This is a genomic window from Brevundimonas sp. RM1, assembly GCF_052907225.1.
In genome coordinates, this window is sequence record NZ_JBRERY010000009.1 from 1 (window position 1) to 109,775 (window position 109,775).

The following is a 109,775-nucleotide window of genomic DNA, read 5'->3' on the forward strand; positions in this document are numbered from 1 at the left end:
TCCCGTACGTGAAGCGCTGATGTACATATGAGACGACTTCACGTGGAAGCCGACCCCGCTGGTGTTGTCGAAGTTGTAGGGAGCAGTGGTCATTCGACCGCTGTACCCGTTTGCTGTCGTCATGGCGCCGAGCGCAATGCCGACCGGCCCCCACCATTCGCGCCTTCCCAGGCGCCTGCGAAGTCGCCCGTAAGCAGGTCGCCCAGAACGCTCAGGCTGTCGCCGATCAACTGGAGCCCAGCCGTGACCAGACGAACGAAGAGCGTCAGGGCCCGAATGGCGACTTCTCATATCTCCAGAGGGCATGAGGAACATCGCTGCATACAATCGAGGACCGCAATGACCGCTGACCTGTCCGCCCTCATCGCTAGGCTGGAGGCCGCCGAGGTGGGGAGCCGGGAGCTGGATGCAGAGATCGGCCAGTCTCTAGGCGTCGCGATGTGCGGCGACAAAGACGGTGCATGGGGCGCTTGGGATGCGCATTGGACGTCATCTATGGACGCCGCCCTAGCGATAGTCGAGAGGGTGTTGCCGGGGTGGCGATGGTCAGTGCAGCAGCTAGACCCGAACTATGAGGCAAGCCTGACGATTCCGAATGGGGCGTTTCTGCTGTCCTCGGACACGGAGGTTTATGCCATCAGCAAAACCCCCGCCCTCGCCCTAGTCATCGCCATCCTCCGCGCCAAACAGGGAGAGGGGGAATGACGGCGACATCGTTCGGCTGGGCCGTCCTCTACCCCGAGGATCGCGGTTTCGGTTGCCCCGGCGCTCCGGCAATCGACAGCGTGTCATTCACCCGCGAGTCGGCCATGCACAACTTCGTCGCCGGATGGCGCACCGGCCATCACGACGGCATGAGCGCCTCGAAGGTCTGGCAGCGAGCCTATCGTCGCGGCTGGCGCCTGTCGCGCGTCGCCATCACCCCCGCGTTCGGAGGGCCAGCATGACCCCCATCGTCCCGCCTGTCCGTGTTGTCGCGGCCGCGCACCGCATCCACCTGACGCCTGAACAAACTGGCGATCCGAGAGCAGTGCCGGTCATCATCAGCGCGCCGCCACCTGCTCGCCATCACAACCTGTTCGCGATCCACCCTGACGGCCCATATCCAGACGGTGAAGACAGCGGGTTTCTGCTGTCGGACGGTTCATTTGCGACACGTGAAGAGGCCGCTGTGATTGCTCGCGCATCCGGCCAACTAACGGGCCTCATGCATTGCGAAGGCAAGCTCTTTTCGGAGGACTTGTGGTGATGACCCCCATCGTCCTGATCTGCGCCAGGAGGGCGGAATGACCAAGCCCAAACGCGAACCCCGCATCGTTCGCCTGACTGAAATCGAGCGCATCCTAACCGCCTTGGCGGGCAGGGGGGTGGAGCCTGCGGCTTATGACCTCTTGCCGGGCGGCATCGTTCGCCTCCATGCTAGATCCCCCGTCAACAGCGGCGTGGACGCAGAGGCAGAGGAACGGGAGTGGGACGCAGCGCTGGGAAGATGACAGGCTTCGCCAATGTGACCTGCTTCCGCGACCGTCACGGCAAGGTCCGCTATCGGTTCCGACGCAAGGGATGCGCCACCGTCTACCTGCCGGGGAAGCCGGGTGATCCTGAGTTCGCCGAGGCCTACGCCAGCGCGACGCAGGGACTGAAGAAGATCGAGCCGGGGGCAGGGCGGACCAAGCCGGGGACGATCAACGCCCTGGCGATCGCCTTCTACGCGTCTGCGGACTGGCGTCAGCTCAAGCCGACCACCCAGAAGCACTATCGCGGCACGATCGAACGGCTCCGCGCCATGCGGGGCGAGTTCGGCGTTCGCGGCTTCCAGCCTCGCCACGTCCTCGACCTGCGGGACCGAATGGCTGACCGACCCGCAGCGGCCAACAATCTCGTCAAGGTGCTGCGCGCGCTGATGACCTTCGCCGTCTCGCGCGGCTGGCGGCCTGACGACCCCACGGCGGGCATCAAGGCGCTGAAGACCACGACGGCCGGCCACCACACCTGGAGCGAAGCCGAGATCGACGCCTTTGAGGCGAAGTGGGCTGTCGGGACGCGCGAGCGGCTGGCTTTCGACCTGATGCTCTACACGGTCCAGCGGTCAGGCGACGTGCGCCAGATGGGGCGCCAGCATATCCGGGACGGGCGGTTGGTCTTCACGCAGGAGAAGACGGACGCGCCTTTATCCCTGCCGATCCTCCCGGCCCTGAAGGCATCGCTCGACACGGTGCCGGCCAATCAGATGCTGTTCCTGCAAAGCGCGCGCGGCGTAGCCTTCACGGCCCAAGGCTTTGCAAACTGGTTCGGGGAGGCCTGCAAGGCGGCTGGAGTGCCGGGCACGGCTCACGGCCTTCGCAAGGCAGGCTGCACCCGTCTGGCCAACGCCGGGCACAGCGAAGCGGAAATCATGGCTTGGTCGGGCCACCAGACGGCGAAAGAGGTTCAGCGATATACCCGCGCCCGCGATCAAAAACGCCTTGCAGATCGCGCCTCAAAAGGGTTGAATCAGGAACAGGAAATGGCTACCCACCCCCTACAGGTTAGCCATTCGGATCGCTAAGGCATTGACGCTAAACGATCTTTTTGAGCGGGTATAGTTCAGAGGTAGAACGTCAGCTTCCCAAGCTGAATGTCGCGAGTTCGATTCTCGCTACCCGCTCCAATCATTTCAATGATTTATGGGCAGCCAGCCAAGTCGCCGCAGGCGGCAGGGTGCGGCATGCCCCGCCGTCAGAAGCTGCGCGTCAGCGACAGGGTGAAGCTGCGCGGTCTTTGGGGCGTGGCGACGGTTTCTCGGCCGACGAGGAAAGGGTTGCCGTAGCCGAAGGTGTCGCCCGAGCCGTTGAACAGATTGTCTATGCGGAGGGTGGCGTCCCAGGCGCCCATGGCGACGCTCGCGGCCACTTCGGACGTCACATAGTCTCCCATCTGGGTGGTGGCGACGGGGGACAATTGCTGGCTGAGCTTGATGCGATCACGCGGATTCCAGGTCGCTTCGCCGAACAGGGCGGCTTCCCAGGTTTTGTCCTGCTTGACGGCCCGAAACAGTTGTTGGTCAGGCTTGAGATCGCGCAGTTCGCCGGCCCGGTCATGTTCGTATTGCGAGGCGTAGACGCCGGCGATGCCTTCAAAGGGGCCGCCTGGATGGGTGGCGACGGACATCTCCAGCGCGATCGCCTCGATGCTGTCCGCCTCGTCATAGATCAGCGGCCCGTCGCTTGCGCCCAGTGGTGCGGCGGCCCTGGTCGCATCGTAGCGACGGCCGAGGTTGTGCGCCTGAAAGGCGTTGGTGATCTTCACCCGCCCCCAGCTCAAATCTCCCGTGACAGCCAGCGCCATGCCGCTGAAGTTGTTGTTGCTCGGCTCGCGTTTCGACAGGGCGCGTTCGTAGGTTCCTTGGGATTCGAAGGCGTACTGGCTGTCGTTGATCCTGATGTCCTGCCGCACCCAGCCGAGCCGCGCCTGCCACTGGGGATCAATGCGCCATAGAAACGTCATGCGCGTTCCCGAGCGCACGGTGCGGCCGGTGTCGATCAGGCCCAGATTCGTGTCGTCGATGACGCCGCCGAACCTTTCCTGATAGATGACGGTGCGCATGGCCAGGCGGTCGCGGATCAACGGCGCGTTGAAGATCACATCCGTCGAATTGCCGGAGATGGAGCCTTCGGTGAAGCTGACCCCTGCGGAGGCCTTGCCGCTGTAGGCGTCCAGTTCGGGCGGTCGGCTCACCAGCTTCAGCACCCCTCCCATGGCGCCGGCCCCATAGAGCGAAGCCTGGGGGCCGCGCAGGAGCTCGACGCGTTCCAGGTCGACCAGGCGCAGGTCCGGATCGGGCGCGTCGTAGGTCAGGCGGGTTTCGTCGAGGTACAGCCCCACCATCGCCTGCGTCTGGCCGGTCAGGGGGCTGTCGGCCAGTCCCCGCACGAACAGTTTGTTGCGGCCGGAGCCCAGGTTGGTGACGGTGAGCCCCGCCAGGCGAATGGCGAGGGCGGCGGTGTCTTGTCGCGCCGCGGCGTCAAAGACGTCTCCGTCCAGCGCGGACAGGGCGTAGGGGGCGTCGGCCAGCGCCAGATCGCGTTTCGTGGCGGTGACGATGACGTCATCGACGGCGAAAGGGACGTACTCGACCGGCGGCGCTTCGGGGGCTGTCCTCAGGGAGGGCGCAGGGCGCGGTTGGGGGCGCGGCGTGATGATGTAGGTTCGATCGTCGATGCGCCGGAAGGCGCAGGCGCTCCCCTCCGTCATCAGGCGCAAGGCCGATTGGACGTCATGAGAGCCGCGGACGGCGCGCGAACGGCCGCAGGCGGCGGCGGCTCCGGCGTTGATCGAGACCCGGGCCTGAACGCCGAGTTGCAGGACGGCCGCCGTCATCGGCTGGGCGGGGATGGACAGGCGATGTCGCTCCCCGGCCTGCGCCGTCTGGCCGCCCAGCGAGAACGCAATGCCGAACAGGATGAACCCGCGTCGCCCTCTGCAGATCATCGAGCGGCTTCGCGTGACCTGAGCTGGACGGCTCCATCCGCGCGGGATGCGGAGATGGGAAGAAAGGCCTCGAGACGACGCAAGGTCGAGGCCTGGTCGTCGAGAACCAGGGTGCCTGTGAAGCGGATATCGGCGGCGTCGCCGACGGCGCGTACGGGCGTCGGATAGGCGCGGCTGAGGTCGGCGGCGACGTCCGACAGGGGGCGGTTGTCGTAAACCAGCCGCCCGGCGCGCCAGCCGGCGGTCTCGGTCGAGCCTTGCGTCACCTCGAGGGCGTGGCTGCCGTCCACCAGGGTGACGGCCTGTCCCATGGTCAGGCGGACGTTGTGGGCGGGGTCCGCCAGTTCGGAGACCCGCACGACGCCTCTGGAGACGTTGACGGTCGTGGAGCGCCCGTCGCGACGAACGTCGAAGGCCGTGCCCAAGACCTCGATCCGGCTCTCGCCGACCGTCACGCGGAAGGGGCGCTGGGCGTCGTGCGCCACGTCGAAGGCGGCTTCGGCCGACTTCATCTCGATCAAGCGCTCCTTGCCGGACAGGCGGACCGAAAGTTCCGAGCCGCCGTTCATGGCGATGGACGAGCCGTCGCGGAGGGTGATCGTCTTCTGTTCGCCGGGCGCGGTGACATAGGTGGAGGGCCGACCGCTCAACAAAGGCAGGAGCAGAAGGCCTGCGGCCAGGGCGGCCGCCAGGCCTCCGCCGGCCCACCGCCAGCGTCGATTGGGCGAGCGTTTGCGGGGCGCGAGGGCGGATATCGTCGGCGCTGTCGCGGCGGCGGCCTGCGTCAAGGCGGCGTCCAGCGCGCCGCGATCATCGTCCAGGGCCGCCCATAGCTGCTCGGTTTCAGTCAGGGCGTGAGGATGATCGGGCGAGGCCGCCAGCCAGGCTTCAAGGTCCAGGTAGTCCGCCTCGGACATGTCGCCGCCGCCCAGCCGGACGGCCCAGGCCGAGGCCTGGTCGATAACGCTCTGGGAAAAGGGCGAGGTGTGGCGTGTCATGCGGCTTCAGCCCGTAGGACGAGGGGGCGTCCAGAGAAAGAGACGCCGCGGAGCGCGACGACCCACAATGAATAGCGGTGAAATCTTGATTTCATGGCCATCCGACCCGTTTCAACAGGTGGGCCAGGGCCGTGCTCAGGTACTTTTCGACCGAGCTGCGCGAGACGCCCATGCGTGCGGCGACCTCTGCGTGGGTCAGGCCTTCGATCCGGTGCAGACGAAGGGCGATGCGGACATTGGGAGGGAGCTCCTCGACGGCCGCCGCGACCCGATCGAACTTCAACCGCGCCCAGGCCGCATCCTCGGGAGAGGGGGAATCGGCGACCGATACGCCGTCAGAGCTTAGGCTCGACGCATCGGACCAGGCCTGATCCCTGGCCGAGGCGCGCTGTCGTCGCCGAACGCCGTCCAACATCAGATTGCCGCCGATCCGGTATAGGAAGGCGGCGGGATTGGCGATTTCGCGCGCAGAGGTTTCCGACAGGGCCTGAAGTCTAACGTAGATGTCCTGCACGATGTCTTCCGCACGATCAGGGCATCCGATCCTCGTCGCAAAGAAGCGGACGAGCGCGGGGCGACGTTCCAAGTAAACGGCCAGAAGTTCGGCTTTCGCGTTCGACGTCACGTGTGAATAGACCCCTCGATGTCAGACGTCGCCATATCCAGAAGCGGCCTTCTCCAATGCGCTGGCGTTTTCCGCAATGCGTCAAGTTGGAGTCCGGAAGAATATTTTGAATTCGATTGAGGGGGAGGCGGGGCGGCGGCGTCTCAGGTGGAGCGCCGGCATCAGGGCGCTGTGAGCCAAGACGACGACCGGAGACACCTCATGAACAGAGCGCTCATGATCGCCCCCATTCTCGCAACGGCGGGCCTTGCCGCCTGCACCACCAAGCCTGCGCCGAACTCCGGCTTTCTCAGCAGCTACGCCGACATGCAGAAGCGCGGCGGCATAAACGAGGGCGCCTCGATTCAGCAGCGCCGCGACGACGCCGCATCCGACAGCGTTGATAGCGTCTTCTTGGAAAAGGCGGTTTTCGCTCCCCGCGTCGGCGAAGGTCTGACGGAGACGGAGCGTTCGATGGTGCTGCGCGAGGTGGATCGTCAGATCTGTTTCGAAGTCAGCGAGCGTTTTGCGGTGGTGACGACGCCGACGTCGAAGACCGCGACGGTCCGCACGGCCATCGTGCGGTTTGAAGCGACGGGCCGCGTGGGGTCCGTCGTCAGCGCCGCCAGCGGCTTCGTCGTGCCTGTCGTCACTCTGCGCGTACCGGGTTCGACCGGCGGACTGGCTGTGGAATCGGAGCGCGCACCGCCCAGGTGGTGGGCATGGACACGCCTTCGCTCTCGCGCGTCGGCGACGCCTTGCAGATGGCCGAGCCGATGGGAGACGCGGTGAGAGAAGCCTTCGCTACCAAGGCCCGCAAGGAGATCAAGATTCCCTCACCGGACCCCTGCGCCGCCTACGGTCCGCGCCGGGACATCGGCCGCATGGCCGCGAGCATGGCTGTGGATTCCGTGACGGGGCTCTATTTCCCCGAAGCGGCCGGAACCGGGCCGCAGAAGGACTGATTGACCATGCGTTCTCGTTCTTGGGGGGGCATGCAGCGTGTCCTGCGGATCATGCAGACCTGGCTGGCCATGTTCTACATCCCCCTGCTGGGGGTGCATCGCCCAGACGCCGGGCGTCGGCACGCGCTGGCTTTCGCGCGTCGTCGCCGCCTTGCAGGCCGGACCGCAGGGCTGAACCGACCGGCCGGGCCTTTTCTGTCAACTTCCGCCGATTGAGATCGATCATGCTTCCCCGTTCCTGGGTCGCAGGGGCGCGCCGTCCTGGGCCGACATCCCCCGCAGCGCGGCGTTCACGCCTGTACGCGCACCTGTTCCTGTGGGTCATGCAAAGCTGGCTGGCCATGTTCTACATCGGGGCCGGATACGCCAAGCTCACTCAGAAGCATGACTTGCTGGCCCTGATGATGACGTGGCCGGCTCAGGTCGATACGGAACTGCTGCGTGTGATCGGCGGGATCGAGACGGCGCTCGCCCTGTTCATCGTCGCGCCGCTGATGTCCTGGTCGCTGTTCCGTTCGGTCATGCTGGTCGGCGCTACCGGCCTTCTGGCGGTCGCCGGCGGCATGGTCGTCTTTCACACGCTCAACGGCGACATCTTCCTGGCGGCCGTGAACTGCGTGCTCCTGCTGATGTCCTTGATCATTCTTCTCGGTCGGTGGGAGTGGCGCGACCATTCCCAGCTTCGGAACGCGACCTCATGACGACCGCCCCCAGTTCGTCGGCGAATCCGGACGCGTTCACTCTCCACGACTGGGCCGCGAAAAAGGCCGCCCGGTTGATCGCCGGGCGGCCTGTCCTGTTCGGTCGGTCTGATTAGCGGGCCGCGTCGCGCGATGCGGCCGGGCCGTAGAACAGGGCGTTGAACAGCAGGCGGCTGGAGGCGCGGGCCTGGGCGCGGTTGACCACGTCGGGGCCCAGGACGATGACCCGGCCCTGACCGTGCTCCAGATCCAGTACGGCGTCGGCGCCCGCCAGCTTGTCCGAGCCGATGGCCCAGCCGCTGGAGACGGCGACCTGCTGCGGATAGCGCACCAGGGACGCGCCGTCGCCCGCGTGGCGGAAGCCCGCATTGCGGTTGAAGAAGACGTCCATCTGACGCGGCGCGCCGAAGGTCAGGGGGCGGCTGTTGTCGACCTCGGTCTTCATCACCGCGCCGGGGATGAAGAAGTCGGTCGAGGCCAGAGGCTTGCCGTCGGCGCCCGTCAGCACGTCCTGCACCGGCGCGCCCATGGCGGCGGCCAGGCGGTGGGCCGAGCCGATGGTGACGACGCTGCCGCCGGCCCGGGCGAAGGCGTCCAGCTGGGGCACGGTCTTCTCGGCGGTGATGTGGCCCAGCCAGCTGCGGTATTCGGCGGGGATGCTGTCCGGCGCCGGTTGCGGGCGCTGGGCGGCGGCGGACAGGCCGGCCGGGATCATGTCCGAGGCGAACAGCAGGACGTCGAAATCCTTGTTCAGGTCGCCCGCGTCGAGGCGCTGCGGATAGACCACCTCGAACGGATATTCGAACTGTTCGAGCATCCACTTGGTCCAGCCCGAGGCCATGGAGCCGCCGTAACGGTCGACCAGGCCGATGCGGACGGGCTTCAGCGTGATTCGCTCGCCGCCGGGCGCGCGGGCGACGGCGTGGGCGTTCAGGCCCAGGTCGCGCACGGCCGCCTCGACGATGGGGCGGGCCTTGTCGTCGGCCGGAATCCACAGGGCGCCGGGCGCCAGGGTCGCACGGCCTGCGCGGGTCTCGCCTTCCTGCCAATAGACCGGCACGCCCGCCGCCAGCAGGCGGTTGGTCAGCAGATAGCCGTTGATCGGCGCATGATCGATCAGCCAGCCGGCGCGGCCCGTGCCTTCGATCTTGCCGGGCGGCGGGGCCATGACGTCGGCGACGCGCTCGGTCGGCGCCTCGAAGCCGTCGAGGATGCGGTCGAACTGGACCCCCATCTGCAGCGCCAGGGTGTAGCCGGTGGCGTCATAGGGCAGGGCGGGCGGGCCGCCCGGATACTGCAGGTCGTGCGGGTGGTCCTGCGGCTCGAACATGTCCAGCACATGCGGGCGATAGGCCTGGGCCGTCTTCACGACATAGGAGCCCGCCGGATAGGTCTTGCCGCCCACGGTGAAAGCGCGGACAGCGCGCTCGACGTCGACGCCGGTCTTGATCAGGCTGTTCAGGAAGGCGACGGCGGTCGGCAGGTCGGCCTGATCCGCCGGGATGACATAGCCGCGCGGGTCGCGACGGGCCGGGTCGCGCATGATGCGCTCATACAGGGCCGGATCGACGCCGCGTCGGGCGTCGGCCTGCGTTCCGGCCGCAGCGTTCAGCGCATCCACCGCTGAGGGGGTGAGGCGCCAGGTGTCGGTATTGCCCTTGTCGATGGCGTTCTGGCCCATGCGCCAGATGTTGAACAGCGTCCGGTCCTTGTTGCGCGAGGCGTAGTTCAGCACGGCGCGGTTGATCGACTGCGAATAGTCGATCGACTGGGCGAAACGCCAGGTCTGCGGCGCGACCGGCATGGGCAGGTCGTTGCGCGGCAACTGGTTGTCCGGGATCAGGCGGATCTGGCTGGGCGTCGGGTGGCCCGTGATCTCGGTCAGCAGGCCGACGGCGTTGTGGAAATAGGTGACGGAGCGCTCCATCCCGTTGTTCCACGTCGAATAGTTGGCCCCGCTGCGCATGGTCGAGCCGGGCTTGCCCTCTTCGATCAGGCGGCTGTGCATGGCGGCGCCGACCTCGGACAGGGTGCTCATGACCAGGGGGTCGTAGTTGTAGTTGAAGGGGTCGCGGAAGGGCGGCATGAAGACCACGGTCCCCGCCGGCGCCGTCTGGTGGTGGTTGTAGATGATCTGCGGGAACCACTCGCGGAAGAACTGCCGGTTGACGTTGGTCGTCTCGGCCATGGCCGACAGGTAGTAGTCGCGGTTGTTATCGTGGCCGACGTACTTTTGGTACAGCACCGGGATGCTGTCGTACTCGCGCTTCAGCGGGTCTTCATTGCGCATGTACCAGGTGGAGACCAGCTCCCACCCGTCCGGGTTCAGCGGCGCGAACAGGATGACCACATCGTCCAGGATTCGCTTCGCCTCGGCGTCCTCGGCGGTCAGCCATTCATAGAGGGCGGCGATCAGGGCCTGGGGCGGCACCGTCTCAGTCGAATGCAGGCCGCCGTCGATCCACACCACGGCCTTGCCCTCGGCGGCCAGGGCGCGGGCCTCCTCCTCGCTGACGCCCTCGGCCTTGGCCAGGCGGCGCGCGATCTCCTGATAGCGGTCGATATTGGCCAGGTTCTGCGGCGAGGAGACGACCGAGAGGTATTGCGTCCGCCCTTCCGACGACCGGCCGATCTCCAGCAGCTTCATCCGGTCCGACTGCCCGGCTAGGGTGTGCAGATAGCGCTCGAACTGGGTGTAGGTGATCAGGCGATAATCCGCGCCGACCTCATGGCCGAACGCTTCCATCGGCGTGGTCAGGGCGCGGGCGGGCGCAGCGGCCGCCGCGGCAGGGGCGGGAGAGATGGAGGCCGCCGCCTCCAGCGCCAGGGCGCTGGTCGACGAGAGGGCCAGGACAGCCAGTCCGGCGGCCAACCGGCGTGCAGAACCAAGGATGGGGCGGGACATGCGGACTCCTGATGCGTTCACTCGATCAGCCTTCTGCGAGGCTTGAGCGCAGCTTGGCGTCTTCCAGGCGTGAACGCAATTTGCATCGATCCGGTCGTCGCTGTCTCAAGAGAGTAATTTTCCTGCGCTGTCTCGGACAATTCGGGAGAGATCGCCCCTTTCCGGAATATGTTTCAGACATGAACGAATTTTCGGACTTCAGGCCGGAAAATATTCGTTTCTAGGCCGAAATTCGGCGGCCGATCCATGTCTCCCCCGCCTGGGCCTCGAGGAGTTCGTTGGAGCTCAGAGGATTTTCGTTTATTCGCTGCCTCTTCCTTCTGGGCGGGTGGGGATCCTCCATCGGTTTGTAACTGCGGTCCGGCGACGTCGGGCCTGCAAAGCTGGACGACTTTTTGTATGAAACGCTTGTTCGCCTATTTCATCGTCGGAGCCATGATATTGGGGGTTCTCACAGGGTGGGGCCTCAATCATTTCCTGACGGCGGATCAGGCCTCGGCCGCAGCGTCGAACCTGAATCTGATCACCGACGTCTTCCTGCGTCTGATCAAGATGATCATCGCGCCGCTGGTGTTCACGACCCTGGTGGCGGGCATCGCGCACATGGAGGACGCCGCTTCGGTGGGGCGGATCGGCGTCAAGACCATGACCTGGTTCATCGGCGCCTCGATCGTGTCGCTGGTGCTGGGTCTGGTGATGGTTCAACTGCTGCAGCCGGGCGCGAACATGCATCTGCCTGAAGCCGTGGCGGCCAGCGCGCCGGCGGCTTCGACGGACGCCTTCTCGCTGCATGGTTTCATCACCCATCTGGTGCCGACCTCGATCTTCGACGCCATGGCCAAGAACGAGATCCTGCAGATCGTCGTCTTCTCGGTCTTCGTCGGCACGGCGGTCGCCGCCCTGGACGACAAGGCTCCGGCGGTGCTGCACCTGGTCGAACAGGCCGCCTCCATCATGCTGAAGGTGACCGAGTTCGTGATGAAGCTGGCGCCCTTCGCCATCTTCGCCGCCCTGGCCTCGACCATCGCCACCCAGGGTCTCGAGATGCTGGGCACCTACGCCAAGTTCGTGCTGGGCTTTTACGGCTCCATGGGCGTGCTGTGGGGACTGCTGTTCCTGGCCGGCGCCGTGGTGCTGGGCAAGCGGGTGATCCCGCTGTTCCGCGAGATCCGCACCCCGACCCTGCTGGCCTTCTCGACGGCTAGCTCGGAAGCGGCCTATCCGCGCATCCTGGAGGCCCTGCCCAAGGTCGGCGTGCGCCGTCGCATCGTCAGCTTCGTCCTGCCGCTGGGCTATTCGTTCAACCTGGACGGGTCGATGCTCTACTGCACCTTCGGCACCATGTTCATCATGCAGGCTCACGGCGTGCAGCTGAGCGTGTCGCAACAGATCTTCATGCTGCTGCTGCTGATGGTGACGTCCAAGGGCATCGCCGGCATTCCGCGCGCATCGCTGGTGGTGATCATGGCGACCCTGACCTACTTCGGCCTGCCCGAGGCGTGGATCGCCATCGTCCTGGGCGTCGACCACCTGCTCGACATGGGCCGCTCGGCCACCAACGTCGTCGGAAACTCGGTCGCCGCTGCGGTGGTCGCCAAGTGGGAAGGCGAACTGGACGACATGCCTGTGGGCGACGGGCCTGTGGACGGGGCTGACGGGGCGGAGCGCCCGGCGACAGCCTGACGGTCATTCAGACGATCAAGCGAGAGCGGCGGCCCTGCGAAGGGCCGCCGTTTTCAATTTGCGCTTCGGGCGACGCGCTGCGGTCGCCTACAGTGAGCGGTCAGATGGGTCGCGAATCTGTCAATTGCAGCGACGCTTTGCCTTGAAATGTGAAATTCAAGACTCAAAAAGCAATAAGCGTGCGTCTTCTGTGGATATGCGTTAAGGTATCGTTAGTGCTCAGGCGTTGCTTACGTTGAAGATGCCGCCGGTTTCGAGCGAGGCCGTGCGCCAGTCCTGGAGCGTTGGCGTTGGAACAAGCTGTGTGGGAGGCCGGTCGGGCAGGATGCCGGGCCGCAGAGGGGGCGTGGTTCGCCCCGGACAGACGATCAAACCCGGATCGCCGTCGACGGCCATTGACGGCGGCCGCCGACGATGTCGAAGGGCAGTGCAATCGCGCCCTGGCCGCCTGGATCGATCACGAGATGCGCGCGCGCCTGCTGGTCACGCGGATGCTGGAGGTGGTGTGGCTGAATGAGGCCGCGCGCGCGCTCCAGGAAGACGGCGACCTGTTCGGGGTCGAAGGGGGGCGGCTGTCCCTGCGGTCGCGCGCCCTGCCGCGTCTGATGGCGCAGGCGCGATCAGATGAAACGCGGTGTCTGGCGACGCCGGGGTCTGACGGACGGACCTGGGTGATCTGGGCGCGCGAGGTGGCGTCGGCCCCGACCTGCCTGATCGGCCTGACCCTGCAGTGCGTCGGCGGCGAAACGCGCTTCCAGGCCCTGATCGAGACCCACCTCTTGTCGCCGTCCGAAGGGCGGATTGTTGAGATGTTGCTGGCGGGGAACGAGACCGGCCGCATCGCCCAGATCATGGACGTCTCGCTGGAGACGGTCCGGTCCCACCTCAAGCGCGCCTATCAGAAGATGGGCGTGCGCAGCCGCGGCGAACTGTTCGCCCAGGCTCTGGCTTTCGTGGTCCCTTGAGCGAAGGCGTTTAGCGCGCGCTCGGCGTCGTCAGCGGCGCGACCGCCGTCGGCGTGGCTTCGACGGCCTTGTCGATCAGCAGAGGCCCCATGGCGAAGGCGGCCACGGCGGCGCCGGCCGACAGGGCCAGCACGGCCACCACCCCATAGGCGATCAGCGAGCGCGACCGGCGACGGCGAAACCCGCCCGGCCGCACGTTTCGCACCAGCACATAGGGGCGGTTGGTGAAGGCTTCTGAGCCGATGATGTTGTGCTGGGACAAAGAAGACGCTCCCGACTTTTCCTTGAACGGAACGCCTCAGAGAGCGGCTTCTTGGGGCCAAAGGATGGCGAACGCCGGTCAAACGACGACGGCCGCGCAGAGGCGCGGCCGTCGAAAAACTGCTCAGCTAACGGCCTAGTTTACGGCCCAGCTAACGGCTCAGCTGAGGGGCTCAGCCCCCCAGGGTGACGTTGACGGCGCGGCCGCCGCGCGTCTGCACCCGGCGCATCAGCACCATGACGCTGTCGCCGGCCTTGACCGGGGCGATCAGGAACCAGCTTCCGTCCGGCAGGCCGGAGAAGCGGAAGCCGCCGTCGGCGCAGGGCTCGGCCCGTTCATAGGAGCGATAGTCGGCTCCCTGCTCGCCGGCCGATCGGGCGCGCACCACGGCGGCCGGGACGGCGGCGCGATCGGCGGCGCCGTACAGGCGGTCGATGCGGGCGCGGGTGTAGCGGGTGTCGGGGATCAGGCCGACGTTGCCGGCGCACTGAAAGACGCGACCGTCCTGAGCGAAGGCCACGCGGCCCTCGATCGAGGCCTGCCCCGCGCGGGTCGACCAGGCGAAATCATCGGCGTTGAAGACGGCGGGGCCGACGGCGCTGCCCCCCATCGGGGTCGTGGCGCAGGCGGAAAGAGCCAGACCGCCGATCACGAGGGCGGCCAGCCCCTTGAGGCGGGCGGGCGAGCGCGAGAAGGTGGTCATGGTGGCGGCTCCCGGTTTCAGTTCAGGCGTCGGCCCGGCATGACCTTGCAGGGCAGGGCGAGTCAAGGTTGCTCGCCGTCGCGCCCTGTTCCAAAAGGGGGCCGTAGACCGGACGAAAGAGGCCGGCCGTAAACAAAATCAGGGAATTCATGACCGTCACCATCGACGACATCCGCGAGGCGCAAAAACGCATCGCCGGTCAGGTCGACCGCACGCCCGTCCGCTATTCGCGCCGCCTGTCGCAACTGACCGGCGCCGAGATCTGGATCAAGTTCGACAATCTGCACTTCACCGGCAGCTTCAAGGAGCGCGGCGCCCTGAACCGGCTGCTGCAGCTGACGCCGGACGAGAAAAAGCGCGGCGTCGTCGCCGCCTCGGCGGGCAACCACGCCCAGGCCCTGGCCTATCACGGCGGCCGTCTGGGCGTGCCCGTGACCATCGTCATGCCCGAGGGCACCCCCTTCGTGAAGGTGGACGGCACCCGCGCCCACGGCGCCAATGTGGTCATCCACGGCCTCGACTTCTCCGGTTCGACCGAGGAGGCCAAGCGCCTTCAGGCCGAGCACGGCTATGTCTTCGTCTCGGCCTTCGACGACGAGGGCATCGTCGCGGGGCAAGGCGTCTGCGGCCTGGAGTTTCTGGAGGACGCGCCGGACCTGGACGCCCTGATCATCCCCATCGGCGGCGGCGGCCTGATCGCGGGCAGCGCCATCGCCGCCAAGGCGATGAAGCCGGGTATTAAAATCTTCGGCGTCGAGGCCGCCCGCTATCCATCCTTCACCGCGCGGCGTCGCGGCGAACCGGCCAAGTGCAGCGGACAAACGATCGCCGAGGGCATCGCCATCAAGGCCGTGGGGGAAATCCCCTTCGCCCTGGCCGACGGCCTGATCGACGAGGTCTTCGTCTGCGAGGAGGCCGACTTCGAAAAGGGCGTGGCCCTGCTGGCGACCTTGGAGAAGACGGTGGCCGAGGGCGCCGGGGCCGGCGGCCTGGCCGCCATCCTAGCCAATCCGGAACGCTTCAAGGGCATGAAGGTCGGCGTCGAGCTGACTGGCGGCAACATCGACGCCCGCATGCTGGCCGTGGTGCTGAACCGTGAAATGGTCCGCGAGAAGCGGCTGATCGTCTATCGCATCCTGGGCGACGACCGCCCCGGCATGCTGTCGGCCATGGCCGCCGTGATCGGCGGGCGGGGCGGCAACATCATCGACGTGGTGCACAACCGGCTGGCGCTGGACGTGCCCGCCAAAGGGGCCGAGTTCGACATCATGGTCGAGACCCGCGATTCCCGTCATGCCGAGGAAATCGGCGCCGCCTTGAAGGACCAGGGTTATGAACTTCGCATGGGCTAGGCGCCCCCTCGGCGCCGCCATGGCCGCGACGGCTCTTCTGGCCCTCTCCGCTTGCAGCCGACCGTCCGGCGCGCCTGAAGACCTGGCCAAGAACGCGGCTGAATCCGCCGCCTTCATGAAGCAGAACGCCTCGGAAGAGGGCGTGCAGACCCTGCCGTCCGGCCTGCAGTACAAGGTCGTGGCCTCCGGTCCGGCGGGCGGCGTCAGCCCCGATCGCAACGACCTGGTCAGGGTCGACTATGAAGGCACGCTGACGGACGGCACGGTGTTCGACAGCTCGTTCAAGCGCGGCGCCCCGGCGGTCTTCTCGCCCGAGGGCGTGGTGCCCGGCTGGACCGAGGCCCTGCAACTGATGAAGCCCGGCGACGAGTGGATTCTCTTCCTGCCGCCCGAGCTGGGCTACGGCGAGATGGGCGGCCCGCCGATGATCCCCGGCAATGCGGTGCTGGTGTTCCGCCTCAAGCTGCTGGACGTGGCCCCCGTGCCCGGCGGGGGGCGCGGCGTGGGCCAGGCGATGGGCTGATCTTCCTTCTCCCCTTGAGGGAGAAGGTGGCAGGCGGAGCCTGACGGATGAGGGGTTTCTCCACGGGGGAAGCCCCTTTTTGCTAGGTCTGAGGGCGGCGAGACCCCTCATCCGACCCGCTGCGCGGGCCACCTTCTCCCGCAAGGGGAGAAGGACGCCATTCCTGCTTCACAGCTTCATCTGTCTCGCTTGCCCGCCGCGTCTCGCGCAGCTCGGCGAACCGCTCCGGGGATAGCTGCGACAACGCCCACACCGCCGCACCGCGCACCACGGGCGCCTGATCGTCCAGCAGCCGCTCGACCGCCCCGATCAACGTCGCCTCGCCCGAGTTCCCCGCCGCATAGAGCGCATTGCGAATGAAGCGATCGCGGCCGATGCGCTTGACCGGGCTCTTGGTGAACAGGGCGCGGAAGGCGGGGTCGTCCAGCGCCAGCAGGTCCGCCAGCGGCGGCGACTTCAGCGCATCGCGGGCCTGCAGCCGCGCCTCCGACGCTTCCTGCGCGAACTTGTTCCACGGACAGGCGGCCAGGCAGTCGTCGCAGCCGTAGATGCGGTTGCCCGTTGCGATGCGGAACTCGCGCGGCCAGGCACCGGCATATTCGATGGTCAGGTAGGAGAGGCAGCGTCGGGCGTCGATCTGGAACGGCGCCGGAAAGGCCTGGGTCGGGCAGGCGTCCAGACAGGCGGTGCAGCGGCCGCAATGCTCGACCTCGGCCTCGTCCGCCTCGATCTCGGCGGCGGTCAGTATGGTCCCCAGGAATAGCCAGTTGCCGTGGGTGCGGCTGAGCAGATTGGTGTGCTTGCCCTGCCAGCCCAGGCCCGCCCGCTGGGCCAGCGGCTTCTCCATCAGGGGGGCGGTGTCGACGAAGACCTTGACCTCCTGACCCAGTCGCGCGGCGATCTGGCCGGCCAGGATCTTCAGCCGCCCCTTGATGACCTCATGATAGTCGTCGCCGCGCGCATAGACGGAGATATAGCCCGCCGACGCCTCCTCCAGCTCGGGCCGGGGGTCTTCGTCGGGGCCGTAGTTCATGCCCAGGACGATGGCCGTCTTCGCCCCGTCCCACATGGCGGTGGGATGGGCGCGGCGCTCCAGCGTCGTCTCCATCCAGCCCATGTCGCCGTGACGGCCCGCGTCGACGAAATGGGCCAGCTTCTCGCCCGCGCTCCACGGATCGCTGGCCGAGGCGAAGCGGCACACGCCGAAGCCCAGTTCGGCGGCGCGCTGTCGGATGAAGATGCGGGGATCGGCCGCCATGAGGGCGCTTTAGCCCTGAGGGGCCTCAGAAGTCGAGGTCGGCGTACCAGGGCGCCGGGTGCACGCCGGGGAAGCGGTCGCCCAGCAGCGGCCGGAAACAGGGGCGCGACTTCAGCTTGGAGTACCACAGCTTCAGCGACGGCCAGGACGCCCAGGCGATCTCGCCGAAATAGTCCAGCACCGACAGATGGCCCGCCGCGATCAGGTCGGCCTGGCTGAGACGGCGTCCGGCCAGCCACTCGCGTCCCGCCGCCAGCGGCTCCAGCACCGTCAGATGGCTTTTCAGCGCTTCGCGGCCTTCACGCAGCATCCGCGCGTCGGGCGGGCCGAGCCGCAGCAGGGGCTTCTCCATCCGCTCATGCAGCAGGACGGCGTCCACCTCGTCGGAGAAGCGACGGCTGAACCAGGTCGCCAGACGGCGCGCCTCGGCCCGCTCGGCCGGATCGGCGGGCAGCAGGAAGTCGCCCTTGGAGCGGTCTTCCAGCCAGCCCAGGATGGCGTCCAGCTCGCACAGAGTCAGGGACCGGTTCTTTTCCGTCGTCGTCAGCACCGGCGGCATGCCCGAAGGGTTCATCTCGAACAGGGGGCAGTCGTCCTCCCACGGGCGGACGGCTTCCTCGCTATAGTCGACCTTGGCCTCGCCCAGCGCCAGCCGCGCCGTGCGCGAAGCCGGGTGATAGGCGAAATGATAGAGGACGGCGGGCGTGGACATCGTCCGCCTTCATGCGCCCGCGCGCGTTAAGGCTCCGTTTACGCTGTCACTTTAACGCGCGCGCTCAAAGCCTTGCGTGGCGGGCTGGTGTCCGACTTTGCGGGGGTGTTTCCGACTTTTCGGAAGTCGGACGTCCGACTTCCGATCCCGTTCCGTTCTGATCAGGCCGAGAGGGCGAGGCCTTCGCGCTCGGCCCAGGCGGAGAGTTTGGCGGCGTCTTCGGCCGCGCCCGCCTCGCGCAGGCTGACGTAGTGTTCGCGCAGGATGTTCTCGGCCGCGCTGGAGGCATGGCCGGTCCAGGCGGTGATCCGCGTCAGGCTAACGTCGGCGTCGAACAGTCGAGTGATGCAGGTGTCGCGCGTGTCCTGCAGGCGCTTTTCGGCGAAGGCGGGTGGCAAGGCCTTGGCCTTGATCGAGGCGGCGCGGGCTTCGCGGAACCGGCGGCTGATCGTCTCTGAGGTGTGGCGGCGCGCGGTCGTCGGGTTCCACAGGAAGGGGGTTTCGCCCAGACGGCTCAGTCCCTCGGCCTCGACCTCCGCGCGGCGACGTTCGACCCGCCGCTTGATGGGTGGCAACAGGCCGGGGAGAGCTTCCAGCCCCTTGCGCTGGGTCTTGATGGGGACATAGCGCCAGGCGGCGCCAGACAGCCCTTCGATCGAGGCGGCGGCCACGTCGATCTGACGCGCGCCGGTCCACAGGCACACGGTCGCGGCGTCGGCCACGTCGGCGTAGCCGTTGGCGTCGCACCAGGCGACGAAGGCGGTTTCTTCGTCCAGCGTCCAGAAGACGCGGCGACCGGGCGCGGCGGCCAGGCGCAGCCGCGCGACGGGCGAGGCGATCAGCCACGGCGGATCCTGCATGGCCGCCCATTGGAATATGGCACCGGCCGCGCCGACGGCGAGATTGGCGCTGGCGGGGGATAGGCCGTCGCGCTGGGTCATGTCCTCATGCCAGGCGCGGATCTGGCTGGGCGTCACCTCGTCCGCACGGCGCGCGCCGAAGCGGGCGATCAGCCGCTTGGACATGGCGCGATAGACCTTTTGCGTGCCGCGCGCGATGCGGCGCATGGCGGCCGCGTCGGCGAAGTAGCCGTCGACCATTGCCTGAACCGATCGCGGAGCGCGCATCAGGGCGTCCGTCACGCCCGGCTCGCGATCCTCCAGTACGGCGCGGGCGCGTTCGATCAGGTCGGCCACAAGTTCGCGCTGGCGGCGGGCCACGGGTTCGGTCGGCATGGGCGGCAGGCGGTCGAGAGCCGAACGCAGCATGGTGCGCGCCTTGCCGCCCTGATCGTCGTCGCGCATGGCATCGCGGACAAAGCGCGCCCACAGGGTGCGCGCGTCGGCCGCCGTAGTGGCGGCGCCCCGGTCCATCCACGCCCCGGCGTGGTCGCGAAGATCTACCCCGGCGAAGCCGCATGCGCGGTTGGCGGGCGACGGCTCCCAGCGCGGGCGGCCGTCACGCCATTTCAGGCCGTTGCGAAGGCCGGTCGGTGGGGCGGGCTTTCTGGACATGATTGGAGTGTTAACCGGCGTTAGATGGGCGCGCCAGTCGTCCGGGCACCAGCTGGGATGTGTTCGAGGCGGTCGCCCTTTCGGCTGGCGACGGCTCCACCTTCTCGCGCGGGCTCATGGTCTCAGGCATCGGGGCGGTCATGGGCGAAAGTCCTTTGCAGCGTCGATGGCGTCAGCAGCGGCGCGAAGGCAGGCAGCAGCCCCTTCGGACCTGACGTGTTCAAACAGCGCGAGCGGCGGATTGTTGTTGATCCTGACCGCGTAGTCGTGCGGCAGGTGATCGGGCCTGTCATCGGGCGTGATGTTCTGAATCCAAAGTGCCATCACTTCGCCCCCTGTTCGGCTTGCAGGGCGTCTTCCAGGACATAGGTTTTGGCGCTCACGTCGTATCGAACGTGCGCCGGATCAGAGGCGAGGAAGGTCGCAATGTCCGCGCTTGCCAGTTGCTGCGAGATGCCGAACTCCCGCATCAGGTCAGCGCGACGGACTTGTCCGAACTGGCGAAGCGTCGCGGCGATGAACTCCTGCCGACGATCCTTAAACCACGCGCTCATGACGCACCGCCTTTCTGTTCGGCTTGCAGGGCGGCGAGGGCAGAAGCGACGGCGTCATCAGCACCCTGCTCGCCTGCCGGGATCACCCAGACCATTCCGTTTTGACCCTGAACGGGCTTCGTGAACCACGACACAAGATCGGCCAGAGCGGTCCATGCCGCCGCGTCCTCCCGCAGCGCGTCGGTGGCGGGGTGGGTGTCATACAGCGCGCGGATAGGTCCGAAGAACGCTTCTTCAGCCATGAGGCCAGCGAAGAAGTCTTCAATCAGGTCGCGCTCAAACGGGGTCGGTTCATAGTCAGCACCATCAGTGCTTAGGACATAATCCGCGCGGTAGGCATGGAACGCCTGATACATGGCGTGGCCGATACCGCCCTGATCGAACGGTGCTGGTTTCTCCACCGGCTGCGCTTCCTCGCGGGCTTGGGGCTGGGCGCGGAGGGCGGCCATCTCGTTCGTTTCAGGGTCACGCAGCCCGGCGTCGACCAGGATCGTATGGATTTCCGCGCCAACGTCGCCCTCGACGCTCTCCGACCCGTCACCTTGCGTCCACGTCTTGAGGCCCAGCGCTTCGCCCCACTGACGCATCGTCCAGGCGATGCCCGCCTGCACCTTGTCATCGTAGAGGTCGATCTCCCCCGCCTCTGCCAGGGCTTCTACCTTGCCGATCCCGTCGCAGTCGGGGCAGTCAGCCGTCGCGTGGTCGGCTGGCGCACCCTTCGGCGGCGAAAGGTATTCGTCCCAATCCGTGACGATCTCGCCGTTCCCGGCGCACGTCTTGCAATCGGTCGTTTCAGCCGGGGCTTCCTCGCGGGTGGCGAGGGCGGGCTCTGAAGTCGGGGCGGTGATGAACGGTTCGGCACCGTATGACAGGATGGCCTCAACCTCGGACCGATAGTTTCGGTCGATCTCCAAGACCCCTTTCAGACGGCGGATGATCTCGCCCTGAGCGTTTAGAACGTCGGAAGGCCCATCGTCATCGTTGGTCCGGTTCTGTTCGTCGATGGCGATATTACAGGCGACCGTCATGGCGCATCGCCACACCGTTTCCACCGCCCCGCCTTCCTCGCGCACAGGGGCGGCGGTGAGCATGGCGAACACCCGATCCGCCAAGCGGGCCGCGTCTTCGTCGTTTTCCAGATGGCGGTCAGGGTCGATGACCAGGACGGTTTCGCCAGTCGCGTCGACGATGGCGGCATCGCCCTCGCGGCGGAGCGGTAGGGCGTAGGGGGCCAAGGCGTCCGTGGTCACAGGATGCGCTCCTTGCGGCAGAGGAAGAGGAAGGCGCGGTGCGCCAGATGGAGGAGGCGGCCGGCCATCGGGCGGCCGGGCCATCAGCCGCCGGCGGCCGCGACGAGCGCGGCGGCGGGATCGGCCAGGGGGGCGGGAACGGCGTCGTTCGCGACGGGGCGGGCGGCCGAGGGGGCGACGGGCGCCGCCTCATGGGCGGCCCAGCGGCGGCCGTTGATGAAGTCGGTGACGGCGCGCAGGGCCCAGCGCGGGCGCTGGCCCTTCCCCCCACCCAGAAAGGGCGGAGGGAAGCCGTCGAGGGTGCGCCAGTTGGACTGGAGCCAGTGGTAGCCGACGCCCAGACGGTCGGCCACGCCGCGCAGGTCAAGAACGTCGGGAGGGAGCATCAGGCGCCGTCCTCGCCCGCCGCGCCGATCGTGCCGGGGGCGTCGTGGCCCAGCGTCAGCTGGCCCAGGTGGCGGCGCGCCTCATGCGTGGGTTTGATGCCGCCGCAGATCCCGGCGGTGGGCACGTCTTCGGCCAGGCCCGCCTGGATCCAGCCGTCCACCGTCGCCTGATCGACATAGGGGGCGCCGTAGGTGGCGCTGTAACCCTCGGCCGACTTGTAGAGGCGGCGGCTTTCGACCAGCAGGCGCAGCTCGCGCGCGCGGACGGCGATCGGGGCCGTCTCGGTTTCGACCTGAACCAGCGGATCGTTCGACGGGATCTCGGTCGCGACCTCGGCCGCCGTGACGGCGCCCTCGCCCTCAGCCTGGATCACCGGCGTCTGACCGGCGGCGATCTCCTCGGCCGTGAAGGTGTCGGACGGCTCCGGTTCCGCGCTTGCGCGGGCGGCGGCGTTGGCCTCGTCTACTTCGCGCTCGATGGCTTCCAGCTTTTCGGGGCTGTCGCCGGGGGTGGTGCGGGCGTCGGCTAGGTCGTCCAGCGGCAAGCTGGCCGCCTCGTCGACGCTGACGACGTCGACTTGGGCGCCAGCAAAGGGCGCCGTCTGGTTGCCGGTCAGGGAGCCGCCGTCGCGGCCGTCGCCGTCACGATCGAGAGGGCGGGTGCGGTGGGGGTTGCGGGTCAATGGACCTGCTCCTTTTGCTGGGAGGGCTCGTCGCCCGAGACGACCACGACCACGGTCATGCCGTGCGGGCCGAAGGCTTGCGTCAGTTCCTGGGCGAACAGCTGCAGCGTCGGCCTGGTCATGCTGGGCGGGAGGTTGCGGAGCGAAAAGCCGATGAACTCGCCCAGGAAGGCGCAGACGTAGGAGATGGTCTCCATCTTGGCGGCCGTGTCCGGCAGGCGATCGACGCCCGCGAGGGCGCAGCGCCTGATCGCGCCCATGATGGCGGAGGTGGCGGCCTCGCCGGCTGTGCCGGGGTGCGCCAGATCGTCGTGGACGAGCTGAACCAGACGACGCGCGGCGTCCATCTGTTGCTGGATCTTGGCGGGCTGGTTCAATGCAGGGTTCCTTTCGCGGCTTCGAGGGCGCGCGCGAAGGCGTCGGCCTCGTCGGTGCCGTGGCGGACGACGCTGCGCCCCTTGCCCGTCACGGGGTTGTAGTCGGGGCTGGTCAGGACGCAGACCTTGCGTCCGTTGACTTCTGGATGGGCGCGGACGGCGGCCTTCCAGCCGGTCAGGCCCGCGTCGCGCACGGCGGCGGTGTGCTGATCGTCGCTCATGACAGGGCGCTCAGGATCTGGCTGAGGGCGAAGGCCCCGACGAAGACGAGGATGGTCGCGCGCGTCAGCTGCATGGCGCGGCTGGGACGGCGATGGCGCGGCTGCCAGGCCACGACCGGCAGGGCCGGTTCGCCCAGGCGGTGATACTCGACCGGGGGCATGGCCTCCGGGTCGGGCGCATAGGCGCCGACGTAGGGCGGCGGGGTGATGCCGCGAAAGTCGAACGTCGCGCCGCTCGTTGAAAGCGTGTCGGCCATCTGGCCCTCCCGTTGGCTGAGGAGGGTAGATAGGGGCGCTTCGGTTTCCCGTGTCAACCGTTTTATACGAAAATGATACGACTAAAGCCGTATAAGGATGCTCCACTCCGTCGGTCGAAATTGTTGTCGGCGTCGCTAAAGGTGGGGAATGAAATCAATCCTACTGATTAGCGCTCTCGTGCAGGTGGCGTCGCTGAGCCCGCAGGCTGACCAGGACGCCTTCCTCGCATCTGTCCAGGCTGATTTGGTGCGGGCCGCCGGCGCGGCTGGCGGTGTGGGTGATTTTGAAGCCGAACGGAGCATGGATCCTGCTGCCGAGGCGGCGCGGCTGGCTGACTGGTCAGCTCAGGGGCTGGAGGTCTGTTCGGGTATCGCGGCAGGCGCCGCTGAGCTGCGGCTGGCTCATAATCAAGCGTTTGTTGACTTGGGGGCGGCTGCCGCCGTGATCGACGCTTTGCCTCTATTCGAGGGGGCTACCGATCGGGACAAGAGGGGTTTAGCTGAGGTGAGACGTCAGGCGATCGACAGTGCCCAGAGAGATGCTGAAACCGTTTCGGCTATTGGTCGCGTTGCGAAGGCTTTGGATCATCTTGTGGAGGCCCACTGCCGATCGCAGCGCTAATCGCCGCGCAGACCGATCGCGTAGACACCTTCCACTAGGTCCAGGTCGATCTTAAGTTCCCGCTCTTCCGGGTAGAGCTCGGTCACGATCAGCTGGCCGTCAGCCATCCGCTCGAAACGCTTCACCTGATAGCTGCCGTCCTTCATCTGGATTACGGCGCCTTGGCCGCGTCGTGCGGGGCGGCGGGGGTTGTAGGTGACGAAGCCGCCGGGTTCGGCGTAGGGCACCATCGACATGCCGCCCAGCCGCAGGACGCGCGTGCCGGGCGCGAAGAAGTCGGCGAAGTCCACGATTTCGGGTTCTTCGACCAGATCATACATGGCGGGTCTCGCTGCGCCGCCGAACGCATAGCCGCCGACCGGCAGCTGCAGCACGCGGCCGCGTTCCTCCAGACCTGTGGCGAAGGATCGCTCCGGCACTAGGCCGCCGGGCAGGCGCGCCATTTCCAGGGCGTGTTCCTCGATCGTGGAATTCACGGCCGTGACCATGCGCGCGAGCGTCGGAGCGTCCATTAGGCGCTTGCCGTTCTCGTAGTTGCGCCAAGTCTGGGGGTGAACGCCTGCCTCGTTGGCCGCCGCTTCGCCGCTGAGCCCTGCGCGCCTGCGCAGAATCTTCAGGGCCGCGCCAGCGCGCGCCTTGTCGTCGTCCAATAGGTCGTTTGGTCCGGGCATGAGCCGGACTTTCCACGCCTCTGGGGGATGTGCGAGCGACAGCATTGCTACGCTCTAAACAGTCAAGCCGTGTCAATGTCCACATATTTGATACGAAATTGAGTTGACCGAGGAAACCAAATCACCCTCCTTATCCCCGTCGGTTGGTAATCTGCCCAAGGGGACGCGAGAGCGTGACCGACACACATACGTTAACGAATGCGACAGTTCCGGGCGTAAGGCCTCGTCCCGCTCTCGATCGCTGGATGCGCGATCGGGACATGGACGACATGGCGGGCGCCAAGCTGTTCGGCTGCACCAAACAGATGGTCAACGCGATGCGCCGGCCGTTCGATGATCCGCGCCGGAAGCGGCCGGGGCCAGATCTACTGACGCGGATCGTTCGGCGCACTGACGGCGGCGTCCGGCCTGAGGATTTCAGCCCGCCGGTCGCGGACATTCTGCGGGGGCTGGCGGCATGATGCCTCTGTCTGTGAGACTTGGCGACGGCGCGCGCGGTGTGATCGCTCGGCAGTTGGTGGCGGCTGACGCACTCGCGCGGCGGTGCCGCACCAAGATAGATTTGGGCTCGGACTTTGCGGCGTCGGTGGACAGCTCGCTCGGTGAATGGGCGTGTTGGCCGTGGGCCGGGAGTAGAACCCCGCACGGCTATAGCTCTATCCGCGTTTGGCATCAGGGCTTGGGCGTAGCGGCCAACGCCCACCGGGCCGCCTACTACCGGGCAACGGGCTTCTGGCATTGGGGCCAGTCAGGCTATGTGATCCGACACCTGTGCCATAACCCGGCCTGCTGCAACCCCCGTCATCTGCTGGTCGGCACCCGAGGCGAGAACGCCTGGGACGATTACATGCGTCAGATGGGCGTCGATCTGGTCGCCATCCGGCGCGAACTGGAGCGCGGGCCGTTCCAGGCGCGGGCGGGGGTGGCGCAATGACCCCCGTCGATCTGAACCTCCAACGCTGGTTCCGCCTGATCGCCGAGGCGCACATGGCCGTGGAGAGCGGCGACGTGCGGTCGCTGGAGAAGCGGGCGACGGCGATGCGCGAGGCTCCGTCGCCCGCCGTCGGTGCGGGGCGGGCGGCGTGCAACACCTTCCGCTGGGCCTGTCTGTGGTTCGTCCATGCCGATGCGAGCCATCGGGCGGGGCTGGCCCCGACCCTGTTGACCATCGCCGCCCAGGTCGAGCGCGAGCTGACGCCGCCCGAGCCGGATCCCGTCGCCGTCGCGGCGGCGTGCGCGCAGGCGGTCGGCCATGGCGAGCCGGATCTGTTCGACCCGGCGTGGTTGCGGCGCGCGGACATCGGGGGCTGAACCATGGGGGCGTTTGAGCGCGAGGCCGGGATGCAGGCGGCCATCGACGCGGCGGGCGGGGTGCGTCCGCTGGCGCGCAAGCTGGGGGTTCACGCCAGCAGCATTTCGCGGATGCGGCGGGCGCCGCGCGACAGTCTGTTCGCCGTGGCGCGGGCCGCTGGGGTCGAGCCCGAGACGGTGCGGCCGGATCTGGCCGACTGGATCGAGGCGGAGCGGCGGCGCGGCTGGATGGAGCGTGCGCGGGCGCGGTTCGCGATCAGCAGCGGGCTGGACGGGGCGTCGGCCAGGGTCAGCCGGAAGAGCGGCGAGGCGGCGGTGATGGACCTGCTTGACCTCGGCCTGGTGGTCGCGGCCGTGCGGTTCGCGGCGGGCGAGCGCGGGCTCACGCCGGCGGCGGTGATGACCGCGCCGCGCGGCGGGGCGGGCGGCGCCCCGACCCCGGAACAGTCGGCCCGGTCGCTGGCCATGGGGCTGGCCGTCGCGGTCGGCCGGGTGTCGTCGGAGACGGCGGCGCAGATCCTGGGCGTGACGCGCCAAGCCGTGGACAACGCGGCCGAGCGATACCTGCGCGCGCGCGACGGTGACGACGACGCCGAGGACGGCCGGGTGATCGAACGCGGCCGTCTGCGCAAGGCCAAGGCGGCGGACGACAGTCTGTGGGACGCGCAGCGCCGGTTCGCGGCGCAGCTGGCGGGGGAGGGCGCATGATGAAGCTGTCCCTGACCAAGGTGGAACGCCGTCAGGTGCAGATCGTGCGCGAGGAGCTGGCGCCCTGGGGCCTGACGACGGCGGTTGAGATGGGCGGAAAGCATCTGTCGGTGCGGGTCTTCGCCCGTGACGGCGGGGTCTATCGCATCACCCTGAGCTGCACGCCGCGCTGCGGCGACAGCGCCGTGAACATGACGCGGCAGAAGGTCCGTCGACTGCTGCGCCTGATCAACGGGAGGGCGGGGTATTGATGAGCCGTCTGGAAAAGCTGGGTTTCGACGTGGCGGCCGGTCAGTGGCTGGAGCTGCATCGGGGCCACGGGCGGCTGCTGCGGCTGCTGGTCGAGGCCGAGGGCGCCATCGTCACCTATGACGAGCTGTTGCGGGACGATTATCGCCATTCGCGGGTGGAGCCGAGCCGGGAGGGCCTGAAGGTGCGTCTGTGTCGTCTGCGTCAGGCGCTGGAAGACATCGGCGTGTCCGGCGCGGTGCAGTGCGTCTGGGGCCTGGGCTATCAACTGGGCGTCGATCCCGAACCGATCCGCCGGGCGGTGGAGAAGGCGGCATGAATAGCGACTTCCGGCCGAACGTCGGCCGTCCGCCCGAGATCACCGTGCGCGAGATCTCGACCATGCTGGCGGATCGCATCGACAGCGTGTGCCGGGCGTTGGGGCTGACCGGCGCCATCGTCCAGGGCGCGCTGTTGCCGCGCAATCCGACGCGAAACGACCGGAACCCCGGATCGTTCGTGATCCAGCTGTCGGGCCAGCGTCAGGGGCGATGGGATGAGTACGCCACGGGCGACTGGGGCGATGCGCTGGATCTGGTGGCCTATATCCAGTTCGGCCGGGTGGACCGGGCGTCGAAGCGCGAGGCGCTGACGTGGGCCAAGCGGTTCCTGGGCGTCGGCGACGCCAGCCATATGGATCCGGCGCATTCGGCCAAGCTGCGCGCCGCGCGCGAGGAAATGGAGCGCAACACCGAACGGGCGCAGGCGCTGGCCCTGACCAATATGGCCAAGGATCGGCGGCGGGCGCAGGCGATGTTCCTGGAGGCCAAGCCGCTGGAGCCCGGCCTGCCGGGGTGGACCTATCTGACCGAGGCGCGGGGGATCGACCTGACCCGGTTGGAGCGGTTGCCGTGGGCGGTGCGGTCGCACCACGCCATGCGCCATGTCGAGACGGACCGGACCGTGCCGTGCCTGATTTCGGCGCTGCTGTTCCCCGACGGGTCGTTCGGCGGGGTGCATCGGGTCTTTCTGGAGCCGGACGGTTCGTCGAAGCTGAAGGCGGATCCCGGCGTGGCGGTCAAGAAGATCTGGCCGCGCGGGTGGCACGGCGCCTTCATCCCGATCAGCCGCGGGGCGACGAAGCTGTCGCCGCGCGAGGCGGTGAAGAAGGGGCTGACCGACGAATGCGCATATGCCGAGGGGGTGGAAGACGCCTTCACGGTGGCGCTGCTGACGCCGGAATGGCGGGTGTCGGCCGTGGGCGCCAGCGCCAACTTCGCCCATGTGGATCCGGCCGACAGCGCCAGGACGGTGATCGCCATCCGCGACCGGGATCCCGGCCGCAGGGTGCGCGACGGGGTGACGCGCAAGGTGGACGAGCTGAGGGCCAAGGCCGAGGCGCGCGATCTGCCGTTCTTCGAGAGTTGGCCCGCGCGCGGGTTCAAGGACTTCAACGACATGCTGCGGGGGGTGCGGTCATGAGGCCTGCTATTCCCGGCCGGAACTGGGGGAGCGGCGGAAATCCTTTCACCTGGGCGGAATATGATCGGCTTCCAGCGGCCGTGCGGCGGGTGATGATGTTCGCGCCCTGCTGCCTGGGCTCTCGCCGGGCCCGCAACAATCTGCTGCGTGGTCGCACGGTGGCTGAGGTCTGCGCGATCGAGCGCGGCGTGGCCGCCGGCATCACGCGCCGCGAAATTCTGGAGGCCTATGGGCCTGACCACCCCTATCTGAGTAAACAGGCATGACGCCCGATCAAAGGAAGGCGGCGCGTAAGGCCGCCCAGGCCGAGGCTGAGCGGAAGCGGAAGCGCGCGCTGGACCGGCTGGATGGCGTAGAGCCGGAAAAGCCGGAGCCGCTGGACCCCGAACCCGATGCGGAGGTGGATCCCGAGGCGGCCGAAGAGGCGTTCGCGCATGGGTCCATCGCGCCGGTGACGTCAGAAGAGGCGTTCGCCGAAGCGCGCGCGGCCCTGCTGGACGTGTCGGCGCCCAAGGATCGGTCGGAGAAGGCCAAGAGGGCCGAGGCGGCGGCGCGTCTGGTGCAGGGCTTCAGCTGGGCGCCCGACGAGCTGGGCCTGCCGCCGCACATGCCGGTGCGGCCGCTGGGGAAGCGCAAGTCGCATATGTATTTCCTCGACCCGAACGACGAGTTCGTGGAGCTGTCGGCCGGAAAGCTGAACCAGCAGGGCGAGATCGACAATCTGTTCGGCCCGGCGATCGGCTATCTGTGGTCCTTCTATGGGAAGCAGTCGTCGAACGGCGAGCTGCGCATCAAATACGAGGACGTGCGGCGACACCTGACGGGGGCGTGCGGGCGGCTGGTGGCGCGGACGGGGCTGTTCGATCCGATGCGCAAGGTGCGCGGGCGCGGGGCGTGGCGGACGGATCAGGGGGTGCTGGTGCTGCACCTGGGGTCGCGGCTGTGGATCGGCGGGGTCGAGCAGGATCTCGGCGAGGTAGAGGGCCACGTCTATGCGCGAGACATCGACCTGTCGCCGCCGGCGACGGCCGCCATGTCGGACGAGCTGGCCAGTCTGTTCTTTGAGGCGGGGCTGTTGGAAGGCGACGACAGGTCGAAGGCGCCGGGGCGGTGGCTGATGAAGGCGATGCGGACGTGGAACTGGAAGCGGCCTGAGCTGGATCCGCGCCTGGTGCTGGGATACGTCGTCTGCGTCTTCCTGGGAGCGGCGCTGAAGTGGCGGCCCGCCATCTATCCGATCGGGGACAAGGCGTCGGGTAAGTCGTCGCTGCTGGCGCTGGTCAAGGCGGTGCTGGGCGATCGGTTGATGGATCTGGCCGACCCGTCGGGGCCGGGCATCTATCAGTCGCTGGGGCTGGCGGCCATCGGCGTCTGGGCCGACGAGTTCGAGCAGGAGGGCGAGAGCGCCAGCGACGCCCGCGCGGCGGCTGTGATGCGGCTGGCGCGCTATGCCTCGGACGGCAAGAACGTGGTGCGCGGCGGGGCCGAGGGCGTGCCGACCAACTATCAGGCGCGCGGGACGTTCGGGTTCACCGGTATCAACCCGCCGCCCATGAAACCGGCCGAGCTGAGCCGGATCGCCATGCCGATGCTGTCGCAGTTGACGGACGCCAGCGCCTCGGCGCCCGAGCTGTCGGCGGCGCTGGGCGACGAGCTGGGGCGGCACATGCTGAGGCGGATCGTCGATCGCTGGCATGAGTGGCCGGACGTGCTGACGGCGTGGCGCGGCGTTCTGCTGAGCCATGGACATGACAGCCGGGCGGCCGACACCTTCGGCACCCTGCTGGCGGCGTCGCATCTGGTGCTGGACGACGGCGTGCCGCTGGCCGCCCAGATCGACCCGCTGGCCAAGCATCTGCCGCGCGCCACCATGAATGAAACGCAGGATGATCGGGCGAACTGGGAGAAGTGCATCGACCGCCTGTTGCAGGCTCAGCCGGACGCCTGGCGCCAGAACAAATATCGCTCGGTCGGGGAGTTCCTGACCGCCGTTCTAGACGATCGGCCCAAGGACGACGCGTTGGAGACGACGCCGATGGCCGCGCGCGATCGGCTGGCGACGGCCGGGCTGGGGTTGTGCACGCCCACAGGCGGGTCGCTGCAGGGGCGGTTGTGTCTGGCCGTGCCGTCGAACCACGTCGAGGTCGCCAAGCTGTTCGAGCGGTCCCTGTGGGCCATGGGCGTGGGCGCCGTTCAGGGCGGCTGGGCTACGGCGCTAAAGTTCGCGCCTGAGGACGTGGTGGATCATCGGAAACAGCGCGTGGACGGTCGTTCGGTGCAGTGTTCGCTGCTGGCGCTGGACAAGGTGATCGACGCGGCCGGGGACGGCGAGGCCCAGACCCAGGTGGCGAGGGCGGCCTAGTCAGGCTCCAAGCATGAAAAGGAGGGGCTCGCCAGCGATCAGCTGGCGGGCCTCGACCCGTGCGGCCGACCAGGCCGCACACCCTTTGACCTTCCCTAAGCTGCCGAGCGCAGCGCGCCGCAGGCGCGCGGTGCGCGCTCGGCCCCGATACCCCTGACCCTTGCATCAGGCTCGACGGCGGCCGCGTGGAGCGCGGGCAGCGGCCCTATCCACCCCACCCACCCACACCCCGACCCCTTGGGGAGAAGAAGAGTGGAGCGGGAGGCGTCGAGTTAAGAATAACTCGCAAAGCTTAATCCCGAGGCGCGGGCTTGACTTGCCCAGGGGTGCGGGGGGAATGTCGTCGGACTGGCGAGGGTGCTTCGCCTGTTCCGGGTGTTCCGGCTGTTCCGGTCGATGGCGGAACAAGAAAAACGCCATATTCCAACAACTTAGCTTGCTGTTCCGGCTGTTCCGGCTGTTCCGGGGCGGTTTCTATACACGCGCGCATATTCACGTGACGCCTTCGCGTGTGCGCGCGCGCGATGACGATTTTGACGGAACACCCGGAACAGGTGGAACAGACTGCTTTAAGAGGCGCTGTGCTTGGCTTTTGGCGTGTTCCGGCCATGCGCCGAGGCGTCGGAACAGCCGGAACAGGGCGGCGTTGCGCCTCTCGGCCCTGGCTGATGCTGCACCCGAATAAACAACGAGGGTGATATGTCAGGCGGCGTTCGGGCGGCTCTGGATCAGGCGGTGGAGGGCGAGGCGGGCATGGGCGAGGTCGTCCAGGCCGGTCTGTTCGAGGAGCTGGAGCCGTGCGAGACCGGCGCCCTCGACGCGCCGTCGCCTCTGTCGGCCGCCCTGCCGTCGGCTGGGCGTAGGCCGGGACGGCCGAAGGGATCAAAGAACAGGCGGACGGAGGCGGTGACGGCCTGGTTGCTGCAGCAGCACCGGCACCCGCTCGCGGTCATGATGGAAGCCTACTCCATGGCCCCGGCCGACTTCGCCCGTTCGATCGGGATCAAACAGCCCGACGCTGACACCCTGCTGGACATCGTGAAGCTGCAGCTGCGCATGGCGGAGGCCGTCGCGCCCTACGTCGCGCAGAAACTGCCCCAGGCGGTGAAGGTCGAGGGCGGCGCGGCCCTGACGCTGAACTTCGGCGGCGTCCACCTGGGCGCTGGAGGGGTCTCCAGTCCCGCGCGCGCGGGGGCTTCGGAGATTTCCGTGGGCGGCGGGATGGCCGTTCGGCTGGGGCAAGTCGGACGGGATAAGTCGGACGGCGATCTAGGCGACTGATTTCAAACAGGTTTGCCGGTAACGGGACGTTAGCGGAGCGCCCCCTCCAGAGGAGGCCTCCCCCCAAACCCGGCGCGGCAACCCCTTATGTGGGTGCGTTCCCGCACTATTCGGCGTTGCCGATTTGGAGGGCCGTCGAACCTGCAACCTGTCCCAAGGGTCGGGGTGCGGGTTCGGAGAGAGGGCGTGTTCGACGCCAGGACATACATTCCCGGCGGGGCGAAGCTTCAGGCGTTCCATGAGAGCAACGCTTTCATTCGCTTGATGGCAGGGCCGATCGGTTCTGGCAAGACTGTGGGTGCGGGCGTCGCCGAACCTTTCTTCACGGCCATGACGCAGAAACCCGACAGCAACGGCGTCAGGACGGCCGTCGTAGGGGTGCTGCGCGACAACTATCGCAACCTCTACGCCACCACGATGAAGACGTGGCTGGACTGGGTGCCGAAGGATTTCGGCCACTACACCGGCTCGGACGATCGCCCGGCGGTGCATGAGCTGGAGTTCCCCGCGCCGTTCGTGGACGGGACGCCGGGCGGCGGCCTGTGCCGGCTGCGGGTCGAATGGCGGGCGCTGGGGACGCATACGGTCGAGGCGACCTGTCGCGGCTGGGAGCTGCACGGCGCCTATGTCGACGAGGCGGATACGACGCCGTTCGAGGCGATCAGCTTTCTGGCCGGCCGGGTGAAGCGCGGTGGTCGCAAGGAGACCCGCGTCTCGCGTGGCGTCTGGGTGACGTTCAACAAGCCGGACACCGACCATCCGCTGTTCGACCTTTGCGTCGACCAGGCGGCCAGCCATCGCGAGAACGGGACGGAGTTTTTCGACCAGCCCTCGGCTATCCTGCCGGGCGGCCCGCCCTATGTGACGAACCCGCTGGCTGAGAACCTCGCGAACCTGGACGCCGACTACTACGAGGTTTCGGCGCGCGGCCAGCCCGAGTGGTATGTGCGCCGGATGATCCGCAACCAGTGGGGCGCCTCGGTCGCGGGCGAGCCCGTGTTCGGCGAGGTGGATCTGGATCGGCTGTTCTCGCCGGTCGAGCTGGAGCCGGAGCCGGGGTCAGAGTTGTTCCTGGGGATCGACGGCGGGGGGACGCCGGCGGCGGTCATCTGCGGTCGCGACCGGATGGGGCGGCGGATCATCTACGCCGAGGTGGTGCTGACCGATCCGACGGATCCGCGCGGACGCCGCATCCTGCACGGGGTCGGGCCGAAGCGGTTCGCCCTGGCGCTGGGGGACGTCCTGCATCCCCGGTTCAGCAAATGCCGGATCAGCATCGGCTGGGGGGATCCGTCGGCCTTCTATGGCGCCGACCGTGAAATGGGCGGGTTCGCCGACATCGAGATCGCCTGCAACGAGCTGAACATCCCCATCCAGCCTGCGCCGTCCAATGAGCTGGGGCTGCGGCATGAAGCGGTGCGGATCCCCATGTTGCGGATCAATCAATATGATCAGCGGCCGGACCTTATCATCAACCCGTCCTGCCGCTGGCTGCGGCGCGGGTTCGGCGGCGATTATCGCTGGGAGGCCCGCGACCCGAAACAACCCGCCAAGCGGCTGCGGGTGCAAAAATCCAACTCGTCCCACGCCATGGAGGCGGCGCAATACGCCCTGCTGGGCGATCAGGGCCGCGCCGGGATCGTGGCCGGTCAGGCCTATGACCAGCATCGGCCCAAGGCGATGGTGCAGCAGGGCGACGGGTGGAGCCAGTCGCCGGGCGGGGTGTGGACGCCGGGCGGGGCAGGGCGGCCGCAGGGCGGCAATGGCGGGTCCTACAGCTCGGACTGGTCGCCATGGTGATGACGGTGGCCGAGGCCTCGGCGTTCGATATGCTGGAGACGCTGACCGACGCCGGGCGGGTCGGGCGGTTCACGCGTCAGAGGTTCGGCGAGATGGCGCGCCAGGTGTCCGAGGGCGCCGCCTTCACCCTGCGCGACGGCGAGGGCCGATTGATCGCCGTGGCCGGGCTGTGGCCCGAGGCGGACCATGCCGAGGCCTGGCTGGCGGTAGGGCCGGCTTTTCGCGCCAACCTGCGCGGGGCGATGGCGCAGCTGGGCGCGCTGCTGGCGGGGGTGGCCGAGGGATCAGGGACCGAAGAGGTCCGCCTCTATGTCGCGAAGGGGACGGGCGCGAAGCGCGTTGCGGGGGCGCGGCTGGCCACATGGTCGGGCTTCATCCGGTCAGGGGAGGAGGCGACGCCCCTGGGTCCGGTCGAGGTCTATCGCCGCAGCTTCGGAGGCCCGCCCCATGGCCAATAGGGTGAAATCGTTTTTCGGCGGCCGGACGCGCGACCAGAAGTGGGCGCAGATCAACGCCGAGAAGGCCCAGGCCGAGCAGCGCCGGGCGGCCGAGGAAGAGAGCCAGCGCGTGCGCGCCGAACGTGCGGCGTCTGGTCGCCTGATGCGCGGCGCGGGACGGCGGCAGCTGAGCTGGCAGGGCAATGAGGCCGGGCTGGCCCCGACGCTGGGGGGCTGATCGACCGTGGCCGCCTGGAACGCCAAGACGATCAACGAACGCGCCGAGGCCGCCTTCCAGGCGCGCAAGGCGATGCAGCCCTATATCGAGCGGGCGCTGCAATACGCCATGCCGTGGCGTCATCCGCGCGCCAAGAGCGGCGCCATTTTCGAGGGGCTGTTCGACAGCTCGGGCCTGACCGGCGCCCACAAGTTTCCCGGCCGGGTGCAAATGGACGTCACCCCGCCGTCGCAGCGCTGGTATCAGCTGGAGGCCGGGCCTCTGGTGGCGGAAGAGCATCGCGAGCGCGTCAACCGCCAGCTGGACCTGGCGACGACGGTGTCGCACCGGATCCTGGACGCCTCGGGCTTTCACAAGGCGTCCAAGGAAAGCTACGCGGATCTGGGCATCGGCACCGGCGCCCTGCTGGCGTTGGAAGGCGACGATAACGAGATCATGCGCTGGCACGCCGTGCCGCCGTGGCAGCTGGGGATCGAGGAAGGCCCGTCCGGCCGGATCGACAACGTTTACTGGAAGCGGACCTATCCGGCCTGGCAACTGCCGCGCCTGTGGAAGGAGGCCCGCTGGCCCGAGGCCATTGCGCGCAAGGTGCGCGAGGAGAGCCGCGATCCGGTGATGATGCTGCAGGCCAGCTATTACGACGTGGAGATCGCCGCCTGGCGCTACGCCGTGGTGTGCTGCGAAAGCGGCGGCTCGGGTGAGATCGTCGCCGAGTTCATCAACCGCACCAATCCGTGGAACGTCTTCCGCTGGTGGACGACGCCCGACAGCCCCTGGGGCGTCGGGCCGCTGATGCTGACGCTGCCGGACATCATGACCGCGAACAAGGCGGTGGAGATGATCCTGAAGGCGGCGGCCTACGCCCTGGCGCCGCCGCTGATGGTGGCCCACGACGGGGTGATGAACCCCGACACCCTGCGGGTCGCGCCGCACAGCCTGATCCGGGTGGCGCGCACGGGCGGGCCGATGGGGTCGTCGATCATGCCGCTGGAGATGAACGGCCGCGTGGATCTGGCCCAGCTGGCGCTGACGGACGTGCGCCAGTCGATCGCGCAGCACACCCTCAGCCGTCAGCTGCCGCCCGAAAGCGCCAGCGTGCGCAGCCCGACCGAGATCGTGGAGCGGATGCGGGACTTCGCCTTCGACACCGGCTCGGCGTTCGGCAGCCTGAACTATGAGTTCGTGCCCAATGTGGTGGCGCGGGTGCTGGATATCGCCGACCGCAAGAAGATCCCCGGCATGGACTTCGACGCGCTGAAGATCGACCAGCTGGTGCTGCAGGTGAAGATCACCGGCCCGCTGGCCCGGTCGCAGTCGCTGGCCGATGTCGAGAGCGTGGCCCGCTATCTGGAGATCCTGAACGCCTTCCTCGGCCGCGAGGGCATGATGGCCGTCGCCAATGTCGAGGAGCTGCACCGGCTGCAGAGCCTGCTGGGCGCGCCGAACTGGATCAACCGCCCCGCCGCCGATCGCGAGAAGATGCTGCAGGCGCTGGGCGAGGCGGCCGCCTCGGGCGCGCCCATGCCCGATAGCGACCCGGCCGGTCAGCCGTCGCTGCAGCTGGTGGCGTGATGCGCTGGTGGAAACCGAAATGGCTGGTCGACTTCCTGCTGGACCAGGTGACGGAGCCGCCTGTGGGCCCGGCGCCCATCGCTCCGGTGCAGGCGGATCGGCGTCTGCTGGACGAGGTGTGCGACTGGGTGCGCGGCGGATCTCGCGTGGACGCAGAAACGCTGGCGGCGATGACGCTGCACGGCGAGGACGCCCGACTGATCGCCGAGGCCTTCAGCGGGGCGGACGGCGAGAAGCGGCTGATGATCCTGGCGCGGATGACGGTGCTGCGTCCGCCTGTGGACGTGACCCTGCCCGCCGGGGCGCGCGACGCCTACGCCCAGCTGCGCCAGGGGCAGGACAGCATTTTCGCGGGCGTCGTCCGCTACCTCGACATTCACACGGCTCAGAAGAGGACTGAAGAGCATGAGCGATCCCAATCCGACCTCTACGCCCAGCCCGGCGCCGAACCCGGATCCGACGATTGGAGCGCCCCCGGCGCCTACGACCCCGGCGGCCTCGTCGCCGGGCGGTGAGCCGCCGGCCGATCCAAACGCGCCGCCGGCAGAGGGCGCGCCTGAGACGCCGCCGGAGCCCACGCCGGAAGAGGCGGCGGCGGCCGCGCGGGCGGCGGTGCCGGAGGCGGCTGACGGCTATGCGGTCAACCTGTCTGATGACGCGCGCGAGCGGCTGGGCCTGACCGACGGCGACCCGCTGGTAGCCGAGCTGTCGAAGTTCGCCCACGCCCAAGGCAAGCCCCAGGGCTGGCTGGACGACGTGATGGAGGGCGCGGCCGCCCTGGCCGAGGCGGGGCTGTTCGACGGCGGGTTCGACCCGGCCGCCGAGGCGGCGTCGCTGGGCGAGAACGCGGAGGGCCGCCGTCGCGAGGTCGAGCTGTTCGCCGAGAGCCTGAAAAGCCGCGGCGAGATCGACGACGGCATGTTCGGCGAACTGATGAGCCTGTCGCCCACGGCGAACGGCGTGAAACTGATTGAGAAGATGAGGAGCCTCATGGGCCAGAACGGAATGATCCCGACGCCGAGTGGCGCGGAACCCAATGTCGCGGACGCGCTGAAAGCCAAGGCGCAGGAGATGGCGAAGGACCCGAAATACGGTCGCGACCGCCAGTTTACCGCCGAGGCCAACGCCGCCTGGGCGCAGGCCTATCCGGGCGCGCGCTGACCGCGTTGCGCCGTCCGGGGCGGCCCTAGCGTCCGTGATGTTCAAACCCCGGCGGCCCGCCGGCTCTTTCAAAGGAATGACCCGCGATGACCGCGAACATCAAGGACTGGTTCGTCCCGCGCTTCGAGACCGAGGTGCATCACGCCTATCAGCAGATGCAGTCGCGCCTCGGCGACACTGTCTCGGGCGGTGCGACCTTCACCGGCGACAAGGGCTACTTCCCGCGCCTGGGCGCGGTGGAGGCCTATGATAGCCCCGACTTCGCCCGCCTGGTGCTGGCCAACGCCGCGCAGGACTTCATTGAAGTGCAGGCGAACCCGAAGTTCATCGCCTTCGGCCTGTGGGATCCGCACAAGCACAAGTATTCGATCGCCACGGCGGTGGAATACGGCAAGGCGGCCGCCGGGGCGATCCGCCGCGCCGAGGACGATTGCATCATCGGCGCCCTGGCCGGGGCCGCCGCCAACGGCGTGAAGCAGATCGGCTCGTCCGCCATGGAGCCGATCGTCACCCTGGGCGACTACAACTCGGCCGGGACGCTGGACGACGTGGCCGAGGCCATCGCCAAGCTGGGCGAGGAAGAGGCGTTCGAGGGCGAGGACGTGACCATCGTCCAGCCGTTCCGCCAGAAGGTGCAGTTCGCGCTGGACCCCTATATGGCGTCCAATGACGTCAAGGCGAACATGCCCTGGAACGATCTGAACTGGCGCCGTTCGGAGCGCCTGCCCAAGAGCGCGGACGGCGAAGGCGTCGATCTGTTCGTCTATGCCCGGTCGGCCATGGTTTCGGCGTACAACGACGAGCTGACCAAGATCGACGAGCGCGACGGCGCGGCCCTGACTGATATCAATGGCTACTGGCTGCAGGTCGGCGCAGCCGCCCGCGCGGCCAGGGGCATCATTCGGATCAAGGCCAAGAAGAACTTCAGCCTGTATCGCGAGCCGACGCCGACGCGCACCGTCACCTGATCCCCGGTTCCTCCTGAGCCGACTAGGCCCGCGTCCTGACCGGGCGCGGGCCGTTCTTTTTCGAGCGGGGCCGCCATGCCATTCACCGATCTGGACATCTGCAACCTCGCCATCGACCGGGTGTCGGGGGATCGCATCGACGCCCTGGACGAAGACAGCCCGCTGGGCGGCTTCTGCTTCGTCAACTATCCGCACAAGCGCGACTTCATCCTGTCGAAGTATCGCTGGACCTTCGCCAACGCCGTGGCCCTGCTGGCGCGGGTCGATCCGGCGGCCGACCCTAACGAGCCGCGACCGTGCGAGCACAAGTTCGCCAAGCCGGGCGATCTGGTCGGGGCGGTGCATGACTGGCGCGTGTCGGCCGATCCTGCCGCCTCACGCGGGCGGCCCTACGTGATGGAAAGCGGAGGCTTCTTCTGGAGCGACACGACGCCGCTCTATGTCGAATACACCGCCCTGCGCCGGGAAGAGAGCTGGCCCGCGTGGTTCCGCCAGCTGGTGGTGACGGCGTTCGCGGCCGACCTGGCCGACTTCTGCCAGCTGTCGACCAAGGCGCGGGATCTGCGCAGTGAGGCCTGGGGCACGCCGGGCGAGAACGGCGAAGGCGGACTCTACGCCAGCGCCCGGAATGAGGACGCGCGCCTGGCGCCGCAACGCCAGCTGATTTCGGGCGTGGACGCGGGACCTCTGGTTCAGGCGCGATGGGCCGGCGGCTCGCCGTTCGCCGGGCGTAGCTGGGAGGTTCAGGGCTGACCCATGCCCCAGGAGATCCTTAGACAATCCAACTTCAACGGCGGCGAGCTGTCGCCGCAGGCTGTGGGTCGTCGTGACCTGAAGGCTTATGCGTCGTCCTTGGCGATGTGCGTCAACATGCTGCCCATGGCCGAGGGACCCATCCGGCGGCGGCCGGGGCTGAAGCATGTCGATCTCGTCCGCAACAGGCTGGAACAAGCGCCCGTGACGATCGAAATGCTGTCTGCGCCGAACGGAGGAACAGCGTCCGAGGTGCTTGGCGGTGCAGGCATGGAGACGACGGCCGCCTTGGGGGCGATCGACGGCTATGTCGTGCTGGACATTGATTTTGGCGCCCCGGTCGAGGTCGGCATGGTCGATCTAATCGATTTCCTGATCAAGCCGCCCAGCGGGGGCGGAGGCGGAGGCGGAGGCGGAGGTGATCTCGACCCTCTGCCGGATCCGACCCCGCCCCAGTATCCGTGGGATCCGCCGTTCGACGAGCGTGAGGTGATCCGCTGATGAGCCTGCCTGTCACCCTTTCCAAAGAAATGGCCCTGCAATACCAGGACGCGGCCGGGCAGTGGGTTACAGCGGCGCGATGCGACGTGGGCTCGGTGCTTCGGACCCGTCGCCTGGCGCTGCCGCCAGGGCGGCAGGTTGCCGCTCGGCGGTGGCGCGTGGTGCGCCTGCATGCGGATCCGGCCGCGCCCGTCGATCTGGGCGCAGCGGTCGTGCGCCTTACCCGCGTCGAGGTCCGGCGCGAGACGGCGGAGCTGTCGCCGTTCCGGCGATGGGCCTTTGACTTCGACACCGGCGAGCAGCGCTATGGGCTGGTGGCCACCGACGGCAACGTAGAGGTCTATCAGCGCGGCGTCCGCGTCGCCTCGATCGCCTCGCCCTATACGGCTGACCGCGTGCCAGAGGTGAAGCGCGCGCAAATGCTGGACACCCTGCTGGCTTTCCACCCCGATGTGCCGCCCTACCGCTTCGCCCGCCAAGGGGCCCATAGCGAGTGGGACAGCCGCCCCCAGGCGTTCGAGAATATCCCCCGGTTCGACTATGACGGCACGCGCGCCGGAGGGGTCAGCGAGGTGCAGCAACTGTCCTTTGCGGACTTCGTGAACGGCGAAACCTTCAATCTCACGCTGGAGGGGCAGACGACGGGGGCGATCGCCTACAACAGCAGTATGCCGGCCCTGGCGGCGTCGGTCGCTGCGGCGATGAACGCGCTGGACAATGTGGGCGCCAACGGCGTGGCCGTAAGCAGCCCGTCGGACAAGGTGCTGCGGCTCGCCTATCAGGGCAAGAACCGCAATGAGGACGTGGGGGAGATCGTCGCCCAGGTGTTGATCTCCGAAAAGGGCATCGTGCGCACGGCGACGGTGACGCAGGGCAAGGAAGGCGGCGAGCCGGTCATCAGCGCCGCGCGGGGCTGGCCGGCGGCCGGGGTGTTCTTCGACAGCCGCCTGTGGCTGGCCGCGCCGCGATCGCGGCCGCAAACCATAATGGCCAGCCGCAGCGGCTTCTTCTTCGACCTGAATATCAAGGGGGCGGAAGCCGATAAAGGGATCAGCGTCGATCTGGCGACCGATCAATCGACGCGGATCCTGAACCTGTTCGCGGGACGGCATCTGCAGGTGTTCAGCCAATCCGCCGAATTCTTCTGCGCCAGCCAGCCGATCACGCCCCCGCCCGCTTTTCCGCGCACCTCGAGCGTCGGGCTGGCGCCTGGAACGCCGCTGCTGGAAATGGAGGGCGGGACGCTGTTCATCCAGGCAGGCGGGGATACGGTTTCGCATTACGCCTATGCGGAAGGGGCGCAGAGCTATGTCGTCACGCCTCTGTCGAGCTATGCGCCGCATCTGACCAAGGGGATTGTCGCGGGCGGGTTCCGGCGGCACCGATCCACCTCGGAGCCGAACCTGGCGCTGTGGATCCGCGCGGACGGCTCCGCATCGGCCATGTCGGCCATCCTGTCCCAGGACGTGCTGGGCTTCGCGCCGTGGACGACGGACGGGGGTTTCGTGGAAGCGGGCGGAGAACTGGCCGGCGAACTCTATGTCGGGGTTCGGCGCGCGGCGGCGGACGGAGACCGGCACCGGCTGGAGGTGCTGTCTGACGCCCACATGCTGGACGCCTCTGTGCGGATTGAGGGGCCGGCCACCGAAATCAACGGCCTTGAGCATCTGGAGGGCCGCACGGTCGCCCTTTACGTGGACGGCGCGGACGAGGGCGACGCCGTGGTCACGAACGGCCGCGTGTCCTTGCCGAACCGTGCAGAACGTTGGGCTGAGGCAGGTCTGCTGTTCGTGCCGCGTGGTCGGCTTCTGCCGATGGTCCTGCAGCAGGATCCGCGCGGCGGGGCGTCAATGAAGGCACGCGTCGGGGAGGTGGCCCTGCGCCTGGGTCCGACCGCGAACCTGCGGCTGGGCATGACGGGCAAAACCCTCTGGTCGGTCAAGCTGAAGCGGCGCGGCGGCGTCGGCGACCAGGCGGCGTTGCTGGACCACGGGCCGGGCGAGGATGCGTTCGAGGGCTGGACGCGGGTTTATCCGATCCCTGGCTTTCAGGACGACGCCCAGATCGATTGGGAGCAGCCGCGTCCTGGGCCGCTGGAGATCCGCGAGGTGGTTGTCACCGTCCAGTCCTGACGGCGCCCGGTTCATGGGCCTGACGGAGGTTCGGCATGAAGGCGGTGATGGCCTTTTCCAGCAAGGCGGCGGGCTTCGCCAAATCGGCTTTCGCCCAGGGCGGCCAGGCAGGCGGCGGGCAGGGCGGGAGCGCCATCGGCGGGAAGCAACTGGGCGGGATGAGCCGCGGCGTTTCGGCCGTGGCGTCCCTGATGGAGTTCGCCGGGGCGCGCCAGCAGGCGGCGTCCATGGATCAGAGCGCCCGTGACGAGGCCATGGCCGCGCGCGGGGAATACATCCAGGCGGCGGAAAAGGTCAGCGCGATCGACAGCGAATATAACGCGCTGGTCGGCCAGCAACTGGTGGCGGCGTCGTCCATGGGGATCGACGCCGGATCCGGCAGCGTGATCGCGGCGCGGGAAGCGGCGCAGACTGAGGCCGATCGGGAACGCAACATCATCCGCAACTCGGCCGAGACGAACGCCCGCCTGCGCTATGCGCGGTCCGTCAGCCTGCGCGAAGCCGCCAAGAACGCCCGGTTCGGTTCAGCGCTGAAGCTGGGCCTTGACGTAGGCCAGGCCATCTTCGGGGGGCGTTGAGCATGGCGCGCGGACCTTTCCCAACAGGTGATTTCGGGCGGCGGGTCAGCGACGCGCCGATCGGCATGGACATCGGCGCGCCGGCGGCGGGCGCGGCGGCGGGCGTGGCCGAGGCGGCCAAGGGGGTGGCGCGCGAACTGGGCGCCATGGCCGACCGCAGTCTGAAACGCGAGGGCGAACGGGACGCGGGTCGCGCCATCACGGCGGCCGGTCAGTTCGGCCAGGAGGTGCAGCTGCGCCAAGGGTTCGGCGTCGACGATCAGGCGTTCAACGCCATCGCCCGCGAATATCTGTCGACGCGGCGGATCAGCGCCTATGCCGAGGAGATCGACAAGGCGGAGCTGGCCAGCCCCGACAGCGAGGCGGGGTTCACCGAAGCGCGCGGCGCAGTGCGTCAGGCGTTCCGCGACAGGGCGACGGGCGATCCGCTGATCGACGCGGAGTTCGAGCGGCAGGCGACCCTGCTGGATCAGGCCGCGCTGCGGCGCGTGCGCGTCGGGCAGGAAAAGGCCCGCATCAGCATGGCGCGCGGGGCGATGACGGAAGCCGCGTCGGTCGGGGAAACCCTGATCGGGCAGGCGGTCGCCTCGGCCGGTTTCGACGACGCCGGGGCGACGCTGATCGCGGCGAACCTGACGGAATACACGGCCAAAATGGCGCGGTTCGGCCCGCGCGAAGCCTTCAGCATCGGCGGCGTCGAGTTCGCGGCGGACCCGAACCGATCGGCGGCCATGTCCGTGGAAGAACTGGCGCGACATCTGGATCAGGTGCAGGCGCGCACGCGCAGCACCTGGCTGACGACAGCGGTGGATCAGGCCCCGGATGCCGCCAGCGCGCGGGCGATGGCGGGCCAGATCGAGGAACAGTGGGCGGCGGGCAACCCCGCCTTCGTCGGCCTGTCGGCGTCAGACTTCGCCCAGGTGGCGGCGCGCAATGAGGCGACCGTCAACCGCAAGGCCAACGGCGAAGGCGCGGGCCAGAGGGCGGCGGGCCAGCAGTTGCGCGACATGATGACGGCGGCGGAATACGGCGGCGATTACGATGTCGGCCAGATGCGCGCGCTGGCTCAGGCGTCCGGCGATCCGGGCCTTGTCGCCATGGTGGAGTTCGGCGAGCGTCATGGGTTCGGCGTGACGCCGGCGTCGCTGCGCAGCGGCGGCAGGCCGGTCGGCGGCGGGTTCGACGGCTGGGTGGACTTCCTGCTGGACGATCTGGAGGGCGAAGGCTTCGTCGGGAACGATAACGGAGCGGGGCGCGCCCAGTGGGGCATTACGGAGCGCAGCCACCCCGAGGCCTGGGCGGACGGCAGGATCGACCGGAATGAGGCCCGCACCATCTATCGGCAGTATTGGGCGGACGTGGGCGGCGACAACCTGCCGCCCGCGCTGGCGCACGCCGCCGCCTCAGCCGCCGTGGTCGCGGGGGCGGGCAATGCGCGGCGCTGGCTGGCCGCCAGCGGCGGCGACGTCGAGCGCTTCCATGATCTGCAACTGGCGCATTTCGAGAAGCTGGCGGCGGACAATCCGGCCAAATACGGCGGCTCCCTCAACGGCTGGCGGCGACGCGACGGCCTGTCGCGGGCGCAGTCGCGGCGCGTCACGGCCAGCGAGCGGGCGGCCGAGGGTTACGCCTCGGATCCGATCGGGTTCGCGCGGGGCAACAGCAAGCGCGACGCCATGGTCGAGCTGCCCGAGTTCGACATCAATCGCATCTTCGGCGGCGATCCGTCTGCGGGCGGCTTTCTGCGCGACCGCCTGGCCGTGGGACGTCAGCTGAACGCGCGCAGCGGCGTGCCGGTGGCGGTGTTCGACAAGGCCGAGCTGGCCACGATCAAGGATCGGATCGAAGCGGATCCAGCCGCCGTAGTCGGATTGGTGCAGACGGCGGCGCAGACGCCGGGCGTCGGCTCCGATGGGGTGCGTGTCATCCTCGGCCAGCTGGGGATGGCGGGCACGGCTTCGGCGGACCTTCATCTGGGGTGGCTCGCCACCGACGATCACACGCGCAACATCGCGGCCAAGGTGATCCAGGGGCGCGCCCTTCGGGCCTCGGGGGCCAAGGATGCTGATTTCGGACGCGGCGAGGAGACCATCGCCCAGGCGGCGCTGCGGTTCGCGCCCGCCTTCGCCATGCAGCCTGATCTGTTCGCTGTCGCCCAGGCGACCGCCCGCGACATGGCCATCGCCGATCAGGCGCGGGGCCAGCTGCAGAGCGCCGAGGCTTACGTGAACAGCGCCTTGGGTGGAACACGGGCGAACGGCAGGCTTTACGGCGGTCTGGCGCGTGTCAACGGCGCCAACACGATCGCACCGACTTGGCTGGCCTCTGACTATCTGGACGACGCGCTTGAGATCGCGGCCGATCTGTGGGCGGCGCAGGACGTTGGGCCGGTCTATTCCAACGGCCAGCCGATCCCCGCGCGAACGTTGAGGAACTATCGCCTGAAGGCGACGCCGAGCGGAACCTATCGTCTGGTCAACACGGCAGGCGAAGAACTGCCCGCCCGCAGCGGCCGCCCCTTCGAGTTCAACATAGAGGCCGACAGCTTCCGCGACGTGCTGCGCCGCCGCCTGCCCGGCGCCGTGCTGGGGAGCCGCTGATGCCGCCGCAGTCCTGGGCCAATCAGCGCGATTATGAAGCGCCCGCGCCGTTGAAGGCGCCCACCGCGCCCGTGCCCTTCTGGGATGCGGTGAACCGCAACATGGTGGACGCGGGCCAGACGCGGCGGTCTGGTGCGCGCGAGGAGGCCTATTTCGCGCGAATGTGGGCGCGTCACCGCGAGATCGAGGCGGCGACCGGCCGCACCCTGTCATTGTCGGACACGTTGAACGGAGAGCCGACCGACCAGCGCGACAGCCTGAAACGATTCATGGACCGGGTGATCCCGGCCGACCGGATCAACGCCGCCATTCTGGGCCGTCCCGGCTCGCTGACCGACGACGCCTATGAGGCGGAGGTGGAGAAGCTGAGGGCCGAGAACCCGGAGGCCTTCGCCCGGATCCGGTCGCGGGACGAGATCCTGGCCGATCTGGACGCGGATCTGCGCGGGATCCGTCGTCGGGCCGATGAGGCGTCGCAGGGGTTCGGCGGGGCGACGGCCGCCTTCGTCGGCCAGACGGCGGGGATGTTCCTGAGCGATCCCGGCCAGGTCGGGGTGGCCGTGGTGACGGGCGGGGCGGGCGTCGGGCGGCCGTTGCTGACGCGGATGGCCGCCCAGGCGGCGGCGGGCGCGGGGGCCGAGACGCTGGAGATCGGCGGGCGGATTGCCGACACCCGGTATGGCGGGCCGGAATATACGGCGGGGGAGGCGGCGCTGGACCTGACCTTCGCCGGGGCCGGCGGCGCAGCGTTCGAGGCGATCGGCGCGGGCGGCAAGGCGGCCTGGCGCGCCACGGCGTCGCGGCTGGCGCGATCGGAGGATCCGGCCGAGCGCGGCCTGGCGGATCAGATCGAGCGGCTGCTGGCTGATGAGACGGTGCTGGAGCAGGCCGACGACTTCGACGGCGCCCGCGCGGCTCTGGCGAACGGGGAGGCGCGGCCCGTCGTGGAGCCGGAACGCGATCTGGACAGCCTGTTCGCAAATCAGCCGGACGGGCCGGTGTTGCGCAGTGTTGCGGGTTCGCAACCTGAAATCTCCACCGCCGCGCCGGGCGCGCTGAACTCGGCCGATTACATGGGGCGGACGATCTGGAGCGGGCGTTTCGATCCGATGACGGTCGAGGCGGACGCCGCCCGGTTCCAATACAAGGGCGACGGCGACGCCGAGGGGGTGACGGGTCGCCTGCGCGGGGTCGAACGCTGGGACGCCACGGCCAGCGGAAAGGCGATCCTGTTCGAGGACACGGACGGGCGGATTTTCGTCGCAGACGGACACCAGCGGCGCGGGCTGGCGCGGCGGCTGGCCGAACAGGGCTGGGATGACGCCCGGCTGGACGGCTATCTGTTCCGGGCGTCGGACGGCTGGAACGCGCGCGAGGTGCGCGTGGTCGCCGCCCTGAAGAACATCCGCGAAGGATCCGGCGCCATCATGGATGCGGCCAAGCTGTTTCGCGAGGCGCCCGGCGCGCTGCGGGATCGCAGCCTGCCGGTGACGGGCGAGTTCATCCAGCAGGCGCGCCAGCTGGCCAGCCTGTCGGACGCGGCGTTCCGGGCCGTGGCCAACGGCGTCATTCCCGAACGATACGGGGCGGTGCTGGGCGAGGTGGCGGGCGACCGCCCCGAGCTGCACGGGGATCTGGTCGACCTGATCCGGCGCGGTGAGCCCGGCACGGCGGACGGCGCGCGCGCCCTGGTTCACGAGGCCATGCTGGATGACTTCATCGCCAGCGAAGGCGTGCAGATGGATCTGTTCGGCGGCCTGCCGCGCGAAAGCACGGTCATCGCGCGCGGGCGGATCCGCGAAGCGGTCATGCGGTCGCTGCGCAAGGATGAGCGGACGTTCGCCGCCCTGGTGAAGAACGCCGATGCGGTCGAGGCGGGCGGCAATGTGCTGGCCCGATCCGACAATGAGGCGCGGCTGGCGCTGGACCGCGCGGCGCAGGAGCTGGTGTCGCGGCTGTCGCTGAGATCCGGCGAGATCGGCGAGGCTTTCGCCGAGGCGGCGTCCGCCGTCACCAAGGGCGAGGCGACGGCGGCAGGCGCGGCCAAGGGGCTGACGCAGCGGATCCGAAACGCGGTGAAGGCGGGCGATCTGCTGGAGCTGGAGCGTAAGGCGCTGATCGACCCGGACGCGCCGTCGCCCCAGGCGCTGAAGGCGGCCGAGGCGTTCGACCAGCCGGGCGGGCGCGGACAGAAATCACAGATACCTCCCAAGCCAGAAGATGCTAGGATCGAAGCCGATGGCCCGCCAACCGAAGAGCGACTGGATTTCGCCGCCCGCACCGAGGCCGAGGCCAGAGCCCTCGTCGAAGGTGAAAGAGCTGCTGTCGAAGCGGATCGTGCGGCCCTCCAAGGCCTGAAATCGCAAGCTGAGGCTGCTCGGCCTCTTGCTGATACGCGGGGCCAGGGCGTCCAGTATCATGGCGCGCGCGGGGATATCGGTGACCTGAGCGAGGGGTACTACAACCCCGACAACATCTATGGCGGCTGGGAAACGTTTTACACGACCGACGCTACCGACATTGCGTCGGGCTATGGACGCAAGCGTGCCACTGCTAAGGTCTATGAGGTCCGGGAGCGCGAGCCGGTTCGTTTCTTCGATATGGAGGAAGCGCGCACTGAGGCCGAATGGCGTGAGTTTCTGGGTATCACAGATGCTAGCCACGAGTACGATCAGTTCGCGCTGAGCGAGGCCGTTATAGAGCATGGCGGCCGAGCCAACCTGCGCCAAGTGATGGACGAGTACCGGACGGCTGGTCAGGAGTTCGACTTCAGCAAAGACGATGTCCAGGAGCTGTTTTCCGCTATCACCGATCAAATCCAGGCCGCTGGCTATGGTGGGATGCGCCACGTTGGCGGCCTCAAAACAGGTCGCGAACCGCACGAAGTCAAAATCTACCTGCGCCCGCACGAACAAATCGAACTGCGAGAGACTGCCCCGCGCAGGGGCGAGATTTCTCTGGAAACACAGAGCGAGATCGACGCTGCAAGCGCCAAGCTTAACGAGCGCGCGTCGGCGCTAGCAGTGTCCGAGCAGCAGTTGGCCAACCTCCAAGCTGAGTTGCGCCAGATGCAGGCTGAGGCTCGCCCCGCGGGCCTGTTCGACGATCTGCCGACCGACATGCCCGAGGAGCGGGCGCTGAACGTGTTGAGGGCCTGCGCGCCCGGAAGGGGCTGAGATGGCCGATTTTCGATCCTGTATCGTGGATCACGCCGCCAAGGGCGAGATCGACGCCGAGACGGCGCAACTGGCGCAGGACGCCTATGACGACGCCTTCGCCAGCGCCTCCGAGACGCTGGGGCCGGTGGACGCCGATCGGGCGGCGGCCGACGCGGTGATGGCGCGGTTGAAGGCGGAGGCGATCGAGGCGCAGCGGCGGCGTCAGCTGGCGGTGCGGACGCGCCGGGCGGCGCTGGAGACCATCGCCGGGCTGAAAGGGCGGCGGGGCTATCAGGGTGTGAAGGCCCTGGGCGGCGGCGACGGATCGGGCAGGCCGCCAAAGGACGGCTGGGTTCAGGGCGGCACGCCGCCGGAAGAGGGGCCGGGCAGTCGCGGCGCGATGGCGGCCATGGCCCTGAAACGGATCGTGGAGAACCGGCCGGGGCTGGGCGGCGCGCCGGGGCCGTCGGTCGAAGGGCGGTATCGGGCGGTGCGCGGATCCTTCGACGCCAGCATGGCCGACCTGATCGAGCAGTTCGAGACGCGCACGGGGCTGGATCAGCCGGGCAAGGGCGGGGCGAAGCGCGCCACGCTGGACAACATCGTGCGCGAGGCCTTCGGCCAGGACACCGGCGACGCGGCGGCCAAGGCGCTGGCCAGCGCCTGGGGCGAGACGGCGGAACGGGCGCGGCACATGTTCAACGCCGCCGGCGGGTCGATCGGCAAGATGGACGGCTGGGGCCTGCCGCAGGCGCATGATGGCGCGCGCGTGCGCGAGGCCGGGCGCGAGGCTTGGGTGGCGTCGATCCTGCCGCGTCTGGATCGGGCCAAGATGGTGGACAAGGTGACGGGCCAGCCCTTCACCGAGCGCCGTCTGCAAGCCGTGTTGGGCGATGTTTGGGAGACGATCGGCAGCGGCGGCGCCAGCGCGCGCCAGCCCGGCGCGGGCATGGGCAAGGGCGCCCTGGCCAAGCAGCGCAGCGAGGCGCGGTTCCTGGCCTTCAAGTCGGCTGACGACTGGATGGCCTATCAGGCGGAGTGGGGGGAGGGCGACGCCTTCCAGACCATGATGGGCCATCTGGACGACATGGCCCGCGACATCGCCCAGATGCAGATCCTGGGGCCGAACCCGGCGCATCAGTTCGAGTGGCTGAAAAACTTCGCCCAGCGCGAGGCGGCGCTGGAAGAGCTGAGCGGCGTCAAGGGGGCGGTCGATCGCGCCAAGGGGCAGATCGATCTGGCCGACCGGATGATGGGGCATTTCACGGGCGACCTGAACAGTCCGCTGAACACCGGGCTGTCGACGGCGGGCGGGACGGTGCGCGGGGTGCTGACTGGGACGATGCTGGGCAGCGCCATCCTGGGCGAGGTCGGGTCGGGCTTCATCCTGGGGCGGATGGCGCGGGGGTTCGTCGGTCTGTCGCGCAACGGCGACATGGGCGAGCTGGTCAAACTGCTGTCGGATCCGGCCGAGCGGGCGATGGCGCGCCGCACGGGGTTCATCATCGAGAGCGCCACGGACGGCTTCGTGCGCGCCAGCCATGACAACCTGCGCCTGATGACGGTGGGGGCCAAGGCCGAGGGCGGGATGAACGCTTTCGCCCGTCGCCTGCCGGCGGCGGTGATGCGGCTGCAGGGGCTGACGGGCATGGTGGCGGCACGCAAGCGGGCGCTGCGGTTCGAGCTGATGGGGGCTCTGCACGACGTGAAGGGCCGCAGTCTGGCGGATCTGAAAGGCGGCGACGCCCGAGACCAGGCATTGGCGCGGTGGCTGGATGCGCGCGGCTTCGGCGAAAAGGACTGGGCGATCATTCGAGCGGCGCCGACCTATTCGCCCCGCGCCGGGGCGGATTTCTTGCTGCCGCGCGACGTGGCGCATCCCGAACTCAGCTTGCGGCTGGCCGAGGCGATTGAGATGGAGACGCGGTTCGCCACGCCGGAGAGCACGCTGGAGAGCCGGTCGTGGTGGACGACGCAGCGGGCGGGATCCTTCTGGGGCGAGCTGCAGCGCTCGACGGGCATGTTCAAGGGGTTCACCGCCACCCTGTGGTCGCTCTACAGTCACGAGATCGCGCTGCAGGCGCGGGCGGGGGGCGGGAACGCCTGGCTGGCCGGCGGGTCGATGGCGGCGCAGGCGGTGATCTTCCTGACCATCGGCGGGGCGGTGAACATCCAGCTGCGCGAGATGGCCAAGGGCAATGATCCGCGTCCCATGGACGACGCCAAGTTCTGGGGCGCGGCCCTGGCGCAGGGCGGCGGCCTAGGGATTTTCGGCGACTTCCTCTATGCGGCGCAGGCGCGAAACGGAAAGTCGGCGCCGGTCGCGGCCTTCGGCCCCGTGGGGCAGCTGGCCAGCGACGCCTGGAACCTGACTGGCGGCAATCTGCAGGAGATCGGGGAGGCCTTGTCGGAAGGCGAGAGCCTGGGCGAGGCGGTCGAGGGCGCCAATGTCGGGCGTGATCTGACGGGGATCCTGCGCAACTATAACCCGCTGTCGAGCCTGTGGTGGAGCCGGGCGGCCTATAACCGGCTGGTGGCGGACAATGTGCAGCGGGCGCTGGATCCCGAGGCGGAAGAGGCGTTCGAGCGCCGCCGTCGCCGGATGGAGCGGGAAACCCGCCAGGGACAGTGGTGGGAGCAAGGCAAGGCCGCGCCCGGCCGGGGGCCGGATCTGGCCCTGATGGGCGGGCGCGAAGACTGAACGTCCGGCCGCGTTGCGCCGTCGGGGCGCGGCCGATGATGCGGACATGGCAGCTCTACCTGAAAATGACCGGATCGCTGGTCCATTCACCGCCACCGCGGGGCAGACGGACTTCCCGGCAGACTTTCCCCTGTTAAAGGCGGAAGGGCTGCGTGTTCGTCTACAACGGGCGGGTGGGACTGTGACGCTCTCTCCGCCTTCGGTGACGCCTGTTGACGTGGTCCAGTCCGGGTTCAACGCGCGGCTGACCGAAGCGGCGCAAGGCGGAGACCTCGTATGGGTTTATTCCGAGCTGCCGGCAGCGCGTATGCGCGAGCATACTCCAAATGGGGTCGTTCGCTCAGCGACATTAGAGGGCGACGCCGAGGAGGCTCAGGCCCAGCTGCAGGAGGTTCGACGTGATTTGAGGCGCGCCGTTATGGTTGAGGTGGGGGAGGCCCAAGTGTCGCCTCCAGACGTACTGGAAGCGGCGAGAGCCATAGAGAAAAAAGCCGATAAGGTCTTTGCTCTTGATACCGAAACCATTCCGATTCCTCTGGCTCGCCGCTTCGCGCCGTACATAAACACCTGGGGACGCGGCGCTACGGGCAACGGATCGACCGACGACACCGCCGCCTGTCAACGCGCCATCGACCGCGCGTTGGCGACGGGTTATCGCTGGGAACCAGAGCCGGGTGCGATCTTCCGCACGACCGCGCCGTTGGTGATCGACCGGAGCGCCGTTGGCTCTGATTTCGACCGCCACAAGCCCGTCATTCGTGGCGGGGCGGACGGATCGACCGTGTTCATCTCCGACCACGGCGGCGCTTGTTTCGACGTGCGCGGCGGCTCCGACGGCGGCGGGCATACGCCGCTGGCCATGATGGATCTGCGCATTGAGGGCGGGAACGCGCCCAACTCCATCGGCGTGAAGATCGACAAGGCGATCTACCTCTACCTGGCGCGGATGACGATTATCGGCATGGGTTACGGCCTCGACGGCAACGATGTTCTGGCCTCGACCTTCGACGCGTTGAAGATCCGGGGCAACCGACGCGGCTTCCGGTTCCGCCGGCAGGCCTTCAGCTTTCCCAACGCCAACACCTTCCGCGACGTGATCGTGGGGGTGAACAGCGAGTATGGCGGCTTGGTCGAGGGGGCGGCGTCCTTCAACTGGCTGGGCGGCACGATTGAAGGCAACGGTAGCAGCGAGACTTCCTGGGGCCTGAAGATGCAGGACGGCGGCGTCGAAGGCGCCGGCGGCCTGACCATGGTCGGCGTCTATGCCGAACTGAACCAGGGCGTGGCGGACCTGTGGCTGACACACCCGACCCAGGCGTCGTCTCACACGATCATCGGTGGCGGGTTCGCGCGCGGCCTGGCGGACCATTACGTCAACAGCAACGTCAAGTTCGACTGCGCACCCGGCGTGGCGGCGCATCTGTGGATGGGCGGCGTAGGCTTCGGCACCGTGGGCGCGGAGTATGTCGATGATCCGTCGCGGCCCTATGTCGATCTGACCGGAGCGCAGGGCGCGGCATGGGAGGTGATCGACGCCGGCAACCGACCCGACAACACCAGCCTGTGGCGCGGGCGGGACATGGTCGAGCCGGGCGGTCCGCTAGCCCAGGCCCGGTTCACGGCGACCACGGGGGCGCTGAACCTGGCTGGATGTCGCAACGTCGCCAGCGTGACGCGTCACGGCCCAGGCGATTACACGATCACCTACTCACGCCCGCTGAAGAGCAGCCGCAACGCCTATCTGGCGTCGTCCAACGACCTGATCATGCCGGCGGTCGTGTTCACCGAACAGACCGACCTGGTTCGCGTGCGCATCTTCAACACCGCCGGCAGTTTGATCGACCCTGTTGGGGAAATGTCGATTGGCGTGTTCGGAAACAGATTCTGATCCATGCCAGTCCTGAACCTGCCTCGTGATCTCTCCCGCCCGCGCCATGGCGAAGCCGACCAGATGCCCGGCGCCTGCCCGCATGTCGAGCCGATAGTTCGGGCTGGCCTCCTTCAGGCGCTCGGCCTGCATTCGGTCATGGATGTTGCCGGGATCGAAGACGGCGTGAACGCCGCGCGGCGTCGAACCACGAAGGTATTGTGCGACGGTGTCGCAGCCCGATGGGCCAGCCGCGGCCTGCGCCTCGGCCACCTTCGGCTCCAACAGTTGTATCCCATAGCGGTCTCGCCAGCGGGCGTCGATCGTGGTCCAGGGCGCCAGCGCCAGCACGTGATCCGCTCGAACCAGGCCGCCGACCCGCAGAGCGGCGTATCCGGCCATCGAGCTTCCCAACGTCATGATGCGCCGTCCGCCCAGGTCGGCCGCCAGATTGCGGATGCGCCCGGCCGTGTCAGGCAGGTCGCGCGAAAAGCCCTCGACCCCCGAGTGATACCAGTGCTGACGGCGGTCCAGCAGGAACAGCTTGTGGCACGGAACCGGCGCCAGGCACCCACGCCATTCGTGAGCGGTCGGCGGCGCACCGTCCTCGCCATAGCTGGTGAACGCCACGACCAAGGCGGTCGCGCCTTCGACCTGTTCCAGATGCCAGTCCATGCACGGACGGTAACAGCCGCAGAGTCCGGGCGCCAGCAGGGGGGCATCTGATGCAGTGGAAACCCGTCCTGATCGAGCTTTGGGACCACGTGCGCGGCAGTCTGTTCCTGCACGCCCTGATCGGATCCAGCTTCGTCGCCCTTTGGGAAAAGGGGCTGACGTGGCCCCAGCGCCTGTTCCGCGCCCTGCTGGGCACGATGATGGCCGGATACACGGCCTGGGCGCTGGCGGTGCTGATCAACCTGCACGTCGCGGTGGCCAGCGGGATCGCCTTCTGGGGCGGCTTCCTGGCGATCAAGGCCGCGCCCGTGATTGAGAAGTCCGTGCTGCTGATGATCGAGGGCGTGTTCGCCGTCCTGCCCGAAGCCGCGCGGACCTGGCTGAAACGACCCGGAGGGAACGGCTGATGCCCCGGTGCGCGACCTGCCGACACTGGCTTCCTGACTTCGCGGACCTCGGGACGTGCAAACGCTTTCCGCCGACGCTGCATGAAGACGGAAGCCAGACCCTGCCTCAAACCGCCGCACCGGATTGGTGCGGCGAACATCGTGAAGAGGAGCGACGCTGATGCGCCTGTCCGACCATTTCTCATTGGCCGAGCTGACCGTCTCGGCGACTGCCGCCCGCAAGGGGATCAGCAACGTCCCGCCGCCATTGGTGCTGGATACGCTGGTTCTGACAGCCGACCGCATGGAGAAGGTGCGCGCCCTGCTGGGCGATCATCCGATCATCGTCCTGTCGGGCTATCGCAGCCCGGCGGTGAATGCGGCGGTCGGCGGGTCGAAGTCCTCGGCGCACATGACGGGCCACGCGGTGGACTTCATCTGCCCCCGGTTCGGCACGCCCGCCCAGGTGGCGGCGCATCTGGCCAAGCACCTGACCGGCTTCGATCAGCTGATCGAGGAGTTCGGCGAGTGGGTGCATGTGGGCTTCGGCCCCGGCAAGCGCGGCCAGAAGCTGACGGCGCGCAAGGTGAACGGCCGGACGGTCTATTCGCCGGGGATCAAAGCCTGACGTCAGAATGGGCGGCAGGCCCTTTCCTGCCATTCGCATAGGAGCCTGAGATGGACAGCGAAGCCTTGAAAGCCACCGAAGCCTATAGCGCCGCCCGCGCCACGCACCCGCGCGTGTCGCTGGACGACATGAAAGCCAAAATCAGCCGCGCCCATTACTTCACGGCCGATCAGGGAGTTTGTGCGGCCGAAGGAACAGTAAGTTTTGAAGGGGATCCACTTCGCCTTCTGACGATCTGTATCCTCGTCATGCAGAACGGTTTCACTGTCATCGGTAAGTCGGCGCCCGCGAGCCCGGAGAACTTCGACGCCGAGACGGGCCGCCTGTTCGCGTATGAAGACGCCATCAAGCAGTTGTGGCCGCTGGAAGGCTACGCTTTGCGCGAACGCCTGTCGGGGCATGCCTGATGAGCGCCGTCGCCACCCTGCTGCGTCTGGCCTGGGAGGGGCGCAAGTTCGCCATCCTGCTGATCGTCGGCGGGGTGGCGGCGGTCTTCTATGTGTTGTGGACGCAGGCCCAGGCGGATCGCGACGGGCTGATCCGCTGGGGCGACCAGACTTGCGAGGCGGCGGGCGCGGCCTTCCGCCCGCATGAGGCGAAGAAGCGCGCTTGGGGCGCGGCCTGCCTGATCGAGGTTCGCCGCCTGGCCAAGGTCGAAAGAGACCTGACCACGGCCACGGCCGCCGATCTGATCGCGGCGCTGGATGAACGCATGGGCAAGGAAGCTGCGGACGCCGCCCTGGCGGCCGCCATGTCGAAACGAACGGCCGAGACGCTGGCCAGGATGGAGGCGGCCGATGCGGCTGTTCAGGAAGACAATCGCGTGGGCGCTGGCTGGGCTTGCGCTGTCAACGACCTTGGCGGCCTGCGCGCACCGGGATGCTGATGCCCAGCCGCCCGAGCCGCTGGTGGTGGTGCGGACGGTGAAGGATACGCCGCCGGCGGAACTGCTGCGCTGCCCCGTCGCCCCTACGGGCCTGCCTGCGGAAGGGGAGGCCGCCATCCCGCCTGCCTGGCGCGCGGCGATCATCCGTCTGGCCAAGAACCGCGCCGAGGTGGCGGACCTGCTGGCGCGTCTGGTCGAGTGGCATACGGGCCGAGGCTGCGACGGCGTTGCGTGATCGTCCCAGCGCCTAGCCTTTCGCCATGATCGCCGTGGTGGCGGTCCTTCAGACGGAGATCGCCCCCATGGCCCTCAACAAGACCCAGCTGTCGAAGGTCGCGAACCTGAACAGCGTCGCCGGCGCGTCCGGCAGCAAGCAGATGTGGCACTATCACGCCGGTGCGGACGCCGTGACGGCCGTCGTCGCCGCCGGCTATTTCAACGACGTGCGCGGCTATCTGAAGGCGGGCGACCGCATCGACGTGGTGGCCGCCGATGGCGCAGCCTTCCGCGTGCTGACGGTGGGCACCGTGCCGAAAACCGGCGACGTCACGACCTCGGCCGCCGCCTTCAGCTGACCGGTTGCGGCGCGAGGGCGGAGCGCGTCACGCCCTTTCGCCGTGAGAGCGCCCCGGCGGCCGCCGCCGTCGGGGCGTTCTTCTTTTCCGATGGGCGAGGTCGCGTCCCCTGCCCTACGCCCTAAAGCTTCCGACTTAGGCCGATACTTTAACCGAAGTCGGACGCGGCGCGGGCGCTAACCTAATGAAATCAATGACGTGGCGCGGCGGTTCCTATAGGCTCCGTTTACCGCGCGCGATTGTCGCAGGGGATCAGGACCAGGGTCCGGCTTGCGGCGAGGGCGCTTGGGGCGAGGCGGCGTCCGACGTCTCCGGCCGCGTCGTCGCGAAGGCGCCGCCGTGCGGTTCGGCCGCGCCGCGCGGGTCGGCGTGGATCAGGATGTCGGCGTGGGGAAAGACCTTCAGCACCCGCTTCTCGGCATCCAGGATGATGTCGTGCGCAGCCTTCAGGCTGAGGTCGGGGTCCAGGTCGACGTGCATCTGCACCATCAGGGCCTGGCCCGCCATGCGGGTGCGCAACTGGTGGACGTTGGCGACGCGGGCGTCCTCGGTCACGGCGGCGACGATGGCGGCGCGCTCCTCGTCCGAGGCGGCCCGGTCCAGCAGGTGGCCGGCTGCGTCCTTCAGCAGGCTGACGGCGCCCCAGGCCAGCCAGACCGCGACCACCAGGCCCGCCGCCGCGTCCAGTCCCGGCGCCTGGAGGAAGGTGCCCGAGATCACTCCGACCAGCACCACCACATTGGCGGCCAGATCGGCGGCGTAGTGGGCGCGGTCGCCCGCCACGGCCAGGGAGCCGGTCTTCTTCATCGCCTGGGTCTGCATCCACACCAGACCCGCCGTGACGGCGATGGATAGGAGGACCACGCCCACGGCCCAGCCGCCCGAGGTGACAGGGCGGGGATCGAAGATGCGCTGCACCGCCTCCCAGCCGATGAAGACGCCCGAGGCCAGCACCATGCCCGCCTGCACCAGCGAAGCCAGACCTTCGGCCTTGCCGTGACCATAGCGGTGGTCGTCGTCGGGCGGGGCGGCGGCCCAGCGCACGGCGAAGAAGGTCGCCAGCGACGCCACCAGGTCCAACGCCGAATCCGCCAGGCTGGCCAGGATGGAGACCGAACCGGACGCCCCCAGGGCGAATGCCTTCATGACGATCAGCAGGACCGCCGTCGCCACCGACAAGGTGGTGATCCGGCGCGTGGTCTCATGGGCGGCGTCGAGGGGAGAGGCGGTCATTTCCCTGCCCTTGTCGCCCAAAACAGCGCCCGCGCCAATGGCGGCGGCGGGGCTGGGACGCTAAGGAGAGGAGACGGGACGCCGCAGGGCGCAGCGCGCCCGACGTAAAGATCGAGACGGAGCATTCATGGCGGACTGGCTGACGGCGATCCTTCTGGGTCTGGTCGAAGGGTTGACCGAGTTCATTCCGGTGTCGTCCACCGGCCACCTGCTGCTGCTGGGGCATTTCCTCGGCTTTGAAAGCACCGGCAAGACGTTCGAGATCGTCATCCAGCTGGGCGCCCTGCTGGCCATCATCAGCGTCTATTTCAAGCGGCTGTGGACGCTTGCGACGCGCTGGCCCTTCGACCCGGAGGCGCGACGCTTCCTGATCGGCCTGCTGGTCGCCTTCCTGCCGGCGGTGGTGATCGGCTTCCTGGCCTACGGCTTCATCAAGACGGTGCTGTTCGAGACGCCGCTGGTGATCTGCGTCGCCCTGATCATCGGCGGGGTGCTGCTGCTGTGGCTGGACCGGATGCGCAAGGTTCCAGCCTATCTCGATGCGGACCGCTATCCCTTCCGGGTCTATTTCCTGATCGGCCTGTTCCAGTGCCTGGCCATGATCCCCGGCGTGTCGCGTTCGGGCGCGACCATCGCCGGCGGCCTGCTGCTGGGCACGGACAAGCGGTCGGCGGCCGAATTCAGCTTCTTCCTGGCCCTGCCGACCATGGGCGCGGCGGTCTTCTATGACCTGTTCAAGAACCGCGACGTACTGGACTTCAGCGACCTGGGCCTGATCGCCATTGGCTTCATCGCCGCCTTCGTCTCGGCCCTGGCCGTGGTGCGCTTCCTGCTCGACTTCGTGTCCAAGCGCGGCTTCGGCCCCTTCGCCTGGTGGCGCATCGTGGTCGGCGTCGTCGGCATCATCGGCCTAGGCGTGACGGGCGCGCTCTGACGCCCTCATGCCGCGTGATTTAAAAACCCCTCGGGACGCCGGTCCCGAGGGGTTTTTCTTGAGCCGTATCTGAGATCAGGCGGCAGGGCTTTCGGCGTACTGGCCGCCGTCGCGGTAGCGCCACAGATAGCTCGGCGCGAGGGCTTCCAGGCCCGAGGGCTCGACGCCCAGATCGGCCAGGCCCTTGGCGCCCGGCGCCACGACGTTGTCGCTCTCCAGCAGCACGACCTGATCCTTGGTCAGGGCCGGGGCCAGGCCGATCACGGCCGGGATCTGGGCCAGGGAGCCGATCAGACGCGCGACCGGGAAGGGCAGGGGCAGCAGGATGTTCCTGCGGTTGGTCTCGCGCAGGATGAACTTCAGGATGTCTTCGAAGGTCCAGACCGACGGGCCGCCCAGCTCATAGGTCTCGCGTTGGGCCTCGGAGGCGACGGTCGCGCGGGCGATCGCCTCGGCGGCGTCGGCGACATAGACCGGCTGGAACTTCGTCTGGCCGCCGCCGATCAACGGCAGGACCGGCGACCAGGTCGCCATGGCGGCGAAGCGGTTCAGGAACTGGTCGCCTGAGCCGAAGACGATCGACGGGCGCACGATGACCGCGCCGGGGAAGGCGGCGCGCACGGCGGCCTCGGCCTCGCCCTTGGTGCGGGCGTAGTCGGCCTTGCCCTTGGCGTCGGCGCCCAGGGCCGAGATGTGGGTCAGGCGCTTGACGCCCGCCGCCCTGGCCGCCTCGGCGACGTTGGTCGCGCCCTCGACGTGCAGGGTCTGGAACTTGCGGCCGCCGGTCTCGAACAGGATGCCGACCAGGTTGATCACGGCGTCGGCGCCGCGCACGGCCTGCGCCACCGCAGCCTTGTCGGTGATGTCGCAGCGGACGACCTGAACCTGGCCGACGTCGCCGGCCATGTGCAGCACGGGCGCGCTCTTGGCGTTGCGCGCGGCGACGCGCACGCGCCAGCCGCGACGGGCCAGGGCGCGCACCACCTGGGTTCCGATGAAGCCCGAGCCTCCGAACACGGTGACCAGACCGGGGGCGAAATCAGCCATCTCAGACGCTCCAACGCCAAGCCCCGGCCGCAGACGCAGCCGGAGGCGAAAATCTCATGGGCGGGGCTTAACCGAAGCGGCCCCGCCTCGCAACGAGAAGGGGCGGGATTCCGCCCGATCCGCCAGCCCCTTCAGCCGGCCCCCTCAGTCCGCTCGGTGAACGATGCGCCCGCCCACGACCGTCAGCACGGCTCGGCCCTTGGGGATGTCGGCGGCGGGGACGGTCATCAGGTCGATGTCGAAGGCGGTGAAGTCGCCGCGCTTGCCCACCGCGATGGTGCCCAGTTCATTCTCTCGGAAGCTGGCGTAGGCGGGCCACAGGGTGAACATCTTCAACGCCGTCGCCCGATCGACCGCTTCATTCGGGCGCCAGTCCGGCCCTTGGAAACCGTTCAGATCGCGCCGCGCCACGGCGGCGTAGAACTCGATCAGCGGATCGCCCCGTTCGACCGGCGCATCCGAGCCGCCGACCACGATCACCCCGCGATCCACCAGCGTATGCCAGGCGTAGGCCCCGTCCAGCCGGGCGTCGCCCAGGCGGTCGGCGGCGAAATGCAGGTCGCCGATGGCGTGGCTGGGCTGCATGGAGGCGATGATCGGCAGCTCGTCGAAGTAGTGATAGTCGCTGGGCCGGATGATCTGGGCGTGCTCGATGCGCCAGCGCGGGTCGGCCAGCTTCCACTCGGACTTGGGCACGGAACGCAGCGCCTCTTCATACCAGGCGGCGACGTCGTGGTTGCCCTGGTCGCCGATGGCGTGGGTGGCGATCTGGATGCCGGTGCGCAGCGCCTCCTGATACAGGGGCATGACCTCTTCGCGCGAGGCCAGCATCAGGCCGGACGTCTCGGGCCGGTCGGAATAGGGCTCGAACAGCTTGGCCCCGCGCGAGCCGAGGGCGCCGTCGGCGTAGAATTTGATCGCCCGCGTGATGACCAGGCCGTCGCCCGCGTCGCGCGGGCCGCCCGCCATCAGGGCGCGCGCGTCGCCCATGTCGATGTTGTTGTAGACGCGGGCCGTGGCCTCGCCGTCGCGCGCCATCTGCTCCAGCAGGGGCACGTCCTTCCACGGCGCGCTCATGAAGTGGATGCCGGTCCAGCCGTAGCGGGCGTAGACGTCGAAGCCCGCGCGATAGGCCGCGCGCGTGGCCGCCGCATCGGCCTGCGGCGCCAGGCCCGAGATCAGGTCGCCCGAGGCGTCGACCAGCATGCCCGTCGGCCGGCCGTCTGGTCCCTTCAGGATGTCCCCGCCCGAGGGCGAGGGCGTCGAGGCGTCGATCCCCGCCGCCTTCATCGCCGCGCTGGATACGGCCACCGCATGGCCGTCGGCGCGGGTCAGCATCACGATCCGGCCCGGCGCGGCGGCGTCCAGATCGGCGGCGGTCAGGAAGCGCTTCTCGGGCCAATGGGTCTCGATCCAGCCGCGTCCGACGATGACGCCCTTGGGATGGGCCTCGGCCCAGGCGCGGAGCCTCTGCATGGCCTCGACGATGGAGGCGGAGCCTTCCAGGTTCAGCGTCGTCTCGCGCCAGCCGATGCCGTCCAGATGGGCGTGGCCGTCGGTGAAGCCGGGGAACAGCGCCGCCCCCTTCAGGTCCACCACCTCCAGCCCCTCGGCCGACGGGGCGCCGTTCGCCGCGCCGACATAGGCGATGCGCCCGTCGCGCACGACCACCACCTCGGCGGTCGGCCGGGCTTCGTCGCCGGTATGGATCGGCCCGCCCCGGATCAGCAGGTTCTGGGCGTAGGCCGCAGGCGCGGCCGCCAGCATCAGGGCGGCGGCCAGGGACAGGGTCTTCAGGGTTCGGATCATCAGCGCCTCCAGTCGCGGCGCAGGGGAGCCGCAGCCGGGCTTGGCGTCAAGCGATCCTGCGCGCATCATCGCCGCATGAAGCTGTTCACCATCGGCTATGAAGGCGCGACGCAGGCCCAGGTCATCGACCGGCTGAAGGCGGCGGGGGTCGAACTGGTCGCCGACGTGCGGGCGGTCGCCTCGTCGCGCATCGCCGGCTTTTCCAAGACCGTGCTGAGCGAAAGCCTGAAGGCCGAGGGGCTCGACTATCTGCAACTGCGCGCCCTGGGCACGCCCAAGGCCGGGCGCGACGCGGCGCGCAAGGGCGACGCCGCGACCATGCGCGCCGTCTTCAACGCCCATATGCAGGAGCCGGACGCCGAGGCCGCCTTCCAGCAGCTGCGCCACGCGGCGGGCGAACGGCGCGTCGCCCTGCTGTGCTTCGAGGCCGACGCCTGCGGCTGCCACCGCTCCATCCTCGCGGACCGGCTGGCGCGCGAGGACGGGGCGGAGGTGACGAACCTCTAGGCGGTCTTACGGACGCCCCACCACCTGATCGACCGAGTTGCTGGTGACAGGGTGATACAGCGGTCGGGCCTTGGCGTAGATGCGCGTGGCGATCGGGCGGCCCCAGTCGCCTTCGGCCCACAGGGTTTGGAACAGCGGCAGGACGAATTTGCGCCGCCCCTGGCTGGTCAGGAAGCGGTCGGCCGTGGCGACCGCGGGCTCGTAGCGGTTGGCCAGGGCGGCCTGCAGCCAGGCGAAGACCAGTTCGGCGTTGCCTTCGCGGTCCAGCTTCAGCGTGCTTTCCAGATCGGCCAGCTGGGCCGGGCTCAGCCAGTCGGCGCCCGCCGCCAGCCCCTCGGGCCGCCACGACAGGAAGCGCAGGCGCTGCTGGGTGTTCCAGTCCTTCCACGGCACGGCCGAGGCCGGGCCCTTGGCGACGTAGAAGGCGCGGGCGGCCGCATCGACTGGCTCGAAGGCGTGCGACACCGGCGCCTGGACGTTGGACGGCAGACCCGGTTCATAGACCCAGGCGTTCAGCTGCAGCCGTTGCTCCAGGGCCGCGTCGCCCTTGATCAGGTGCGTGCGGATGTCCTGAAGGAAGCGTTCCGACGTCATCGGCCGCCAGGCGTTGCGCTCGAAATAGCCGCGCAGCCAGGCGTCGAACTTCTCGCGCCCGGCGATCTGTTCGATGGTCCGCAGGAAGGCGGCGCCCTTGTCATAGGCGATGGTGTTCATGCCGTCGTCGGGATCGCGCCCGGTCAGCTCCAGGTGCAGACGGGTGTCGGCCGGGGCCAGCTCCTTCAACTCGTCCTGCAGCCCGCCCCAGGCCAGAACCTGCTCCTGCACGGCGGCGTCGCGGCCGTAGACGGCCTCCATGATCCGGTTCTCGAAATAGGAGGTGAAGCCTTCGTTCAGCCAGAAGTCGTCCCAGGTGGCGTTGGTCACCAGGTTGCCCGACCAGGAGTGCGCCAGCTCGTGCGCCACCAGCGAGACCAGCGAGCGGTCCCCGGCGATGATGGTCGGGGTGGCGAAGGTCAGCATGGGGTTCTCCATGCCGCCGAAGGGGAAGCTGGGCGGCAGGACCAGCAGGTCGTAGCGCCCCCAGCGATAGGGGCCGTACAGGGCCTCGGCCGCGTCCACCATCTCGGCGGTCGGCTGAAGCTCGTGCGCCGAGGCCTGAAGCTGGCTCGGCTCGGCCCAGACGCCGGTGCGCTCGTCGAACGGGGCGAAGGCCAGGTCGCCGACGCCGATGGCGATCAGATAGGGCGGGATCGGGTTGTCCAGCTTGAAGCGCCAGGCCTTGGTCCCCGCGCCGGCCGCCTCGCCCTTCGGCGTCAGCTGCTCGGCCGACATGACGACGGTCAGATCAGCCGGGGCGGTGATGCGGGCGGTGTAGGACTGTCGTATGCCGGGGCTGTCCTGGGTCGGGATCCAGGTGCGGGTCAGGATCGCTTGGCCCTGGCTGAACAGATAGGGCTTCTGGCCGCCCGCCGTCTGCTGCGGGCTGAGCCACTGCAGGGCCGAGGCGTCGGGGCGGGTGGAATAGTCGATGACGATCTTCTGCGTCTCGCCGCCCTGGAAGGCGGGGATGCGCACGGTCAGGGGCTGGCCCTTGATCGGATCAGACGCGCCCAGGCTCCATTGCAGGGCGCGGCCCTGGGCGTCGGTCACGCCCTTGATGTCCAGCATCTTGGCGTCCAGCACCACCTCGGTCGCGCCGGGACGGCCGGTCACGTCCAGCGTGGCCTTGCCCGATAACGTCTTGGCGGCGAAGTCGGCGGCCAGGTCCAGGTCGACGTGCGTCACCCGCGCCTCGGCCGGGCGGGCGTAGGAGTGGGCGTCGTTGACGTAGTCGGTCGCGGGGGCCGGGGCCGGCGCGACGGGGACCAGCGGAGTCATGGGGGTGATCTCTCCGGTCGTGGCGCAGGCGCCCAGGGACGTGGCGAGGGCGGCGGCGAGGGCGAGGGCGGAAACCCGCCCGACCAGCTTCAGGGTCATCGAACGCTCCGTATTCAGATGCGCCCGAAAAGGCCCCCTCGCGCCCGAAAGATCAAGCCTTTGCTGCGGGCGGCGGCAGGTGATGCGCCTTGAACAACCGCCCCTTCTCGGCCGTCAGCACCAGCGCCAACGCCGCGACGCCCAGCAGGACGAAGCCCACGGTCATCGGCACGGTCGAACCGTCGAACTGCTGGCCGATGGCGAAGCCCAGCAAGGCGCCGCCGATCGAGGAGATGAAGCCCTGGGCCGAGGAGGCCGTGCCCGCGATATGGCCCATCGGCTCCATGGCCATGGCGCCGAAATTGCCGGCGATGAAGCCGAAGCAGAACATCTTGCAGGCCTGCAGCGCGGCGAACATCCACAGGCTGTCGTGGCCCAGGTACGCGATGACGGCGTGCAGGGCGCTGAAGCCGATGAAGCCGATCAGGGCCGTGTGCGCGATCAGGCGCGAGCCCAGCTTCTCGACCAGGCGGGCGTTCAGGATCGAGGCCACGGCGATGCCCGCCGCCACCAGGGCGAAGACCACGGGGAAGAGGCCCGGCGCCTTGAACACGTCGAAGAAAATCTGCTGCGAGGAGTTGATGAAGCCGAACAGCGCGCCGCTGATGACCGTCATGGCCAGGGTGTAGCCCATCCCCTGACGGTGGGTCAGGGCGAAGCGGAAGGCGCCGGCGATGCGGCCGAGATTGATCGGCATCCGGTCCTCGGGATGCAGGGTCTCGGGCAGGCGAAGCCCGGCCCAGATCAGGAAGGCCCCGCCGGACAGGGCGAAGACGCCGAAGATCCACGGCCAGGGCGCGACCAGCATGATCATCTGCCCCACGGCGGGCGCGATGATCGGCACGCCCAGAAAGACCAGGAAGCTCAGCGACATGACGCGCGCCATGGTCCGTCCGACATAGCGGTCGCGCACGATGGAGACGGCCAGCACCCGCGTCGCCGCTGCGCCCACGCCCATGCCGACGCGCGACAGGATCAGCAGGTCGAAGCTGTGGGCGAAGGCGGCCAGCACGCTGAAGGCGACATAGACGCCGATGCCCGCGAACAGCACGGGGCGTCGTCCGTAACGATCCGACAGCGGGCCATAGAACAGCTGCGCCCCGCCGAAGCCCAGCAGATAGGCGGTGATGATCCACTGACGGCTGTTCTCATTGGTCACGCCCAGGTCTTGGCCGATGTGGGGCAGGGCCGGCAGCATGGCGTCGATCGCCAGGGCGTTCAGCGCCATCATCACGGCGATCAGGCAGACGAATTCGGCGAAGCCCGGCCCCTTGGCGGGAAGCGACGGCTTGGCCTCGATCTCGGCGGGCGGGGTCGGGGCTCGGGTCATGGAGAGCAGATGCCGCCTGCGACAGGCTGACGCAACCCTGCAAAGGTGAAGTTTTTTGCGCTGCAACAATAAGACAGGCGATGAGCAGGGTCCGAGCCGGAGCCTAGTCCTTCACCGTGATCCGCGCCGTCACCGACATGCCGGGCGACAGACGCTCGACGCCTTCCTGCCCCGGATCGACGGCGATGCGGACGGGGATGCGCTGGGCCACCTTGGTGAAGTTGCCGGTGGCGTTGTCGGGACGGATGACGCTGAACTCCGAGCCGGTGGCGGGTGAGATGCGCTCGACCTTGCCGGTCAGGACGCGGCCGCCCAGGGCGTCGACGGTGATCTTGACCGGCTGGCCCACGCGCACGTCACGCATCTGGTTCTCCTTCATATTGGCCGTGACCCAGACCACGTCGGGGACCAGGGCCGTCATCTGCGTGCCGACCGCCACCTGCTGGCCCTGACGCATGGAGATCTCGCCCAGGCGGCCGTCGCGCGGCGCTTCGATGCGGGTGTTGTCCAGGTCGATCTGGGCCAGCCGCACCTGGGCGCGGGCGTTCTCGACGGCGGCCTCCAGCGAGCCCCGGCTGACCACGGCCGAGGTCACGCCGGTCTGGGCCACGTCCTCGGCGGCGCGGGTTTCGGCCAGCTGGGCCTCGGCGGCGCGCAGGGCGTTCTGGGCCACATCGACCTGGGCCTGGGCGACCCAGCCGCCCTCGAACAGGGTGCGTACGCGCGTCGCGTCGGCGCGAGCCTTGGTCACGGCCGACTGGGCGGCGGCGATGGCGGCGCGCGTCTGGGCCACCGATCCGCGCGCCGAGGCCTGGCTCTGGGCCGAGTTGGCCAGGGCCGCTTCAGCCGAGTGCAGCGAGGCCTGCGCCTGCTCCAGCCGCTGGCGATAGATGCGGTCGTCGATGGTGGCCAGCAGCTGGCCCTGCTTCACCGTCTGGAAGTCCTGCACCTCGACCGAGGTGACATAGCCGCTGACCTGGGGGCTGATGATCGTCACCTGGCCGCGCACATAGGCGTTGTCCGTCGTCTGCGGTCCGCCCGAGAACGGCGGCAGGCCCCAGGCGTGCAGGATCAGCCCGGCCCCGATCAGGGCGATCACGCCCAGGACCACGCCCCACATCATCCGCCGCGTCCTGGACACCAGGGGCGGAGGCGCGGCAGGCGCAGGCGCTTGAGCGGGAGGCGGCGGGGCGGAGGGGGAAGCGTCGGTCATGGTCGGGTCCGGTTCACTCGGCGGAGGGCGCTGGCGCTTGGCTCGCCTGGGCGGCGTCGCGACGGCGGGCGCACAGCGCCTCGATGCGGGGGCGGTAATGGTTGACGGCGACCCAGCCGGCGCCGACGGCGGCGACGACGGAGATCATCAGGAAGACGTCGTTGTAGGCCAGCACCTGGGCCTGCTGGCTGACCTGCTGGTGCAGCAGGCGCAGGGCCGCGCTCTGGCGCAGGGCCGGGTCGTCGATGACGTGGGCGTAGGCGCCGCCCAGCTGTTGCAGCCGCTGCACCGTCTCGGGATCGCCTAGGCCGATGCTCTCGGCCAACTGATTGGAATGGAACTTCTCGCGCAGGGTCTGGACGGTGCCGATCAGGGCCGAGCCCATCAGGCCGCCGACGTTCTGGCACAGGGAGAAGAAGATGATGAAGCTGATGAAGCTCTTGCCGCCGCCTTGCAGCACCTTGCCGAAGCCGATGATCATCGTCGGTCCGATGAAGAAGGCGGCGGCGAAGGCCAGCAGGGCCTGGCTGACGTACAGCTCGCTCGGCCGCGTCAACACGGTGGCGTGGCTGTCCAGATAGGCGCCCAGAGCGATGAGGCCCAGCGCGATGGAGATCGGCTTCCACAATTTGTTCGGGTTCAGGGTGAAGGCGCTGACCAGCGACCCCGCCGCCGTGGCCGCCAGCATGACCCAGAACAGGCTGTGCATCTGGTCGTTCCCCAGTCCCATCTGCTGCAGGAAGCCGACCGCGCCGGTCGTCTGTTCCGACAGGACGATCCGCATCAGCAGGATGGCCAGCATCAGGCGCACGATGTCACGCCCGGCCAGCCAGCGCAGGTCGATCAGGGGATTGGCGCGGTTGTACTCATGGATGGCGGCGGCCGACAGCAACAGGACGGCGGCGGCCAGGGCCCAGCCGACCCACGGCGCCTCCAACCACCAGACGATCCGCCCCAAACCCAGCACGGCGCTGAGCAGCGCCATGCCTGGCGCGAACAGGGCGAAGGTTATGAAGTCCTGCGGCTCGAAGCTCTTGATGCGCTGGGCGGGCGGCATCTTCAGGGCGAAGACGGCGGGCAGGGCCACCAGCACCAGCCCCACCTCGAACATGTAGAAGGCCCGCCACAGATCGCGGTCCAGCAGGGTGGTGACGCCCAGTCGCGCGGCTGGGATGGCCAGGCTGGACAGGCCGACGCCCAGGATGATGCCCTTCAGCCGGTGCTGCGCCGGAAAGGCCTGAATGATGTAGAGGATGCCCAGCGTCGTCATGCCCGCCGCCGCGACCCCGGCGACGGCCCGCACCACCAGGGTCGAGACGAAGTCCTGCAGGAACAGGTGGGCCAGGGCGGCGGCCAGGAAGACGATCAAGACGATCTCGGCGAACAGCCGCAGGCCGTACTGGATGCGGAATTTGACCAGCAGCAGGTTCATGCTGGCGTTGGTCATGACGAAGATGACCGGCAGCCAGGCCGCCTCGGCCAGGGTCACGCCCAGCGATCCCGCCAACTGCGGCTGGTTGGCCGTCACCGCCGCATTGCCCAGGCTGCCGGTCATGGTGACCAGGGCGCCCACCAGCCCATAGGCCAGGCGCCAGGGCATCGTATGGTCGGGCGTCGACGGCGAACCGGGCATGACCGGCCGTTCGTGCGGTTTCAGCGTGGCGAAGAATTCTTCCCAGGGCAGATTCCAGTGACGGCGGCTCATGCGCGCGCTCCGCCCTGGGCGCGCACCATCTCGAGCGCCAGCTCCAGCGAGCGGCGGCTGAGAGCGATACGATCCTCGGACGAGACGACGGCCCGTGACGGCGCGCCCAGCATCAGGGCCAGGACGCGAATGTCCTCGACGGTCAGATCGGCCCGCACTCGCCCCGCCGCCTGCGAGACGGCCAGGGCCTCGGCGCCGGCCTCGCGCAGGCTTCGCCGCACCGGCTCCATCGCCTCGACCTTCAGGTCGCGAATGGCGGTGGACAGGCCGGCGCTGCCCATCATCAGGGCTGCCATCTGATCCAGAAACCACAGGAAGACGTCCGGATCATTCAACCGCGCGCGCGTGCGGCGGCCCAGATCCTCGATCTGCTCGACGAAGATCGCCAACACCAGCTCCGACCGATCGGCGAAGTTTCGATACAGCGTCGCCCGCCCCACTCCGGCCTTTTCGGCGATCAGATGCAGAGGCACGTCCAGCCCGTCGCGCGCAAAGGCCTCCTCGGCCGCCTTCAGCAGCCTTTCGCGGCGTTCCGCGGCGTCTTGTCGCAAGGGGCGGGTCATGAGGCGCTAAGTGGACACTTGTGTCCGCTTGTTCAAGGGGGCTGTTTTCTTGAAATGCACAAGTCGCGCGCACGCTGCGCCGCGATCGGCGTCGCGGGCGGGGACTGTGCTACAGGTCGCGTTGAAGGCGAGGGACGAGGAAGGACGATGATGCTCGCACGCACATGGAAAGCCCTGGCGGTCCTCGGCGTCTGCGTGATGCTGTCGGGTTGCTATTCCTGCTCGCTCAACGGCGGCTGGGAGCGGCAGATGAATCCGTTCTGCGCCGAGGACGGGGCTCTAGTCGGCGCCGCGCCCTTGTTCGTTGAGGCGTCCGCGATTTCGCCGACGGGTCGTCTTGCGGGATATGATGCGCCGAGGAGAGCGTCGCTCCAATCCTCAGCGGAGACTTGAAGTCAGCTGGTGCCGGTGGTCGGACTCGAACCGACACTCCTTGCGGAACCGGATTTTGAGTCCGGCGCGTCTACCAATTCCACCACACCGGCACGGCTAGGCTCAAGGCGGCGCAATCTAGCGGCGGCTGTGGTCGCGTCAATCGATGAAGCGCAGCCGCCGCCAGTTTTTACGTCGGACGCCTCAGGCCGCCGCCACCGTCTGTTCGATGGCGCCGAACAGGGTGTGATGCTTGTCGTCCAGCATCTCGATGCGGACGGTGTCGCCGTGCTTGAGGAAGGGGGTCTTGGCCGCGCCGGTCTGGATGGTCTCGACCGTGCGGATCTCGGCGATGCAGCTGTAGCCCAGGCCGCCTTCGGACACCGGCTTGCCGGGGCCGCCGTCGGCGTCCTTGTTCGACACCGTGCCCGAGCCGATGATCGTCCCGGCGCCCAGGGCGCGGGTCTTGGCCAGATGGGCGATCAGCGTGCCGAAGTCGAAGGTCATGTCGACGCCCGCGTCGGCGCGGCCGAAGTCCTGGCCGTTGACCTGGACCAGCAGGGCGCCCGACAGCTTACCGTCCGTCCAGCGGTCGCCCAGAGCGTCCGGCGTGACAAAGACCGGCGACAGGGCGCTGGCCGGCTTGGACTGGACGAAGCCGAAGCCCTTGGACAGTTCGGCCGGGATCAGGTTGCGCAGGCTGACGTCGTTGACCAGGCCGACCAGGCGGATCGCCGCCAGCGCCTCTTCGCGCGTCGCCCCCAGGGGCACGTCGCCGGTCACGACCACGATCTCGGCCTCCAGGTCGCAGCCCCAGGCCTCGTCCTTCAGCGGGATGGCGTCGCGCGGCGAGAGGAAGCCGTCGGAGCCGCCCTGATACATCAGCGGATCGGTCCAGAAGCTCTGCGGCATCTCGGCGCCGCGCGCCTTACGCACCAGCTCGACGTGGTTCACATAGGCCGAGCCGTCCGCCCACTGATAGGCGCGGGGCAGGGGGGCGGCGGCGTCGCGCTCGTGGAAGCGGCCGCGTGGCACGGCTTCGTGCTCCAGGCTCTCGGCCAGGGCGCGCAGCAGCGGCTCGCACCGCTCCCAGTCGTCCAGCGCCGCCTGCAGCGTCGGCGCGATCAGAAAGGCGTCCGTGAACCAGTTCAGGTCGTTGGAGACGACGACGAGGCGGCCGTCACGGCCGTGCTTGAGCGAGGCGAGTTTCATAAGGCGAGGCTAGTCTTGGCTGAGGCGATTGGGAAGCGGGGAGATGAGGGGGGCGGACGCCGTTCGATCAACTGTTCGGGGGCGAGATGACGGCGCGGGCTTCGGCGCCGGTCTGCTGGGCCGGGTCGCGGACCTCGACCTCGACGATGACGGCGCCCGCGGGTTCGTGCGCCCACAGGTAGCGGCGCTCGATCTCAACCGTGCGGCCGGATGGGGCCATGCCCTCATAGGTGTCGCCCCAGGGCGTGACGGCCTTCAGCTCGACCCAGCGCAGACCGCAGGCGGCGTCCAGCTCTTCAATGGCCATTTCCGACAGTTCGTCGGCATGGGGCGCGGGAGGTTCAGGGCTCACAGCCATCGACGGACCTTCTGGCGATAGGCGTCGTATTCGGCGCCGAAACGAGCAGACAGATAGCGTTCCTCGCGGGCGATGACGAAGCGGTCGATCACGATCAGGCAGGGGATCAGCAGGCCCAGGGCGATCGGGCTGTCCATGGCGATCGCCAGCCCCAGATAGGTGACGGCGAACCCCAGATAGATGGGGTTGCGGCTGAAGCGGTAGAGGCCGCCCGTGGCCAGGACCGTCGTCGGCTTCCACGGCTCGGGCGGGGTGCCCAGACGGCGGAAATGGCCCGCCGCCGCTCCATCCAGCAGCAGGCCGCCCAGGATCAAGGTCAGGGCGACGCCGCGCCGGACCTCGGTCGCCAGGCCCAGCGAGGGCTCGGCCAGCCATTGGCCCAGCCCCCACCCGCCCAGCAGGAAGGCGAAATAGATCACCGGCGGCGGCACGACGACGCCGGAATGGTCGCCTTTAGGTCTCAACGCGCGCCTGCTTCGTCGCCGTAGATGGCGACGCGCGCGGGCGAGGTCGATGAGACGGCGCCGCGATACATGCCCGAGGTGTTCATCGAGAAGGCGTGCACGCCGTCCTTGCCCATGACGATGACGCCGCCGTCGCCGCCGATGCTTCCTACCTCGGCGATTTCCGCGTCGGCGGCCTGCTGCACGCCGGCGCCTTCGGCGGTGCGACGGCAGATGTCGCGCGCGACGGTGGCGCGGATGAAATACTCGCCCGTGCCGGTGGCCGAGACGGCGCAGCCGTCGGCGTTGGAGGCGTAGGTGCCGGCGCCGATGATCGGCACGTCGCCGACCCGGCCCCAGCGTTTGGCCGTGGTGCCGCCGGTCGAGGTTCCGGCGGCCAGGCGGCCCTGGCTGTCGACGGCCACGGCGCCGACGGTGCCGAATTTGCGCTCGTCCAGCGGAGCCTCATGTAGATTGAAGGCCAGGGGCGCGGCCGGGCCCAGGCGGGCCGGTTCGGGGGGCGCGCCTTCCGGGCGCGGCGGCAGGGGCTCGCCCCGGTCGCGCAGCGCCTTCAGCAGGGCCTGCCAGCGGCTTTCGGTGAAGAAGAAGGACGGCGCCACCTCCTCCAGCCCGGCCGAGCGGGCGAAGGTCTCGGCGCCTTCGCCGATCAGCATGACGTGGGGCGACTTCTCCATCACCGCGCGGGCGGCGGCGATCGGGTGACGGGTGCGGGTCAGGCCCGCGACGGCCCCGGCGTTCAGGTCCGTTCCGTCCATGACGGCGGCGTCCAGTTCATTCTTCCCGGCCGAGGTGAAGACGGCGCCGCGCCCGGCGTTGAACAGGGGGTTCTCCTCCATCACCTCGATGGCGGCCTGAACGGCGTCCAGCGACGAGCCGCCGCGCGCCAGCACGGCCGATCCGGCGTCCAGCGCGGCTTGCAAGCCTGCGCGATAGGCGGCGTCGCGTTCGGGGCTCAGCTGGGCGCGCTCAATCACGCCCGCGCCGCCGTGGATGGCGAGCGACCATTGCGGCGCATCCTGAGCGACGGCCGGGCAGGCCAGCAAGGCGGCGGCCGCTGCGGCGGCCAAGGCGATGGATTTCATTTCAAGCTCCCCATTCATTCTTTTTCTCCCTTCGCGAGGGAGGCGGATCGGCCGCGATGGCAGACGAGCCGGAGAGGCGGCGTCAATCGCCCAGGCCCCTCCGCCTTAGTCTAGCGTTTATGATGCAGGCGTCGCCACAGGCGGTGGGCCAGGATGGGGGCGAAGCCGCAGACCAGGGCGGCGGCCAGGACCATCCAGAAGCCGCCCCCCAGCCAGTACTCGCCCGCCAGGGCCCCAGCCCCAGCCGCTAGAAGCGGACCGAGCCAGGGCAGCCAGTGCGGAGGCCGAAACCGCATTCAGGCGTCGACCTTGATGACGCCGCGACGGATCTGGTCCAGCTCGATCGAGTCGAACAGGGCCTGGAAGTTGCCGTTGCCGAAGCCCTCATTGCCCTTGCGCTGGATGATCTCGAAGAAGATCGGGCCGAAGGTGTCCTGGGTGAAGATCTGCAGCAGCAGGCCTTCCTCGTCCGAACCGTCGATCAGGATGCGGTTCTTGCGCATCCGCTCCACGTCCTCGCCGTGGCCCGGCAGGCGTTTGTCGATCAGTTCGAAATAGGTCTCGATGGTGTCCTGGAAGTCGACGCCGCGTTCGCGCATGGCCTCGACCGTCTCGAAGATGTTCTCGGTGGTCAGGGCGATGTGCTGGATGCCTTCGCCGTTATAGCGGCGGATGAATTCCTCGATCTGGGAATTCTCGTCCTGGCTCTCGTTCAGCGGGATGCGGATGGCGCGGTCGGGCGCGATCATGGCCTGGGAGAACAGGCCCGTCGCCTTGCCCTTGATGTCGAAATACTTCTGCTCTTCGAAGTTGAACACCGAGCTGTAGAAACCGGACCAGGTGCGCATCTCGCCGCGACGGACGTTGTGCGTCAGGTGGTCCAGGATTTCCAGACCCACGGAGTTCTTGCGCTCGGCCTCTTCCCAGCCCTCGATCTCGTCCCAGGCGTCATACAGCGAGCCGTTCTCGCCGTACTGGTCGATGACGTACAGCAGGCTGCCGCCGATGCCCTGCAGCACATAGGGGTAGTCGCCAGCCAGGGCGCCGCCGCCCGTGCCTTCAGCCTTGCGGGCGCCGCGCGCCAGCGCGCCCTCATAGGCGGCCTTGGCGTCGGCGACGCGGAAGGCCATGCCGTTGGCCGATGGGCCGTGGTCCTTGGCGAAGTCCGCCGCCTGCCCGGCGGGCGTGCGGTGGACCAGCATGGTGATGTCGCCCTGCTTCAGGCGCACCACGCCGTTGGCCGGGTTCACATGGGTGGGGGTGAAGCCCATCAGCTCCAGGCGCGAAATCATCGCTTCGGGCTCGGGGCCGGTGAATTCGACGAACTCGAAGCCGTCGACGCCGAGGGGGTTTTCCTGGTCGAGTTTGGCGGCGTCCTGCATGACGCGTCTCCTCTCTCTTATGGTTTGACGCGGCTCAGGCCGACATGGCGCGGCCGCTGATTGGGGCGGAACCTACTGGCGGGGCGGCATCGGGCGCAAGGCGGCTGTGGCCTGAAACGGCACACGTTCCGGTGTCGCAGGCGATCGTTCGCCTCTCGCGCCGCTCCGCCTGGCCTGCTATCGGGCGGGGGACGAGAGGCGGGGGCCTCGATCGGGACGCCTGAATGCTTCGCAAGCTCTACGACTGGGTCTTCTCTCTGGCCCGCCACCGTCACGCCACGCGCTCGTTGGCCGTCGTTTCCTTCGCCGAAAGCTCCTTCTTCCCGATTCCGCCGGACGTCATGCTGGCGCCCATGGTGCTGGCCAAGCCGGAACGCGCCTATTTCTACGCCACGGTCTGCACCATCGCCTCGGTGCTGGGCGGGATCCTGGGCTACGCCATCGGCTATTGGCTGGAGCCGGTCGGCATGTGGATGCTGGCCCTGCTGGGCAAGGCCGACACCTTTGAGGCGTCCAAGGCCCTGTTCCAGCAGCACGGCGCCTGGGTCATCCTCATCAAGGGGCTGACGCCCATCCCCTTCAAGCTGATCACCATCGCCTCGGGCATCTTCCAGTTCAATCTGGCGCTGTTCATCGCCCTGTGCGTGCTGACGCGCGGCGCCCGCTTCTTCCTGGTGGCCTTCGTGCTCAAGCGCTGGGGGCCGCCCATGCTGGCGATCGTCGAAAAGCGGCTGGCCCTGTTCACCGTCCTGTTCCTGGTCCTGCTGGTCGGCGCCTTCTTTATGGTCAAGCTGATCGGTCACTGATCGACGCCGCTCTCCGCTCAGTTTATGAGAGGCGCCTGGTTCCTGTGAGGCGCAGATGAGCGCGATCTATAAAATGCTGACCCGCTGGTGGACGGCCTTCGCCCTTGGGGCGTCGCTGGCCATGCTGGGCGCGGCCCATGCGTTCGAGCGGTTCGGCGGAATGCCGCCGTGCAGCCTGTGCCTGAAGCAGCGCGAGGTCTATTGGGCCGCCGTCGCCATCGCCGGGGCCGCCACCTTCTGGGCTCTGTTCAGCCGGGCCAGCCGGGGCACGCCGCGCATCGCCTCCTTCCTGCTGGCGGCGATCTTCCTGACCGGGGCGATCACGGCGGGCTATCACGCCGGGGGCGAGCTGAAGTGGTGGGCCCTGCCGGCCACCTGCATGGCCGCGCCGAGCACCACCATCGACCTGTCGGCGCTGACCGCCCTGATCGACGGCACGGGCGGAAGCGCGGGCTTCGTCTCCTGCGGCGACATTCCGTGGAGCTTCGCGGGCCTGTCGATGGCGGGCTGGAACTTTGTGATCTCCCTGGCGCTGGCTGTCTTCAGCCTGCTGGCGGCGAAACGTCCCAAGGACGCCCGCGCGCCGAGGAGCTAGGATAGAGGCGCCATGACCCAATCAGCCGAAGCCGTCTCCGCCGCCCGTCGCATTCCCCTGGCCCGCCCCGGCGTGGGGCAGGACAAGGCGCGTCTGGCCGAGATGCTGCGCGTCGACCACGCGGGCGAGTTCGCCGCCGTCCACATCTACCGCGCCCAGCGCGCCGTGCTGGAGGGCCGCAAGGGCAAGGACGCCATCGCCGCCGACCTGACCGAGATGGAGGGGCACGAGGCCGTCCACCTGGCCCGGTTCGAGGCTTTGCTGAACGAGAACCGGGTGCGCCCCACGGCCATGATCCCGCTGTGGAAGCTGGCGGCGACGGCCCTGGGCGCCGGGACGGCCCTGATCTCGGAAAAGGCCGCCCATGCCTGCACCGAGGCGGTCGAGAGCGTCATCGAGAAACACTACGCCGACCAGATCGAGGAAATCCGCGACCGCGATCCCGAACTGGCCGCCGAACTGACCAAGTTCCGCGAAGAGGAACTGGCCCACCACGACCACGCCATCGAGCACGGCAGCCGCGAGGCCCCCGCCTACCGCCTGCTCAGCAGCGTCATCAAGGTCGGCTGCAAGGCCGCCATCAAGATCAGCGAACGCATCTAAGCCCTTCTCCCCTTGTGTGGGGAGGCGGACTTCCAGCCTGTCATTTTGCGCCTGTCAGGCTGGCATATCCGTCGCTCGCCGCTGCCTAGATCGGCGCCACGGTCAATTCGATAAGGTCAGAGTAGAGGCCGGCCCGGCGGCGCGAGGTTTCGCCCACCTGCAGTTGCAGGTCATAGGCGTCTTCGCCCAGGCCGGTGCCCTTGCGGCTTTCCACCTGACCGCCCGTGCCCAGGTTGATGGGACGGTTGCCCAGGCTCAGGCGATAGGGCACCCACCAGGACGAGTCCTCGGCCAGCACCAAGCGGCCCTTGTTGCGCGACGATACCGCGACGCGATAGCCGCCGGTGCTCTTGACCCACACCTGCAGCGGCAGATTGGTCCCGCCTTCGGCCAGTTCGCCCAGTTCGATCCGACCGCCGCCGTCCGTGCGGGTGAATGCGCCGCGCAGGCCCATGACAGCCGACGGCTGGACGTTGAGCGCAAGCACCAGCAGCTTGTCCGCTGAAATGCGGTTGTCCTTGGCGCGGAAGGCGAATTGCACCGGCTGTTCGAACAGGCCGTCCTGGCTGAGTTGATCGACATCGACTTCGAGACGATAGCGGCGCAGGACGCGCGCGCCCGGCTGAAGCGCCAAGGCCGCGCCGCCTGGGCGGGCTTGGGATCGGCCCGCGACCGGGGTCAGGTTCGCCGCCGAAAACTCGTCCGTCAGGCTGTAGGGCAGGGTGGACCAGCGGCCGCTCGGTCCGGTGGTCGGCCGCAAGCCGAACGGCTGGCCTACGGTGGTGACTTCCACCTCGCCCTCGCAGGCGGCCGCGCCGTCGTTGGACCAGGCGATGTCGAAAGTGGCGAAGGCCGCATCATCGCCATAGGGATCATAGCCGCGGATCTCCCATCGCGCCTGCTGCGGCTCGATCCGCACCTGGCAGCCGGGGGCAGCGGGCCGCGACGCCTGCGCCGTGGCGGCTCCGGCCGCCGCGAGCGACGCGATCAGCGCCATGCCGGCGAAGGCGGACGACGCACGTTTTTGAAGAACGCTCATGCTCAATCTCCTTCAGGCGCAGCGATGTCGACGTGGATGACACGCAGATTGTAGAGGCCGTCGTTGTCGGCCGGGACGGTGAAATCGAAGCCGCCCCTGGGGTCAGTGAAGAGTTCGACGCGATAGCGCCCGCCCGGCTTCAGCCCCTGGACGGCGAAGCGGCCGACGCTGTTGGTGAAGAAGGGCTGGGAAGGGGCGTCGGGTTCGTCCAGGGCGATCACACGCCCGCCGATCAGCGACAACGGCGCCGGGCCCGCAGCTCCGCGCCCGGTGACTGAGCCCACGGCGCTGACGAAGGCGTCCGAACCGATCTCGAAGGCGTAGCCGCTGCGATAGGCCGGCCGCACCCGCCGTACGCCCTCGCCGATGTCATAGCCGGCGGGCACGTCGATGACGTCGTAGTAGACGGAATCGTTCACATACGACCCCAGGTAGGGATAGAGCACCGGACCCAGGGGGCCGCTGGCGGCCGAGTAGCGGCCGTCGCGCAGGACTTCGCCGGCGATGACCGGACGATCTTCCAGGCTCGGGTGGCCGTACAGGATGGCGAAGCTGTCGGCGACGCGCCGGCCGATGGCGGCCTTGCCGCCCGCGAAGGCGATGGCGGTAGAGACGCTGGCGGTCGTAACCTGCTGGTCGCTGATCGAGCCGAAGTCCTGACCGTATCCGGCGTGCGAGATCGAGGCGTTGAAGCGGTTGCCGACATAGTCGACGCCGCCCAGGAGGCTGGCGGGACCGTCGTCATAGGTGGCGATGGCGGAATAGCCGATCGAACCGGCCAGGTTCTCCGGGATCTTGTAGAAGGAGGCGGAGGCGCTGTTCAGGTTGGAATCGTAGCGCGCGTCGGCGCGTACGTCGCTGGACGGCCGCCAGGTCAGGGCGAAGGTGAAGCCCCAGCCGTCGCGGTCGCGGCGGCCGCCGGGCGTGTCTTCGTACTTGAGGTAGTTCACCCCCGCCTGAGCGCTCCACTGACGATTGATGGCGTAGTTGGCCGTCAGGTCCGAGCGGAAGGAATCGCCCAGGCCCGCGCTATCCCGCGACTTGTTGTAGGCCAGGCCCACGCTGCCGTAGAGGCGGTCGGAGAAGACGCGCGAGTATTGGCCGTAGGCCTGCCAGGCGATGGGGTTGGAGGCGTCCGGGTCCGAAAGCGTCGCAAAGCCTTCCGACACATGTTCGAACTGAACCGTGAAGAAGTCCGACGTCGTGGGCCGGTCGATATAGAAATCATAGGCTGCGACAAGGGCGTAGCCGCCGCCGGCCGTGTCGCTGTTGCTGGCGCCGACCTGGAAGTTCAGACGAGACCCGTTGCGCAGGATGAACTGGGTCTGGGCGTTGGCCATCTGGACCCGTTCGCTGGCCTGCAGGCCGACGCCCAGGGCGGGTTTGTCGATGAAGGCCTTGCGCCAGTAGCCCGTGAAGGCGAGGTCGCCGTCCGAATAGTCCGGCTGGCCGAAGCTGGGACGTCCGGCCACCCCGAGATATCCGCCGTATTCGTACTCGCCGGGATCGAGGTCGATCGAGTCGATATAGGCGCTGTAGCGATAGGATTGGGAAGCGCCCGATCCGTCGACCACGACGACTTCCAGGTCGTTGCTCCCGGTCTGCACCGGCAGGTTGGACAGGTCGTACTGGCCGGGGTCCAGGCGCAGTTCGCGCACCAGGGCGCCGTTGCGCAGGATACGCACCGTGGACTCGCTCTGCAGCAGCAGCTGCCGGTCCTGGCGGAACACGTTCGGACGATAGGGATCGAAGCGGCGCCGCTGGCGCGTCACGCCGACGCCGCCCACGTCGGCATAGCCCTGCAGACCGCGGAACTCGGGGTTGAGATCGCCGACGGTCCAGCGGCGGTATTCCTGGGGCTGGTCGTAGACGAAACGAGCGTAGCGCCGCAGCCATTCATAGTCGCCGGACCCCAGGGTCTCGCGGCCCTGAACCTCGGCCTCCAGAACCAGGCCGCGCCAGCGGCCGGCGCCGTTCAGATAGACGTTCGGCGCAGGGGCGTCGCCGGTCGCGTGGCGGTAGCTCCACGATGTCGCCGCGTTCAGGAAGGCGGAGAAGGGCAGGGGCGCCAGGCCTTCCGCCTCGGGGCCGCCGCGCTCGAACAGGACTTCCAGGCGCCGAAGATTAGGGGCGACGCGCACCACCAGCAGCGACAGGGCTGTGGGGTCGTATTCGAGCGACACCCCTTGAGCGGCCAATTCCTCGCCTTCGAAACCCTGCTGGCCGGCCAGTCGCGCCGTGAGCGCCACAGCGGCCTCGTCGGTGAGCAGGGGCGTGATCAGTTCGAGGAAGCCTGCTGAATCGACGATGAAGCGATCATCGCGCGTCAGGGTTACAGGAACTTCGCCCAGAGGCCGCCGGTTGAACGTCAGCGGCGCGGTCAGGGTGATGTCGCGGTTGTAGGGATTGATGTCAGGACGCACGACCGCTGCCGGCGGGGCGGCGGTCTGGGCGGCGGTCTGGGCGGCGCTCTGGGCCGCGCCCGGCGGCGGGTTCTGCAGAGGTTGGGCCTGAACCTGCGCCGGGGTCTGCGCCTGTGGCGGCTCTTCGAACCGAGGCGGCGCCGTGATGATGGGCGCGTCTTCGCTCAGCGACGCCGCGCTGGCGGGCGCTGCGCCGTTCGAGACCAGAACCGAGGCCAGGATCGCCGTAGGGACTAGCCGAGGCTTCATTGGCTGAAGCGCACCTTGATCGGCGCATCAGGCGAGAAGGCGACGCTGGTGGGCAGGTAGAAGGTCCGATCGCCCTTCAGGGGCTCGAGATAGCCGGCGCCGACGGCCTCGTTGACGGTCGAGGCGTCCAGGCGGATTTCGGTGCGCGCGCCGTCGGGACCACGCCCCTCGACCCACCAGGTTGCGCCGCTCATCAGGGCGTAGCGGCGGCCGGCGTTGCGCACGCGGACCTCGACGCCGGGAACCTTGGCGGCGGTGGGCGTCGGGGCGGCCTCGCCCGTGCCGCCGACGCTTTCGTCGATGACGGGGGCGGCCGGGGCGGCGTCGATTTCAATTGCGCGGGCGCTGACGACCGAGACGTCTGCGGCGGCGCCCGGAGGCGCGACGGTGACCAGCGACTTCATATGGTAGACGACCTGCACCTGGGCGGCGAGGTCGCCGCTGGCGCCTTCCTCCAGTTCGACGGGAAGCTGGCGGATGCCGACGTAATAGGCGCGCGACACGTCGATGTCGGGGTCGCCGACCCACTGGACCCGGATCACCTGGCGTCCGCGCACGGGCACGACGCCCTGCGGCGGGAAGACCAGGAAGTCCTCATCGGCCGGGGTTTCCACAAGCTTGCCGTTCTCGTCGAAGGAGATGCGCGTGATGCGCGTTTCATAGGGCAGAGCCTTGGCGGCCAGGTTCTGCACCTCGATCCTGGCGGAAGACCCGGCGCCGCGCGACGAGATTTCCGCGACCATGGGCGAGACGCGCATCGCCTCGACGGCGGTGGCGGTGATCCCCAGGAACAGGGTGGCGGCCAGGACCAGTCCGATGCGGGACTTCTTTTTCTGTCGTTCGACGCGAGGCGCGGCCCGCTGTTTCAGCCCTAGTCCCATATTCACCTTCCCCCTCGGTCTGCAGACCCGTGTACCGACGTCATGCAGAATTCGTGCCGCTGATACGCAAATGACGTCCTGCTGATGCTTGAAGCCCGCCCGACAGGGCCGGGCGGGCTTCTTCGCATCTTGCCGGGCCGTTTTAGATGGCGGCCAGTTCGATCGTCAGGGTGTCCTGATAGGTGCCCGAGACCAGCGACTTGCTCGGGACCGGCACGTTGATGTTGACGTTGAAGTGCGACTTCCAGGCGCCTTGGACCTTCAGGTCGCCGGCTTCGGTGGTGTCGACCGTCAGCGTTTGCGTCGAGGCGGTCGCCGAACCGGCGCCGGCGGGAACGCCGGTCCAGGTCGCATCCACCTTGTACGGCAGGTTGGCCTGGAACTGGGCGCCGTCGAAGGCGCCGGCGTAGTTCGACTTCATGCCGGCGACGCCGTTGGTCTTGGTGATGCGCACTTCGTTGCGGGTGTTGCAGCCCGCGGTGTTGGTCTCGATCGAGGCGTTGGCCGCGCTGACCATGTCGAAGGCGTCGTCAACGCCGCCGTTGTCCAGGGTGTTGATGCCGATCTGGCCGAAGTTCAGAACGGTGTTGATGTTGCCCGAGTAGAAGGAGCAGTCCTGCGAGACTTCGCCGCGCAGGGTGAAGCTGGCTTGGGCGTTGCCGGCGGTGCCGATGTTGTTGGCGACGCTGCCCGAGGCCGAGATCCACGACGCGACTTCCTCGCCGCCGAGGAAGGTCGACAGGGCGTTGGCGCCTTGGCCGGCGAGGGCCGAGCCCTGGCCCGAGCCGCTGATGCTGCCGATGATCGGCAGGTGAGCCGCGCTCTGGCTGAAGCTGCCGGCCGAAGCGGCGGTCGCGGAGAGGGCCAGCGCAGCGACGCCGGCGATCAGTTGATAGGCTTTCATTTCAGTCTTCCTCCAAGAAGTGCGCAGGATTGCGCCAGTCACACCCGCTTTGGCCGCGCCGCACACGCCGAGCTTCCGCACAGTCCGCTCAGCTGCCCCACGGGGGCGCCAGGCATCCGCTCGACGCTCGATGTGCTTCGCGTTCATCGCCGGTCTCTACAGCCTCGGCACGAGGCTGATCTCCACGGTTTCCCAGTAGCGTCCGGCCAGCAGGCCGGCGCCTTCGGGCTCCATCATCTCGATGTTCAGGCGGCCGCCGTCGAAGGCGACGCCGCCTCGGCTCGAGATCACCTGTCCCGCCTGCAGCTGCCGGCTGGTGAAGTCGCCGGTCGCCGCGCCGCCGCGTCCGCCGCGGCCCGGGTTTCCGCTTTCCAGGGGCACGTTGATGGCCAGGCGATAGGCCGCCAGGCCGCTGTACGGGCCTTGCCCGCGCGGCAGGGTTTCATGCGCCAATCCGCCGTTGGCGGAGCGCAGATTGATGTCGAAGGGGACGTTGCAGCTCAGGCCGAAGCGCGTCTCGACGGCCAGTCCGCTGCGCCGCAGGTCGCCGAAGTCGACGCCGCCCAAGGCCCCGATGTCGCACCGCGGCGAGATCCGGCCCACGGCTTCCAGCACCAGGGACTTGCGCCCGGCGTCGGCGGCCTCGGCCGCCGTTCCCGCTGCGACCAGCATTGCGGCTGCAAGCAAACAGGCTGTTCGCATCTGCTCCCCGGCGTATGTCGCCGCCCCCTCGTTCGAGGGCTAAGGAGCACGTTAGGCTTTTGTTAATCGTCCCCCATTTGGGGTACGCGCCAAAAGAAAGAATGGTTAATTTCATGATTATTCGATGAAATTCGCCGCGTGAGCGAATTGGAGCGACCCCGCCTCGTGTCGAGGTCGTTGGGGGAGCCTGATATGAAGATGCTTTTCGCGGCCCTTTACGTCCTGGCGCTGGCCGTCCCTCAGGATCCGCCGGCCGCCGCCGGGCCTGCCGACGCCCCGATCTCGGCCCTTGAGGTTCAGCATCGGCCCGACGCCGTCGGCGATCTGCGCGTGTTCGTCAGCGAGACCGAGCTGACGTCCTACGCCGAAGGCGGCGAGGCGCGTCAGGTCAACCGTCAGAAGTTCGAGCTGGAGACCCTGGCGGCCTCGACGGAACAGATGACCCTCCGGTTTCGGTTGCTGGAAGCCTCCTTGACCGACAGCCGCGATCCCGGTCTGGAGCGGCTTCTTCAGGCTTGGGTCGGCGTGGATGTGGTCGTCGCCGCTGACGCCTCTGGACGACCTGTGGCTTTTGCGGACTGGCCCGCCGTGCGGGAGGCGTACCGCACGCGTCTGAGCGAACTGGGCCTGCAACAGGAACAGGGGGACGTCCTGGCGGCGGGGCTGGACCGCTTGCCGCCGGAGGATCTGCTGTCCCTGCTGCTGAGCGATGTCGCATTGCTGGCGGAAATGCAGCCCCGACAGCCTCTGCCGGAAGGCCGTGTCGAGCAGCCGTTTCAGAATACGGACCAAGTGGCGCGATCCGGCGTGCAATCGGCTTCGCGCACCGCCGACGGATGCGGCCTTCTGCTCACGCGCTCGTTCAGCGCCGAAACGCCTGGCTGGACCGGGACCGCGAACAGCATGAAGCGCGATACCCGCGCCACCCTCCATATAGCGGACGGCTGGGTGTCCGAGGTCAGCCGCACGACCGCGATGCGTGCGGGCGAGCAGCGGTCGGATGAGGTGGTGCGCATCCGGCGTGATCCGGCGCCGCAGTGTCCCGCCGCCTGATCGTCAGCCGCAGGCGGGTCAGGACAGCCGGAAGGGCGATATCTTGGCGAACATCTCTTCGCGGCTGCTGACGCCCAGCTTGGCGTAGGCGCGTTTGACGTGCGTGCGGGCGGTTTCCAGGCTCACGCCGAGGTCTTGCGCGGCTTCTGTGACCGTAGCGCCGTCGACCAGCCGCTTCAGCAGAGTGGTTTCCGCCGAGGTGAGGTCGAGCGCGGGACCGAAGTCGGCCCACAGGCGGCGCGATCCCGCGGTGTCGCTGAAGGCCAGGATGACGGCTTGGGCTTCGCCCAGCGCGATCCGCACCGCCCGGATGATCAGGCAGTCCCCGCCGCCGTCGCGTCGAGCCAGAACCCAGGCTCGAGGCTCGTCGCCCAGGTTCTCAAGAAAGGCGGCGAAGGCGAACACGCCTGTGCGCTGGGCGAAGCTCAGTCGGCCCCCGACTTCACCAAGATCGCGGTCGATGGTGAGAAGCCGGCGCCCTTCTTCATTGCTCCACAGAAGGTGCAGGCTGGGCGTGATGATCATGGCCGCACGGCTGCAGCTCTTGCTCCAGGCTTCTGAGCAGGCGGCCTCATTGATCGCTTCAATGTCGAATCGACACGCCTCCGCCGGTCCCTGCAGGCCCACCCCGTTCCCTCCCCGTCGACAATCCAGGGCCGTGGGCCCCGTCCTCGCTCGTTGATATTATCGCGATCAACGAACAGCGCCATTATGTAAAATCGAGGGCGTTAACTGTAAAGTTTGAAACTTGATGGGCGGCCTGTGATGCGCGTCGATGAGGCGCGGCGCGCAGAATGACAAATCCCCCCGCCGAGGCCTCGGCGGGGGGCTTTGTCGCGTCTGAACCGAAAAACTTCGCCTATATCGGCTGAATCGTCAGGGCCAGGACCAGAGGTTCGTCCAACTGCACCTCGTCGAAGCGGTAGGCGATGGTGCGGATGGCCGCCATATTGGAGCGACGCAGTTCCAAATTGCCGGTCTTCGTCAGGTTCAGCGATCGCTCGCCATAGGTCATGCGGGCGGTCTCTGTGGCCTTGAGCGGACGATAGGCGGCGGAGACGGTGAAGCCTCCGGGGCTGTTGCAGGCCTCGATAACGGACCCTGTCCGGCCGGTCTCCGCAACGACGGTCGTGTCGGGCCGCACCCAGCAGGCGACGGGTACGACCGCGCGCAGTTGGTAGGAACCGCCCGCCCTGGGGCCCGCCGCAGCGATCTGCGGCGAAGCGAAGGCCGTCACGCCGGCGGCGACGGCGACAAGAAGCGCACAGCGGCGCAGCCGCATCAACTTGGTCATGGCGTCCTCATGGCTCCTGATTGCCACGAGACCATAAAGGGGGCGCCCTTAACGCCTGCCGATCAGACAGGCTTAGTGCGCGCTTAATTACTATAATGAACCGATACTTACTGACCTAGCGCAGAGCGCACATGAGAACTCAAGGCGAGCCTTCCACAAAAGCTTCATGGGTGGCTGTTTCTAAAAGCCTTCGACTGAGGTCGCGTTGATCGGTCGAGGCCTTCAGGGGCGGCGGAAGGTGCTGCTGTCTTGAGAGACAGGCGGCCGTGAAGGGAAAAAGCCCGAACGCCTTCTGCAAGGGAAGAAGAATCAGCGAACGTCAAACGCCAGCATCAGGGTCTTCTGCGCCGGATTGGCGTTGTCGTCGGACAGGATGTAGAGGCGCGTTCCTTCCGCACGGCGCTCGGCGGCGATCCCTTCGAAATTATCCGTCAGCCCCGGCAGCTTCAGCTCGACCAGCACCGGTCCCAACGTCCCGTCGGCGTCCATGCGGCGCACCCGCGCGCGCACGTCGAAGGGCGGGCGCCACGACCGCTGCACCGCGAACCAGCCGTCGCCGCGGGGATCGCGCTCCAGACCGGTCAGCCGCCAACTGTCAGTGGGCGCCGTCGGCTCGACCACGGGGCGGCAACCCTCCAGCGAGCAGTCCCAGACCCCGCCGCCTTCGCCGCCGACGCGCCAGCCGCCGGGCGCGGTCGCCAGCGCCTCCAGGCCTTCGTTCAGCGGGAAGTCGACCGCCGGATGCGGCCGCGCCTGCGGCCGGGCGCTGAGCGCGTCCAGCGGGCCGTAGCTCCAGATGCGATGTTCGCGCTCGAAGCTGACCAGAACCTCGCCGTCTTCGCCCAGAGCCAGCCCCTCGGCGTCGCCCGCAGCCTTGTCGGCGATCGGCTCGCCCTCGGCCGTCGTCAGCCGCCGCACCCGCAGATCGTGCAGCCCCGACAGCTTGCCGTCCGCATCCAGCTCAAGCCGCCCGCGCACCAGATCGCCGGAATCCGACACAGCCACGAAACCGCCGTCGCCCGTCAGCTTCAGGTCCGACAGTCCGTGCAGGCTGGAGACGGGCGCTGCGATCAGTTGCACCCCGCCCGCATAACGCACGCCCTTGGCCAGTCGTGCGCCGCCGGGCAGTCCCAGACCCACCTGCCGCGTCGACCCGCCCGCGGGCGTCCAGCCGTCGGCCGTCGTCTCGGGCGTCCAGGGGCGTGACGTTACCGCCGCCCCGGCGCAGGCGGCCAGGGCGAGGGAGATCAGGGCGGCGACATAGAGGCGGCGATTCACGCCGCGCGCTTGTGCGGAGCCCGCCCGCCCTTGCTGCTGATGGCCTTCGGTTCGGCCTCGAACAGTTCGGCCAGCTTTTCGGTCATGGCGCCCGCCAACTGTTCGACGTCGACGATGGTCAGGGCGCGGCGATACCAGCGGGTCACGTCGTGGCCGATGCCGATGGCTAGCAGCTCGACCGGGCTGCGCGTCTCGATCTTCTCAATCACCTGGCGTAGGTGCTTGTCCAGATACAGGGCCGCGTTGGCCGACTGGGTGGAGTCGTCGACCGGCGATCCGTCCGAGATGACCATCAGAATCTGCCGCGCCTCGGGCCGGGCCAGCAGGCGGTCGTGCGCCCATTCCAGCGCCTCGCCGTCGATGTTCTCCTTCAGCAGGCCCTCGCGCATCATCAGGCCCAGGTTCTTCTTGGCCCGGCGCCAGGGCGCGTCCGCGCCCTTGTAGATGATGTGGCGCAGGTCGTTCAGGCGGCCCGGGTTGGCGGGCTTCCCGGCGCTGATCCACGCCTCGCGCGACTGTCCGCCCTTCCAGGCGCGGGTGGTGAAGCCCAGGATCTCGACCTTGACGCCGCACCGCTCCAGCGTCCGCGCCAGGATGTCGGCGCACACCGCCGCCACCATGATCGGCCGCCCGCGCATCGAGCCGGAGTTGTCGATCAGCAGGGTCACGACCGTGTCGCGGAACGGGCTTTCGCTCTCCATCTTGAACGACAGGGGGCTGGTCGGGTCGGTGATGACGCGGGTCAGACGCGCCGTGTCCAGCATCCCTTCCTCAAGGTCGAACATCCAGCTGCGGTTCTGCTGAGCCAGCAGACGCCGTTGCAGTTTGTTGGCGAGGCGCGAGACCACGCTGCCCAGCGTCGACAGCTGCGCGTCCAGCAGGGCGCGCAGCCGGTCCAACTCCATCGGGTCGCACAGCTCGGCGGCGTCGATGACCTCGTCATAGGCGGTGGTGAAGGCGCGATAGACCTCGACCGCCCGGCCGTCATCCTGGGTCTGCTGATGGTTGGGGCGGTCGCCCTCGCTCAGTTCGGGGGCGTCTTCCTGGCCCTCGCCGTCGGGCTCGCCCGGCGTGCCGTCGGGACGGGCCTGGCGCTCGTCCTCGGCGGACTGGTCGTCGGCCGTGCCGTCCAGGGAGTCGCCGCCCTCGCCGCCGTCCTGTTCTTCCTGCTCGTCCTGATCCGCCTGGTCCTGATCGGGCTTGTCGGCGTCGTCCTCGCCGTCCTCCTCGGGCGAGTCGCCGCCGTCGGCGTCGCCGGGGTCGAGATCCAGCGCGCGCAGCAGATCCTTCATCCGAGCGCCGAAGGCCGCCTGGTCGTCGCCCAGGGCCGCCAGGGCGTCCAGCTCGGCGCCCGCCTTGGCCTCAAGGTCGGCGCGGACCCGGTCCAGCATGGCCTTGGCGCCGTCCGACGCCGGTTCGCCCGTCATCCGCTCGCGCAGCAGAAGGGCGGCCGCCTCGGCCACCGGCACCTGGGCCGCCTCGGCGCGCAGGGCGCCCGACTTCTCCAGCCGGGTGATCAGGGCGGACTCTAGGTTGCGCCGCACGCCCTTCAGCTCGCGCGCGCCGACGGCCTCGACGCGGGCCTGTTCGACGGCGTCGAACACCTCGGCGGCGTTCATGTCGACCGGGCGCAGCCGCGCGTCCAGCGCCGGATCATGATTGGCCAGGCGCAGGGCCAGCCGGTCGGCCTGGCCGCGCAGGGCGGCGCTTTCCGGCGCGGCCGGATCGCGCGGCGGGTGGGGCAGGGACAGGACGCCGTTCGACAGACGCGGTCCGTCCGAGCCGAAACGCACCTCCAGCTCGGCCTGTTCGGCCAGCGCCCGCGCGGCGTGCGACAGGGCGCGTTTGAACGTCTCTACGGGGGTCTCTGCGGCGGCCATCCGCCACACATAGACCATACTGCGGCGGGGGAAAGGGGACGAGGCGTCCTAGGTCGGCGATTTGGTCGCGACGGCCCCTAGCGGCGCGCGGCGCGCTCGATCGAGCGCTTCACCGACGCCTGCCGACAGATGTCCTGGCGAATATTGGAGCCGGTCGGTTGGCCGCGACGGCATTCCTCGCGCACCTCTTCTCCAGGGCGCGGCGCCGATCGGTCGCGCACCGGGTAAGCTACGGGCATGGCGCCGGCTGATTGGGCATGAACGGGCGTGGCGGCTGAACTCGACAGGACCAGACTGAACAGAAGGGGCGTCAACATCGGCGTCTCCTTTTCGGCGAAGGTTTCGTGTCAGAACACAGGCCGTCCGCCGGGAGAGCGGGGGACAGGTCGTTCGCCCCAGCGCGAACCCTGCATGTCCCGCATCATTTCGGTCGACATGCGTTCGCGTTGGCTGCTGTTCAGCGGCACCTTGCGACAGACGCGCTGCTGAATGGTGCTGCCCATGGCGCGCTCCCATCCGCACACCGTCCGCGTCGGGCCGTTCGTCACCGTAGGCGGACGCGCCGAGATGGTGCGCGAAGGCGAACTGGAGGCGCTGGGCGCGCGCGGCTCGGCGACAGCGGCGTTGTCATCCTGCATCGCAGCGCCGTTCAGCATGAGAAGAACGAAGGCGGGGATCAGCATGGCGAGAACTCCCATAGGGACGTCAGACGTTCACCATGCGGGCAATCGGCTCATGTTGCAACGTTGTTCGCTCAACGGCTTCGCTTGAGCCTAGCGGGGTTTCAACCGCACCCGCATGACGCCGCCGGGGCCGACCTCGACGTCGAAGCGGCCGGTGGCGCGGACCAGTTCGGACAGTTTGGCGTGGCCGTAGGTGCGCTGGTCGAAGTCGGAATAGGTGTTGCGCAGGCGGTTGGCGACGCCGCCGATATTGACCCAGCCGTCGCCGTCCTCGTCCATGTCGGCGATGGCGGCGGCGATCAGGGGCACGGCCTCGGCGGGGTTGCGCTCGGCCGGGGGCGACGCGTCCGCGCCCGCCTCGGCGGCGGCGCGTCCAGTCAGGTTCTCGGTGTAGATGAAGCGGGTGCAGGCCTGGCGGAAGCTTTCGGGCGTCTTGCGCTCGCCGAAACCGTAGACCGGGACGCCCTGTTCGCGGATGCGCGCCGCTAGCCGGGTGAAATCGCTGTCCGACGACACCAGGCAGAAGCCGTCGAACCGACCCGAATGCAACAGGTCCATGGCGTCGATGACCAGGGCGATGTCGCCTGAATTCTTGCCCTTGGTGTTCTGGAAATTCTGCTGCCACTGGATCGCCCAGCGCGGCAGGACGTCGATCCATCCCCGCAAGGCCGGACTGGCCGCATCGCCGTAGATGCGCCGCGCCGAGGCCTCGCCCAGGGTCGCGATCTCGGTGAACAGCGCCTCGGCGATGCGGGCCGAGGCGTTCTCGCCGTCGATCAGCACGGCCAGGCGAGGGGCGCGGGCGGCGGGGTTGAAGGCGTCGGTCGGCATGTAAGCTCCGGCGAGGGGAGGAGAGGCGGGGAGGCTCGCCCCGGCCGCGCCCGGAATCAACTGCAAAGAAAACGGCCGGCGGGTCGCCCCGCCGGCCGTCGTCGTTTCAGGCGGGATTGAAGAGGCTTACTGGGCCGGCTTCGGCGCCTCGGCGGCGCGCACCTCGACCGGCAGGCCCAGGGCGTCCAGCTGCGGCTTGACGACCGAGGCGTCGCCGACCACCACCCAGACGAAGCGCGAGGGCTGAATGGCGGCGCGGGCGGCGGCGTCCATCTCCTGCGCCGTCAGGGCGTTGATACGGCCCGCCAGGGTCTCGGGATAGTCGTCCGGGCGGCCGTAGAGGGCGTTGGACTGCAGGGCGCCCAGCACCTGATACGAGGTCTCATAGCTGCCCGACAGGGCGCGGGTGCGGCCCAGGACGGTGCGCTCGCGCTCCTGCGCCGTTACGCCCTCGGCCCCCAGGAAACGGTCGTACTGGCTGACCAGGGCGGCGATCGACTCGCCCGTGCGGTCGGCCTGGACCGGGGCGTTGACGATATAGGGCGCGCGGTTCTCCAACTGGCTGATCGTGCCGCGCACGCCGTAGGACCAGCCCTTGGTCTCGCGCAGATCGGCGTTGATGCGCGACAGGAAGTCCGTGCCCAGCACCGTATTGGCCGTGGTCAGGGTCAGGATGTCGTCCGTTCCCGACACCGGCAGCACCTGGCCGCCGTAGATCAGCGACTGCGGCGACTGCGGCCGGTCGATCAGCACCACCCGCGCCGAGGTCTGCGGCAGGGCGGCGTCGAAGGCCTTGGCGCCCTTGGCCGTCGCCGGGGCGCGCCAGTCGCCGAAGGCGGCTTCCAGCTGCGGCTTCAGTTCGGTCAGCGGCAGGTCCGACACCACAAACAGCTGTGCGTTGTCCGGACGGATCCAGCGGGCGTGCTCGGCCGCCAGGTCGTCGCGCGACAGGCCGCGGATCACCGCCTCGTCGCCCGTGCCGCCGAACGAACGGCCGTAGGGGTGGCTCTCGCCATAGATCAGCGGCGGCAGGGCGCGGCCGGCGATGGCGGCGGGCTGGGTCTTCTCATTGGCCAGGGCGGCCAGGCGCGTGGCGCGCAGACGCTCGATCTCGGCCGGAGCGAAGGCCGGGTTGCGCACCACGTCCGACAGCAGGGCCAGCGACGGCTGCAGATTGGTCGTCACCGCCGACAGGCTGGCGATGGTGCGGTCCATCGACGAACCGACCGAAACGTTGGCGCCCAGACGTTCCTGCGCCTCGGCCAGGGCCTTGGAGTCGCGCGTCGTCGTGCCTTCCTGCATGACGCTCAGCATCAGGGTGTGGGCGCCCAGCCGGTCGGCGCGGTCGGCCGCGACCCCGGCGTCGAACTCCAGCGCCACGCGCGTCACCGGCACGGTGGTCGAGCGGGCGTAGACGATCTCGATGCCGTTCGACAGGGCGGCGCGCTCCACCGCCGGGAAGTCGACGTTGGACACCTGGCCGATGGCCGGGGCGGCGTCGCGAGCCACGCGCTGGATCGGCTCGGCCGGCGTCGGGGTCGCGCCCGACGGGGCGGCGGCGGCCTCGGCGTAGGCCTCGCGCTCGCCCGGCATGACGATCTGGCTGTAGACGGGGCGGCTAAGCCATTTCTGCATCGCCGCCTGGACCTGGGCCGGGGTCACGGCGGCGTAGGCCGCCAGCTCCTTCTTGTAGAAGTCCGGATCGTTCGAATAGAGCTGCCCCTCGGCCAGGACCGAGGCCTTGCCGTTGGCGGTCTCCAGCCCCTGGATGCGCTGCGAGGCGTAGCGCGTCACCACGCGGTTGATCTCGTCCTGGGTCGGGCCGTTGGCGATCAGGTCGGCCAGCACGGCGTCCATGCGCTGGGCCACGGCGTCCGCATCGGCGCCCGGCTTGACCATGGCGGAGTAGCTGAACATGCCGAGCCGCTGGAAGGTCTGGTTCGAGGCCGAGACGCTGGAGGCCGTCTGCTCGTCGCGCACCAGCACATTGTCCAGGCGCGAGCTGGCCAGGCCGCCCAGCACCGAGGCGCCGACGCTCAGCGGCACGGAGTCCGGATCGCCCAGGCCCGGCACGGCCCAGGTGCGGCTGATGCGGGTCTGGGCCACGCGGTCGTGCAGCACCTGTTCGACAGGGGCCGCCAGGGTCGGCACGGGCGCCGCCGCCGGGGTGTTGACCGGGCCGCGCGCGATGGCGCCGAAATACTTCTCAGTCAGCTCGCGGGCTTTGGCCTCGTCGATGTCGCCCGACAGGACCAGGACGGCGTTGTTCGGGCCGTAGTTCTCACGGAACCAGTCGCGCACCGTCTCCATGCTGGCCGCGTCCAGGTCGGCCATCGAACCGATGGTCGAGTGGCGATAGGGGTGCCCCTCGGGGAACAGGGCTTCCAGCGTGGCGTAATAGGTCATGCCGTAGGGCTGGTTGTCGCCCTGGCGCTTCTCGTTCTGAACGACGCCGCGCTGCAGATCCAAGACCTCCTGGCTGACCTGGCCCAGCAGATAGCCCATGCGGTCGGATTCCAGATACAGGGTGTAGTCCAGCGCCGGGGTCGGCACTGTCTGGAAATAGTTGGTGCGGTCGAACCAGGTCGTGCCGTTCAGGCTGGTCGCGCCCGCGGCGTTCATCGTCTGGATGTGGCTGGAGGGCGAGTTCTCCGACCCGCCGAACATCAGGTGCTCGAACAGGTGCGCAAAGCCGGTCGAGCCCTTCGGCTCGTCCTTCGACCCGACATTGTACCAGACCGACACCGCCACCACCGGCGCCTTGCGGTCCTCGTGGACCAGCACGGTCAGGCCGTTGTCGAGCTGGAAGCGCTTCCACGGAATGTCGACGCGGGCGATCAACTCCGACACCGGCGCGCCGCGCAGAGGCTCGGCCTGAGCGGCGGCCGTCGTGGCGGCGGAGGCGGTCGCGGCGGGCGCGGCCAGAACGGGCGTGCTCACGGCCAGCAGGGCGGCGAGCGCGACGGAAGAGGCGGCAAGGCGCATGATGATTTCAGTCCCCAAAAGATCATGTTGAGGCGGACCTTAACCGCGCGCGCCGCCGCCGCAACGCGACACATTGTTATATGGATAATTCTTCATCTTCGGCGCGTCCGGCCTGCGCTTGATCGGAGCGAGGAGCCAGGCCCGCCGCCGCCTCCAGTTCGCGCACCCGATCCCGCAGCGTCTTGCGCTCTCGCATCAGGGCCAGCCATTCTTCCATGCCCGCCTCGCGCTGGGCGGCGTTGACCGCCCAATACTCCTGCTTGGCCGGATGCGGGTCCGCCTCGTCCCAGATCGCCAGTCGGCTGGAGGCGCACTGATCCTCGTTCAGCGCCAGCGCCTTGATCAGCTCCAGCGGAATGTCGTCCAGCGTCACCTCGCCGCGTCCCCGCGCCCGCTCGCTCCTTTGCGCCATCCGGCCATAGGCCTCGGCCAGTTGGGCCAGGGCCCTGGCCTCGTCCCACATCCGTCCCCGCATGGCCCGCGCCGAGGCCCGCATCGCCGTCTCGGCCAGAACCTCCGCCGTCTCGTCCGCGTCCCCTTCGGACGGCGCGAACAGGGCTTCGGCGCGAACCGCCTCGGCCGCCGCCCGCTCGGCTTGCATCCGTTCGCGCGCCTCGGCCTGTTCGCGCGCCCGCGCATCGCCCCAGTCGCGCTTGGTCGCGCCGTGGACGGTGATGCGCTTGCGCAGGGCGTGCTGCGACACCCGCCACCGCTCGCTCAGCTCAGGCACGGTCGCCCCGTTGCGATAGGCCTCCAGAATGATCTCCCACGTCGCCCGCGACAGGCGATAGTGCGCGGGCTTGGCGTCCAGGGTCTCCTCCATGCGCGCAAGGATAGGACCGGCGCCGACCCAGGCGGGCTGGGTGCGCCGATCCGCCCCCAAGCCTCTGAAAACCCACACGCCCTTACGCTGACCTTAACGCCTCTCCCTCCCCTTTATGGGGAGGGTGGTCGCGCCAGCGACCGGGTGGGGAGGGCGAGGTGATCGCCTCGGCCCCGCCTGTCCCATGCGTCCTGGCCAAGACTCCACGGCAAAGCTAACCTCCGGTAGGCGGAGGGGCGATGATCGACCAATCTAAGGTAGGAACCGACTGGCAGGCGGACGAACTGGACGCCATCGTCGCGACCTATTTCACCATGCTGGCGGCCGAGCTTGCGGGGCGCCCTTACGTCAAGGCGCATCACGCCCGCGACCTGATGGCGCGCACGGGCCGTTCGCACCGCTCGGTCGAGTTCAAGCACATGAACCTGTCCTCGGTCCTGGCCGATCTCGGCCTGCCGACCATCCGCGGCTACAGGCGCATGGACAACATCCAGAACGCGCTCTTTCCGGCTGTCGAACGCTACCTCGACGCCCATCCCGACGCATGGAGCCTCGGCCTGTCATTTTCCTCCCCATTCCATGGGGAGGGGGACCACGAAGTGGTGGAGGGGCCGACGCCACGCCAGCCTTCCGTCCACGAACCCGATCAACCCTTCGCCTCGCCATGGAGCCAGCCGGACGCGCCGCCGCCCGTCATCCTCCCCATCACCGCCCCGCCGCCCCTCGGCCCGGCGCGCAAGCCCCGGCCCGAGGGGCTCGCCCGCATCGTCCGCAAATACGACCCCGCCGCCCGCGATCACCGCAACCGCGTCCTCGGCCAGTGGGGCGAGCGTCACGTCTTCCACCACGAGCGCGCCTTCCTGATCGCCCATGACCGCCCCGATCTGGCCCGCAAGATCGAATGGACGTCCCAGGAGCGCGGCGACGGCGCCGGCTACGATATCAAGAGCTTCGATCCGGCGGGCCGCGAGCGCCTGATCGAGGTCAAGGCCACGCGCGGCGGCCCCGCCACCGACTTCTTCCTGACCCGCACCGAGCGCGAGGTCTCAACCGAATGCCCCGACGCCTGGCGCCTCTACCGCCTCCACGATCTCGCCGCCGCGCCGGGCCTGTTCCAGCTCAAGCCCCCGCTCGAAGCGGCGGTGACGCTAACCGCGGAGACGTGGCGGGCGGGGTTTTGAGGGCAAAAGAACAAAGGGCGGAAAGCACCGCCTTCCGCCCTTCATGATTTCATTTTCCTCGTACGAGGATCAATCCTCGTCCATCTTCAGGGCGGCGATGAAGGCTTCCTGCGGGATCTCCACCTTGCCGAACTGACGCATGCGCTTCTTGCCGGCCTTCTGCTTCTCCAGCAGCTTCTTCTTGCGGGTGGCGTCGCCGCCGTAGCACTTGCTGGTCACGTCCTTGCGCAGGGCGCGGACGGTTTCGCGGGCGATGATCTTGCCGCCGATGGCCGCCTGGATCGGGATGGTGAACATGTGGGGCGGGATCAGCTCCTTCATCTTCTCCACCATGCCGCGGCCGCGCGTCTCGGCGCGGGCGCGGTGGACCAGCATGGACAGGGCGTCGACCGGCTCGGCGTTGACCAGGATCGACATCTTCACCAGGTCGCCGACCTTGTAGTCGGTGATCTCATAGTCGAACGAGGCGTAGCCCTTCGAGATCGACTTCAGCCGGTCGTAGAAGTCGAAGACGACCTCGTTCAGCGGCAGCTCATAGACGACCAGGGCGCGGCTGCCGACGTAGGACAGCTCGATCTGGCTGCCGCGACGGTCCTGGCACAGCTTGATCACGCCGCCGAGGTATTCGTCGGGGGTCAGGATGGTGGCCTTGATCCACGGCTCGCTGATGGTCTCGATCTGCATCACGTCGGGCAGGTCGGCCGGGTTGTGCAGGTCGATCTCGGTCCCGTCGCGCAGGCCGATCTTGTAGACGACCGAGGGGGCCGTCGCGATCAGGTCCAGGTTGAACTCGCGGCTCAGGCGCTCCTGAATGATCTCCAGATGCAGCAGGCCCAGGAAGCCGCAGCGGAAGCCGAAGCCCAGGGCGGCCGAGGATTCCATCTCATAGGTGAAGCTGGCGTCGTTGAGGCGCAGCTTGCCGATGGCGGCGCGCAGATCTTCGAAGTCGGCGGCGTCGACCGGGAACAGGCCGCAGAAGACCACCGACTGCACGTCCTTAAAGCCCTTCAGCGCTTCGGCCGTGGGCTTCTTCTCGTCGGTGATGGTGTCACCGACGGCGGCGTGGGCGACTTCCTTGATCTGGGCGGTGATGAAGCCGACCTCGCCGGGACCGAGCTGCTCGACCGGGGTGTTCTTGGGCAGGAAGACGCCGACGCGGTCGACCAGGTGCGACGAGCCGGTCTGCATCATCTTCACCCGCATGCCGGCCTTCAGCACGCCGTCGAACACCCTGACCAGCAGCACCACGCCCAGGTAGGGATCGTACCAGGCGTCGACCAGCATGGCCTTCAGCGGGGCGTTGATGTCGCCCTTGGGCGCCGGCAGACGCGCGACGATGGCCTCCAGCACGTCCTCGATACCGATACCCGACTTGGCCGAGCACATGACGGCGTCGGAGGCGTCGATGCCGATGACGTCCTCGATCTGGGCCCGCACCCGGTCCGGCTCGGCGGCGGGCAGGTCGATCTTGTTGAGGACCGGGACGATCTCGTGGTTGTTGTCGATCGCCTGATAGACGTTGGCCAGGGTCTGGGCCTCGACGCCCTGCGAGGCGTCCACCACCAGGATCGAGCCTTCGCACGCGGCCAGCGAACGCGACACCTCATAGGCGAAGTCGACGTGCCCCGGCGTGTCCATCAGGTTCAGGACGTAGGTCTCGCCGTCCTTGGCCTTGTAGTTCAGGCGCACGGTCTGCGCCTTGATGGTGATGCCGCGCTCCTTCTCGATGTCCATATTATCAAGAACCTGTTCCGACATTTCGCGCGCGGTCAGGCCGCCCGTGAACTGGATCAGGCGATCGGACAGGGTCGACTTGCCGTGGTCGATGTGGGCGACCACCGAAAAGTTGCGGATGCGTTCGATAGGGGGCGTCGTCATGGTTCGGCGCGCGTAGCACGGCCGGAGCGATTGCGCCACGGGAGCCGTTGAGCGGAGACTCGAACCGCTACCGGCGCGCCTGCCTTAAAAAAGTCACGACTTCGCCAACTTTATTCTGGGTGGTCTTTTGATCAAATGACGGGATGTCGAGCTTCCTGGCCGCAGGGCTCCACTCCATTTGATCAGATCTTCTCCCGCAAGATGGCCGGAGTGTACGAATTCTCGAGGAAAATCAGGGGCTCTCTTAAGGGGAACGATCCGTGTCATTCGACGATTTCGGCCTTCGGAGGTGGAGGAGCCTCCTTAATCACCTTTGATTGGAGGCAAGGAAATGCGTGCCAAACTAATGACGTCTGCTGCGGTCCTGGCTGGGGCTCTGGCTTTTGCGGGCATGGCTCAGGCTCAGTCCTCGAGCGGTCCGAACGGTGCGGTCGGCGGCAACACCACGGCGACTGACTCCTACAACAGCGGCGGCAACAGCACCGATGTGGATTTGGGCGTCGCGGATTCGTTCAACACCGACAACTCCACTGATCTGGACGTGGGCATCTCTGATTCGCTGAACGACAATTCAGATAACTCCACCAATACCAATCTGGAGCTGGGCGTCTCGGATTCGTTCAACGACAACTCGGATAATTCGACGAACACTGAAGTCGGCATCTCCGACTCGTTCAACACTGATGCGTCAACCAACACGGATAACTCGGTCAACACCAACCTGGAGTTGGGGGTCTCTGACTCCTTCAACGACAATTCTGTGAATGACTCGGGCAACGACAACTCGACTAATATCGGCAACATCCGCGTCTCCCTGAACATGCAGGAACTCAGCGCCAACGTCAGCGACTTGAGCTTCGACATGTCGGAAGACGGCCAAGGCCCGCAAAACGGCCGTATTCGCACCGGCGACATCAACCAGAGCGGCGGCGCCTTCGCAGGCTTCGCGGGCATCCAGACGGTGAGCAACAACACCGGCCTGGCTTCGGTTGGTCAGGCGGCTACGGCGATCAGCGCCAACGCCAACGTCACCTTTGGCGGCGGCGGCAACTAAGCCTTGGTTTCGGCGGCCGGTTCTCCGGCCGCCGAACTTCTTTTTCCTGGGAGGGAACCATGCTCAGCATTCTGTCGACCCTGGCGCTGCTGGGGGCGGCCGATCCGAATTCGGCCTCTCCGCCGACGCCCCCTCCGCCTTTCATCATTGTCGCTCCGGCTCCCGTTGACGCTTCAACCGCCGCCACAGGGCCGCGGTCGCTGGCTGTTGACGAACTGGATGCGTTGCACGGCCGTCAGGGCGCGTCGTCGGTGGTCATCGCCAGCGACCAACTGCTGCAGGCGACCAACAGCGGCAACAGCGTCAACGCCAACACCGTGACGACGGGCGGGATGCGCATCGACGCCAACGCCTTTTCCGGTTTCAACGGCATCGGCAACTTCGTCATGAACAGCGGCAACAACAACAACCTGCAAGGCGCGATCACGATCAATATCGTGACGACGGCTCCGAACCCGTGACACGCTCGTCCGCCCGGCTTCTGCTCAACCTGGGGCTGGCCGCCGTGGCGGGTTTGCCGGCCCTGTCTGCGGCTTCGGCCCAGGCCGAGATCCTGCTGAACAACGGTCCCGCCGCGGGCCGGGTGAAGGTGGTCAGCTATCGCGACCTGCCCTTCCGCACCGTGGTGCGCCAGCAGTACGACTTCAGCTGCGGCTCGGCGGCTCTGGCCACCCTTTTGCGCCATCACTACGGCCGCGATGTCGGCGAGGCTCAGGTGTTCCGCGCCATGTTCGCCGACGGGGATCAGGAGACCATCCGCCGCGTCGGCTTCTCCCTGCTGGACATGAAGCGCTACCTCGATGCGCGCGGCTATCCCGCCGACGGCTTCCGGCTCAGCCTGGACGAGCTGATCGAGATGAACGCCCCGGCCATCGTGATGATCGACACGGCCGGCTACAAACATTTCGTGGTCTTCAAGGGCGATGACGCGGGCCATGTTCTTGTCGGCGATCCGGCCCTGGGGCTGAAGATCTATTCGCGCGACCAGTTCGCCGCCATGTGGAACGGGGTCGCCTTCGTCGTCCGCCAGCCGGCGGACACCTTCAACGACGCCGAGGAGTGGCGCATCTGGAACCGGTCGCGGCCGGGGCAGGCGCTTCAGCCCATGTCCTTGGCGGAACTGACGCGGGAGTTGCCGCCGCTGTATCAAGTGACGACGCGTTTCTCCCTCGATCCCTATCTGAGGTGACGACCATGAGACGCGCGCGTTCAAGCATTCTGCTCGTCATGACCTGCCTGGCGCCGGTCAGTCTGGCGGCGCCGGTCTCGGCCGAATCCGTCGCCTTCGCCGCCGAGCTTGTCGGCGACGCCTCTCTGGAGCCCTTCGCGACCCCGCCGTCGGCGGCGCCATCGCCGGTTGCTACGCCGGTCGAGGTCATGCGCGGGCCTCAGGTCATGACGGACGCGGACATGTCCGAGGCGCGCGGCGGCTTCATGACGGCGGGAGGCTTCACCTTCGGCTTCGGCGTCGTGGTCCGTTCCTATGTGAACGACCAACTGGCTCTTCAGACGCAACTGACCTGGACGCCGACCGGACCCGTAAGTCAGCAGGTTCAGCACAACGTCCCCGGCGTGGCTGATCTGGCGGGCGCCATGGCCAGCCTGGTGGCGGGCGGCATCGACCTTCGCGGATTGAACAACACCGGCGGGGTGGCGGTGGTGGACGGCTCGGGCGCGACGGCGATCCTGCACAACATCACGACCAGCCAGTTGCAGAACCTGATCATCAACAACGCCGATAATCGCAACATCCGTCAGGACATGGAGCTGAACCTGGTCCTGCCTGATCTGGCGACGATCCAGACCAACAGCCAGATGCACAACTATGGATCGAACATCGCTCGCGACATCGACTGGGCCGGTCTCAGGAGCTTGGGCGGCTTCTAGGCCGCAGCGGTTCGAGTCTCTCGGGGGCCGCCGTCGGGCGGCCCCTTCTTCATGTTAGAAGACGATGGGCAGGCGCAGGATGAAGCGCATGTCGGGCGCATCCTCGGTCACGCCGAACTCGAAATTGCCGTTCAGGCTGTAGCGATCGTTCAGCAGGTAGGACATGCCGAACTGCAGGGCGCCGACCTGAAGCGCATCGGACTTTTCGGTGATGTCGTTCAACTCGCTCTTCGTCGGCCGAATGTAGTTGTGCTTGTAGCCCAGCGAGAAGGAGAAGCGCGGGTTCAGCGAGAAGCCGAAACCGATCGACAGGCCGATGGCGTCGCCGGGATCGACCTCGCCGATGCGGATCTCGCCCTCGGTCTTGTTGATGTCGCGCGGCAGGTGGGCGAAGTAGCTCAGGCTGCCGAAAATGACCGCCGGATCGCTGGGGTACAGGAAGCTGATGCTGGGCTCGACGCCCCAGAATCCCGAGCCTGTGGCCAGGCGGGTGGCGATGCCGAACTCGTCGCGATCGATGTCGAACGGTCCTTCGCCCGTGTCGCTCTTGACCCTTAGGCCGGCGATGAAGATGGGGCGTCCGCGCTCGCCGCCGTTGATCTGATAGCGCAGGGCCGCTTCGACGTCGCCGACGCCGTCGCCGCTCAGGTCGATGGTCCGCGTCACCGCTTCGTCGCGCTGCTGCACGGTGGTGATGGTGTCGTTGCGCCAGACGTAGGGCACGCGCAGCTCCGCCTCCATGCGCGGCCCGATGCCGTATTTCCCGGCCAGGGTGACGACGCCGGTGTCGCGATCGGCCTCATTGGCCTCGATCACCCCGATCTGCACGCCGGGCACGATCTCGATGCCTCGGAACACCAGACGGTTGGCGCTGGAGCGCGTGTACTCGGTCGAGACGTCCAGGGTGAATTTTCCCGGTTGGCTCAGCACGGCGATGCCTTCGGGAATGGCGGCCAGCTGCTCGCGCCGCACCTCGGGCGCGGGCGGCGGCGGGGCTTCGCTCGGGGGCAGGGTCGGTTGGGCCGGACCGTTGGGCGCGATGGTGCTGGCGACCTGCTGGCCGGCGCGCAACTGGTTCAGGGTTCGATCTGCGAAGACCGCTCGGCCCGAGGCGTCGGTCTGCACCTGCCAGCGCGGATCGACGGATGGCGGCGCCATGGCGGCGCGTTCGTTCAACAGGGCTTCCTGCGCCTCGATACGGCGTTGCTGCTCGATGACCAGAGCTTCCAGCCGCGCGACCCGCGCCGCCAACTCTTCGTCCTGGGCCAGGGCGACGCCGGGGGCCAGCAGGGCCGCCACGGCGACCGAGGCGCCGATCATTCGCAGCGTGGACCCGGTCCGGCGCGGCGGTCGATACGGTGAAAGAGGCGGGCGGGGCCGAGACGGTTGTCGGTGGGGGCTCATGACGCTCGCTCTCTCTCTCTTTTCGTTCGGGTTTCAGTGAAGGGCGTGGTCGTCGACGCCATAGTCGCTGGCGGCGCGCAGATGGGCCTCGTCCAGAAGGGTGACCCAGCCGCTCTGCATGGCGATCAGCCGCCCGCGCCGCATCTGGCCCAGCGTGCGGCTGACATGGACCAGGCTCAGCCCCAGGGCGTCGGCCAGGGTCTCCTGGGTCAGCGGCAGGTGCAGGCGGTCGCTGGTGCACAGCCCGGCGCGCTGCAGCCGGTCGCGCAACTCCAGCAGCAGGTGGGCCAGACGCGCCTGGGCGGATTGCCGGCCCAGCCGCACCACATGGTTCAGCAGGCAGGTTTCCTCGTATCGGCGCGACGTCGCCAGGGCGCGGCGCAGCCGATCGTGGCGCGGGTCTTGAAGCGCCAGGATCTCGCGCAGCATCAGGGCGTCGACATATTCGACCCGCGTCAGGGCGATGATGGTCGTCTCGTCCAGCGGACGCGGATCAAGGCTCAGCCCTACGGAATCTCCGGGCAGCAGGAAGCCGAAAATCTGGCGCTGACCGTCGGCCAGGATACGTTGGCGACACGCCCATCCGCTCAGGATCAGGCGCGGCGAGGCGGCTCGGCCGTCGGGATCGAAAGGCTGGCCAGCGGGCACCGCTTCCTGAAACACGCACAATCGTCGGATCAGGGCGCGTTCTTCATCGCTCAGTCGGGTGATGGAGGCGAGATTGCGCAGGGCGGCCAGATCGGCCGGCGCGGATACGGAACGGCGCACGCTGACCGCGCGCGTCACCATGCCCTTGCGGGCAGGCTCGACCCACCACCTCCGGCGGTCTGGCTTCCGTCCCTCTCGCACACCATCTCAGGCGTTCCTCCGGACAAGAAACGGCCACAATGCGACGGTCGTTCCTGCCAAGGCGTAGAAACGTTGATTTTATATTAACTTGGCGATGGGGGCGTGGGCCGTGCGATCGTCGCAGCGTCGCGCAGCCAGAGCGGACGGCGCATATTACGGCCGTTTCGCCTTACATCATCATGATAAGGAGAGATGGCGCACCCGAAGAGATTCGAACTCCTGACCCCCAGATTCGTAGTCTGGTGCTCTATCCAGCTGAGCTACGGGTGCGCACCGCCTTGCGGGCAGGGCCGGGTATCTAGCGGGTCGCTTTCGTGCTGGCAAGCAGGTTTTCTCAGAAAATCTTGAGAAAATGCGGGGTTGGCCTTGGAGGCCTGCGGGCCTAGGCATAAAGCCTCCCTGTAACGTCCCGGAGTGCTTGAGTGCGCGCCCTTTCCTTCTCCCATCTGCGCCCTGCGCGCAGGATTTCCTCTCTCGCGGCCGGGACGGCGCTTGCGGCCCTGTTGCTGACGGGATGCGCGACGACGGCGGAAGGGGTTCAGGCCGAGGCGGCGCCGGTTTCGGCTGAAGCGCCTGCGACGGCTCAGGCGTCCGTCGCCAGAGGGCCGTTCGTGTCGGCGGCCAACCCCCTGGCGGTCGAGGCGGGGATGAAGGTGCTGGCCCGAGGCGGTTCGGCCGTGGACGCGGCGGTGGCGATCCAGGCGGTGCTGGGTCTGACCGAGCCGCAGTCCTCGGGTTTGGGCGGCGGCGCCTTCATGATGTTCTATGACGCCGAAAGCGGCGCGATCACCGTCTATGACGGACGCGAGACGGCCCCCGCCTCCGCCACGCCCGAGCTCTTCTATGAGAACGGCAAGCCGCTGGCCTTTGTCGATGCGGTGTTGAGCGGGCGCTCGACCGGGGCGCCGGGCGTGGTGCCCATGCTGGCCCTGGCTCAGCAGCAACACGGCGCCCTGGCCTGGTCCGACCTGTTCGGCGACGCCGAGAAACTGGCGCAGGACGGTTTCGTCGTCAGCCCGCGTCTGGCCGGCATGATCAACGGCGATGCCCCCCAGGCGAAGACGCGCTGGGCGACCGAGTATTTCACCAAGCCGGACGGCGCGCGCTATCAGGCGGGGGAGACCCTGCGCAATCCGGCCTACGCCGAGACGGTGCGCCGCATCGCCCGCGACGGCGCGGCCGCCCTGCAGCAGGGCCCGCTGGCCGAGGCCATCGTCGCGGCGGTCAACGAAGGCCCGCGACCCGGCGCCCTGACGGCAGCCGACATCGCCGGCTATCGCCCTGTGGTGCGCGAGGCCGTGTGCGGTCCCTATAAGATCTACACCATCTGCGTGCCGCCGCCGCCGTCCAGCGGAGCCTCCATCCTGGAGCTGCTGGCCATGGCCGAGCAGACGCCGGACATCGACAAGGGGCCGGACAGCCCCGAGGCCTGGGCCGCCTTCGGCCAACTGCAACGGCTGATGTACGCCGACCGCGACCGCTATTTCGGCGATCCGGCCTTCGTCTCCGTGCCGGTCGCAGGCCTGCTGGACCCGGCCTATGTCGCTGAGCGGGCGGCCCTGGCGCCGGCTCTGCGCGGCGCGGCGCCCTATGGCGTGCCGGCGGGGGCGCCGAACGTCGGCGCGGACGCCACGCGCGAACCGGCGGGCACCTCGCACCTGGTCGTCGTCGATGCGAAGGGCGACGCCGTCAGCATGACCACCACGGTCGAGAGCCTGTTCGGTTCGGGCCGGATGGCGGGCGGCTTCTTCCTGAACAATCAGCTGACCGACTTCTCCATGGTTCCGACGGCGTCGGACGGCACGCCTGCGGCCAACGCCGTGGCGGCGGGCAAGCGGCCGCGCTCGTCCATGTCGCCGGCCCTGATCCTGGATCGCGAAGGACGTCTGATCGGCCTGCTGGGCTCGCCGGGCGGATCGTCCATCCTGGCCTATAACGCCAAGGCCCTGATCAGCGCCCTGGCCTGGGGGCTTCCGCTGCAACAGGCCTTCGACCTGCCGAATCTGGTGGCCAAGGGCGACGGTTTCGGCGCCGATACCGAAGGCTTCCCCAAGGCGGTGCGCGACGGCATGGCGGCGCGGGGCGTCGAGCTGCGGCCCAATACGACCGAGACTTCGGGCCTGCATGGCGGGCTGTGGCGGAACGGGCGCTGGGACGGGGCGGCCGACAGCCGCCGCGAGGGCGTGGCGCGGACGCAGTAAGGGGCGCGAGGCCGCCTAGCGCGGCGGGCGGATCGTCAGTTGGAAGGCCACCAGGCCTTCCGACACATCGGTTCTGATGCCCTGATAGCCGCGCAGGCCCTTGGCTTCGATCTCGCGATAGACGACGCCGAAGGAGCTCTGCACTGAGCCTCGGCGATAGGCCACGCCGATGGAGGCGTCGCCTAGGTAGGTTCCGGCGTCCTGGCTGACCCCGGACCGGGCGAAGTCGCCGTCGCGGGTGCGGGCGAAGTTGTAGCCGACCGCCCGCTTGGACCCGGCCGCGTACAGATACCAGCGCGGCCGCTCGCCGAAGGCCTCGTCGCCGTTGGGGGCCAGGCGGTCCAGATTCTCGCCGATGCGCAGGGTGGCGCCCGCCTCGGCCGAGGGGCCGTCGCTGCCGACGCCGAAGCCGGCGTGGGGCGTCAGCGACACCTCCAGGCCCGAGGCTGTGCGGCCCTTGGCGGCGGTCCAGCCGCGCGTATAGGTGACGTCATAGCTCTCGCCCGAGAAGGCGACGGGGTCGAGGGCGCGCGGCGGCGCGGGCGAGCCGTCGGCGCGGCGCAGTTCCCCGGTCGTGGTGATCCGCAGTCGGTCGGTGAAGCCGTCGCCGGCGAACCAGGCTTCCTGACGCAGTTCGCCCTGATCGGCGCTCAGTCGGGCGACATCGTTGAACTGCACCGGGGCGCCGAAGGCGGCGTCAGGTTCGGCCGTGAAGGGCAGGCGGCTGTCCAGCCGGGCGGCGGCGTCCTCGAACCGGATGGCGTCGCCGCCGCGCGCGGCGATGGGGCCTTCCACAACGGTTTGCGGCATGGCGAAAACGGTCGTCGGGGCGACCGCCGCGATCATCCATCCTGCCCATGCCATCCGACGCATCAACGGTGCCTCCCGATCCGTTAACGCTTCCACTGTGCACGAACGCCGGGGAACCGCAACGGACTCTTTTACGCCACATTCCTTTATGACGAACGAAACCGCCCGGAGAGGGTTCCCCGGGCGGCTCAAAGGCGATGGCGTTGAGTGTGAAGGCTTGCCTTACTGGCAGGCCAGGCACTCGTCATAGTCGGTGCGGGCGATGGAGAAGAGGTCCGGCTGGTTCGGATCGATCTCTTCTTCCTTCTTGTCCTCGGCGCCGGCGAAGGCGGCGCGCTGCACCGACTTGGACCGCAGATAATACAGCGACTTCAGGCCCCGCTCCCACGCCGACCAGTGCAGCATGTGCAGATCCCACTTGTTGACGTCGCCGGGGATGAACAGGTTCAGCGACTGCGCCTGGCAGATGTCGCCGGTGCGGTCGGCGGCCAGTTCGATGACCCAGCGCTGATCCAGTTCGAAGGCGGTCTTATAGATGGCCTTCTCGTCGTCGCTGAGGGCGTCCAGGTGCTGGACCGAGCCTTCGTTCTCGAGGATCGAAGACCAGACAGCCTCGGTGTCGATGCCCTTTTCGCCCAGCAGATCCTGCAGATAGGGGTTCTTGACCGCGAAGGAGCCCGACAGGGTCTTGTGGGTGTAGATGTTGGCCGGGATCGGCTCGATGCCTGCCGACGTACCCCCGCAGATGATCGAGATCGAGGCGGTGGGGGCGATGGCCAGCTTGTGGCTGAACCGCTCCATCACGCCGCGATCGGCGGCGTCGGGGCAGGGGCCCTTTTCCTCGGCCAGGGTGCGGCTGGCCTTGTCGGCCTCGCGGCGCAGGTGCTTGAACAGGCGCATGTTCCAGCTCTTGGCCATGGCCGATTCAAAGGCCACGCCCTGCGACTGCAGGAAGGAGTGGAAGCCCATCAGGCCCAGACCCACCGAACGCTCGCGCTGGGCCGAATAGACGGCGGCGGCCATCGACGACGGGGCGCGGGTGATGAAGTCCTCGAGCACATTGTCGAGGAAGCGCATGATGTCCTCGATGAAGCGCGGCTCTTCGCGCCACTCCAGGAAGGTCTCGGCGTTGACTGACGACAGGCAGCAGACGGCGGTGCGCTCGACGCCCTTATGGTCCAGACCCGTGTGCAGCATGATTTCCGAGCACAGGTTGGACTGCTTGACCGACAGGCCCAGATCCTTCTGGTGCTGCGGCATCTGCCGGTTCACCGTGTCCGAGAAGATCAGATATGGCTCGCCCGTCTGCATCCGGATTTCGAGGATCTTGGTCCACAGGTTGCGGGCGTCGACGGTTTTGCGGACCTCGCCGTTCTTGGGCGAGATCAGGTCGAAGGGCTTGCCGTCGCGGACCGCCTCCATGAAGGCGTCGGTGATGTTGATGCCGTGGTGCAGGTTCAGCGAGCGGCGGTTGAAGTCGCCCGACGGCTTGCGGATCTCAAGGAACTCTTCGATTTCCGGGTGGTGGATGTCCAGATAGACGGCGGCCGAGCCGCGACGCAGCGAGCCCTGCGAAATCGCCAGGGTCAGCGAATCCATCACGCGGATGAAGGGGATGATGCCCGAGGTCTGACCCGCGCCCTTGACCTTCTCGCCGATGGAGCGGACGCCGCCCCAATAGGTGCCGATGCCGCCGCCGTTCGAGGCCAGGGAGACGTTCTCGTTCCAGACGTTCTGGATGCCGTCCAGGCTGTCGTTGACCGAGTTCAGGAAGCAGGAGATCGGCAGGCCGCGATCGGCGCCGCCGTTCGACAGCACCGGCGTCGCCGGCATGAACCACAGCTTTGACATATAGTCATAGACGCGCTGGGCGTGGTCGGCGTCGTCGGCGTAGGCCGTGGCCACGCGGGCGAACATGTCCTGATAGCTTTCGCCCGCCAGCAGGTAGCGGTCTTCCAGCGTCTTCTTGCCGAATTCGGTCAGCAGGGCGTCGCGCGTGCGGTCCAGTTTCAGGCCGTTCACCACCGTCAGCTCCGGCTTGGTCTCGGGCGACGCCGAGGAAACCGTAGAGAATTCCGTCGTCTGCAACGCTTCGCCGCCAGCCATTTTCGTCCCTGTCCTGAACAAATGCGATTAGAAGGCCGTACCGGTTTGAGACACTACATCTAGTGGCTGCTTGCCGGTGTTTGGCTAGATATATGGGTGCATATCCCTAACCGCAGGTAAAGCTCTTGACGGGAGCTTTTCTGACGAATCGGTGGGCGGCTGATCACACCCTGTGGAAATGACTCAGGAAATGCGGGATCACATTTTTCACCGAACCGTCGTCGATTTCTGCGAGGGCTGACAGGGAACACCGCAACAGCTTGGCCGTTAGCGCCCCATGGCCCCGCATCCCACCGCCTTCCTGACCCGCGCCCTGCGCGTCGCCCGCACGGAGATCGCCGCTGTGGCCGCCATGCTGGTGGTCGCCCTGGGGGTGTTGATCTTCATCGAGGTGGCCGACGACATTCAGGAAGCCGACGGCCAGGCCTTTGACCATGCGGTGTTGGCGGCGGTGCGGCCCTTCGCCGATGATCCGGGGCGCCCCTGGGGCCCGTGGTGGCTGCACGAGGCGGCGGCGGATCTGACCTCGCTCGGCGGCATATCGGTGCTGACCCTGTTCGCCGTCATCGCCATCGGCTTCCTGTTGATCATGGGCAAGCGGCTGTCGGCGCTGATGCTGGTCGTCGGCCTGGCGGGTGGGGTGGCCCTGAGCGAAGGCCTGAAAGCCCTGTTCGAGCGCGAACGGCCGCCCGAAATCTATCAGGCGGTGGAGACGCTGAACGCCAGCTTCCCCTCGGGCCACGCCCTGCTGTCGACCGTCTTCTATCTGACGCTGGGGGTCATGCTGACGCGCGCTTTTCCACGCAAGCGGCTGAAGGCCTATGTTCTGGGCTGCGCGGTGGCGATCGCCCTGCTGATCGGGTTGACGCGAATCTATCTGGGCGCGCACTGGGCGTCGGACGTGTTCGCGGGGTGGAGCGTGGGCGCCGCCTGGTCGATGGCTCTGTGGCTGATCGCCTACGCCGCCGAGCGGCGCCAGCGCCTGCACGACGCGCCCCTGCAGGACGCGCCCTAGACGTATGGTTTCTTAGACCAAGGTCTAGCGCCGCGAAGGCGCGCGGCTGTCGGATAAAGGCGATCAGAAGCCGTCGCCACGCAAGCGACGGACGCCCTCAAGGACGACGCTTCAGGAGTTTCCCATGACCGATTTCGCCGCCCTCTACGCCGAACGCCTGACGACGCCTCAGGCGGCGGCCGCCCTGATCCCGTCGGGCGCCAAGGTCGCCATGGCCCTGGGCGTCGGCCAGCCGCCCGCCCTGCTGAAGGCCCTGGCTGATCGGGCCCAGGCGCGGCAGGTGGGGGACGTCAACCTCTACTACCTGCTGTCCACCGCCATCGCGGGCGAGACGGTGATGCGCTTCGAACTGACTGACCGCATCCGCCCACACAGCCTGTTCCACGGCGCTATCGAGCGGAAGCTGGAAGCGCGCGGGATCGAAGAGGGCCGTCGCGCCGTCTGGTTCGTGCCGACCGGCTTTCAGCAGACGCCGCGCGTGCTGACGCGCGAGATCGGCGTCGACACCCTGCTGGCGACGGTCTCGCCGATGGACGCCGAGGGCTATTTCAGCCTGGGGACCAACACCGACTACGCCCTGGCTGTCTCCAAGAGCGCCGAACGGGTGATCCTGGAGGTCAATCCGCACATGCCGCGCGTGTTCGGCGATTGCCGCGTCCATGTCTCGCAGGTCGCGGCCCTGGTCGAGCATTCGGCCCCCTTGCTGGAGGCGGGCAAGGCGCCGCAGCAGCCGCAGGATCTGGCCATCGGGGCCTTGATCGCCGGCATGGTCGAGGACGGCTCGACGCTGCAGATGGGCATCGGCGCCCTGCCGGACGCGGTGTGCGCGGCGCTGCATGACCATCGCGACCTCGGCATCCACACCGAGATGCTGACGCCGGGCCTAGTCGAACTGATGAAGGCGGGCGTCGTCACCAATGCGCGCAAGACCCTGCACCCCGGCAAGACGGTCTTCACCTTCTCGATGGGGAACCGCTCGACCTATGAGTTCCTGCACGAGAACCCGGCCTTCGAGGCCCGCCCTGTCGACTATGTGAACGACCCGGCGGTCATCGCCCGCAATACGAAGATGATCTCGGTCAACGCGACCTTGCAGATCGACCTGTTCGGCGCCTGCTGCTCGGAATACCTGAACGGGCGGCAGTACACGGCGTCGGGCGGCCAGTTGGACTTCGTGCGCGGCGCGGCGGCGTCCGAGGGCGGAAAGTCGATCATCGCCTGCCACTCCACGGCGGCCAAGGGGACGGCCTCGCGCATCGTGGCGCGTCTGGACGGCCCGGCGACCACCCCGCGCAACGACATCCACTACGTCGTCACCGAGCATGGGGCGGCCAATCTGAAGGGGCTGACCGACGACGCCCGCGCCCGCGCCCTGATCAGCCTGGCCGCGCCCGAATTCCGCGAGGGGCTGGAGCGTGAGGCGAAGGCGATGGGCCTGCTCTAGGCCCTAACCCTTCCAGCCCTCGTCGAACGGGAACCGCTCGGCCCAGAAGGATTGAAGCTCAGGCAGGGCGTCCACGCGGCGGACGACCTCGGCCATCCCGGGCGCTTCGGCGTAAAAGCGGCGACGCCGAGGCGTCCAGCGGCTGGCGACGGCGACATAGAGGTCCAGCACCGTCATCTCTTCGCCGAGCAGGAAGCGGCCGGGCGTGATCTGGGCGTCCATCATCCGCCAGCAGTCGGCGATGCGTTCGATGGTGCGGCGCTGGATTTCAGCCTGGGCCTGCGGATCGTCGCCGGCCAGGCGAGACGGCTCGTCCCGCACCCAGAACATCGAATAGACGGCGGCGGGGATGAAGCTCATCCAGCGCAGGAACTGCGCCCGGCGCGGATCGTCCAGCGCGGGCGACAGCCGGGCCTGCGGGTGGGAATCGGCCAGCCAGATCAGGATGGCGGCGCTTTCGGTGATGACCTCGCCGCCCGGCGTGACCAGGGCCGGAATCTGCCGCATCGGATTGACGGACGCCACCTTGCGCCGTTCGGCTTCTCCCTCCCACGTCGGGGCCTCGATGACGCGATAGTCCTGCCCGATCAGCCGCAGCGTCGCCTCGACCGGGACCGAGCCGGACCCGGGGGCGCCGTAGAGCGTGAAAACCATCCCCATCTTCCTCCCCAATTTCCTGTCACGGAAACACCATATCTAGCGGTCGGTTGAAAAGTGATCGCTAGATGTGCGCATCTTCCCTTGTCCCCGCGCGCCTGCGGACGCATGGTGAAACGCACTTCTTCCGGATTCGCCCCAGGTCTTCTTCGATGAACGCTCCCGCCACGATCATTCGTCCCGGCACGCCCGGTCTGCTGACCCCCTCGGCCGCCTACAAGCCCTTCCGCTATCCGTGGGCCTTCGACATGTGGAAGAAGCAGCAGCAGGTCCACTGGATGCCCGAGGAAGTCCCGATGGGCGAGGACGTCAAGGACTGGGCCGCCAATCTGAACGACGGCGAGCGTAACCTGCTGACCCAGATCTTCCGCTTCTTCACCCAGGCGGACATCGAGGTGCAGGACAACTACATGGAGCGCTACGGCCGGGTGTTCAAACCGACCGAAGTGAAGATGATGCTGGCCGCCTTCGCCAATATGGAGACCATCCATATCGCGGCCTACGCCCTGCTGCTCGAGACCATCGGCATGCCCGAGAGCGAGTTCGGCGCCTTCATGGAATACGAGGCCATGAAGGACAAGCACGACTACATGGGCCAGTTCGGGGTCGACAGCGACGCCGACATCTGCCGGACCCTGGCCATGTTCGGCGGCTTCTCGGAAGGGCTGCAGCTGTTCGCCAGCTTCGCCATGCTGATGAACTTCCCGCGCCAGTCCAAGATGAAGGGCATGGGACAGATCGTGTCCTGGTCGGTGCGCGACGAGAGCCTGCACTGCGAAGGCATCATCAAGCTCTACCACGCCTTCAACAAGGAGACGGGCGCCGTCACCAAGGCCGTGGCCGACGACATCGTCGACTGCTGCAAGACGGTGATCGAGATGGAGGACAAGTTCATCGACCTGGCCTTCGAAATGGGCCCGGTGAACGGCATGACGCCGGACGACATCAAGGCCTACATCCGCTTCATCGCCGACTGGCGCCTGCGTCAGCTGCACCTGCCGGAAGTCTACGGCGTGACCGAGAATCCGCTGCCGTGGCTGCAGGCCCTGCTGTCGGGCGTCGAGCACGCCAACTTCTTCGAGGCGCGCGCCACCGAATACTCCAAGGCCGCCACGCAGGGCGCCTGGCACGGCGCCGACGGCGTCTGGGACAGCTTCGACAACATGATGAAGCGCCGCACGGAATCCGTCGGGGCCTGATCCGGCCTGATCTCAAGCGAGAAAAAGGGCGCTCCGACGCGAGGTCGGCGGCGCCCTTTCCTTGTCTGAAGCCTCAGTTCGGCGTCTTGCGGCCCGCGTTGCAGCGCGCGGTGTCGCCGCGCTGACAGGCGGCGGCGGTGGCGCGCCAGTCGGCCATGTCGCGCTCATAGCGGGCCTGGGCCTCGTCGGCGGCGCGAAGATCCGCCTCATGCCGTTCGCGATCGGCGCGCGCCTGCGCCTCCGTCTGCT

At 68.2% G+C, this 109,775-nt stretch carries 113 protein-coding genes and 3 tRNA genes (1 of these 116 running past the window's edge); 61 read left to right on the forward strand and 55 right to left on the reverse strand.

Annotation, left to right across the window (positions count from 1 at the left end):
• Positions 1 to 339: 339 nt before the first annotated feature.
• The 6 genes from ACU5AP_RS09840 to ACU5AP_RS09865 all read left to right on the forward strand — a co-directional run bounded on the left by ACU5AP_RS09840 (position 340) and on the right by ACU5AP_RS09865 (position 2,650).
• Positions 340 to 705 carry a hypothetical protein gene (locus ACU5AP_RS09840; protein ID WP_446681153.1) on the forward strand — a complete coding sequence of 122 codons (366 nt, stop codon included), beginning with the start codon at positions 340 to 342 and terminating at the stop codon, positions 703 to 705.
• Positions 702 to 947, forward strand: a complete 246-nt coding sequence (locus ACU5AP_RS09845; protein ID WP_440233993.1) for a hypothetical protein — start codon at positions 702 to 704, stop codon at positions 945 to 947. Before ACU5AP_RS09840 ends, ACU5AP_RS09845 begins: the two co-directional genes overlap by 4 nt.
• The gene (locus tag ACU5AP_RS09850; protein ID WP_446681154.1) at positions 944 to 1,249 is read left to right on the forward strand and encodes a hypothetical protein; all 306 of its coding nucleotides are present in this window, start codon (positions 944 to 946) and stop codon (positions 1,247 to 1,249) included. The genes ACU5AP_RS09845 and ACU5AP_RS09850 overlap by 4 nt, the downstream gene beginning before the upstream one ends.
• 37 nt (positions 1,250 to 1,286) lie before the next feature.
• Positions 1,287 to 1,493 (forward strand): hypothetical protein, encoded by a 207-nt coding sequence (locus ACU5AP_RS09855; protein ID WP_446681155.1) that lies wholly within the window; start codon positions 1,287 to 1,289, stop codon positions 1,491 to 1,493.
• Positions 1,490 to 2,548, forward strand: coding sequence for a tyrosine-type recombinase/integrase (locus ACU5AP_RS09860; RefSeq protein WP_446681156.1), 1,059 nt, complete (start codon positions 1,490 to 1,492; stop codon positions 2,546 to 2,548). Before ACU5AP_RS09855 ends, ACU5AP_RS09860 begins: the two co-directional genes overlap by 4 nt.
• 27 nt (positions 2,549 to 2,575) lie before the next feature.
• Positions 2,576 to 2,650, forward strand: a tRNA-Gly gene (locus ACU5AP_RS09865).
• A 68-nt stretch (positions 2,651 to 2,718) separates the two neighbouring features.
• On the opposite strand, the gene ACU5AP_RS09870 is transcribed toward ACU5AP_RS09865, so the two are convergent.
• The 3 genes from ACU5AP_RS09870 to ACU5AP_RS09880 all read right to left on the reverse strand — a co-directional run bounded on the left by ACU5AP_RS09870 (position 2,719) and on the right by ACU5AP_RS09880 (position 6,093).
• Positions 2,719 to 4,470 (reverse strand): TonB-dependent receptor plug domain-containing protein, encoded by a 1,752-nt coding sequence (locus tag ACU5AP_RS09870; protein WP_446681157.1) that lies wholly within the window; start codon positions 4,468 to 4,470, stop codon positions 2,719 to 2,721.
• Complete coding sequence (locus ACU5AP_RS09875) at positions 4,467 to 5,468, reverse strand: FecR family protein (RefSeq protein ID WP_440229313.1); 1,002 nt, start codon at positions 5,466 to 5,468, stop codon at positions 4,467 to 4,469. Before ACU5AP_RS09875 ends, ACU5AP_RS09870 begins: the two co-directional genes overlap by 4 nt.
• A gap of 91 nt (positions 5,469 to 5,559) precedes the next feature.
• Positions 5,560 to 6,093 (reverse strand): RNA polymerase sigma factor, encoded by a 534-nt coding sequence (locus ACU5AP_RS09880; protein WP_440229314.1) that lies wholly within the window; start codon positions 6,091 to 6,093, stop codon positions 5,560 to 5,562.
• A 201-nt stretch (positions 6,094 to 6,294) separates the two neighbouring features.
• On the opposite strand from ACU5AP_RS09880, the gene ACU5AP_RS09885 reads away from it, so the two are divergent.
• The 4 genes from ACU5AP_RS09885 to ACU5AP_RS09900 are packed head-to-tail and all read left to right on the forward strand — an operon-like array spanning position 6,295 to position 7,738.
• Positions 6,295 to 6,864, forward strand: a complete 570-nt coding sequence (locus ACU5AP_RS09885; protein ID WP_446681158.1) for a DUF3313 family protein — start codon at positions 6,295 to 6,297, stop codon at positions 6,862 to 6,864.
• Entirely contained in the window at positions 6,861 to 7,037 is a 177-nt protein-coding gene (locus tag ACU5AP_RS09890; protein WP_446681159.1) for a hypothetical protein, read from the forward strand. The genes ACU5AP_RS09885 and ACU5AP_RS09890 overlap by 4 nt, the downstream gene beginning before the upstream one ends.
• A 6-nt stretch (positions 7,038 to 7,043) precedes the next feature.
• The gene (locus tag ACU5AP_RS09895; RefSeq protein WP_446681160.1) at positions 7,044 to 7,253 is read left to right on the forward strand and encodes a hypothetical protein; all 210 of its coding nucleotides are present in this window, start codon (positions 7,044 to 7,046) and stop codon (positions 7,251 to 7,253) included.
• Between the two features lie 8 nt (positions 7,254 to 7,261).
• Positions 7,262 to 7,738 (forward strand): DoxX family protein, encoded by a 477-nt coding sequence (locus ACU5AP_RS09900; RefSeq protein WP_446681161.1) that lies wholly within the window; start codon positions 7,262 to 7,264, stop codon positions 7,736 to 7,738.
• A gap of 112 nt (positions 7,739 to 7,850) precedes the next feature.
• On the opposite strand, the gene ACU5AP_RS09905 is transcribed toward ACU5AP_RS09900, so the two are convergent.
• A complete protein-coding gene (locus ACU5AP_RS09905) occupies positions 7,851 to 10,643 on the reverse strand; it encodes a M14 family metallopeptidase (protein WP_446681162.1) in 2,793 nt (930 codons plus the stop codon).
• 399 nt (positions 10,644 to 11,042) lie between these two features.
• Between ACU5AP_RS09905 and ACU5AP_RS09910 the strand changes: the two genes are divergently transcribed.
• Positions 11,043 to 12,326, forward strand: coding sequence for a dicarboxylate/amino acid:cation symporter (locus tag ACU5AP_RS09910; protein ID WP_046654445.1), 1,284 nt, complete (start codon positions 11,043 to 11,045; stop codon positions 12,324 to 12,326).
• 395 nt (positions 12,327 to 12,721) lie between these two features.
• Entirely contained in the window at positions 12,722 to 13,291 is a 570-nt protein-coding gene (locus tag ACU5AP_RS09915; protein ID WP_003164052.1) for a helix-turn-helix transcriptional regulator, read from the forward strand.
• Between the two features lie 10 nt (positions 13,292 to 13,301).
• Here ACU5AP_RS09915 and ACU5AP_RS09920 read toward each other — a convergent pair whose 3' ends face one another.
• Together ACU5AP_RS09920 and ACU5AP_RS09925 are read right to left on the reverse strand one after the other, a co-directional pair.
• Complete coding sequence (locus ACU5AP_RS09920; protein ID WP_003164051.1) at positions 13,302 to 13,553, reverse strand: hypothetical protein; 252 nt, start codon at positions 13,551 to 13,553, stop codon at positions 13,302 to 13,304.
• Positions 13,554 to 13,725: 172 nt separating this feature from the next.
• Positions 13,726 to 14,322, reverse strand: a complete 597-nt coding sequence (locus ACU5AP_RS09925) for a hypothetical protein (protein WP_223850918.1) — start codon at positions 14,320 to 14,322, stop codon at positions 13,726 to 13,728.
• 83 nt (positions 14,323 to 14,405) lie between these two features.
• Between ACU5AP_RS09925 and ACU5AP_RS09930 the strand changes: the two genes are divergently transcribed.
• On the forward strand, positions 14,406 to 15,608 hold the full coding sequence (locus ACU5AP_RS09930) for a threonine ammonia-lyase (RefSeq protein WP_128719395.1): 1,203 nt from the start codon (positions 14,406 to 14,408) through the stop codon (positions 15,606 to 15,608).
• On the forward strand, positions 15,589 to 16,131 hold the full coding sequence (locus ACU5AP_RS09935; protein ID WP_396490027.1) for an FKBP-type peptidyl-prolyl cis-trans isomerase: 543 nt from the start codon (positions 15,589 to 15,591) through the stop codon (positions 16,129 to 16,131). The genes ACU5AP_RS09930 and ACU5AP_RS09935 overlap by 20 nt, the downstream gene beginning before the upstream one ends.
• Positions 16,132 to 16,213: 82 nt before the next feature.
• Here ACU5AP_RS09935 and queG read toward each other — a convergent pair whose 3' ends face one another.
• From queG to ACU5AP_RS09990, 11 genes are all read right to left on the reverse strand, one after another.
• The gene (gene queG, locus ACU5AP_RS09940; protein WP_128719397.1) at positions 16,214 to 17,389 is read right to left on the reverse strand and encodes a tRNA epoxyqueuosine(34) reductase QueG; all 1,176 of its coding nucleotides are present in this window, start codon (positions 17,387 to 17,389) and stop codon (positions 16,214 to 16,216) included.
• Between the two features lie 25 nt (positions 17,390 to 17,414).
• Positions 17,415 to 18,101: an FtsZ-binding protein FzlA gene (gene fzlA / locus ACU5AP_RS09945; protein WP_128719398.1), complete on the reverse strand. Its 687-nt coding sequence runs from the start codon at positions 18,099 to 18,101 to the stop codon at positions 17,415 to 17,417.
• A 161-nt stretch (positions 18,102 to 18,262) separates the two neighbouring features.
• Positions 18,263 to 19,615: a tyrosine-type recombinase/integrase gene (locus ACU5AP_RS09950; protein WP_446681163.1), complete on the reverse strand. Its 1,353-nt coding sequence runs from the start codon at positions 19,613 to 19,615 to the stop codon at positions 18,263 to 18,265.
• Positions 19,616 to 19,753: 138 nt separating this feature from the next.
• Positions 19,754 to 19,939, reverse strand: a complete 186-nt coding sequence (locus tag ACU5AP_RS09955; RefSeq protein ID WP_446681164.1) for a hypothetical protein — start codon at positions 19,937 to 19,939, stop codon at positions 19,754 to 19,756.
• Positions 19,939 to 20,169 (reverse strand): hypothetical protein, encoded by a 231-nt coding sequence (locus ACU5AP_RS09960; RefSeq protein ID WP_446681165.1) that lies wholly within the window; start codon positions 20,167 to 20,169, stop codon positions 19,939 to 19,941. Before ACU5AP_RS09960 ends, ACU5AP_RS09955 begins: the two co-directional genes overlap by 1 nt.
• A complete protein-coding gene (locus ACU5AP_RS09965) occupies positions 20,166 to 21,419 on the reverse strand; it encodes a hypothetical protein (protein WP_446681166.1) in 1,254 nt (417 codons plus the stop codon). The genes ACU5AP_RS09960 and ACU5AP_RS09965 overlap by 4 nt, the downstream gene beginning before the upstream one ends.
• An 83-nt stretch (positions 21,420 to 21,502) precedes the next feature.
• Complete coding sequence (locus tag ACU5AP_RS09970) at positions 21,503 to 21,805, reverse strand: hypothetical protein (protein WP_303703376.1); 303 nt, start codon at positions 21,803 to 21,805, stop codon at positions 21,503 to 21,505.
• A complete protein-coding gene (locus ACU5AP_RS09975) occupies positions 21,805 to 22,488 on the reverse strand; it encodes a hypothetical protein (RefSeq protein ID WP_446681167.1) in 684 nt (227 codons plus the stop codon). Before ACU5AP_RS09975 ends, ACU5AP_RS09970 begins: the two co-directional genes overlap by 1 nt.
• The gene (locus tag ACU5AP_RS09980) at positions 22,485 to 22,865 is read right to left on the reverse strand and encodes a hypothetical protein (protein ID WP_446681168.1); all 381 of its coding nucleotides are present in this window, start codon (positions 22,863 to 22,865) and stop codon (positions 22,485 to 22,487) included. Before ACU5AP_RS09980 ends, ACU5AP_RS09975 begins: the two co-directional genes overlap by 4 nt.
• Positions 22,862 to 23,086 (reverse strand): hypothetical protein, encoded by a 225-nt coding sequence (locus tag ACU5AP_RS09985; RefSeq protein ID WP_312294662.1) that lies wholly within the window; start codon positions 23,084 to 23,086, stop codon positions 22,862 to 22,864. Before ACU5AP_RS09985 ends, ACU5AP_RS09980 begins: the two co-directional genes overlap by 4 nt.
• A complete protein-coding gene (locus tag ACU5AP_RS09990) occupies positions 23,083 to 23,343 on the reverse strand; it encodes a hypothetical protein (protein ID WP_446681169.1) in 261 nt (86 codons plus the stop codon). Before ACU5AP_RS09990 ends, ACU5AP_RS09985 begins: the two co-directional genes overlap by 4 nt.
• Before the next feature lie 148 nt (positions 23,344 to 23,491).
• Here ACU5AP_RS09990 and ACU5AP_RS09995 point away from each other — a divergent pair, with 148 nt between their 5' ends.
• Positions 23,492 to 23,965, forward strand: a complete 474-nt coding sequence (locus ACU5AP_RS09995) for a hypothetical protein (RefSeq protein WP_446681170.1) — start codon at positions 23,492 to 23,494, stop codon at positions 23,963 to 23,965.
• Here ACU5AP_RS09995 and ACU5AP_RS10000 read toward each other — a convergent pair.
• On the reverse strand, positions 23,962 to 24,636 hold the full coding sequence (locus tag ACU5AP_RS10000) for a helix-turn-helix domain-containing protein (protein ID WP_446681171.1): 675 nt from the start codon (positions 24,634 to 24,636) through the stop codon (positions 23,962 to 23,964). The two genes, ACU5AP_RS09995 and ACU5AP_RS10000, sit on opposite strands and share 4 nt — an antisense overlap.
• Positions 24,637 to 24,881: 245 nt before the next feature.
• On the opposite strand from ACU5AP_RS10000, the gene ACU5AP_RS10005 reads away from it, so the two are divergent.
• From ACU5AP_RS10005 to ACU5AP_RS10155, 31 genes are all read left to right on the forward strand, one after another.
• A complete protein-coding gene (locus ACU5AP_RS10005) occupies positions 24,882 to 25,097 on the forward strand; it encodes a hypothetical protein (RefSeq protein WP_446681172.1) in 216 nt (71 codons plus the stop codon).
• Positions 25,097 to 25,570, forward strand: a complete 474-nt coding sequence (locus ACU5AP_RS10010; RefSeq protein WP_446681221.1) for an HNH endonuclease signature motif containing protein — start codon at positions 25,097 to 25,099, stop codon at positions 25,568 to 25,570. Before ACU5AP_RS10005 ends, ACU5AP_RS10010 begins: the two co-directional genes overlap by 1 nt.
• The gene (locus ACU5AP_RS10015) at positions 25,567 to 25,947 is read left to right on the forward strand and encodes a hypothetical protein (protein ID WP_446681174.1); all 381 of its coding nucleotides are present in this window, start codon (positions 25,567 to 25,569) and stop codon (positions 25,945 to 25,947) included. The genes ACU5AP_RS10010 and ACU5AP_RS10015 overlap by 4 nt, the downstream gene beginning before the upstream one ends.
• Before the next feature lie 3 nt (positions 25,948 to 25,950).
• Complete coding sequence (locus ACU5AP_RS10020; RefSeq protein WP_446681175.1) at positions 25,951 to 26,655, forward strand: hypothetical protein; 705 nt, start codon at positions 25,951 to 25,953, stop codon at positions 26,653 to 26,655.
• Positions 26,652 to 26,906: a hypothetical protein gene (locus ACU5AP_RS10025; protein WP_446681176.1), complete on the forward strand. Its 255-nt coding sequence runs from the start codon at positions 26,652 to 26,654 to the stop codon at positions 26,904 to 26,906. Before ACU5AP_RS10020 ends, ACU5AP_RS10025 begins: the two co-directional genes overlap by 4 nt.
• Positions 26,906 to 27,223: a helix-turn-helix domain-containing protein gene (locus tag ACU5AP_RS10030; RefSeq protein ID WP_446681177.1), complete on the forward strand. Its 318-nt coding sequence runs from the start codon at positions 26,906 to 26,908 to the stop codon at positions 27,221 to 27,223. Before ACU5AP_RS10025 ends, ACU5AP_RS10030 begins: the two co-directional genes overlap by 1 nt.
• On the forward strand, positions 27,220 to 28,365 hold the full coding sequence (locus tag ACU5AP_RS10035; RefSeq protein WP_446681178.1) for a DUF7146 domain-containing protein: 1,146 nt from the start codon (positions 27,220 to 27,222) through the stop codon (positions 28,363 to 28,365). Before ACU5AP_RS10030 ends, ACU5AP_RS10035 begins: the two co-directional genes overlap by 4 nt.
• Entirely contained in the window at positions 28,362 to 28,631 is a 270-nt protein-coding gene (locus ACU5AP_RS10040) for a hypothetical protein (RefSeq protein WP_446681179.1), read from the forward strand. The genes ACU5AP_RS10035 and ACU5AP_RS10040 overlap by 4 nt, the downstream gene beginning before the upstream one ends.
• A complete protein-coding gene (locus tag ACU5AP_RS10045) occupies positions 28,628 to 30,727 on the forward strand; it encodes a hypothetical protein (RefSeq protein ID WP_446681180.1) in 2,100 nt (699 codons plus the stop codon). The genes ACU5AP_RS10040 and ACU5AP_RS10045 overlap by 4 nt, the downstream gene beginning before the upstream one ends.
• Positions 30,728 to 31,426: 699 nt before the next feature.
• On the forward strand, positions 31,427 to 32,008 hold the full coding sequence (locus ACU5AP_RS10050; protein ID WP_446681181.1) for a hypothetical protein: 582 nt from the start codon (positions 31,427 to 31,429) through the stop codon (positions 32,006 to 32,008).
• Between the two features lie 330 nt (positions 32,009 to 32,338).
• Complete coding sequence (locus ACU5AP_RS10055) at positions 32,339 to 33,808, forward strand: hypothetical protein (protein WP_446681182.1); 1,470 nt, start codon at positions 32,339 to 32,341, stop codon at positions 33,806 to 33,808.
• Entirely contained in the window at positions 33,802 to 34,266 is a 465-nt protein-coding gene (locus tag ACU5AP_RS10060; protein ID WP_446681183.1) for a hypothetical protein, read from the forward strand. The genes ACU5AP_RS10055 and ACU5AP_RS10060 overlap by 7 nt, the downstream gene beginning before the upstream one ends.
• Positions 34,256 to 34,483 (forward strand): hypothetical protein, encoded by a 228-nt coding sequence (locus ACU5AP_RS10065; RefSeq protein WP_138141230.1) that lies wholly within the window; start codon positions 34,256 to 34,258, stop codon positions 34,481 to 34,483. The genes ACU5AP_RS10060 and ACU5AP_RS10065 overlap by 11 nt, the downstream gene beginning before the upstream one ends.
• 6 nt (positions 34,484 to 34,489) lie before the next feature.
• Positions 34,490 to 36,055, forward strand: a complete 1,566-nt coding sequence (locus ACU5AP_RS10070; RefSeq protein WP_446681184.1) for a portal protein — start codon at positions 34,490 to 34,492, stop codon at positions 36,053 to 36,055.
• Positions 36,055 to 36,570, forward strand: coding sequence for a hypothetical protein (locus ACU5AP_RS10075; protein WP_446681185.1), 516 nt, complete (start codon positions 36,055 to 36,057; stop codon positions 36,568 to 36,570). Before ACU5AP_RS10070 ends, ACU5AP_RS10075 begins: the two co-directional genes overlap by 1 nt.
• Positions 36,461 to 37,216 (forward strand): hypothetical protein, encoded by a 756-nt coding sequence (locus ACU5AP_RS10080; RefSeq protein WP_446681186.1) that lies wholly within the window; start codon positions 36,461 to 36,463, stop codon positions 37,214 to 37,216. The genes ACU5AP_RS10075 and ACU5AP_RS10080 overlap by 110 nt, the downstream gene beginning before the upstream one ends.
• Positions 37,217 to 37,302: 86 nt before the next feature.
• The gene (locus ACU5AP_RS10085; protein WP_446681187.1) at positions 37,303 to 38,184 is read left to right on the forward strand and encodes a phage capsid protein; all 882 of its coding nucleotides are present in this window, start codon (positions 37,303 to 37,305) and stop codon (positions 38,182 to 38,184) included.
• Positions 38,185 to 38,259: 75 nt separating this feature from the next.
• Positions 38,260 to 38,937, forward strand: coding sequence for a hypothetical protein (locus tag ACU5AP_RS10090; protein ID WP_446681188.1), 678 nt, complete (start codon positions 38,260 to 38,262; stop codon positions 38,935 to 38,937).
• Positions 38,938 to 38,940: 3 nt separating this feature from the next.
• The gene (locus tag ACU5AP_RS10095) at positions 38,941 to 39,438 is read left to right on the forward strand and encodes a hypothetical protein (RefSeq protein WP_446681189.1); all 498 of its coding nucleotides are present in this window, start codon (positions 38,941 to 38,943) and stop codon (positions 39,436 to 39,438) included.
• Positions 39,438 to 41,570 (forward strand): hypothetical protein, encoded by a 2,133-nt coding sequence (locus ACU5AP_RS10100; RefSeq protein ID WP_446681190.1) that lies wholly within the window; start codon positions 39,438 to 39,440, stop codon positions 41,568 to 41,570. Before ACU5AP_RS10095 ends, ACU5AP_RS10100 begins: the two co-directional genes overlap by 1 nt.
• Before the next feature lie 47 nt (positions 41,571 to 41,617).
• Positions 41,618 to 42,148, forward strand: a complete 531-nt coding sequence (locus tag ACU5AP_RS10105; protein ID WP_446681191.1) for a hypothetical protein — start codon at positions 41,618 to 41,620, stop codon at positions 42,146 to 42,148.
• A 2-nt stretch (positions 42,149 to 42,150) separates the two neighbouring features.
• Positions 42,151 to 44,748, forward strand: coding sequence for a glycosyl hydrolase 108 family protein (locus tag ACU5AP_RS10110; protein WP_446681192.1), 2,598 nt, complete (start codon positions 42,151 to 42,153; stop codon positions 44,746 to 44,748).
• Positions 44,748 to 47,924 carry a hypothetical protein gene (locus tag ACU5AP_RS10115; protein ID WP_446681193.1) on the forward strand — a complete coding sequence of 1,059 codons (3,177 nt, stop codon included), beginning with the start codon at positions 44,748 to 44,750 and terminating at the stop codon, positions 47,922 to 47,924. The genes ACU5AP_RS10110 and ACU5AP_RS10115 overlap by 1 nt, the downstream gene beginning before the upstream one ends.
• Before the next feature lies 1 nt (position 47,925).
• Entirely contained in the window at positions 47,926 to 50,607 is a 2,682-nt protein-coding gene (locus ACU5AP_RS10120; protein ID WP_446681194.1) for a hypothetical protein, read from the forward strand.
• A gap of 46 nt (positions 50,608 to 50,653) precedes the next feature.
• Positions 50,654 to 52,495 carry a hypothetical protein gene (locus ACU5AP_RS10125; protein ID WP_446681195.1) on the forward strand — a complete coding sequence of 614 codons (1,842 nt, stop codon included), beginning with the start codon at positions 50,654 to 50,656 and terminating at the stop codon, positions 52,493 to 52,495.
• A gap of 704 nt (positions 52,496 to 53,199) precedes the next feature.
• Entirely contained in the window at positions 53,200 to 53,556 is a 357-nt protein-coding gene (locus ACU5AP_RS10130) for a hypothetical protein (protein WP_313425166.1), read from the forward strand.
• Between the two features lie 160 nt (positions 53,557 to 53,716).
• Complete coding sequence (locus tag ACU5AP_RS10135) at positions 53,717 to 54,163, forward strand: D-Ala-D-Ala carboxypeptidase family metallohydrolase (RefSeq protein WP_313425167.1); 447 nt, start codon at positions 53,717 to 53,719, stop codon at positions 54,161 to 54,163.
• 50 nt (positions 54,164 to 54,213) lie between these two features.
• Positions 54,214 to 54,570, forward strand: a complete 357-nt coding sequence (locus tag ACU5AP_RS10140; RefSeq protein WP_446681196.1) for a Gp49 family protein — start codon at positions 54,214 to 54,216, stop codon at positions 54,568 to 54,570.
• Positions 54,570 to 55,049, forward strand: a complete 480-nt coding sequence (locus ACU5AP_RS10145; RefSeq protein WP_446681197.1) for a hypothetical protein — start codon at positions 54,570 to 54,572, stop codon at positions 55,047 to 55,049. Before ACU5AP_RS10140 ends, ACU5AP_RS10145 begins: the two co-directional genes overlap by 1 nt.
• Positions 55,021 to 55,284, forward strand: coding sequence for a hypothetical protein (locus ACU5AP_RS10150; protein WP_446681198.1), 264 nt, complete (start codon positions 55,021 to 55,023; stop codon positions 55,282 to 55,284). Before ACU5AP_RS10145 ends, ACU5AP_RS10150 begins: the two co-directional genes overlap by 29 nt.
• A 67-nt stretch (positions 55,285 to 55,351) precedes the next feature.
• Positions 55,352 to 55,624 carry a hypothetical protein gene (locus ACU5AP_RS10155; RefSeq protein WP_446681199.1) on the forward strand — a complete coding sequence of 91 codons (273 nt, stop codon included), beginning with the start codon at positions 55,352 to 55,354 and terminating at the stop codon, positions 55,622 to 55,624.
• 252 nt (positions 55,625 to 55,876) lie between these two features.
• Here the strand turns inward: ACU5AP_RS10155 and ACU5AP_RS10160 are convergent, their stop codons facing one another.
• Positions 55,877 to 56,857 (reverse strand): cation diffusion facilitator family transporter, encoded by a 981-nt coding sequence (locus tag ACU5AP_RS10160; RefSeq protein WP_446681200.1) that lies wholly within the window; start codon positions 56,855 to 56,857, stop codon positions 55,877 to 55,879.
• Positions 56,858 to 56,984: 127 nt separating this feature from the next.
• Here ACU5AP_RS10160 and ACU5AP_RS10165 point away from each other — a divergent pair, with 127 nt between their 5' ends.
• The gene (locus ACU5AP_RS10165; protein WP_046654460.1) at positions 56,985 to 57,791 is read left to right on the forward strand and encodes an undecaprenyl-diphosphate phosphatase; all 807 of its coding nucleotides are present in this window, start codon (positions 56,985 to 56,987) and stop codon (positions 57,789 to 57,791) included.
• Positions 57,792 to 57,866: 75 nt separating this feature from the next.
• Here ACU5AP_RS10165 and ACU5AP_RS10170 read toward each other — a convergent pair whose 3' ends face one another.
• The gene (locus ACU5AP_RS10170; protein ID WP_446681201.1) at positions 57,867 to 58,838 is read right to left on the reverse strand and encodes a complex I NDUFA9 subunit family protein; all 972 of its coding nucleotides are present in this window, start codon (positions 58,836 to 58,838) and stop codon (positions 57,867 to 57,869) included.
• Positions 58,839 to 58,982: 144 nt separating this feature from the next.
• Positions 58,983 to 60,647 (reverse strand): amidohydrolase, encoded by a 1,665-nt coding sequence (locus ACU5AP_RS10175; protein WP_128719401.1) that lies wholly within the window; start codon positions 60,645 to 60,647, stop codon positions 58,983 to 58,985.
• Between the two features lie 75 nt (positions 60,648 to 60,722).
• On the opposite strand from ACU5AP_RS10175, the gene ACU5AP_RS10180 reads away from it, so the two are divergent.
• On the forward strand, positions 60,723 to 61,154 hold the full coding sequence (locus ACU5AP_RS10180; protein ID WP_191001977.1) for a DUF488 domain-containing protein: 432 nt from the start codon (positions 60,723 to 60,725) through the stop codon (positions 61,152 to 61,154).
• 6 nt (positions 61,155 to 61,160) lie between these two features.
• Here the strand turns inward: ACU5AP_RS10180 and ACU5AP_RS10185 are convergent, their stop codons facing one another.
• The 12 genes from ACU5AP_RS10185 to hppD form a co-directional block, all read right to left on the reverse strand.
• Positions 61,161 to 63,131, reverse strand: a complete 1,971-nt coding sequence (locus tag ACU5AP_RS10185; RefSeq protein WP_446681202.1) for a M1 family metallopeptidase — start codon at positions 63,129 to 63,131, stop codon at positions 61,161 to 61,163.
• A gap of 52 nt (positions 63,132 to 63,183) precedes the next feature.
• The gene (locus ACU5AP_RS10190) at positions 63,184 to 64,461 is read right to left on the reverse strand and encodes a multidrug effflux MFS transporter (protein ID WP_128719404.1); all 1,278 of its coding nucleotides are present in this window, start codon (positions 64,459 to 64,461) and stop codon (positions 63,184 to 63,186) included.
• Positions 64,462 to 64,564: 103 nt separating this feature from the next.
• On the reverse strand, positions 64,565 to 65,674 hold the full coding sequence (locus ACU5AP_RS10195) for an HlyD family secretion protein (protein ID WP_244911890.1): 1,110 nt from the start codon (positions 65,672 to 65,674) through the stop codon (positions 64,565 to 64,567).
• 13 nt (positions 65,675 to 65,687) lie between these two features.
• On the reverse strand, positions 65,688 to 67,379 hold the full coding sequence (locus ACU5AP_RS10200; RefSeq protein ID WP_003164038.1) for an MFS transporter: 1,692 nt from the start codon (positions 67,377 to 67,379) through the stop codon (positions 65,688 to 65,690).
• Positions 67,376 to 67,930: a TetR/AcrR family transcriptional regulator gene (locus tag ACU5AP_RS10205; RefSeq protein ID WP_446681203.1), complete on the reverse strand. Its 555-nt coding sequence runs from the start codon at positions 67,928 to 67,930 to the stop codon at positions 67,376 to 67,378. The genes ACU5AP_RS10200 and ACU5AP_RS10205 overlap by 4 nt, the downstream gene beginning before the upstream one ends.
• 412 nt (positions 67,931 to 68,342) lie before the next feature.
• Positions 68,343 to 68,427: transfer RNA gene (locus tag ACU5AP_RS10210), tRNA-Leu, on the reverse strand.
• A 91-nt stretch (positions 68,428 to 68,518) separates the two neighbouring features.
• Positions 68,519 to 69,526, reverse strand: coding sequence for a fumarylacetoacetate hydrolase family protein (locus ACU5AP_RS10215; protein ID WP_003164036.1), 1,008 nt, complete (start codon positions 69,524 to 69,526; stop codon positions 68,519 to 68,521).
• Positions 69,527 to 69,593: 67 nt separating this feature from the next.
• Positions 69,594 to 69,884, reverse strand: coding sequence for a hypothetical protein (locus tag ACU5AP_RS10220; protein WP_052748106.1), 291 nt, complete (start codon positions 69,882 to 69,884; stop codon positions 69,594 to 69,596).
• Positions 69,875 to 70,348 (reverse strand): methyltransferase family protein, encoded by a 474-nt coding sequence (locus ACU5AP_RS10225; protein WP_446681204.1) that lies wholly within the window; start codon positions 70,346 to 70,348, stop codon positions 69,875 to 69,877. Before ACU5AP_RS10225 ends, ACU5AP_RS10220 begins: the two co-directional genes overlap by 10 nt.
• A complete protein-coding gene (locus tag ACU5AP_RS10230) occupies positions 70,345 to 71,430 on the reverse strand; it encodes an isoaspartyl peptidase/L-asparaginase family protein (protein WP_088411002.1) in 1,086 nt (361 codons plus the stop codon). Before ACU5AP_RS10230 ends, ACU5AP_RS10225 begins: the two co-directional genes overlap by 4 nt.
• A gap of 110 nt (positions 71,431 to 71,540) precedes the next feature.
• Positions 71,541 to 71,726, reverse strand: a complete 186-nt coding sequence (locus ACU5AP_RS10235; RefSeq protein WP_003164030.1) for a hypothetical protein — start codon at positions 71,724 to 71,726, stop codon at positions 71,541 to 71,543.
• Complete coding sequence (gene hppD / locus ACU5AP_RS10240) at positions 71,727 to 72,812, reverse strand: 4-hydroxyphenylpyruvate dioxygenase (protein ID WP_003164029.1); 1,086 nt, start codon at positions 72,810 to 72,812, stop codon at positions 71,727 to 71,729. It lies immediately after the preceding gene.
• A gap of 224 nt (positions 72,813 to 73,036) precedes the next feature.
• Here hppD and ACU5AP_RS10245 point away from each other — a divergent pair, with 224 nt between their 5' ends.
• From ACU5AP_RS10245 to ACU5AP_RS10255, 3 genes are read left to right on the forward strand one after another with little or no spacing between them, the layout of a single operon-like run.
• Positions 73,037 to 73,618: a YqaA family protein gene (locus tag ACU5AP_RS10245; protein WP_003164028.1), complete on the forward strand. Its 582-nt coding sequence runs from the start codon at positions 73,037 to 73,039 to the stop codon at positions 73,616 to 73,618.
• 55 nt (positions 73,619 to 73,673) lie between these two features.
• Complete coding sequence (locus ACU5AP_RS10250) at positions 73,674 to 74,213, forward strand: disulfide bond formation protein B (RefSeq protein ID WP_446681205.1); 540 nt, start codon at positions 73,674 to 73,676, stop codon at positions 74,211 to 74,213.
• 12 nt (positions 74,214 to 74,225) lie between these two features.
• Positions 74,226 to 74,816: a demethoxyubiquinone hydroxylase family protein gene (locus ACU5AP_RS10255; protein ID WP_003164026.1), complete on the forward strand. Its 591-nt coding sequence runs from the start codon at positions 74,226 to 74,228 to the stop codon at positions 74,814 to 74,816.
• A gap of 85 nt (positions 74,817 to 74,901) precedes the next feature.
• Here the strand turns inward: ACU5AP_RS10255 and ACU5AP_RS10260 are convergent, their stop codons facing one another.
• From ACU5AP_RS10260 to ACU5AP_RS10280, 5 genes are all read right to left on the reverse strand, one after another.
• Positions 74,902 to 75,855 carry a hypothetical protein gene (locus ACU5AP_RS10260; protein ID WP_446681206.1) on the reverse strand — a complete coding sequence of 318 codons (954 nt, stop codon included), beginning with the start codon at positions 75,853 to 75,855 and terminating at the stop codon, positions 74,902 to 74,904.
• Positions 75,856 to 75,857: 2 nt separating this feature from the next.
• On the reverse strand, positions 75,858 to 78,527 hold the full coding sequence (locus ACU5AP_RS10265) for a fimbria/pilus outer membrane usher protein (RefSeq protein WP_446681207.1): 2,670 nt from the start codon (positions 78,525 to 78,527) through the stop codon (positions 75,858 to 75,860).
• Positions 78,524 to 79,408, reverse strand: coding sequence for a molecular chaperone (locus ACU5AP_RS10270; RefSeq protein ID WP_128719410.1), 885 nt, complete (start codon positions 79,406 to 79,408; stop codon positions 78,524 to 78,526). The genes ACU5AP_RS10265 and ACU5AP_RS10270 overlap by 4 nt, the downstream gene beginning before the upstream one ends.
• A 142-nt stretch (positions 79,409 to 79,550) precedes the next feature.
• Entirely contained in the window at positions 79,551 to 80,312 is a 762-nt protein-coding gene (locus ACU5AP_RS10275) for a hypothetical protein (RefSeq protein ID WP_446681208.1), read from the reverse strand.
• 156 nt (positions 80,313 to 80,468) lie between these two features.
• Complete coding sequence (locus tag ACU5AP_RS10280) at positions 80,469 to 80,999, reverse strand: hypothetical protein (protein ID WP_143276795.1); 531 nt, start codon at positions 80,997 to 80,999, stop codon at positions 80,469 to 80,471.
• Between the two features lie 207 nt (positions 81,000 to 81,206).
• Between ACU5AP_RS10280 and ACU5AP_RS10285 the strand changes: the two genes are divergently transcribed.
• Entirely contained in the window at positions 81,207 to 82,067 is an 861-nt protein-coding gene (locus tag ACU5AP_RS10285; protein WP_446681209.1) for a hypothetical protein, read from the forward strand.
• Positions 82,068 to 82,085: 18 nt separating this feature from the next.
• Here ACU5AP_RS10285 and ACU5AP_RS10290 read toward each other — a convergent pair whose 3' ends face one another.
• The 9 genes from ACU5AP_RS10290 to ACU5AP_RS10330 form a co-directional block, all read right to left on the reverse strand.
• Complete coding sequence (locus ACU5AP_RS10290; RefSeq protein ID WP_128719413.1) at positions 82,086 to 82,592, reverse strand: helix-turn-helix transcriptional regulator; 507 nt, start codon at positions 82,590 to 82,592, stop codon at positions 82,086 to 82,088.
• Positions 82,593 to 82,926: 334 nt separating this feature from the next.
• Positions 82,927 to 83,361 (reverse strand): hypothetical protein, encoded by a 435-nt coding sequence (locus tag ACU5AP_RS10295; RefSeq protein ID WP_040344483.1) that lies wholly within the window; start codon positions 83,359 to 83,361, stop codon positions 82,927 to 82,929.
• Between the two features lie 309 nt (positions 83,362 to 83,670).
• Entirely contained in the window at positions 83,671 to 84,639 is a 969-nt protein-coding gene (locus ACU5AP_RS10300; RefSeq protein ID WP_446681210.1) for an esterase-like activity of phytase family protein, read from the reverse strand.
• Positions 84,636 to 86,519 (reverse strand): cobaltochelatase subunit CobT, encoded by a 1,884-nt coding sequence (cobT, locus tag ACU5AP_RS10305; protein ID WP_076224582.1) that lies wholly within the window; start codon positions 86,517 to 86,519, stop codon positions 84,636 to 84,638. The genes ACU5AP_RS10300 and cobT overlap by 4 nt, the downstream gene beginning before the upstream one ends.
• Before the next feature lie 77 nt (positions 86,520 to 86,596).
• Positions 86,597 to 86,836 (reverse strand): hypothetical protein, encoded by a 240-nt coding sequence (locus ACU5AP_RS10310; protein WP_076224551.1) that lies wholly within the window; start codon positions 86,834 to 86,836, stop codon positions 86,597 to 86,599.
• A 30-nt stretch (positions 86,837 to 86,866) separates the two neighbouring features.
• Complete coding sequence (locus ACU5AP_RS10315; RefSeq protein WP_076224549.1) at positions 86,867 to 87,202, reverse strand: hypothetical protein; 336 nt, start codon at positions 87,200 to 87,202, stop codon at positions 86,867 to 86,869.
• A 90-nt stretch (positions 87,203 to 87,292) separates the two neighbouring features.
• Complete coding sequence (locus ACU5AP_RS10320; RefSeq protein WP_046654480.1) at positions 87,293 to 88,033, reverse strand: NYN domain-containing protein; 741 nt, start codon at positions 88,031 to 88,033, stop codon at positions 87,293 to 87,295.
• Between the two features lie 126 nt (positions 88,034 to 88,159).
• Complete coding sequence (locus ACU5AP_RS10325) at positions 88,160 to 91,018, reverse strand: M16 family metallopeptidase (RefSeq protein WP_128719417.1); 2,859 nt, start codon at positions 91,016 to 91,018, stop codon at positions 88,160 to 88,162.
• Between the two features lie 76 nt (positions 91,019 to 91,094).
• Entirely contained in the window at positions 91,095 to 91,919 is an 825-nt protein-coding gene (locus ACU5AP_RS10330; protein WP_128719418.1) for a hypothetical protein, read from the reverse strand.
• A 161-nt stretch (positions 91,920 to 92,080) separates the two neighbouring features.
• Between ACU5AP_RS10330 and ACU5AP_RS10335 the strand changes: the two genes are divergently transcribed.
• Positions 92,081 to 93,022, forward strand: coding sequence for a DUF3883 domain-containing protein (locus tag ACU5AP_RS10335; protein ID WP_088411008.1), 942 nt, complete (start codon positions 92,081 to 92,083; stop codon positions 93,020 to 93,022).
• A 69-nt stretch (positions 93,023 to 93,091) separates the two neighbouring features.
• On the opposite strand, the gene lepA is transcribed toward ACU5AP_RS10335, so the two are convergent.
• Entirely contained in the window at positions 93,092 to 94,900 is a 1,809-nt protein-coding gene (gene lepA / locus ACU5AP_RS10340) for a translation elongation factor 4 (RefSeq protein ID WP_128719419.1), read from the reverse strand.
• A gap of 331 nt (positions 94,901 to 95,231) precedes the next feature.
• On the opposite strand from lepA, the gene ACU5AP_RS10345 reads away from it, so the two are divergent.
• Genes ACU5AP_RS10345 through ACU5AP_RS10360 form a run of 4 tightly spaced genes read left to right on the forward strand, consistent with a single transcriptional unit; the run spans position 95,232 to position 97,841 of the window.
• Complete coding sequence (locus ACU5AP_RS10345; RefSeq protein ID WP_128719420.1) at positions 95,232 to 95,954, forward strand: hypothetical protein; 723 nt, start codon at positions 95,232 to 95,234, stop codon at positions 95,952 to 95,954.
• Positions 95,955 to 96,013: 59 nt separating this feature from the next.
• Positions 96,014 to 96,415, forward strand: a complete 402-nt coding sequence (locus tag ACU5AP_RS10350; RefSeq protein ID WP_003164016.1) for a hypothetical protein — start codon at positions 96,014 to 96,016, stop codon at positions 96,413 to 96,415.
• Positions 96,412 to 97,143 carry a C39 family peptidase gene (locus ACU5AP_RS10355; protein WP_198478733.1) on the forward strand — a complete coding sequence of 244 codons (732 nt, stop codon included), beginning with the start codon at positions 96,412 to 96,414 and terminating at the stop codon, positions 97,141 to 97,143. Before ACU5AP_RS10350 ends, ACU5AP_RS10355 begins: the two co-directional genes overlap by 4 nt.
• A 5-nt stretch (positions 97,144 to 97,148) precedes the next feature.
• The gene (locus tag ACU5AP_RS10360; protein ID WP_128719421.1) at positions 97,149 to 97,841 is read left to right on the forward strand and encodes a hypothetical protein; all 693 of its coding nucleotides are present in this window, start codon (positions 97,149 to 97,151) and stop codon (positions 97,839 to 97,841) included.
• 54 nt (positions 97,842 to 97,895) lie between these two features.
• Here the strand turns inward: ACU5AP_RS10360 and ACU5AP_RS10365 are convergent, their stop codons facing one another.
• The 3 genes from ACU5AP_RS10365 to ACU5AP_RS10375 all read right to left on the reverse strand — a co-directional run bounded on the left by ACU5AP_RS10365 (position 97,896) and on the right by ACU5AP_RS10375 (position 100,364).
• Positions 97,896 to 99,161 carry a transporter gene (locus ACU5AP_RS10365; RefSeq protein WP_128719422.1) on the reverse strand — a complete coding sequence of 422 codons (1,266 nt, stop codon included), beginning with the start codon at positions 99,159 to 99,161 and terminating at the stop codon, positions 97,896 to 97,898.
• 117 nt (positions 99,162 to 99,278) lie between these two features.
• Entirely contained in the window at positions 99,279 to 100,034 is a 756-nt protein-coding gene (locus tag ACU5AP_RS10370; RefSeq protein WP_003164012.1) for a Crp/Fnr family transcriptional regulator, read from the reverse strand.
• Positions 100,035 to 100,287: 253 nt separating this feature from the next.
• Positions 100,288 to 100,364, reverse strand: a tRNA-Arg gene (locus ACU5AP_RS10375).
• A gap of 152 nt (positions 100,365 to 100,516) precedes the next feature.
• On the opposite strand from ACU5AP_RS10375, the gene ACU5AP_RS10380 reads away from it, so the two are divergent.
• On the forward strand, positions 100,517 to 102,295 hold the full coding sequence (locus ACU5AP_RS10380) for a gamma-glutamyltransferase family protein (RefSeq protein ID WP_446681211.1): 1,779 nt from the start codon (positions 100,517 to 100,519) through the stop codon (positions 102,293 to 102,295).
• Positions 102,296 to 102,310: 15 nt separating this feature from the next.
• On the opposite strand, the gene ACU5AP_RS10385 is transcribed toward ACU5AP_RS10380, so the two are convergent.
• Positions 102,311 to 103,141 (reverse strand): lipid A-modifier LpxR family protein, encoded by an 831-nt coding sequence (locus ACU5AP_RS10385; RefSeq protein ID WP_003164010.1) that lies wholly within the window; start codon positions 103,139 to 103,141, stop codon positions 102,311 to 102,313.
• A gap of 186 nt (positions 103,142 to 103,327) precedes the next feature.
• On the reverse strand, positions 103,328 to 105,211 hold the full coding sequence (locus tag ACU5AP_RS10390; protein ID WP_040344597.1) for a ribonucleoside-diphosphate reductase subunit alpha: 1,884 nt from the start codon (positions 105,209 to 105,211) through the stop codon (positions 103,328 to 103,330).
• Positions 105,212 to 105,488: 277 nt separating this feature from the next.
• Here ACU5AP_RS10390 and ACU5AP_RS10395 point away from each other — a divergent pair, with 277 nt between their 5' ends.
• Together ACU5AP_RS10395 and ACU5AP_RS10400 are read left to right on the forward strand one after the other, a co-directional pair.
• On the forward strand, positions 105,489 to 106,226 hold the full coding sequence (locus tag ACU5AP_RS10395; RefSeq protein ID WP_003164007.1) for a phosphatase PAP2 family protein: 738 nt from the start codon (positions 105,489 to 105,491) through the stop codon (positions 106,224 to 106,226).
• A 124-nt stretch (positions 106,227 to 106,350) separates the two neighbouring features.
• Positions 106,351 to 107,670 (forward strand): acetyl-CoA hydrolase/transferase family protein, encoded by a 1,320-nt coding sequence (locus ACU5AP_RS10400; RefSeq protein WP_446681212.1) that lies wholly within the window; start codon positions 106,351 to 106,353, stop codon positions 107,668 to 107,670.
• Positions 107,671 to 107,673: 3 nt separating this feature from the next.
• Here ACU5AP_RS10400 and ACU5AP_RS10405 read toward each other — a convergent pair whose 3' ends face one another.
• Entirely contained in the window at positions 107,674 to 108,330 is a 657-nt protein-coding gene (locus ACU5AP_RS10405; protein ID WP_128719425.1) for a glutathione S-transferase family protein, read from the reverse strand.
• Positions 108,331 to 108,479: 149 nt separating this feature from the next.
• Between ACU5AP_RS10405 and ACU5AP_RS10410 the strand changes: the two genes are divergently transcribed.
• Positions 108,480 to 109,526 (forward strand): ribonucleotide-diphosphate reductase subunit beta, encoded by a 1,047-nt coding sequence (locus ACU5AP_RS10410; protein ID WP_003164004.1) that lies wholly within the window; start codon positions 108,480 to 108,482, stop codon positions 109,524 to 109,526.
• Between the two features lie 73 nt (positions 109,527 to 109,599).
• Here the strand turns inward: ACU5AP_RS10410 and ACU5AP_RS10415 are convergent, their stop codons facing one another.
• Positions 109,600 to 109,775 carry the 3' end of a cell wall hydrolase gene (locus ACU5AP_RS10415; protein ID WP_233126848.1) on the reverse strand. The gene runs 343 nt beyond the window's last position, so only the last 176 of its 519 coding nucleotides appear in the window; the start codon falls outside the window, past its right edge — the gene reads right to left on this strand; it ends in the stop codon at positions 109,600 to 109,602.

Bases quoted from the DNA above. Each gene is read 5' to 3' on its own strand.
- ACU5AP_RS09840 (WP_446681153.1), top strand. From the start codon at position 340: ATGACCGCTGACCTGTCCGCCCTCATCGCTAGGCTGGAGGCCGCCGAG.
- ACU5AP_RS09845 (WP_440233993.1), top strand. From the start codon at position 702: ATGACGGCGACATCGTTCGGCTGGGCCGTCCTCTACCCCGAGGATCGC.
- ACU5AP_RS09850 (WP_446681154.1), top strand. From the start codon at position 944: ATGACCCCCATCGTCCCGCCTGTCCGTGTTGTCGCGGCCGCGCACCGC.
- ACU5AP_RS09855 (WP_446681155.1), top strand. From the start codon at position 1,287: ATGACCAAGCCCAAACGCGAACCCCGCATCGTTCGCCTGACTGAAATC.
- ACU5AP_RS09860 (WP_446681156.1), top strand. From the start codon at position 1,490: ATGACAGGCTTCGCCAATGTGACCTGCTTCCGCGACCGTCACGGCAAG.
- ACU5AP_RS09870 (WP_446681157.1), bottom strand. From the start codon at position 4,470: ATGATCTGCAGAGGGCGACGCGGGTTCATCCTGTTCGGCATTGCGTTC.
- ACU5AP_RS09875 (WP_440229313.1), bottom strand. From the start codon at position 5,468: ATGACACGCCACACCTCGCCCTTTTCCCAGAGCGTTATCGACCAGGCC.
- ACU5AP_RS09885 (WP_446681158.1), top strand. From the start codon at position 6,295: ATGAACAGAGCGCTCATGATCGCCCCCATTCTCGCAACGGCGGGCCTT.
- ACU5AP_RS09895 (WP_446681160.1), top strand. From the start codon at position 7,044: ATGCGTTCTCGTTCTTGGGGGGGCATGCAGCGTGTCCTGCGGATCATG.
- ACU5AP_RS09900 (WP_446681161.1), top strand. From the start codon at position 7,262: ATGCTTCCCCGTTCCTGGGTCGCAGGGGCGCGCCGTCCTGGGCCGACA.
- ACU5AP_RS09905 (WP_446681162.1), bottom strand. From the start codon at position 10,643: ATGTCCCGCCCCATCCTTGGTTCTGCACGCCGGTTGGCCGCCGGACTG.
- ACU5AP_RS09910 (WP_046654445.1), top strand. From the start codon at position 11,043: ATGAAACGCTTGTTCGCCTATTTCATCGTCGGAGCCATGATATTGGGG.
- ACU5AP_RS09930 (WP_128719395.1), top strand. From the start codon at position 14,406: ATGACCGTCACCATCGACGACATCCGCGAGGCGCAAAAACGCATCGCC.
- ACU5AP_RS09935 (WP_396490027.1), top strand. From the start codon at position 15,589: ATGAACTTCGCATGGGCTAGGCGCCCCCTCGGCGCCGCCATGGCCGCG.
- queG (WP_128719397.1), bottom strand. From the start codon at position 17,389: ATGGCGGCCGATCCCCGCATCTTCATCCGACAGCGCGCCGCCGAACTG.
- fzlA (WP_128719398.1), bottom strand. From the start codon at position 18,101: ATGTCCACGCCCGCCGTCCTCTATCATTTCGCCTATCACCCGGCTTCG.
- ACU5AP_RS09950 (WP_446681163.1), bottom strand. From the start codon at position 19,615: ATGTCCAGAAAGCCCGCCCCACCGACCGGCCTTCGCAACGGCCTGAAA.
- ACU5AP_RS09955 (WP_446681164.1), bottom strand. From the start codon at position 19,939: ATGGCACTTTGGATTCAGAACATCACGCCCGATGACAGGCCCGATCAC.
- ACU5AP_RS09960 (WP_446681165.1), bottom strand. From the start codon at position 20,169: ATGAGCGCGTGGTTTAAGGATCGTCGGCAGGAGTTCATCGCCGCGACG.
- ACU5AP_RS09970 (WP_303703376.1), bottom strand. From the start codon at position 21,805: ATGCTCCCTCCCGACGTTCTTGACCTGCGCGGCGTGGCCGACCGTCTG.
- ACU5AP_RS09985 (WP_312294662.1), bottom strand. From the start codon at position 23,086: ATGAGCGACGATCAGCACACCGCCGCCGTGCGCGACGCGGGCCTGACC.
- ACU5AP_RS09990 (WP_446681169.1), bottom strand. From the start codon at position 23,343: ATGGCCGACACGCTTTCAACGAGCGGCGCGACGTTCGACTTTCGCGGC.
- ACU5AP_RS09995 (WP_446681170.1), top strand. From the start codon at position 23,492: ATGAAATCAATCCTACTGATTAGCGCTCTCGTGCAGGTGGCGTCGCTG.
- ACU5AP_RS10000 (WP_446681171.1), bottom strand. From the start codon at position 24,636: ATGCCCGGACCAAACGACCTATTGGACGACGACAAGGCGCGCGCTGGC.
- ACU5AP_RS10005 (WP_446681172.1), top strand. From the start codon at position 24,882: ATGCGCGATCGGGACATGGACGACATGGCGGGCGCCAAGCTGTTCGGC.
- ACU5AP_RS10010 (WP_446681221.1), top strand. From the start codon at position 25,097: ATGCCTCTGTCTGTGAGACTTGGCGACGGCGCGCGCGGTGTGATCGCT.
- ACU5AP_RS10015 (WP_446681174.1), top strand. From the start codon at position 25,567: ATGACCCCCGTCGATCTGAACCTCCAACGCTGGTTCCGCCTGATCGCC.
- ACU5AP_RS10020 (WP_446681175.1), top strand. From the start codon at position 25,951: ATGGGGGCGTTTGAGCGCGAGGCCGGGATGCAGGCGGCCATCGACGCG.
- ACU5AP_RS10025 (WP_446681176.1), top strand. From the start codon at position 26,652: ATGATGAAGCTGTCCCTGACCAAGGTGGAACGCCGTCAGGTGCAGATC.
- ACU5AP_RS10030 (WP_446681177.1), top strand. From the start codon at position 26,906: ATGAGCCGTCTGGAAAAGCTGGGTTTCGACGTGGCGGCCGGTCAGTGG.
- ACU5AP_RS10035 (WP_446681178.1), top strand. From the start codon at position 27,220: ATGAATAGCGACTTCCGGCCGAACGTCGGCCGTCCGCCCGAGATCACC.
- ACU5AP_RS10040 (WP_446681179.1), top strand. From the start codon at position 28,362: ATGAGGCCTGCTATTCCCGGCCGGAACTGGGGGAGCGGCGGAAATCCT.
- ACU5AP_RS10045 (WP_446681180.1), top strand. From the start codon at position 28,628: ATGACGCCCGATCAAAGGAAGGCGGCGCGTAAGGCCGCCCAGGCCGAG.
- ACU5AP_RS10050 (WP_446681181.1), top strand. From the start codon at position 31,427: ATGTCAGGCGGCGTTCGGGCGGCTCTGGATCAGGCGGTGGAGGGCGAG.
- ACU5AP_RS10055 (WP_446681182.1), top strand. From the start codon at position 32,339: ATGACGCAGAAACCCGACAGCAACGGCGTCAGGACGGCCGTCGTAGGG.
- ACU5AP_RS10060 (WP_446681183.1), top strand. From the start codon at position 33,802: ATGGTGATGACGGTGGCCGAGGCCTCGGCGTTCGATATGCTGGAGACG.
- ACU5AP_RS10065 (WP_138141230.1), top strand. From the start codon at position 34,256: ATGGCCAATAGGGTGAAATCGTTTTTCGGCGGCCGGACGCGCGACCAG.
- ACU5AP_RS10075 (WP_446681185.1), top strand. From the start codon at position 36,055: ATGCGCTGGTGGAAACCGAAATGGCTGGTCGACTTCCTGCTGGACCAG.
- ACU5AP_RS10080 (WP_446681186.1), top strand. From the start codon at position 36,461: ATGAGCGATCCCAATCCGACCTCTACGCCCAGCCCGGCGCCGAACCCG.
- ACU5AP_RS10085 (WP_446681187.1), top strand. From the start codon at position 37,303: ATGACCGCGAACATCAAGGACTGGTTCGTCCCGCGCTTCGAGACCGAG.
- ACU5AP_RS10090 (WP_446681188.1), top strand. From the start codon at position 38,260: ATGCCATTCACCGATCTGGACATCTGCAACCTCGCCATCGACCGGGTG.
- ACU5AP_RS10095 (WP_446681189.1), top strand. From the start codon at position 38,941: ATGCCCCAGGAGATCCTTAGACAATCCAACTTCAACGGCGGCGAGCTG.
- ACU5AP_RS10100 (WP_446681190.1), top strand. From the start codon at position 39,438: ATGAGCCTGCCTGTCACCCTTTCCAAAGAAATGGCCCTGCAATACCAG.
- ACU5AP_RS10105 (WP_446681191.1), top strand. From the start codon at position 41,618: ATGGCCTTTTCCAGCAAGGCGGCGGGCTTCGCCAAATCGGCTTTCGCC.
- ACU5AP_RS10110 (WP_446681192.1), top strand. From the start codon at position 42,151: ATGGCGCGCGGACCTTTCCCAACAGGTGATTTCGGGCGGCGGGTCAGC.
- ACU5AP_RS10115 (WP_446681193.1), top strand. From the start codon at position 44,748: ATGCCGCCGCAGTCCTGGGCCAATCAGCGCGATTATGAAGCGCCCGCG.
- ACU5AP_RS10120 (WP_446681194.1), top strand. From the start codon at position 47,926: ATGGCCGATTTTCGATCCTGTATCGTGGATCACGCCGCCAAGGGCGAG.
- ACU5AP_RS10125 (WP_446681195.1), top strand. From the start codon at position 50,654: ATGGCAGCTCTACCTGAAAATGACCGGATCGCTGGTCCATTCACCGCC.
- ACU5AP_RS10130 (WP_313425166.1), top strand. From the start codon at position 53,200: ATGCAGTGGAAACCCGTCCTGATCGAGCTTTGGGACCACGTGCGCGGC.
- ACU5AP_RS10135 (WP_313425167.1), top strand. From the start codon at position 53,717: ATGCGCCTGTCCGACCATTTCTCATTGGCCGAGCTGACCGTCTCGGCG.
- ACU5AP_RS10140 (WP_446681196.1), top strand. From the start codon at position 54,214: ATGGACAGCGAAGCCTTGAAAGCCACCGAAGCCTATAGCGCCGCCCGC.
- ACU5AP_RS10145 (WP_446681197.1), top strand. From the start codon at position 54,570: ATGAGCGCCGTCGCCACCCTGCTGCGTCTGGCCTGGGAGGGGCGCAAG.
- ACU5AP_RS10155 (WP_446681199.1), top strand. From the start codon at position 55,352: ATGGCCCTCAACAAGACCCAGCTGTCGAAGGTCGCGAACCTGAACAGC.
- ACU5AP_RS10160 (WP_446681200.1), bottom strand. From the start codon at position 56,857: ATGACCGCCTCTCCCCTCGACGCCGCCCATGAGACCACGCGCCGGATC.
- ACU5AP_RS10165 (WP_046654460.1), top strand. From the start codon at position 56,985: ATGGCGGACTGGCTGACGGCGATCCTTCTGGGTCTGGTCGAAGGGTTG.
- ACU5AP_RS10170 (WP_446681201.1), bottom strand. From the start codon at position 58,838: ATGGCTGATTTCGCCCCCGGTCTGGTCACCGTGTTCGGAGGCTCGGGC.
- ACU5AP_RS10175 (WP_128719401.1), bottom strand. From the start codon at position 60,647: ATGATCCGAACCCTGAAGACCCTGTCCCTGGCCGCCGCCCTGATGCTG.
- ACU5AP_RS10180 (WP_191001977.1), top strand. From the start codon at position 60,723: ATGAAGCTGTTCACCATCGGCTATGAAGGCGCGACGCAGGCCCAGGTC.
- ACU5AP_RS10185 (WP_446681202.1), bottom strand. From the start codon at position 63,131: ATGACCCTGAAGCTGGTCGGGCGGGTTTCCGCCCTCGCCCTCGCCGCC.
- ACU5AP_RS10190 (WP_128719404.1), bottom strand. From the start codon at position 64,461: ATGACCCGAGCCCCGACCCCGCCCGCCGAGATCGAGGCCAAGCCGTCG.
- ACU5AP_RS10195 (WP_244911890.1), bottom strand. From the start codon at position 65,674: ATGACCGACGCTTCCCCCTCCGCCCCGCCGCCTCCCGCTCAAGCGCCT.
- ACU5AP_RS10200 (WP_003164038.1), bottom strand. From the start codon at position 67,379: ATGAGCCGCCGTCACTGGAATCTGCCCTGGGAAGAATTCTTCGCCACG.
- ACU5AP_RS10215 (WP_003164036.1), bottom strand. From the start codon at position 69,526: ATGAAACTCGCCTCGCTCAAGCACGGCCGTGACGGCCGCCTCGTCGTC.
- ACU5AP_RS10220 (WP_052748106.1), bottom strand. From the start codon at position 69,884: ATGGCTGTGAGCCCTGAACCTCCCGCGCCCCATGCCGACGAACTGTCG.
- ACU5AP_RS10230 (WP_088411002.1), bottom strand. From the start codon at position 71,430: ATGAAATCCATCGCCTTGGCCGCCGCAGCGGCCGCCGCCTTGCTGGCC.
- ACU5AP_RS10235 (WP_003164030.1), bottom strand. From the start codon at position 71,726: ATGCGGTTTCGGCCTCCGCACTGGCTGCCCTGGCTCGGTCCGCTTCTA.
- hppD (WP_003164029.1), bottom strand. From the start codon at position 72,812: ATGCAGGACGCCGCCAAACTCGACCAGGAAAACCCCCTCGGCGTCGAC.
- ACU5AP_RS10245 (WP_003164028.1), top strand. From the start codon at position 73,037: ATGCTTCGCAAGCTCTACGACTGGGTCTTCTCTCTGGCCCGCCACCGT.
- ACU5AP_RS10250 (WP_446681205.1), top strand. From the start codon at position 73,674: ATGAGCGCGATCTATAAAATGCTGACCCGCTGGTGGACGGCCTTCGCC.
- ACU5AP_RS10255 (WP_003164026.1), top strand. From the start codon at position 74,226: ATGACCCAATCAGCCGAAGCCGTCTCCGCCGCCCGTCGCATTCCCCTG.
- ACU5AP_RS10260 (WP_446681206.1), bottom strand. From the start codon at position 75,855: ATGAGCGTTCTTCAAAAACGTGCGTCGTCCGCCTTCGCCGGCATGGCG.
- ACU5AP_RS10265 (WP_446681207.1), bottom strand. From the start codon at position 78,527: ATGAAGCCTCGGCTAGTCCCTACGGCGATCCTGGCCTCGGTTCTGGTC.
- ACU5AP_RS10270 (WP_128719410.1), bottom strand. From the start codon at position 79,408: ATGGGACTAGGGCTGAAACAGCGGGCCGCGCCTCGCGTCGAACGACAG.
- ACU5AP_RS10275 (WP_446681208.1), bottom strand. From the start codon at position 80,312: ATGAAAGCCTATCAACTGATCGCCGGCGTCGCTGCGCTGGCCCTCTCC.
- ACU5AP_RS10285 (WP_446681209.1), top strand. From the start codon at position 81,207: ATGAAGATGCTTTTCGCGGCCCTTTACGTCCTGGCGCTGGCCGTCCCT.
- ACU5AP_RS10290 (WP_128719413.1), bottom strand. From the start codon at position 82,592: ATGATCATCACGCCCAGCCTGCACCTTCTGTGGAGCAATGAAGAAGGG.
- ACU5AP_RS10295 (WP_040344483.1), bottom strand. From the start codon at position 83,361: ATGACCAAGTTGATGCGGCTGCGCCGCTGTGCGCTTCTTGTCGCCGTC.
- cobT (WP_076224582.1), bottom strand. From the start codon at position 86,519: ATGGCCGCCGCAGAGACCCCCGTAGAGACGTTCAAACGCGCCCTGTCG.
- ACU5AP_RS10310 (WP_076224551.1), bottom strand. From the start codon at position 86,836: ATGTTGACGCCCCTTCTGTTCAGTCTGGTCCTGTCGAGTTCAGCCGCC.
- ACU5AP_RS10315 (WP_076224549.1), bottom strand. From the start codon at position 87,202: ATGCTGATCCCCGCCTTCGTTCTTCTCATGCTGAACGGCGCTGCGATG.
- ACU5AP_RS10320 (WP_046654480.1), bottom strand. From the start codon at position 88,033: ATGCCGACCGACGCCTTCAACCCCGCCGCCCGCGCCCCTCGCCTGGCC.
- ACU5AP_RS10325 (WP_128719417.1), bottom strand. From the start codon at position 91,018: ATGCGCCTTGCCGCCTCTTCCGTCGCGCTCGCCGCCCTGCTGGCCGTG.
- ACU5AP_RS10335 (WP_088411008.1), top strand. From the start codon at position 92,081: ATGATCGACCAATCTAAGGTAGGAACCGACTGGCAGGCGGACGAACTG.
- lepA (WP_128719419.1), bottom strand. From the start codon at position 94,900: ATGACGACGCCCCCTATCGAACGCATCCGCAACTTTTCGGTGGTCGCC.
- ACU5AP_RS10345 (WP_128719420.1), top strand. From the start codon at position 95,232: ATGCGTGCCAAACTAATGACGTCTGCTGCGGTCCTGGCTGGGGCTCTG.
- ACU5AP_RS10350 (WP_003164016.1), top strand. From the start codon at position 96,014: ATGCTCAGCATTCTGTCGACCCTGGCGCTGCTGGGGGCGGCCGATCCG.
- ACU5AP_RS10360 (WP_128719421.1), top strand. From the start codon at position 97,149: ATGAGACGCGCGCGTTCAAGCATTCTGCTCGTCATGACCTGCCTGGCG.
- ACU5AP_RS10365 (WP_128719422.1), bottom strand. From the start codon at position 99,161: ATGATCGGCGCCTCGGTCGCCGTGGCGGCCCTGCTGGCCCCCGGCGTC.
- ACU5AP_RS10370 (WP_003164012.1), bottom strand. From the start codon at position 100,034: ATGGTGACGCGCGCGGTCAGCGTGCGCCGTTCCGTATCCGCGCCGGCC.
- ACU5AP_RS10385 (WP_003164010.1), bottom strand. From the start codon at position 103,141: ATGATCGCGGCGGTCGCCCCGACGACCGTTTTCGCCATGCCGCAAACC.
- ACU5AP_RS10390 (WP_040344597.1), bottom strand. From the start codon at position 105,211: ATGGCTGGCGGCGAAGCGTTGCAGACGACGGAATTCTCTACGGTTTCC.
- ACU5AP_RS10395 (WP_003164007.1), top strand. From the start codon at position 105,489: ATGGCCCCGCATCCCACCGCCTTCCTGACCCGCGCCCTGCGCGTCGCC.
- ACU5AP_RS10400 (WP_446681212.1), top strand. From the start codon at position 106,351: ATGACCGATTTCGCCGCCCTCTACGCCGAACGCCTGACGACGCCTCAG.
- ACU5AP_RS10405 (WP_128719425.1), bottom strand. From the start codon at position 108,330: ATGGGGATGGTTTTCACGCTCTACGGCGCCCCCGGGTCCGGCTCGGTC.
- ACU5AP_RS10410 (WP_003164004.1), top strand. From the start codon at position 108,480: ATGAACGCTCCCGCCACGATCATTCGTCCCGGCACGCCCGGTCTGCTG.